This window comes from Roseomonas fluvialis, from assembly GCF_022846615.1.
Lineage (GTDB): Bacteria > Pseudomonadota > Alphaproteobacteria > Acetobacterales > Acetobacteraceae > Neoroseomonas > Neoroseomonas fluvialis.
The window spans coordinates 2,557,943-2,672,387 of record NZ_AP025637.1 but is presented as its reverse complement, the minus strand read 5'-3'; the positions used below and the strand labels follow the sequence as shown (position 1 = coordinate 2,672,387).

Here is a 114,445-nt window from a genome sequence, read left to right as displayed (position 1 = left end):
ATGACGGTCAGGATGCCGGCGATCGTGGTCAGGTTGAACTCGATCTGGAACAGCACCATGAACCCAATGGTCTTGGTCACGTCCAGGATCAGCGTGGTGACGGCGGCGATGCCGAACTGCCATTCGAATCTGGCCCAGATGTAGATCAGCATCGCGAGGAACGACAGGCCGAGCGCCATCATGCCGCCGATGAAGAGTTCGTCCGAGATGCGGTTGCCCACCGCCTCGACCCGCAGGATGCGCGTGCCGGGTGCGACCTGTTCCAACGCCGTGCGCACGCGGTTGACCGCGACCTGCACCGCGCCCTCGTCACCCTGCGCGGGCAGTCGCAGTGCGAAGGTGGAGTTGTCGCCGAACTGCAGCAGCGTGGCGTCGCCGAGCCCCAGCCCGCCGACGGCGCCGCGCAGCGCGCCGATGTCGCCTGGGCCGGGCGTGCGCACCTCCATCTCGATGCCGCCTTCGAAGTCGATGCCTTTCTCGAGGCCCGGATAGAAGGCAATGGCGATCGAGGCGCTGGACAGCAGCGCCGAGACGATCAACCCGATGCGCGCGCCCTTCATGAACGGGATGCGCGTATTGTCGGGGAAGATGCGGAACAGCGGGCGGCGCAGGCGTTCGACCAGCGACAGGCCCGAGCGCTGGAAGACCGGCAGTTCCTTCGGCCGGGTGCGCTTGTACCACCAGGACATGAACAGCCGCGTCAGCACGGTCGCGGTCCACATCTGCACGACGGTGCCGACCGCCACGGTGACCGCGAACCCCTTCACCGGGCCCGAGCCGAAGGCGTAGAGGCAGGCCATGGCGATCAGGTTCGTGACGTTGGAGTCGAGGATGGTGCCCGACGCCTTGGTGTAGCCGGCCTCGAGCGCGTTGATCGGCGTTCGCCCGTTACGGACTTCCTCGCGTATGCGTTCGTTGATGAGGATATTGGCATCGAGAGCGGTGCCCAGCGTCAGCACGATGCCGGCAATGCCGGGCAGGGTCAGCGTCGCCTCGATCAGCGACATGAAGGCGACCATCAGGATGATGTTGAACAGCAGCGCGATGTTCGCGAACCATCCGAACAGGCCGTAGGCCAAGCCCATGTAGAGGAAGACGAAGAGCGTTCCGACTGCCAGCGCGATGGTGCCCGCGCGGATCGCGTCCGCGCCGAGTTCCGGCCCGACCGTGCGTTCCTCGACGACCGTCAGCGGGGCGGGCAGGGCGCCGGCGCGCAGCAGCACCGCCAGGTCGTTGGCGGACCGCGCCGTGAAGGACCCGCTGATCTGCCCCTGGCCGCCCAGGATCGGTTCTCGGATCACCGGCGCGGTGATCACCTTCTCGTCCAGCACCACGGCGAAGGGGCGGCCGACATTCTCGCGCGTGATCTGCGCGAAGCGGCGGGTGCCGACCGAATCGAAGGTGAAGTTCACCACCCATTCGCCGGTGCGGCTGTCCTGGCCGGCGCGGGCGTTGGTCAGGTTGGCGCCGTCCACCTCGACGCGGCGGCGCACGGCGAAGCGCTCGCCCTCGCGCTCGCCGGGCAGGAACATCACGCCGGGCGGGGGCGTGGTGGCCAGGCCCGCGGCCTCGTCCACCAGGTGGAAGGTCATGCGGGCGGTGCGGCCCAGCAGGTTCTTGATGCGGTCGGGGTCCTCGATGCCGGGCAGCGTCACCAGGATGCGGTTCTGGCCCTGGCGGGCGATCAGCGCTTCCGAGACGCCGGTCTCGTCCACGCGGCGGCGGACGATCTCGATGGATTGCTCGACTGCCGAGGATGCCTTGGCGCGCAGCCCGGCCTCCGTGAGGGTCGCCCAGATCTGCCCGTCGGGCAGGCTGGTGACATCCATGTCCGGGATGGATTGCCCGGTATTGGATTGGATCGGGTTGGCGAGTTCGCGCAGCGCCGCCACGGCGGCGGGCACCTGCGCGGGGTCGGTCACACGAAGCCCCATGCGGCGGTTCGCTGGGTCGGCGGTGAGGTTCACGTAGCGCACATTGGCCGTGCGCAGGCGCGTGCGCGCGGCATCGACCATGCTGTCGAGGCGTTCGCGCACCACGGTGTTCAGGTCGACTTCCAGCAGGAGGTACGACCCGCCCCGCAGGTCGAGGCCGAGATTCACCTGGCGCACCGGGAACCAGTCGGGGAAGACGGCGCGCGGCAACAGGTTCGGGATGCTCACAAGCACCCCGGCCAGGCAGACCATCAGGATCGCGATGGTCTTCCAGCGCGCGAAATGTAGCATCGGCAATCGGTACCCCAGGTTCGAAGCGGGCGGACAATGGCGAGGGGGGGCAGGGGATGCAACCCCGCCGGTGGGGCGGATTTCCATGCCTACGCGAAGCGGCTAGGACCGGCGCATGAGCGCCCCGGACCCCCGACTCGCCCTTGGCATCCTTGGCGTCGGCCATTTCGGCCGATTCCACGCGCTGAAGGCGGCGGCCAACCCACGAATCCGCCTGGTCGGGCTGCATGATGCGGATCCGGCGCGCGCAGCGGCCGTCGCCACCGAGGCGGGGGCGCCGGCGATGGACGCCCCGGCGCTGATCGCCGCCGCCGACGCGGTAATCATTGCGGCACCGACGCGGTTCCACTTCTTGCTGGCCGAGGCTGCCCTGGCCGCGGGGCGGCATGTCTTCATCGAGAAGCCGGTCGCCGCGACGCTGGCCGAGGCCGATGCGCTGCTGGCCCAGGCCGCCGCGGCGGGCCGCGTGCTCCAGGTGGGGCATATCGAGCGCTTCTCAGCCGCCTTCGGTGCCGTGACCGAGGCTGCCGCCGGCCCAGGCGCGCTGTCCTGGGAGGCGGTGCGCGCCGCGCCGTTCCGGCCGCGCAGCCTCGATGTGTCGGTCGTGCTGGACCTGATGATCCATGACATCGACCTGGTGCTGACGCTCGCCGGCACCGAGCCGGTCGGGATCGAGGCGGTGGGCGCGGCGGTGGCGTCGGATCGACCGGATTTCGCGGTGGCGCGGCTGCGCTTTCCGGGCGGGCGGGCGGCGGTGATCACCGCCTCGCGCGTGTCGCTCGCGATGGAACGGCGGCTGCGCGTGCTGGGCCACGAGGGCGAGATGAGCGTGAATTTCCTGGACCGCTCACTGGCGGTGCTGCGCCGTGGCGGGGCAGAGGCGGTCGCGACCATGCCCGGCCACGGAATCGACCGCGCGACCTGGACCGACCACGACAGCCTGGAGGCGGAGCAGGCGGCCTTCGTGGCGGCCTGCCTGGATGGCGCGCCGGTTGTGGTGGATGGCGCCGCCGGCCGGCGCGCGCTGGCCGTGGCGCTCGCGGTCGAGGAGGCGATTCGCAGCGGCTGACCGTCAGTCCCGGTGACCCCAACGGTCGACACTGGCGCTGGTGGCGCGTTCGCCGGCCTCGTTGAAGCGCACCACCTTCAGGCGGGCGCCGAACAGGCTGAACGGGTTCATCCAAACACCGGCGCTGCCGATCGACCCGATCGACCAGGACAGGTTGGTGACGGTGCTGGCGCCCGCCGTGCCGCCCTTGCCGCGGAAGGCGGCGTGGCCGAATTCGTCGAGGAAGGTGTCGCCCTCCGCGCCCTCGCCGAGGTTGCAGCCGTAGAACAGGACGCGCGCCTGGCGCCGCAGCAGCGTGGGCGGGATCAGGCCGAGCATGCCGAAATCCATGCCGTCCACGGTGCCGCCATCGGCGAGGCTGAGCGCACCGGGCGAACCGTGCGTGTCGAAGATGATGAAGCCCACCTGGACATAGCCATCGAGCGCCGCCTTCAGCGTATCGAGGCAGGAGACCGGGTGCATCGCGCAGGTGCCGCCGGTTTCGTCCTTGAATGCCTGTGCATTCGCGGCGAATTGCGGGTCGTAGAGATAGAGCGTGTCGATGGCTGTGCGCATGGCGGTCCGTTCCCTGGGCTGGCGGCCTTGCCCGATGGCGTGGTCGCCGCGATGATCCTGCGCATCGCGCCCGGTGCGCTCAACGAAGGCCTTCAGGGCCAGGAGGAACGCGCATGACCCCTCGCATCGCCATCGTGGGCGCCGGCGCCGTCGGCGGATATGCGGGCGGCTACATGGCGCAGGCCGGCCACGACGTGACCTTTGTCGATCCATGGCCGGAGCATGTCGAGGCGATGCGCACGCGTGGCCTGACCATCGCGCACCTGAAGGACGTGCCGGAATTCACCGTGCCGGTGAAGGCGATCCACCTGACCGAATTGCAGTCCTTCGCGAAGGAACGCCCGGTCGACATCGCCTTCGTCTGCATGAAGTCCTACGACACCGCCTGGGCCACGACGATGATCGCGCAGTATCTCTCGCCCAGCGGCTATGTGGTGTCCCTGCAGAACTGCATCAACGAGGAAGTCATCGCCGACGTTGTCGGCTGGGGGCGGGTGCTGGGCGCGATCGCGTCTCTGATCACGGTGGAGTTGTCGGCGCCCGGGCTGGTGAAGCGGGCGGCGGGGAAGTCGGGCGCGTCGCACACGGTGTATCGCGTGGGGGAGCCGCATGGGCGGATCTCACCGCGGGCAGAGTTCATCACATCGCTGCTCGCACTGTCGGATTCGGCGCTGACCACGTCCAACCTGTGGGGCGAGCGCTGGTCGAAGCTGGTGGCGAATGTCATGGGCAATGGCATCGCGGCGGCGACCGGGCTCTTGGCCAAGGACGCCACGGCGGATGACGCGATCCGCGCCTTCGCGGCGCGGCTGGGGAGCGAGGCGATCCGCGTCGGCCAGGCGCTGGGCTATGACCTCGAGGAAATCCTGCATCTCGACGCCGAGGTCATCGCGCGCGCGGGCGAGGGTGATGACACGGCGCGTGCTGCCTATGACGCGCAGCGCCTGGCGGATACGCAGAAGCCCGGCGGCGGGGCGCATCGCGCCTCGATGGGCCAGGACATGATGAAGGGCCGGCGGACCGAGATCGAGTACCTCAACGGCTTCGTCGTCGCGCGCGGGGCGGAGATCGGCATCGCCGCGCCGGCCAATGCCGCGCTGACGGAGATCGTGAAGCGCGTCGAGCGCGGCGAGGTGGCTGCATCGCCCGACCTGATCCGCGGGCTGCGGCTGAACTGACCCGGCCATGAAGGTCGCGGTGATGGGAGCCGGTGCGGTCGGTTGCTACTATGGCGGCATGCTCGCGCGGGCAGGTGTTCCGGTCACGCTGATCGGGCGGGCGCAGCATGTCGACGCGGTGTGCGCGCGTGGATTGCTGCTGGAGATCGGCGCCGACCGCTTCACCGTGCCAATGGACGCGACCACCGAGGCTGACGGCGTGGCCGGGGCGGACATCGTGCTGTTCAGCGTGAAGTCTGGCGACACCGAGGCGGTCGGACGACAGATCGCGCCGCATCTGCGCCCCGACGTCACGGTCCTGAACCTGCAGAACGGCGTGGACAATGCGGATCGGCTGCGGCCGGTCGTGAACCGGACCGTCGTGCCGGTTGCGGTCTATGTCGCGACGGCGATGGTGGGGCCCGGCCATGTCGTGCATCACGGCCGCGGCGAATTGGTCATCGGCCCCTGCGAAGCGGGGGAGCGCATCGTCGCGCAGTTCGGCGCGGCGGGAATCCCGACGCGGGTGTCCGAGACGCCTCTCGATGCGTTGTGGGGCAAGCTGATCGTGAACTGCGCCTACAATGCGCTCTCGGCGCTGACGCAACTGCCTTATGGGCGGTTGCTGCCGATGCAGGGCGTGCGGGAGGTGATGGCGGATGTCGTCGCCGAATGCGTCGCGGTGGCGAAGGCGTCGGGCGTGAACGTCGCGCCAGACGTTCTCGCCCAGGTGCTGGGGCTGGCCAAGACCATGCCGGGCCAGCGCTCATCGACCGCTCAGGACCTCGCGGCGGGCAAGCCGACGGAGATCGACCACCTGAATGGCCTGGTGATCCGCCGCGGCGCGGCGCTGGGCATCCCGACGCCGGCGAACCGCGTGCTGCACACGATGGTGAAGGTGGCCGAGGCGACGCGCTGAGCGCCCCTTGCCCGCGCGCGCCCGTCGCGCTCCCTTGCATGCGCGCGTCGGCCGCGCGACGCTTCCCCGCAACGACACCAGGGGAAGCAAACGCCATGCGAAATCCGATGGAATTGACCGGCCGCACGGTCATCGTGACCGGCACGGGGCAGGGGATCGGCCGGGCCATTTCGGAGCTCGTGCTCGACCTGGGCGGCAACCTGGTGATGGTCGAGCGCAACCCGGAGACCTTCGCGGCCGTCTCCTCCGCGCTGGCGGGCGAGCGCACCCTGGCGATCCAGGGCGACGTCACGGATGAAGTAGTCTGCGCCCGCATCGTCGATGACGCCGTCGCGCGCTTCGGGGCCGTGCATGGCCTGGTGAACAACGCCGGCATTACGCGGCCCGCGATGATCGAGAAAATGACCCTGCCGCAGTGGCAGGCGGTGATCGACGTGAACCTGACCGCCTGCCACCTGATGCAGCAGGCGGTCGGCCGCCACATGATCGCCCGTGCCAAGGCGGGCGAGGAGCGGCCAGGCGCGATCGTCAACATCTCCTCGACCGCGGGCAAGCGCGGGTCGATCGGGCAGGTGAACTACGCCGCGGCGAAGGCGGGGCTGTATGGCGTGACCATGAGCGCGGCGCTGGAATGGGCACGCTACGGCATCCGCGTGAACTCCGTCGGCTTCGGCACGGTCGAGACGCCGATGACGGAAGTCGTGCGCTCCGAACGCTTTCGCGAACGGACGCTGGCGCGCATTCCGCTCGGGCGGATCGCGCAGCCGAAGGAAGTCGCGCCGCTGATCTGCTTCCTGCTGTCCGAGGGCGCGTCCTTCATCACCGGGCAGAACTGGATCGAGGATGGCGGCAGCCACATGCAGCCGTAAGGGCAATCCGGCGGCACGGCGGAATGCCCCTCGGTCCCGCCTGCACCGCCAGCGGCACCAGGCGCCGCGCGCAGATCATCTGGGCGGCTTCCACTCTAGGGAGGACGAACGCCCAAACGGGCGCCGCCGGTCGTGCGGCGACGCCGAGCGGCCCGGATGGGCCGCCACACAAAGGCTTTATCCGGGCAGGACCAGTTCCTGCCCGATGCCGCGGCAATCCATCTCGTACTCCAGGCCCTCCACAGGCGGGCGGCAATCCTGCCAGGTCAGGCCGTGGCGCGCGGCGCCGCGGTTGACGATCGCCTCGGACAGCGCCGGCGGTAGCGGGTGGATGGTATAGGCCTGCACGCCGGTGGTGTCGGCCCAGCCATGGCCGAGCAGGCCCATGCGGCGTTCCATCTCGCCCAACACCCAGAGGCCCTTCTTCAGCATGCCGGCGGGCGATGTGTCGCCATAGGCGATGGTGTTCTCGCGATAGGTGCCCTTGCCTTCGGCTGATTCGCCGCTTCCGGCGACGGCGAAGGACGACGCCGCTCCCGCATCCGGCACGGTGTAGACGAAGGCGTGGAAGCAGGGTTCGGCAGGTGGCGCGTGACGCGGGCACACATTGCTGCGCGCAACCGGGTTCGCGCCGTCGCGCAGCACGCCCCACTCGCCGAGCACCTTCGCGTAGCCCGCGTTGAACGTCGCGAAGCCGGCCTCGGTGAAGGGCGCGGGGGATCGCAGTTCGCAGGCCGCGAAGGCGGTCAGCGGGCGCCCGAGTGCTGAGAGATGCGCCGCGATGCGTCGCCAGCCCTCCGCCATCGGCAGCGGTTCGGCGAAGCGTGCGCGTTCCAACCGGAACCCCGGGAGAGCCGCGACACCGCCGGAATACTGCATGACGGCCGGGATGAAGCGGTAGCCGGCGTCCGCGATGGCGATGGTGCTCATCAGCGCTTCGTCACGCCCCAGAAGACTGGGATGGTGGTCGGGCGCAGGCCCTCGACATTGGCGCGATGCGCCGCCAGCACGCGGAACTGTCCGCCATTGATGTAGGGCAGCACGGCATAGGCGCGGGCGTGCACCTGCTCGAGGATCTGGCGGCGCTTGGCGGGATCTGCTTCCTCCCACCAGGCGGCGCGCAGGCGTTCGAGTTCGGTATCGCAGGGCCAGCCGGCGAGGCCGCCCTCGCAGGGCGAACCGAGATAGAGGTTCACCAGCGGGTTCTGTGCGTCGAGCACGTTCGCCACGGTCACGAACAGGTTCCACCCACCCTGTTCCACCGGCTCGCGCCGGTTGCGCCGTTGCGTCAGCGTCGCCCAGTCGGTCGCGACCACGTCCATGTTGAGGCCGGCGCGACGCATGTTCTCCGCCATGGTCAGCGTCACGGCGTTGTTGATCGGGCTGTCGGTCGCGTTGAGGAAGACCACGCGCTGGCCATTGTAGCCGGCCTCGCGCAGCAGGGCGCGGGCGCGTTCGACATTGATCTCACGCAGGCCCTGCGCGCCGGCGCTGCTTTCCAGCGGCGTGCCGCAGAGGAAATAGGCCGGGCAATAGGGCACCTGCTCGGACGGCGGCACGCCGACCGCCTGCAGGTTCTCCTGCTGGTTCACCAGGTACAGCAGCGCCTGGCGCGCGCGCGGGTCGTTGAAGGGCGGCACCTGGTGGTTCGGGCGCAGCCAGACCATCGACCCGATCGGATTCAGCGCGAAGGTGCGGATATTGCGGTTCCGCGCCAGCACCGGCAGCACGTCGGGCGAGGGCTGCTCGATGAAGTCGATCTCGCCGGATTGCAGCGCGGCCGCCGCGGTCGCGGGGTCGCTGATGCCGAGCCATTCGATGCGTTCGAGTTGCACCACCTTTCCGCCGGCAAGCCCATCCGCCGGTTCACTGCGGGGGCGATAGGCCGGGTTGCGGACATAGACGGCACGTTCGCCCGGCGAGAAATCCTGCTGGCGGAAGATGAAGGGGCCGGAGCCCGTCGCGTCCGTGATCGCCGTGGTGGCGGGCGTGGAGGCGATGCGTTCGGGCATGACAAACAGCGCGCTCGCGGTCGGGCGCGCGAGCGCTTCCACCACCAGGCCGAAGGGGCGCGACAGGCGCAGCGTGAAGGTGCGGTCGTCGACCACCTCCAGCGCGGCGGTGGCCGACATCAGGGCGCGCCCGGCGATATCGCGCTGCGCCCACCGGCGGATCGAAGCGACGGCATCAGCCGCGCGCACCGGCTGGCCGTCATGGAAGGCCAGGCCCTCGCGCAGGGTGAAGCGATAGGTGCTGCCGTCGGCCGAGACCTCGTGCCGTTCGACCATCTGCGGGCGCGCCTCGCCCTGGCTGTCGAAGGCGTAGAGCTGGTCGTAGACCATGAAGCCGTGGTTGCGGACGAAGGCGGCGGTCGAGAGCACCGGGTCGAGGCTGGCCAGCATGTTGACCAGGACAACGCGCAAAGTGCCCTGTGGCGCCTGTTGCGCGGGGGCCGGCGTGGCCGTGACAAGCAGCGCGGCAACGGCCGCGGCGATGGTGAAGCGTCGCCTGGACATGGCGTCCTCCCTGGTCCGGTGCCGGCATCATGCCTGCGGCGTGCGGCTTGTCCATCGGGCGCGGCTGGACGTGCGCCGCATGGCGGCCTTCAATGCGCGCGGTGCTTCGAAGGGGCCTTCATGACCTTCTCGCTTCTGGGGCGTTGCGCGCGGACCGGGCAGTTCGGCGCGGCGGTGACGACATCGTCCATCGCGGTCGGCACGCGCGTGCCCTTCCTCGCGGCCGGGGTGGGCGGCGTGCTGACGCAGCATCGCACCGACCCGCGGCTCGGCCCGCGCGGGATCGAATTGCTGCGATCGGGCTGTTCGGCGCCGGAGGCGCTGGAGGCGCTGGTGGCCTCCACGCCGCATCACCGCTGGCGCCAGGTGGCGGTGATGGATCGCAGCGGTGCGACGGCGCATTTCGACGGGGCGAATGTGAAGCCGGCGCGCAGCGTGGCGCACGGCAAGGACGTGGTGGCGCTTGGGAACATCCTGGCGAACGAGGATGTCGCGCCTGCGATGGCGGCAGCCTTCCTGGATGCGCCAGGACAACCGCTGGCCGAACGCCTGATGCGCGCGCTGGAAGCCGGCGAGGCGGCGGGCGGCGAGCATGGCGACGTGACCTCGGCCTGCCTGATGGTCGTGGACCGCGAATGCTTCCCCTATGTGGACCTGCGCATCGACAAGGACCCCGCGCCGCTGCCCGCGCTGCGCCGGCTGTGGGAGGAATACGCGCCGCTGGCCGATGGTTTCGTGCGCCGCGCGGTCGACCCCGACGACGCGCCCATCATCTGAGGACACGCCCATGCGCATGAAAGCCGCGATCCTGTTCGAACAGGGCAAGCCGCGCCCCTACGCCACCTCCCGCCCGATGGTGGTGGAGGAGGTGGAACTGGAAGGCCCCGGGCCTGGCGAGATGCTGATCGAGGTGGCCGCGGCAGGGTTGTGCCATTCGGACCTGTCGACCATCGAGAACCAGCGCCCGCGGCCGCTGCCGATCGTGATCGGGCACGAGGGCGCGGGCATCGTCCGCGAGGTTGGGCCGGGCATCACGGACATCAAGCCGGACGACCATGTGGTGACGGTGTTCGCGCCATCCTGCGGGAATTGCCGGTACTGCGTGCGCGGGCGGCCGAACATCTGCCCGACCGGCAACGCCTTTCGCGCGGCGGGGCAATTGCCCACCGGATCGCGGCGGCTGAAGCGGCTGGATGGCACGCCGATCAACCACAATTCCGGGCTGTCGCTGTTCGCGCAGTATGCGGTGGTGGCGCGGCGATCCGCGGTGAAGATCGATCGCGCCATTCCGTTGGATGACGCCGCGATCTTCGGCTGCGCGGTAATGACCGGCGCCGGTGCGGTGCTGAACACCGCACGGATGGAAGCCGGCGCGGCGATCGCAGTTGTCGGGCTTGGCGGCGTGGGAATGAACGCGCTGTTCGCCGCCGTTGCTGGCGGGGCGGAGCGGATCGTCGCGATCGACACCAACCAGGCGAAACTGGAACTCGCGAAGCAATGGGGTGCCACCGACGTCTTCCTGGCCGGCAACGAGGATTGCGCGGCGCAGGTGCGCGCGGCAACGGATGGTGGGCTCGACACCGTGATCGAGACGGCAGGGTCGATCCCGGCGATGCAACTCGCCATCGCCATCACCGCGCGGGGCGGCGAGACGATCAGCGCCGGGCTGCCCAACATCAACGCGCAGGTTTCCTACCTGCACGCGAACATGGTGAGCGAGGAGCGGTCGATCCGCGGTTCCTACATGGGGTCCTGCGTGCCCGAGCGCGATCTCCCGCGCCTGCTTGGGCTGTATCGGCGCGGCAAGTTGCCGGTGGACCGGCTCAAGACCAGCAACATCACGCTCGACCAGATCAACGAGGGCTTCGACCTGCTGAGCGAAGGGACCGTGCTGCGGCAGATGCTGCGGCCGAACGCCTGAGGCCGCTTCGGGCCGGGCGGCGCGCGCCGCTCCACGTCAGACGGTCAGCAGGGCGCGCACCGCGTCCTCGTCCAGTTCGCCCGCGGGGCCAGCCAGCGCAACCTCGCCGCGCACCATGATGGCCAGGCGGTCGCCCAGGCTGCGGGCGAATTCGTAGTATTGTTCGACAAGCACCACCGCCATGCCACGGTCCTTCGCGAGCATTTCGATCACGCGGGCGATGTCCTTGATGATGTTGGGCTGGATGCCCTCGGTCGGTTCGTCGAGGATCAGCAGGCGCGGGCGTGCCGTGAGGGCGCGCGCAATGGCAAGTTGTTGCTGCTGGCCGCCGGACAGGTCGCCGCCGCGGCGGCGCAGGAAGGATTTCAGGATGGGGAACATCTCGAAGACTTCGTCCGACACGCGCGATCCTCGTGGGGCGGCGGCGAGGGCGGTCTCGAGGTTTTCCTGTACGGTCAGGAACGGGAAGATCTCGCGCCCCTGGGGCACGTAACCGATGCCCGCCCGCGCGCGGTCCGCCGGCGACCAGGTTGAGATGTCGCGCCCTTCCCAGGTGATCGATCCCGCGCGGATGCGCTCCAGCCCCATGATCGAGCGCATCAGCGACGACTTGCCCACGCCGTTGCGCCCAAGCACGCAGGTGATGGTGCCGGGTTCCGCCACCAGATCCACGCCGCGCAGGCAGAGCGAGGCGCCGTAGGAGAGCTCGATGCCGCGCGCGTCCAGCATCGCTCAGCGCCCCAGATAGACTTCGATGACGCGCGGATCGGCCTGGACCTGGTCGATCGGGCCTTCGGACAGCACCGTGCCCTCGTGCAGCACGGTCACCTTACGGCCGAGCGCGCGGACGAATTCGAGGTCGTGCTCGACCACCACCACGGACCGCGTGCCGGCGATGCGCCGCAGCAGCGCGGCGGTGTGTTCGGTCTCCTGGTCGGTCATGCCGGCGACGGGTTCGTCGACCAACAGCAGCTGGGGGTCCTGCATGAGCAGCATGCCAATTTCCAGCCATTGCCGCTGGCCGTGCGAGAGGATGCCGGCGAGGTCGTGCGCGCGGGCGGCCAGGCCGATCTCACCTAGCGTCTCCTCGATCTTCTCGCGCGCCTCGGTTCCAAGACGCCAATGCAGTGCCGAGAGCGTCCCGCGTGGGGCCTTCAGGGCGAGTTCCAGGTTCTCGAACACCGTCAGCGCGTCGAACACCGTCGGCTTCTGGAACTTCCGGCCGATGCCGAGATTGGCAATGGACGCCTCGTCCATGCGCGTGAGGTCGTGGTCGCCGAAGCGCACCGTGCCGGCGGTCGGACGCGTCTTGCCGGTGATGACGTCCATCATGGTGGTCTTGCCGGCGCCGTTCGGGCCGATGACCGCGCGCATCTCGCCGGGCTCGACGATCAGCGAGAGGTTGTTCAGCGCGCGGAAGCCGTCGAACACGACCGAAACGCCGTCCAGATACAGGCTGTTGCCCTTCATGACCCGCGCTTCCTCAGCAGCCCGACCAGGCCCTTGGGCAGGAACAGCGTGACTGCGACGAACAGCCCCCCCAGAACGAAGGGCCAGAGGTCCGGCGCGAAGGAGGTCAGCCAGGTCTTCACACCATTCACCGAGAAGGCGCCGAGCAGCGCGCCGCCCAAGGTCCCGCGGCCGCCGACCGCGACCCAGATGACGGCCTCGATGGAATTGCCCGGGCTGAATTCGCCGGGGTTTATGATGCCGACCAGCGGGACATAGAGCGCGCCGGCCAGGCCCGAGATCATCGCCGACAGCACGAAGACGAAGAGCTTGTAGGACGTCACGTTGTAGCCGAGGAAGCGCACGCGACTCTCGGCATCGCGCACCGCCACCAGCACGCGGCCGAGCTTCGACTTCACCACATAGGCGCAGATGAGAAGACACAGCGCGAGCGAGGCCAGTGCCGCATAGAACAGCCCAGCGCGGGCGGTGCGCGTGTTGAGCGGCACGCCCAGCAAGTCCTTGAAGTCGGTGAAGCCGTTGTTGCCGCCGAAGCCCATGTCGTTGCGGAAGAACGCCAGCATCAGCGCATAGGTCATCGCCTGCGTGATGATCGAGAAATATACGCCGGTGATGCGGCTGCGGAAGGCGAGCCACCCCACCAGCCCGGCGAGCGCGCCGGGCACCAGCAGTGCCATCGCCATGGCAAAGGGGAAGTTGTCGAAACCGAGCCAGTACCAGGGCAGTTCCGGGTAGCCGAGGAAGACCATGAAGTCCGGCAGCACCGGGTGCCCATAGACGCCGCGATCGCCGATGCGGCGCATCAGGTGCATGCCCATCGCGTAGCCGCCCAGTGCGAAGAAGGCGCCGTGGCCAAGGCTCAGGATGCCGGCGTAGCCCCAGGCGATGTCGATGGCCAGGGCGAGGATCGCGTAGCAGATCCACTTGCCGACGATCGAGACGATGAAGTCCGAGACGTGCAGCGCATGCGCCTCGGGCAGCCCGTTCAGGATCGGTAGCAGCGCCAGCAGCAGCAGCGCTGCCGCCAGGGCGATGGTCGACCAGGGCCGCGGGCGTGGCACCAAAGGTGCGCTTTCCGCCATGGCGCTCACTGGTCCGCTGCCCGGCCCTTGAGGGCGAACAGCCCCTTCGGACGTCGCTGGATGAACAGCATGATGCCGACCAGCACCGCGACCTTCGCGAGCACCGCCCCGGCATAGGGTTCCAGCACCTTGTTGACGATGCCCAGCGTGAAGGCGCCGACAAGCGTGCCTGCCAGCGACCCCACACCGCCGAACACCACCACCATGAAGCTGTCCACGATGTAGCCGGTGCCGAGATTGGGCGAGACATTGTCGATCTGCGACAGCGCCACGCCCGCCATGCCGGCAATGCCGGAGCCGAACGCAAAGGTCAGCGCATCGACCCGCCCGGTGCGGATGCCCATGGTCGCGGCGATGCGCCGGTTCTGCACCACTGCGCGCATTTCGAGCCCGAAGCGGGTGTAGCGGATGGCCGCCATCACCAGCAGCAGCACAGCGATGCCGAAGACGATGATCCACAGCCGGTTCTGCGTGACCATGATCCCGCCGGGGAGTTCCAGCGTGCCCTGCATCCAGGACGGGCTCAGTACCTCGCGGTTCTGCGCGCCGAAGGCGATGCGGACCGCCTGCTGGATCATCATGCCGACGCCGAAGGTCATCAGCAGGGTTTCGAGCGGGCGGCCGTAGAGGTGCCGGATCAGACCGCGCTCCATGACGGCGCCGACCGCCGCCGCGACCAGGAAGGCGGCAGGCACCGACAGCGGCAGCGACCAAGGCAGCAGCCAGGGAATGTCGCGGCAGGCCTGCTGCACCAAAAAGGTGGTGTAGGCGCCGAGCATGACGAATTCGCCATGCGCCATGTTGATCACGCCCATGACGCCGAAGGTCACCGCAAGCCCGAGCGCGGCAAGCAGCAGCACCGAGCCGAGCGAGAGGCCCTGGAACAATGTCTCGCCCGCGCGGCGCAGCGCCAGCCTGCGGTCGATGGACGCGACGGCGGCCGTGATCTCGTCCGACAGGCCAGGATTGGCGGAGCGTGACTCCAGCAGGATGCTGCGTGCGGTGTCGCTGCCATTGGCTGCCAGCGCGGCGATCGCCGCGCGCTTCACGTCCGGGTTGTCGGCTGCCAGCCGCGAGGCAGCCAGGGCGAGTTCGATCTGCGCACGGATGCGCGGCACGCTCTCGCGTGCCAGGGCGGTCTCAAGGATCGGAATGTCGGACGCGCTGCGGCTGCGCAGCACGCCCTGCACAGCTGCAAGCCGCGCATCCGGGTCGGTCGCGACGATCTGCAGTCGGCCCAGCGCCACGCGCAGCGCTGCACGCACGCGGTTGTTGATGCGCACGGTCTCGGCGCCGGCCGGGTTGGCGGTGGCGCCGGTCGCGGCCTCGACCGCCTGGCCGGGCGCAGTCTGGATGAGCAGCGCGCCGTCGGGGCGGCGCAGCACCCGCCCGTCGGAGAGCGCCTGCAGCACCGGCAGGGCGCGCGGGTCGCCGGCGGCGCCCATCTCCTCGGTGGCGGCGGCCTGCTCGGCGAAGCCGGCACCCAGGCGCGGCAGGCTGGCGAGGAAGGCATCCTGGGCGCGTGCCGGCAGCAGCGCGGCGAACACCAGGACCAGGGCGAGAATCAGCTTCATGGGAGGGAAGCGCGGCGCCGGGATACTCCCGGCGCCGCGCGGTCCATCAGCCGCGGCGGCGCGCCGCGTTTTCGGGGATGAAGGGCGACCAGTTCTCGGCGACGATTGCCGTCGGAGTCTTCCAGACGATGTTGAACTGCCCGTCGGCCTGGATCTCGCCGATCATCACCGGCTTGGACAGGTGGTGATTGCGGTGCATTTCCTCGGTGTAGCCGGCGGGGGCATCCACCTTCTGGCCGTACATCGCCTCGCGCACCGCATCGACGGCGGTGGTGCCGGCCTGGGCCACGGCCTGCGTCCACATCTTGAAGCCGGTGTAGGTGGCTTCCATCGGGTCGTTGGTGACGCGCCGCGGGTTGCGGATGAAGGCGCGCCACATGTTCAGGAACTCGGTATTCGCGGGCGACTGCACCGACATGAAGTAGTTCCAGGCAGCCAGGTGGCCGACCAGGGGGCGGGCATCGATGCCGGCGAGTTCTTCCTCACCGACCGAGAAGGCCACCGACGGGATGTCTTCCGCCTTGATGCCCTGGTTGCCGAGCTCGCGGTAGAATGGAACATTGGCGTCGCCATTGATGGTCGACACGATGGCGGTCTTCTTGCCCTCGCCGGCGAAGCGCTTCACGCGCGCCACGATGCCCTGCCAGTCGCTGTGACCGAAGGGGGTGTATTCCTCCATGATGTCGGCATCGGCGATGCCCTTGGAATTCAGGAAGGCGCGCAGGATGCGGTTCGTGGTGCGCGGATAGACGTAGTCGGTGCCGAGCAGCGCGATGCGCTTGGCCTCGCCGCCATCGGCGGACATCAGGTATTCGACCGCCGGGATCGCCTGCTGGTTCGGCGCCGCACCGGTGTAGAACACGTTGCGCGACTGTTCCTCGCCCTCGTACTGCACGGGGTAGAACAGCAGGCCGTTCAGTTCCTCGAAGACCGGCAGCACGGACTTGCGCGAGACCGAGGTCCAGCAGCCGAAGGTGACGTCGACGCGATGCACCTGCATCAGCTCGCGCGCCTTCTCGGCAAAGAGCGGCCAGTTCGACGCCGGGTCGACCACCACCGCCTCGACACGCCGGCCGAGCAGGCCGCCGCGGCCGTTGATCCATTCGACCATCATCAGCACGGTGTCGCGCAGCGCTGTCTCGCTGATCGCCATGGTGCCGGACAATGAGTGGAGCACGCCCACCTTGATCGGCGCGCCCTGGCCGAAGGCCGGTCGCAGCGCGGGTGCGGCAAGGGCGGCGCCGGCGCCGAGCAGGGCAGCGCGGCGGCCGATCCGGGTAAGGGTGGTGTTGCTCATGCAGATCCTCCTGACCGGATCGCAGGCGGCCGCGTTCGGCTGCTTGCGCGATCCGGTCACGGGACAGCGAGAACCGTGCCACGGCGGTGATGCTACATGCGCGAGCGGTGATCCACGGCGGTGATCGCTTGGCGGCATGCAGTGGGCGAAGCGCTGCGTCACCGGCGCCGCCGCCTGGCCGCTGGGATGGCATGATCGGCGCGATGACACGCGCGTCATCCGCGATCCGGTCTCGCCCAACGGATGTGCAGGCGCTGCGCGATCCTTGGGCGGAGCCATGCCCTGGCGCGCTGATTTGCGTGGTGGCCTTGCCGTGCGACGGTTGTGGTGATGGTTGCTCCCCGCCTTGCTGCCCCGGCCCACCAGCGTGCGCGCGGCGGGGCGGAACAGCGCGTCCTGTGCAGCGGTGATACTGCCCGGATCGCGCGCAGGTATCGGGCATCGGTCGCGCGGATCGTGGTTGGCTCGCCCGAACCGGGGGAGGCACCACACGCCGCTCGGGAGCACACGGCGGGCAGTCCGGCCGGCGGCGATGCGGTGTGGTTGGGACCGGGGCAGACAGGCCGGGTGCGCCTGGCGGTGTTCGCCGCGCGACATGCACGGCGCATCGTGCATGCGGTCGGCTTGGGCGCAGGGCGTGGCGCTGCGCGAAGCGGCCTTCGGCGACCTGCGCCCCTTCGCGGCGAAGCCTGTCTCGGCCGTTGTGCCCTTGGGCAGACGCACGGGCAAAGGGCTACGGCGGTGCCTGGTTCCGACTTCGATCGTCTCGCCCCAGGCAGCACGGCTCTCGACCTGTTGTCCCGGAATCACGCGACGCATGCGGCCCTTCCGATGACGATCGCATCCGATTCGGATTGGTCGGTTCAGACCTTCGCGCGTGATGCGTGCTCGCGTCTCCGGGCGGCCATTGGTCCGTTCCGCGTCGGCATCGGCGGTACCGGCGGTTCGGTTCAGGCGGCGCTGACCGAACGGCTGTGCCGGCATCCGCGCGAGCGGCAAGGCATCGCTGCCATCACCAACGATATCTCCGCCAACGAGAATGCGGAGTTCGTCACGCGTGCCGGTGCGCTCGCGCCGAAACCCATCGCCGGTGTTGAGACGAGCGGTTGCCCGCATACAACGATCCGAGAGGATACCTCGACCCACCCTGCCGCCGTGCACGACATGCCGGACGAACTTCCGCGGCTCGAGAGCCTGTTCGTCGGAAGCGCCCTGGACAAACTGGCCGCGCCCCTCAGTCCGCCACGCGCGGACATGACGATCTGCGTGAGCGCCGGGGACAGGATCTCGCGCATGGGCAGCCCTGGTTTCCCTCTGTCGGATCTGCTGGTGACCGACACGATCGGCCTGGCACCGCTGGTGGGTGCAGACCTAAGGCTTGTTCGACCGCGATTTCCGGAAGATGCGCGGGCAGCAGACCTGCGCATCAAACTCACCTGAGGGAGAACAAGGGCGTGACCGATATCTCGGAGTTCGTGCGGCGCCAGAGGGGCGTCGCGGCATGAGCGCGCAACGTCACGCCGTCATCCTCGGCATGGGGCTGATGGGATGCGATATCGCCGCGATCTTTCTCGCCGGCGGCTGGCGCGTCAGCGCGGTCGAGACGAACCGCGTGCGCTGGCCCGACGCGGAGGCGCGGGTGCGGTCCTCGATCGGGCAGCTCGATGGCAACCCGGATGATGCGGCGCACCTCACGCTGGTCGATGCGATGGAGGCACCGGACTACGCGAGCGCGGAGATCGTGGTGGAAGCCGTGCCCGAACGACTGGCGCTGAAGCAGGAGGTTTTCGCGCGGCTCGATACGCTGGTTCCTGAGCATATCCCGGTGGTCTCGAATGCCTCGGGCTACCGCATCACCGACATCGCGGGGGGGCTTGCCACGCGCGCGCGCTGCGCGAACCTGCACTTCTTCCTGCCGGCGCATCTCGTGCCCGGCGTGGAAGTCGTGCAGGGCGAATACACCGACCCTGCGGTGTGCGACGCGGTCGCCGCCATCATGGACGGGCTCGGCCGCAAGGTGATCCGCGTGGCGCGCGACGTGCCGGGCTTCCTCGCGAACCGTATCCAGCACGCGCTGATGCGCGAGGCCTTCGCGGTGATCGACCAAGGCCTGGCGACCGCCGAGGATGTCGACCGCGCCGTGCAATACTGCTTCGGCTTCCGCTACCTGGCCGCCGGGCCGATCCTGCAGAAGGAACTGGCGGGGCTCGAGACGCAACTGGAAGCGGGGCGCACCATCTATCCGTCGCTGTGCAACAGCCCCGATCCGAGTCCGACGCTCGCACGCCTGGTTGCTGAGAACCGGCTCGGCCCGAAGACCGGTCGTGGCTTTCGCGACTGGCCGCCGGAGGTCACGGCGCGCGCGCGCGAACGATACGAAAGCGCGCTTCTGGCGACCGTGCGCATGATGCGCGAGCAGGAGTGACGCGCAACCGATGGTTGCGGTGCAAATCTCCGCATTGCCGCCACCACCGCCTTGGTGCAGGCTTCTGCCCAAGCCGTTGAACGGCGGGGAGTGACGACCAGGTATGACACCGGCGCCGGTTCAGCCGCCGCATCCTGACTGCAAGAAGGCCTCGGTCGCGTGACCGGCGGCGTACTTCCCCTGTTTCGGCATCAAGCCCCAGGGAGGTCGCACACGTGAAGCCGACGGACATCTCGTCCCCGGACTACTTCCACAAGGTGGTGGATTGCCAGTGGGCCTGCCCGGCGCACACGCCGGTGCCGGAATACATCCGCATGATCGCGGCCGGGCGCTACGCCGACGCCTACATGGTGAACTGGCACTCGAATGTGTTCCCGGGAATTCTCGGGCGCACCTGCGACCGGCCCTGCGAGCCCGCCTGCCGGCGTGGCCGGGTCGAGGAAGAACCAGTCGCGATCTGCCGGCTGAAGCGCGTGGCGGCCGACAACAAGGGCGACGTGTCGCACCGGATGCCGGCCATCCCGGAACAGCGCAACGGCAAGCGCGTGGCCTGCGTCGGCGCCGGTCCGGCCAGCCTGACCGTGGCGCGCGACCTCGCTCCGCTCGGCTACGAGGTGCATGTCTTTGACAGCCAGGCCAAGGCCGGCGGCTTCATCCGCCAGCAGATCCCGCGCTTCCGCCTGCCGGAGGAAGTGATCGACGAGGAATGCGGCTACATCCTCGACCGCGGCGGCGTGGTCTCGCACCTGAACCGCCGGGTGGACAGCCTCAAGAACCTGCTGGACGAGGGCTACGACGCGGTCTTCGTCGGTTCCGGCGCGCCGCGCGGTCGTGAACTCGACGTGCCCGGGCGCGCAGAAGCCGCGGCGCATATCCATCTCGGCATCGACTGGCTGGCGTCGGTTTCCTTCGGCCATGTGAAGGAGGTCGCGCGGCGGGTCATCGTGCTGGGTGGCGGCAATACGGCGATGGATTGCTGCCGCTCCGCACGCCGCCTCGGCGGCGAGGAGGTGAAGGTCGTCGTCCGCTCCGGCTTCGAGGAAATGAAGGCGTCCCCCTGGGAGAAGGAGGACGCGATGAACGAGGGCATCCCGATCCTCAACTTCCTCGTGCCCAAGCAGGTGCTGCACGACAATGGCCGCCTGACCGGCATGGTCTTCGAGAAGGTCGCCGCGCAATACGACGAGAAGGGCCGCCGCCAGCTGCTGCCGACCGGCGAGCCGGACGTGACCATCGAGGCCGACGTGGTCCTGGTCGCGATCGGCCAGGAGAACGCCTTCCCTTGGATCGAGCGCGACGCCGGCGTGGAGTTCGACCGTTGGGGCCTGCCGAAGCTCGACCAGACGACCTTCCAATCGAGCAATCCGCGCGTCTTCTTCGGCGGCGATGCCGCCTTCGGTCCGAAGAATATCATCTGGGCCGTGGCCCATGGCCACGAGGCTGCGGTGTCGATCGACATCTTCTGCCAGGGCGGCGACGTGGCGCAGCGGCCCTCGCCCGAGGTGCGCATCGCCAGTCAGAAGATGGGCATCCACGAATGGGCCTATGACAACGCGGTCTCGCCCGACCTGCGTTACAAGGTGCCGCACATTCCGCCCGAGAAGGCGCTGCGCGATATCACGGTCGAGGTCGAACTCGGCTTCGACCGGGAGATGGCGTATCTCGAGACGCAACGCTGCCTGAACTGTGACGTGCAGACGGTGTTCAACGCCAAGACCTGCATCGAATGCGATGCCTGCGTCGACATCTGCCCGACGGACTGCATCACCTTCACCGAGAATGGCGACGAGGACGACCTGCGCACGCGCCTGAAGGCGCCGGCGGTCAACCTGTACCAGGACCTGTATGTCCAGGACGGTCTCAAGACCGGGCGCGTGATGGTGAAGGACGAGGATGTCTGCCTGCATTGCGGCATGTGCGCCGAGCGCTGCCCGACCGGTGCTTGGGACATGCAGAAGTTCCTGCTCGAGACCGCGAAGCCGAAGGCGCACGCATGCCACAGCCGATAACCGCGACGAACGACTTCGTCGTCAAGTTCGCCAACGTCAACGGGTCGGGTTCGGCATCCGCCAACGGCCTGTTCGCGCGATCCATCCTGCGGATGGGCATTCCCATCGCGTCGCGCAACATCTTCCCCTCGAACATCCAGGGCCTACCGACCTGGTTCGAGGTGCGGGTGAGCGAGGCCGGCCACATGGGCCGGCGCGGCGGCGTGGACATGATGGTCGCGATGAACCCGCAGACCTGGGACCGCGACGTGGCCGAGATCGAGCCCGGCGGCTACCTGTTTTACGATTCGACACGGCCGATGCCGCGTTCGCGCTTCCGCGACGACATCACGGTGATCGGCGTGCCGCTGACCGAGATCACCAACGCTGCCTATTCCGACCCGCGGCAGCGGCAGCTGTTCAAGAACATCGTGTATCTCGGCGCGCTCTCCGCGCTTCTCGATATGGAAGTTGAGGCCGTCCAGCAGGCCATTGCCGCGCAGTTCAAGGGCAAGGAGAAGCTGGTGCCGGCGAATTTCGCCGCGCTCGAGAAGGGCCGCGCCTGGGCCCAGGAGAATCTGTCCTGCCCGATCGGGCTGACACTCAAGCGCGCCGATGCGGTGGGCGACCGGATCTTCGTAGAAGGCAATGCCGCCGCCGCGCTCGGCGCCGTCTATGGCGGGGCGACGGTCTGCGCCTGGTATCCCATCACGCCGTCCACCTCTCTGGCGGAAGCCTTCGAGAAATACTGCGGCAAGCTGCGCAAGGATCCCGAGACAGGCGCCAAGCGCTACGCCATTGTGCAGGCGGAGGATGAGCTCGCCTCGATCGGCATGGTGATCGGCGCCGCATGGAACGGTGCGCGTTCCTTCACCGCGACTTCCGGCCCCGGCATCTCGCTGATGCAGGAATTCGTAGGCCTGGCGTATTTCGCCGAGATCCCCGCGGTGATCTTCGACGTGCAGCGCGCCGGCCCGTCCACCGGCATGCCCACCCGCACCCAGCAATCCGACCTGCTGTCGGCCGCCTACGCCAGCCACGGCGACACCAAGCACGTGCTGCTGCTGCCCGAGGATCCGACCGAGTGCTTCGAGTTCGGCGCGACCGCCTTCGACCTGGCGGACCGGCTGCAGACGCCGATCTTCGTCATGCTCGACCTCGACATCGGCATGAACGACTGGCTGTGCGAACCCTTCAAGTGGGACCCGGCGCGCAGCATGGATCGCGGCAAGGTGCTGGATGCCGCCGCACTCGATGAAGCGAAGTCCTTCGGGCGCTACCTCGATGTGGATGGCGACGGCATCCCGTATCGCACCTGGCCTGGCACGCATCCCGAGAAGGGCGCCTTCTTCACCCGCGGCACGTCACGCGACCGCTACGCGCGTTACACCGAGGAAGGCGCGCCCTATGTCGACAACATGGAGCGCCTGCTGAAGAAGTTCGGCACCGCGAAGTCGATCGTCCCGCGCCCCATAACCATTCCGGCGAAGCAGCCGGCGCGCGACGGTGTCATCTTCTACGGGTCGTCGTCGGCCGCGATGCACGAGGCATTGGCTGGGCTGGAGGCGGACGGCATCCACCTCGATGCCATGCGCATCCGTGCCTTCCCCTTCCATGATGACGTGGCGGCCTTCGTCGCGGCGCACGAGCGCGTCTTCGTGGTCGAGCAGAACCGCGATGCGCAATTGCGCACGCTCCTGGTGAACGAGGAGGAGATCGACCCCGCGCGGTTGATCCCGGTGCTGCATTTCGACGGCACGCCCATCACCGCGCGCTTCATCCACGCGGCCGTCGCGCAACGCGCCTCGGCGGCCAACATCCTGCCCTTCCGCAAGGCGACGCCATGAGCTACCTGCCGAAGCCCAAGCTGCACCACCCGAAGCTGCCGACCAACGCGATCGGACTGACGCGGCGCGACTATGAAGGCGCCATCAGCACGCTGTGTGCGGGGTGCGGGCATGACTCGATCAGTTCGGCCATCATCCAGGCCTGCTTCAACCTCTCGCTGCCGCCGCACCGCATCGCCAAGATGTCGGGCATCGGCTGTTCGTCGAAGACGCCGACGTATTTCCTCGGCAATGCGCATGGGTTCAACTCGGTGCATGGGCGCATGCCATCGGTGCTGACCGGCGCGTACCTGGCGAACCGCGACCTGGTGTACCTGGGCGTGTCGGGTGACGGGGATTCCGCCTCGATCGGCTTCGGGCAGTTCGCCCACTCGATCCGGCGCGGCGTGAACATGTGCTACATCGTCGAGAACAACGGCGTGTATGGCCTGACCAAAGGGCAGTTCTCCGCGACCTCCGACTGGGGGTCGGTGGCGAAGAAGGGGGCCATCAACACGGACCAGCCGATCGACCTCGCGGCCATCGCGGTGCAGCTCGGCGCGACCTTCGTGGCTCGGTCCTTCTCGGGTGACAAGGAACAGCTGGTGCCGCTGATCGAGGCCGCGCTGGTCCATGAGGGCGCCGCCTTCATCGACGTGCTGAGCCCTTGCGTGGCGTTCAACAATCATCCCGGCAGTACCAAGTCCTACGACTACGTGCGCGAACACAACGAGGCGCTGAACAAGCTCGACATCATGCTCCGCCGCGACGAGATCACCGTGAAATACGCACCGGGCGAGGTGACGGAGGTGACGCAGCACGACGGCACGATCTTGCGTCTGCGCAAGCTCCATGAGGGGCACGACCCGACCAACCGCGCCTCGGCCATGCATCACATCCTGGACCGCAAGGCGGCGGGCGAGATCGTCACCGGGCTGATCTATGTGGACCCGGAACCCTCCGCGCTGCACGAACACCTGGGCACCATCGCCGGGCCCTTGAATGCGCTGGGCGATGCCGATCTCAACCCCGGCATCGATGCGCTGGAATCGATCAACGCAGCGCTGCGCTGAATGACCAGCATCCCTGCCACCGGCGCGCCGGCCGATGCGATTCTTGCGGCGTTGCGCGACCGCAAGCAAGGCGACCGCGACTGGCGTCATGGCCGGCTCGCTGTCTATTTCTACTGGCTGGACGAGGAGCTCGAACGCGTCCAGCAGCAGGCCTACCTCACATATTGGACCGAGAACAATCTCGGCCAGCGTGCCTTCCCCAGCCTGAAGTCGCTGGAGGACGAGGTCATCGCGATGGCGCTGTCGCTGCTGGGCGGCGGGGCGCGGGCAGGGGGCACCTTCACCTCCGGCGGGTCTGAGAGCATCTTCCTCGCGATGATGGCAGCGCGAAACCGCGCGCGGGCGCAGCGTGGCGTGACGCGGCCGAACATCGTGCTGCCGAATTCCGCACACCTGACTTTCGATCGTGCGGCGGAGGCGCTCGGCATGGAGATCCGCCGGGTGCCGGTCGGAACCGACCTGCGCGCCGACGTCCCTGCGATGGCGGCGCGCATGGATGGCGACACCGTCGTGCTGGTGGGCTCCGCGCCGAACTATCCCTTCGGCACCTTTGACCCGATCACCGAGATCGCCGCCCTGGCCGCGCAATACGGCGCCTGGATGCATGTCGATGCCTGCGTGGGCGGGTTTCTCGCACCGTATGTCCGCCGGCTCGGCCACGACATCCCGGCCTTTGAACTGTCGGTACCGGGTGTCACGTCGATGTCGGCCGATATCCACAAGCACGGCATGGCACCGAAGGGTGCGTCCCTGCTGCTGGTCGCGGATGCCGCGGATCGCGAGTGGCACAAGTTCGACAGCCGTGCCTGGCAGCGCGGGCCCTATTCCGCCTACACCACGCAGGGCACGCGCCCGGGTGGCGCAGTGGCGGCGGCCTGGGCGGCGATGAACCATCTCGGCGACGAGGGCTACCTGCGCTGCGCGCGCCTGATCATGGAGGCCAAGGCCATCATGACCGCAGGCATCGCCGCCATCCCGGGCCTCGACGTCCTGCAGCCCAGCGATCTTGGCATTTTCGTCTGGCGCGCGACCGACCCGGCGCTTGATATCGGCAAGGTGGCGGCCGCGCTGGACGCGGAGGGCTGGCTCGTCGGACGCCAGCAGGAACCCGACGGCATCCACCTGCACCTCAACCCGATCCATCGCGACTACGCAGCGGAGTATGTGGAATCGGTGTCGCGCGCCGTGGCCGCAGCTCGGGGCGGGCAGAACAGCCGCATCGGCGCGAACGAACGCACCTACTAGAGGAACTTCTCCACCACGTCGGTGGAGGAACGTACCCCGATCGCCGCGAAATGCGCATCGAGGAAGGCTTCCGCCTTTGCCGCGCCCAGCGCGCGCAGATGTTGCAAGAAGCCCATGCTCGCGTTCATCTTGGACGAAGCGTTCAGTGCTGCGAGTTCCTCCTCCGCATCAATGCAGTGGATGAAGCAGCGCAGGTGCTTCTCCTTCGGCAACTGCCCCTGGTCGATCAGGTCGGTCACGAAGCGGATCATCCGCATCTCGCGCATCAGGGATGCGTTGAAGGCCAGCGTGTTCATTCGGTCGACGATGGCGCGGATGTCGCGCGGCACCTCGGGAATGTTCACCGGGTTCAGCTGCACGATGACGATGTCCGGCGTGCCGCCCATGTAGATCAGCGGGAAGATCGGTGGATTGCCGGAATAGCCGCCATCCCAGTAGTGCTGGCCATCGACCTCGACCGCCTGGTGGATCAGCGGCACGCAGGCCGAGGCCATCACCGCCGCTGCACTCATTTCCGATCGTTCGAACACGCGCAGCCGGCCGGTCAGGACATTGGTGGCGCAGACGAACATCGCCGGCCCGGCGGCGGCCCGCAGCCGAGCGAAATCCACCACCGCCTCGATGTGCTCGTGCAGCGGGTTGAGGTTGGCGGGGTTCAGTTCATAGGGCGAGAACTGCCGCTGCATCACGTCCGCGATGCGCCAGGCCGGCGAGAAATCCATGTTGCCAGGACTGAACATCTGGTCGAACGGCGTGGGCTGCACCGGTGAGAAGGCAGCGATGCTGCCCACGCCCTCCCAGAACACGTCGAGCTGGCGTTGCGCTTCGGCCGGCCCGCCGGCGATCAGACCATCGACCAGCACGGCGGCGTTCATTGCGCCGGCGCTTGTGCCGACCACCGCCTCGATCTCCAGCCGGTCATCCGCCAGCAGACGTTCCAGCACGCCCCAGGTGAAGGCGCCGTGTGAACCGCCGCCCTGCAACGCCAGCTTGATCCGCTTGCGGTTGCGTCTGGCCATCGCGCCCTACTTGCTGTCGAGCCGCGTCACCGGCGACCAGCCCTCCGGCGGACCGTCCGGATGCATCGCCAGCCGCGCGGCATAGGCCGCAACCAAGGGGTCATGCGCCGGATCGCCGCAGTCCCGCAGCGCCTCGCGCGCGGGGCCGAACTGGCCGGCGCGGAAGCGGCGGATCGCCTCACCCCAGGCCGGCAGGCGGCCCACCAACCCCCGGTCAGCCAGGAGCGGCGCATCCTTCGCGTCCGATGCCACCGACAGCCCGACCAGCTCGTGCACCTCGACCGGGTCCTGCGTGCCCTTGGCCAGCACGACATCCACCGGGCGGAACACGAAGCCGCTGCCCGCGCCGATGCGCGTCGCCTCGCTCACCAGGATCTGCGTGCCGTACATCTTGTTCATGCCCTCCAGCCGCGAGGCGAGGTTCACCATGCCACCGATCGCGGTATACGCCATACGATCCGACGACCCGACATTGCCAACCACCGCATCGCCCGTATGCACGCCGAAGCGGGTGTGCAGGCGTGGCCAGCCGCGCGCGGCGAAGTCCTGTTCCATTCGCAGGGTCAGCGCGCGCGCATGGAGTGCGGCGCGGCACCCGTGCATCGCATGCGCAAGGTCGCGCTTCGGCGCGTTCCAGATCGCCATCACCGCATCGCCGATGTACTTGTCGATGGTGGCGTGGTGGTCCAACAGGTCGTCCGTCAGCGCCTGGAAATAGGCGGAGGTGATGCGCATCAGCTCCTCCGGGTCCATGCGCTCGGCAATGGTGGTGAAGCCCTGCACGTCAGAGAACATCACGGTCAGCCGGCGCCGTTCCCCGCCCAGCGCGGCCTCCGCGCCCTCCGCCATCAACTTCCGCACCAGGTCGCGCGGCACATAGACGCTGAACAGGCGCAGCGCGGACTTCATGCCGCCCATCGCCTCGGCCAGCACGGCCACTTCCGCCGTACCACCCGCAGGCGCCACGGGATCGGCGAGGTCGAGGCGGCGGATCGCCTCGGCCTCGCGCACGAGGCGCCGCAGTGCCGCGGCGATGCGCTGCGCGGCCAGCATCGCCCCCGCGGCACCGAGCACCAGCCCCGTGCCGCCGAGCACGAGCGCAGCCACCGGCGCGCCGGTCGGGGTCGCCGCTGCCGTCAACGCCAACGCACCCAGCATCAGCCCGCCCGTCGCCGCGACCAGCAACAGCAGCAGCACCATCAACGAAGGCCCGCGCGTGGTCATGGCGTGAGCCCCGACCAGGCCAGCAGCGCGTCGGCATCCGCGGTATCCATCGCATCGAGCGCCGCTGCACCCGCCTCCGCCGACGCGATGCGCAGGCCAAGCCGCCGCGCTGCCTCGCCATAGGCGTCGAGCTGCGCCGCACGCACCCCATCGAGCCCCAGGGCACGCGCTGCCTCGCTGGCCGGCGGCAGCAGCCGCAGCAGTGCCACGCGTGCGACATGCGTCGCCACGCCCTCGGGCACGGCCTGCCCCGCCATGGCGAGTTCGCGGGCCAGCAACCGGCTCAGGCGTGGGCCCAGGCGCGGCAGGCTGCTGGCAAACAGGTCGGCCTCGCGCGCGAGCCGGCAGGGCAGGTCGGGGGCCTCGGCATCATCCCAGGGCCAGGTGGTGGCGAGAATGATCCGCCGTAGCGTCGCGATGTCCGCTGCCGACATGCCCTGATCGGCGGCGATGGTGGCGGCGGCTTCGGCCGATCGGCGTTCCAGCAGCCCGCGCTCGGCATGCACGCGCCCGTCATGCAGCAGGTCGTGCGCGGCCATGGCGGCGATGGCGAGCGCGGCGTCGGCCGGCGTCACGTGACCCAGGCGTCGCGCGGCACCGAGCAGCCAACCGAGCGCACGCGTCGCCTCGGCCTGGTGCAGGCGGTCGTGATAGGGAGGCTCCGTGCCGGGCGGGAAACCCGCGCCGTGGCGCTCGACCGCGGCGGCGATGGCCCGCGCGGTCCGATGGGCGGGCGTGTCGCCATCCGCCGTCCCGGTCGCGTCGGTCAGCGCCTGCGCAACCGCCGCCGGCATGTCGGGAGCCCGTTCACGCAGCGCCATCAGCGCGTCTTCGGCAGCGCCGGCCGCAAGCCCGGCCGCGCCCTGGTCGAGCGCAAAGCCGAGAACATCCGTGTTCGTCGCGGCCGCTGCGGCCATGGTCATCGCCGGTGGAGTGGCGCGCCATCCTAGACCGCGATGGCGCGCCGTTGGAAAGCCTTCCGTGGTCAGGCCACGGCGGCCTTCGGGCCGAGCCCCAGCGTGCGGCGCATTGCCTGCAGCATCTCGCGCGCCTTGTCGCCCAGTTCCTCATCGGGGCCCGCCACATGCTCCACGGCGGTGAGCGCCTTGCGCCGGTCCGAGGCATTGCTGAGCAGGGTCGGCAGGGTGGCCAGCGCTTCCTCGCGCATCAGGGTCACGATGACCGTCTGCTCGCGGATCATGGCCTGGCGCGCGGTCGGGCTCATGCCCACGAAGGGCGGCTCGGTGGTCAGCAGCGCATTGGATCGTGCGAGGCGCGACCGGCGGACGCCGCCGCGCGCATCGGCGAGCAGGATCATCATGCGGATCACCGCCTCGGCGTAGCCGCCCTCGGCGACCTTGGCGCGGGCGTCGACATGCTGGGCCGGCTCGATGGCGATCGACCGCCGCGCGGCCTCCGCCTCGGCGGCGGTGTCGTCACCGGTCACGCCCATCGCGGCCAGGCCGCCATAGATCGCGTGGAAGGCGGTCTCCATCGCCGCGTCGCGCATGTCGGCCCAGGCGCCGATGCTGCGTTCCACGCTGTCGGCCCAAGCCTTCTCCATCGCCACGAAGGGGTTGTCGGGCGCAGCCGGGGCGCGGTGGTCGCGCGCCATGCCGGCCAGCGCGCGCACCGGCATCATGAAGGGGTTGAGGTCGCTGAACATGTAGCGGCGCATGCGCATCGGGCTGCGCTGGCGTCGCGCCTCGGCACCCGCCTCGGTGGCGAATTGCCGCACGATCGGGCTGACCAGCACGTCGTACAGATGCTGGTTCATCTCGCTGATCTTGGCGACGGCAGGGAAGGCCTCGTTGCTCGCCTCGCCCGACAGGGTGCGGATGTCGGCGATCTTGCGTTCGACCAGTTCGACCTGCCATTCCTCGTTGGAGCCGGAGCCCTCGTGGCCGGTGATGCGCATCTCGTACAGGCCTGGTGCGACCGCCTCGATCATCTCGAGCGTGGTCGCGATCTCGTTGTGTTCCTTCTTGGCGACCGCGCCGGAGACGAAGATGCCCAGGTGCCCGATCTGGTCGTGCAGCAGGTAGACGATGGTCTGGCCGAGCGACTTGATCTCCTGTTCGTCGCGATAGACGTCGGCGATCCAGCGCAGCGCCTGGCCCGGCGGCGTGATGTTATCGCCGGACGACGCGAAGACGACGACCGGCGCCTTCACCTCGCGCATGTTGAAGGTCTCGCCGCCGCCGGAGGAGATGGTGCCGGAGGAGAAGCGATTGCCGATGAACAGGTTGTCGACGATCCAGCGGATCTCGTCCGTGGTCATCAGGAAGTAGCCGCCCCACCAGCGCTCGAATTCCAGGAAGCGGTCGGCTTCGGAATCCACGCTCGCATAGAGGTCGAAGTACTTCTTGAACCAGGTGTTGCCGGGCGACAGGCTCTCGAAGTTCGCGACCAGCCCGGCGCCGTCGAACTTGCCGTTGCCGAGGTCCGCCATCAGCGAGGACGGCCAGCCGCCGCCGGCGAGGCCGCCCAGGTAGCGCATCGGGTTGCGCCCCTTCTCGCCGGCCCAGTAGGACAGCGGCGCACCGTTCAGCACCAGCGCGCCCACCGCATCCGGCGCGGCCGCGCCCAGCATCATGGTGGCCCAGCCGCCCTGGCAATTGCCGATCACCACGGGCTTGGGCGCCTTCGGATGATCCTCGGCGATGCGCCCGAGGAAGGTCGCCTCCGCCGCCGTCACGTCGAGGATGGTCTGCCCCTTCTCGGGTTCGCGGTAGAAGATCACGAAATACACCGGGTGGCCGCGGCGCAGCGCGACACCCACCTGGCTGTCGTTCTTGAAGCCGCCGATGCCCGCCCCGTGGCCGGCCCGCGGGTCGATGATGACGAAGGGGCGCAGCTTCGGGTCGACCGGGCGGGTGCCTTCGGGCGGGGTGATGCGCACCAGCGCGTAGTTCACCGGGCGTGGCAGGGTGCGCCCATCGACGATCGTCTCGTAGTCGAAGAACAGCACCGGCGGGCAGCCGGCGCGCTCGTGCTCGACGAAGTTGTTCCCCGCCTGGCGCATCACGTCCCAGAACATCACCCAGCGCTGCGCGGCGTCGGTGGCGTAGGCCTGCGCATCCTGCATCAGCGCGGCCGGGCTGCGGGTGAAGCGCGCCGCCATGTCCTTCATGGCCTGCGCGCTGCCGGTGCCCGGGGCAGGCTGCATCAAGGCGCTGGCGTTGCGGGACATCACCTCGGTCAGGGTGCGGACCTGGTCGAGCACGCGGGTCGCGGTCTCCTGCGCCTTCTCGGCGAGTTCGCGGGTCGGTGCATTCGGGATCGGCGGCATGGCGGTCTCTCCGTCCTCAAGTGGTTCTAGTGCGCCCCGTCCGGCGGGGCTTCAAGCCTTTTCGCTGCGCTGCAACAGCGCCAGGACGTGGCGGGCGATCATGCCTTCCTCGTCGGTGGCGCGGACCAGCACGCGGGTGGTGGCGCCGGGAGCCGAAATGTCGGGCGCATTCGCGTCGTTCAGCGCAGGATCGACCTCGATGCCGAGGAAGCCCAGCCCCGCGCAGATCCGTGCGCGGATGGAAGCGGCGTTCTCCCCGATGCCCGCGGTAAAGACCAGCGCGTCGATGCCGCCCAGGGCCGCTGCAAGGGCACCAACCTCGCGCCGCACACGCCAGCAGAAATGCGACAGCGCGGCGGCGGCGCGCGGGTCGGCGCTGGCCTCGAGGTCGCGTACGTCCTGGCTGATACCCGACATGCCCTTGAGGCCGGCATTGCCGTACAGCAGCTTCTGCACGGCGGTCGTGTCCATGCCGTCCGAGGCCATGAGGTGCAGCAGCACGCCGGGGTCGATCTGCCCGCTGCGCGTGCCCATCGGCACGCCGTCCAGCGCGGTGAAGCCCATGGTGCTGTCGATGCTGCGGCCGTCGTGCATGGCACAGAGCGACGCGCCGTTGCCCAGATGCGCCACCACCACGCGCCCTGCGGCCAGCGCCGGGTCGGTCTGCGCCAGGCTGCGCGCGATGTATTCATAGGACAGCCCGTGGAAGCCGTAGCGCCGGATGCCGCGGGCGTAGAATTCCGGGGGCAGGGCGTAGGTATCGGCTTCCCAGGCATGGGCGCGGTGGAAGGCGGTGTCGAAGCAGGCCACCTGCGGCACGCCGGGGAAGTGTTCGGCGGCGGCCGCGATTCCGGCCAGGTTGTGCGGCTGGTGCAGCGGCGCCAGCGACGCCAGCGCGCCCAGGCGCTCCATCACCGTGGCATCGACCAGCACGGGCGCAGCCAGGTCCGGCCCGCCATGGACGACACGGTGGCCGATCGCCGCGATCCGCCGGCCTGCCAGCACGCCCGCCAGCCAGCCGATGATGACGCGAAGCGCGGCGCCATGGTCGCCAGGCGCCCCGCCCTCCGACCAACGCTGGTCGGCCAGGCGTGCCCCCGCGGCATCCTTGGCCGAAAAGCGCGGTGCGGCGCCGATCCCCTCGACCTGCCCGGCATAGAGCGCGCCCGGCACCTGCTGCGCGTCGAACAACTCGAACTTTATCGAGGACGATCCCGCATTGATGACCAGCACGGCATCGCCGGTCGCGATCACGGCGCCATCTCCGCAAGGCGCGACCGGCCGGTGCGCCGCCAATACCCGTACAGCACCGCGAAGGCGGCCGACATCAGGCGCGCGTGCTCGTCATCGGCCCGGCTGGTCAGCATGACCGGCACCTTGGCCCCGAGCACCAGCCCGCCGGTATCGGCCTGCGAAAGGAATACCAGCTGCTTCGCCAGCATGTTCCCCGCTTCGAGGTTCGGCGCGATGAGCACGTCGGCCCGCCCGGCGACGCTCGACTGGATGCCCTTGGTCCGCGCCGCCTCGAGATCGACGGCGTTGTCCATCGCGAGCGGCCCGTCCACCAGCCCGCCTTTGATCTGCCCGCGCTCGGCCATCTTGGACAGGGCGGCGGCATCGACGGTGGAGGGGATGGCCGGGTTCACCGTCTCGACCGCCGAGAGCACGCCCACGCGCGGCGTCTCGATGCCTATCGCGCGCGCCAGGTCGATCGCGTTCTGCACGATGTCTGCCTTGGTCATCAGGTCGGGCAGGATGTTGATGGCGGCGTCCGAGATGATCATCAGCCCCTCGTGCCCCGGGATGTCGAGCACGAAGGCGTGGCTGACGCGCCGGCCCGCGCGCAGCCCGCCATCGGATTTGGTGACGTGGCGCAGCACCTCGTCGGAATGGATGTTGCCTTTCATCACCGCTTCGGCACGGCCTTCATGCACCAGGGCGACGGCGCGCGCGGGTGCGTCGTGCGCCGACGCGACATGGTCGATCGCGACACCCGCCAGGTCCCAGCCGATCTTGGCGGCCTCGGCGCGGATTTCGGCCTCGGGGCCGACCAGGATGGGGGCGATGAGGCCTTGCTTCGTCGCCTCCCACGCACCGCCGAGCGAATTCTCATCGGTCGGCGCGGCGATGGCGGTGGGCATGGCGGGCAGGCCGCGGCAGGCTTCCAGCAGTCGCGAGAACTTGCCGCGCGGGACCAGCGTCAGGGCCGGGATGGCGACGCCATCGGTCACCAGGCGCTGCAGGGGGGGGCTGACCTCGGCGGTGCCGCTCACCACCAGCGTGCCGTCCTGCTTGTCGAGCCGGCAGTCCATGACCAGCAGGTTGCCGGCCAGTTTTTCGCGCACCGTCACGGTCGCGACCACCGCCTCGCCGGCCTCGACGCGGGCGTGGAAGCGCAGGTCCTGCGCGCGGTACACCGTGCCCGGCCCCGGCAGCCGGTTGCCCAGCGCGGCCGAGAACAGCGCCGCGCACCACATCGCCGGCGCGACCGCGGGGCGCCCGGTTTCCTGTTCGGATTCGCCTGGCAAGTTGACCGGGTTCAGATTGCCCGAGGCGTGCGCGAAAACGATGAGGTCGTTGGGCGTGCACACCCGCGTCACGCTGGCGCTCTCGCCAAGGGCGATCTCGTCCCAGGCGCGGCCGATGGTGGCGGGGGCGGTGAGGGTCACAGGCGCATCTCCGGGATGGTGTCGGGCAGGACCAGCGGCGCGGTGGTGGCGGCGAGGATCTGTTCGACCGTGACACCCGGCGCGCGTTCGCGCAGCACCAGGCCGGCGGGTGTGGGTTCGATCACCGCGAGGTCGGTGACCACCAGCGAGACCGACCGCGCGGCGGTCGGCGGCAGGGTGAGTTCGGGCACGATCTTCGCCTCGCCCTTCGCGGCGTGCTGCATGGCGATGACCACGCGCCGCGCGCCGGCCACCAGGTCCATCGCCCCGCCCATGCCGGCGACCATGCGCCCCGGCACCATCCAGTTCGCCAGCCGGCCGGTCGCATCCACCTGCAGCCCGCCCAGCACGGTCATATCGAGGTGCCCGCCGCGGATCAGCGCGAAGGAGGTCACGCTGTCGAAGGCGAAGGCGCCGGGCAGGGCGGAGATGAAGCCGCCGCCGGCATCGGTCAGGTTCGGATCCTCCATGCCCTCGGGTGGGCGGGCGGCGAAGCCAATGATGCCGTTCTCGCTCTGGAACGCCACCAGCATGCCCTCGGGGACATAGCGCGCGACCAGCGTGGGCAGCCCGATGCCGAGGTTGACCAGGGTGCGGTCCCGCAATTCCTGCGCGACGCGGCGCGCGATGATCTCCTTCGCGTCCATCTCAGCGCGGCCTTTCCACCAGGTGGGTCACCAGGATGCCCGGTGTGCGGACATGGTCGGGCGGGATGACGCCGATCGGCACGATCTCGTCCGGTTCGGCGATCACGACATCCGCCGCCATGGCCATGACCGGGTTGAAGTTCTGCGCGGTCAGCCGGTAGGTCAGGTTGCCGTGGTGGTCGGCCTCGTAGCAGTGCAGCAGCGCGACATCGGCGCGCAGCGGCAGTTCCAGCAGGTAGTCGCGGCCTTCGACCGTGATCACCTGCTTGCCTTCCGCCACGCTGGTGCCGATGCCGGTCGGCGTCAGCACGCCGCCGAGCCCGGCGCCGCCGGCACGGATGCGCTCGGCCAGCGTGCCCTGCGGCACCAGGTCCACCTGCATCTCGCCCGCGATCATCTTCTGCTGCGTGACGGGGTTGGTGCCGATGTGGCTGACGATGGCACGCGCCACGCAGCCCGCGGCGACCAGCAGCCCGATGCCGAGCTCCGGCCGCGCCGTGTCGTTCGCGATCACGGTCAGGCCGCGTGCGCCGCGCGCCACCAACGCGTCGATCACCCGCCGCGGTGTGCCCACGCCGAGGAAGCCGCCGATCATCACCGTGGCGCCGTCCGGCACCAGGGCCGCCGCGGCGGCCGGGGTAATCGCCTCGCGCACCGGGGTCAGGCCACGTTGTGCAGGCCGGCGTCGACATAGATGGTGTCGCCGGTCATGCCACTGGACGCGCCGCCGACCAGGAAGGCGACAACGCGGCCGACCTCGGCGATGTCGACCAGGCGGTGCTGGGGCGCGCGTTCCTGCGCCATCTGCACCAGTTCGTCGAACTGCGCGATGCCGGAGGCGGCGCGGGTCTTGAGCGGGCCGGGCGAGACGGCGAAGGCGCGGATGCCCTTTTCGCCCAGTTCGGCCGCGGCGTAGCGCACGCTCGCTTCCAGCGCGGCCTTGACCGGCCCCATGAGGTTGTAGTTCCCGACCACCTTGTCGGAGCCGTAGTACGACATGGTGACCAGCACGCCGCCCTTGTCCATCAGCGGCTCGGCGAGCTTCGCCATGCGCAGGAACGACCAGCAGGAAACCTGCATGGCTTGGGCGAAGCCGTCGGCCGAGCAATCCACCACGCGCCCGTGCAGGTCCTCGCGCGGGGCGAAGGCGATTGAGTGGATGACGAAGTCGAGGCTGCCCCACTCCCGGCCGATGCGCTCGAACAGCGTCTCCAGCGCGCCAGGCTGCTGGACATCCAGCGGCGCGATGATCTGCGCCTGGAGTTGCTCGGCCAGCGGGCGGACGTATTTCTCGGCCTTCTCGTTCAGGTAGGTGACCGCGAGGTCGGCGCCGAAGGCGCGCAGCTTCACGGCGCAGCCATAGGCGATCGAATCGGCGTTCGCGATCCCCACCACCAGGCCACGCTTGCCCTTCAGCATGTCGCCCACGCGACTGTCGGGGTCCCACACGCGGGGCAGGGGGTCGGTCGGTCGGCTCGTGGGGGACATGGCGTTGCTCCTGGCGGTCGTGGCAAAGCGGGGGTGCCATGTCCGCGCGCCCCGCACCTTGACCTAGAACAGAAAGCCCGCCGCGGACCACCACCTTTTTGTTGCGACGCAGCAAGGCGGCCGTGGCGGGCGCGAGGGTTGCCACCCCGGCGCGGCCGGCGGAAGGTGCGCCGCCGTCCACGCAGAGGAACCGCGATGTATATCGAGCACCGCCAGTACACCTTCCATCCCGGCAAGCAGCCGACCTGGATCGACGCCTTCGGCAGCCACGGCTTCCCGGCCTCGGTGCGGAACCTGGGCGCGCCCTCGATGGGCACCTTCACGGTCGAGGTCGGCCCCATCAACCGCTTCGTGTTCATGCGTGGCTGGGACGACATCGACACCCGCGACGCCGGCATCGCGGCGCGTGCCGCCGACCCGCAATGGGGCGAGTTCATGAAGCTCGGCGCCGGCTGCATCGCGAGCCAGGAGGTGAAGTTCCTCAAGCCGACCCCGTTCTCGCCGATCACCTCCGCGAAGGATTTTGCCTTCAAGCGCGAGATCCCCGGCACCGGCATGATCGTGGATCACCGCACCTACGACTTCCACCCGGGCAAGATGCCGGCCTGGATCAAGGCGTATGAGGAGATCGGCCTGCCGATCCAGAAGCGCCTGCTCGGCCAGTTGCTGATGTTCGGCGTGACCGAGATCGGGCCGATCAACCAGGTGGTGTTCTGCTGGCTGTACGAGGGCTTCGGCGACCGCGACCGCCGCCGCGCCGCCATGGCCGCCGACCCGCAATGGGGCGAGTTCATGAAGAAGGTCGGCGAGATGGGCGCGTTGAAGCAGCAGACCGTCATGGCGCTGAAGCCGACCGCGTTCTCTGTCGTGAAATGACGTCGTAGCATCGCCGGCTCGGGGGGCTGGTCTCTCGCGGTCTCCGTGTCGGGACCAGCCTCCGGCGGACGCTGCGCGGTGCGTGACGGAAGCGTGCCGGTCAGCGGGACGGTGGTCGCCGATCGGCGGCCGCGAGCCGACGCGCAGATGAACCTCTCCGCACCGCGGACGCAACGCGCTTGAATGCTGGCGCACGGCTTGCTTGAGTCGCGTCATGAACCGACGCACCCTACTGGCCGGCATCGCCGGCGGTTCCCTAACCCGCCCGGCCTTCGCTCAGGCCTGGGCTCCAGCCCGGCCGGTCACGCTGGTCATCGGCTTTCCGCCTGGCGGCGCGTCCGATGCTGCGGTGCGCATCATCCAGCCGCACCTGCAGGCAGCGCTCGGCCAACCCGTCGTCATCGACAACCGCGCGGGCGCCGGCGGGAACCTCGGCGCGCAGGCTGTCGCCCGGGCGGTGCCCGACGGCTCGACCATCGGCTCGGCCAATATGGGCACGCTGGCCGTGAACCCTGCGCTGCTGCGCAACATGGGGTTCCAGACGGCGGAGCTCGCGCCGATCTCGATGATCTTCAATGCCGTGAACACGCTCTACGTGGTCTCCAACCGCCCCTGGCGTTCGGTGGCCGAACTCGTCGCAGCGGCCAAGGCGCGGCCGGACACGATCACCTACGGCACCGGCGGCGTCGGTTCGCCCGGCCATCTCTGCGGCATCCTGTTCGATCACATCGCTGGAACGAAGACGGTCGCGGTGCCCTATCGCGGCGGCGGGCCGCAGATCCTTGCGGCCGTCGCCGGCGAGCATGATTTTGGCTTCTCGCCACTCGGGACGCTGCTGCCGCATTTCCAGGCCGGTACGCTGCGCGCGCTTGGCGTCGCGACACGGACGCGCGCGACCGACCTGCCGGACGTGCCGACCATGGAGCAAGCCGGCCTGGCGGATTTCGAGGTGCTGAACTGGGACGGCATCGTGGTCCCGAGTGCCACGCCCGGACCCATCCGCGCCCGTATCGGAGAGGTCGTTCGCGCAACGCTCGCGAACCCGCAAGTGGTTGCCGATTTCGCGCGGCGCGGCCTGGTGCCCTGGCCCACCACGGAAGCCGCGATGGCGGCGCAGCTCGCGTCCGATACGGCCAAGTGGCAGCCGCTGATCAGGGCCGCCGGCATCGAGCCGAGTTGATACCGAGCCACGCCGTCACGCACCGGTCCAGGGGATTGGGCAGCTGCCGGGGTGCGCGTCTCGCGCCTGACCGCATCGCGGCTGGGACGGCGGGACATCGGCAGGATGTCGATGCCGCGGACCGCGGGCGTGTCAGCTTCCATGATATTCCTCCATCGCCGAAGCTGGCGCATGTTTGCGCGGAGGCAGCCGGAGCCTTGCGGCACCCCGTCTTGCTGGCATGAGACCTCGCGCAATTCCAGGCGGCGCAGGACCCAGGGCGACGCTCAGGCCTGGCTAATCGCATTCGCATCAAGGGTACGCCGCATGACCAACCTGCCGATCCCGGAAGCCGACGCCGCCACCCGCGCCGAGATCCTCGACTGGCTCGACCGCTTCGCCGCCTGCGTGCGCGACGTGGACTTCAAATCGGCATACCCGTTCTGGCACGACCACATCGTCATCTTCGGCACCTACCAGGAACTCGTGCGATCGCGCGTCGCCTGGACCGATACGCAATGGTCGAATGTCTGGCCGCGCACCAAGGATTTCCGCTTCGACCTGGCGAATACCGAGGTGCTGGCCTCGACCGATGGCGGCACGGCGGTGGCGGTGACGCCCTGGACCAGCATCGGCTGGCACCCGGATGGCACCGAATTCGACCGCCCGGGCCGCGCCACCATCATGCTGCAGAAGCAGCCCGACGGGCGCTGGGTGGGGGTGCACAGCCACATGTCGCTCGGCCGGGGCGTGCCGCAGGACAGCCACGGCACACGCCCGATCAAGGCGCGCTGAACCGCGGGCGCTTCACCTGCGCTTAAGGCCGGGGGAACCAGTATGGTTCCCCTACAGCAGGTGGACCCATGCAGGAGATCGTGCGGCCGAGCGCCATGACCGCGGCGGACCGGTTCCTGACCTTCGCCTTCGCCGCGGCGGAGCTGCTGGTCGAGACCGATGGCGCCGGGCGCATCACCTTCGCCGAGGGCGCCTTTCCCGCGCGCTTCGGCCGTGCGGGCCGCAGCTTCCTGGGCAAGCCGGTGCAGCAGCTCGTCGCGCGCGACCAGCGCTCGGGCATGGGCACAGCGCTGGAACTCCTGCAGGCCACAGGGCGCATCCGCCCCACCGCGGTACGCCTGGCCGACCGCGCGCGGTCGCCCTTCAGCGTCGCGGGGCTGGCCGCGCCGGGCCATGCGGGGCGCTTCTGCCTGACCTTCTCCCCCTTGCCCAACGACCTGCCGGGCGGCCCGCTGCCGGGCGGGCCGGGCCTCGCGCGCGCCGCGGAGGAAGCGTTGCGGGGCGGCGACGAACCCGGTGCGCTCGGGCTTATCGAACTGATGGGCGATGGCGGGGCGCTGGCGCCGCGCGCCGACCTCGCGGCGCGGATCCAGCAGTTGCTCTCGGCCCAGGGCGGTGCGGGCGCGGTCGCGGCGGATTTCGGCTCTGGCCGCTTCGGGCTGCTGCCCGGCGATGGCCTGCCCGACCTCGCTGCGCTGTCGAACCAGGTGGCGCTACTGTTGGCCCAGCACGGGCTGCCAGGGCGCATCGGCGCGCGCGCCGTATCGCTGGCGTCGGACGGGCTGTCACCGGTGCAGGCGACGCGCGCGTTGCGCTTCGCGCTCTCGGCCTTTGCCCGCGGCGGCGACGAGGCGCTGGAAAAGGCCGGCTTCTCGGGCGGGCTGACCGGCTTCGTGGCCAGTGCGGCAGAACGCGCCACGGCGCTGCGACGGACCATATCGGAACGGCGCTTCCGCATGGCCTTCCAGCCGATCGTCATGCTCGCCGACCGCCGGGCGCACCACTACGAGGCGCTGCTGCGCCCCATTCCCACGCCGGGCACGCCCTATGGCGAAGCTTCGGAATTCATCGCCCTGGCCGAGACGGTGGGCCTTTCGGAGACGCTCGACTGGGCGGTGGTCGAGACCGTCTGCGAGGCGGCGCGCGCCGCCGCCGGCGCGCGCATCGCCTGCAACCTGTCGGGGTTGTCGCTGCAATCGCCGGCCTTCCGCGAACGGCTCTGCGCCATGCTGGAGGCTGCCCCGGACCTCGCGCGCCGCCTGCTGGTCGAGATCACCGAGACCGCCGAGATCGAGGACGAAGCCGAGGCGAGCCGCACCGTTGATGCCTTGCGCGCGCTCGGCCTGCCCATCTGCATCGACGATTTCGGCGCGGGGGCCGCGGCGTTCCGCTACCTGCGCGCCTTCCGCGTGGATTTCGTGAAGGTCGATGGCGTCTATGTGACCAATGCAGTCGAGAGCGAGCGCGACCGCGGCTTCATAGCCGCCATGGTCGACCTGGCGCGCACCGTGGGCGCCCAGGCGGTGGCCGAGCGCATCGAGACCGAGGCGCAGGCGAAGCTGATGCAGGACCTCGGCGTCGCCTTCGGCCAGGGCTACCTGTTCGGCCGGCCGGGGGCGTTGCCCGGGGCCTGACGGCAGGCCCGTCGTCGGCGACCGAACGGCGCCGCGTGGCGCGTTTCGGGACAGATTCTCCGACGCGCTGGACAGCCCGCCCCGGCCGGCGCAGGAAGCCCTGCCATGCCGGAGCCCACCCCGCCACGACTCGCCGTCGTGATCCCCTGCTACAACGAGGCCGCCAACGTCGCGCCGATGGTGGCGCGGCTCGATGCCGCGCTCGCGGGCATTGGCTGGGAAGCCATTTTCGTCGACGACGACAGCCCGGACGGCACCGCCGCGCGCGCGCGCGCGATCGCCGCGACCGACCCGCGGGTGCGCTGCATCCGCCGCATCGGTCGTCGTGGCCTCGCTTCTGCCTGCATCGAGGGAATCCTGTCGACCTCGGCACGCTACGTGGCGGTGATCGACGGCGACCTGCAGCACGACGAGACAATCCTGCCGGCCATGTTGGCAGCGCTGGAGTCCAACGAGGCCGATGTCGCGATCGGCAGCCGCAACGTCGATGGCGGCACGAAGGGGGAGGGGCTTTCGCCGATCCGGCGCCTGGTCTCGGATGGCGGCGCGGCGCTGGCGAATGCTGCCCTGCCGGTGCGCGTCGGCGACCCCATGAGCGGCTTCTTCGCGCTGCCGCGCGCGCTGTTCGAGGAGGTCGCGCCGCGCCTGACCGGCACGGGGTTCAAGATCCTGCTGGACGTGCTGCTCTCGGCCGGGCGGCCGCTGCGCGTGACGGAAATTCCTTACACCTTCCGGGCGCGCGAGGCGGGGGAGAGCAAGCTCGATGCCGGCGTGCTGCTGGAATTCGGCGGGCTGCTGGCGGACAAGGCGCTGGGCGGGGTGGTGCCGCTGCGCTTCATGGCGTTCGCGCTGGTAGGGGGCATCGGCGTGCTGGTGCACCTCACGGTGCTCGGGTTGCTGCACGGCATCGGGCCGCTCGGCTTCGGGGCGGCGCAATGGGCCGCGACCTTCGTCGCGATGACGGCGAACTTCCTGCTGAACAACCGCATCACCTATCGCGACCGGCGGCTGCGCGGCCCAGTGCTGCTCCGCGGCCTGGTGCTGTTCTACCTGGTCTGCGGCATCGGCGCGGCGGCGAATGTGGGCATCGCCGGGCTGCTGGTGCGCGATGATCTGCTGGGCTGGGGCCTGGCGGGGGCGGCTGGCGCGCTGCTGACGGTGGTGTGGAACTACGCGGTCTCCTCCACGCTGGTGTGGCGGGCGCGCTGATGGGCTGGCTTGCCGCGCTGGCGGCGCTGACGGCGCTGCGGTTGGTGCTGGCCGCGGTGCTGCCGCTGGCACCGGACGAAGCCTATTACTGGGTTTGGTCGCGCACCCTGCAGGGCGGCTACCTCGACCACCCGCCGATGGTCGCGCTGTTCATCGCCGCCGGCACGGCGGTGGCGGGCGATACAGCGCTCGGCGTGCGGCTGCTGGCCCCGCTGTCCCTCGCGGTCGGATCGGTGCTGCTGGCGCGCGCGGCGGAGGACCTGTTCCCCGGCCGCCAGGCCGGCCCTTGGGCGGCGGCGCTGCTGAACGCGACGCTGCTGGCGGGCCTGGGGGGCGTTACCATGACTCCCGACACGCCGCTGCTGTTCTTCTGGACCGCTGCACTGTGGGCGGCCGCGCGGCTGCACCGGACGGGCGATGGGCGGTGGTGGCTTGCGGTGGGTGGCTTCGCGGGCCTTGCACTGGCCAGCAAGTACACCGCGGTGCTGTTCGGTGCGGGGATGGTGCTGTGGCTGCTGCTGTCATCGGCGATGCGGGGCTGGTTCGCACGCTGGCAGCTCTGGGCCGGCGGCGCATTGGCGGTGCTGGCCTTCGCGCCGGTGCTGGCGTGGAACGCCGCGCATGGCTGGGCGTCCTTCGTCAAGCAGGGCGGGCGAGCCGGCACGGGCGATGCTGGGGCCACGCTGCACTTCCTGGGCGAGTTGGTCGGCGCGCAGGCGGCGCTCGCCACGCCGCTGGTCTTCGTGCTGTGCGTGGCAGGGGCCGGCGCCGCGGCGATCGCGTGGTGGCGCGGGCGGGACGCAGCGTCGCTGCTGGTTACCGCCCTGGTGCTGCCCGGCGCGGCCCTGTTCCTGTGGCAGGCGACCGGCAGCCGGGTGCAGGGCAACTGGCCGGCCGTGCTTTACCCCGCCGCGGCCATCGGTGCCGCGGCCCTGCTGCGCGCACCGGGCTGGCTCCGGCTGCGCATACCCGCCCTGGTGCTGGGTGGGGTGATGACCGGCGGGGTGTACCTGCAGGCGGTTGCCGCGCCCCTGGCCCTGCCGCGGCGCAACGACCCGACTCTGGCCCGGCTCGCCGGGTGGCCAAATTTCACCGCGGCCGTGGCCGCCGCCGCGGCGCGCGAAGGCGCCGGCTTCGTCGCGGCGGAGGAATACGGCCTCGCCTCGGTGCTCGCGTTCCGGCTGCCCGCCGGCCTGGTGGTGGCGATGGACCCGCGCTGGGCCCATTTCGCGCTGCCGGCCCCGCCACCGGGCGTAACCGGACTGCTGGTGCGCAGCGAAAGACGAGGGGAGGGGCCGCCACTCTGGCCCGGCGCCGTACCTGTGCAGGGTGGCCGGTTGGTGCGTAGCCGGGACGGGATGGAGGCGGAGGCCTATCGCCTGTTCCGCGTGACGACCGGGCCTGGCCAGCCGCCCGCCGTGCTGCTGCCGCGCCCGCAGGACTGAACCGCTTGAAGCCGGCGCAGGACCGCCGATCTTTCAGGCCAGACGGAGTGACCATGATGCAGATCCGAATCCCCCGCGGCTGGGAAATCCCCGATTCCGCGGCCACGCCCGAGCACCTGGTCATGGGCCGCCGCAAGGCCTTCGGCCTGGGTGCCGCGTTGGCCGGTCTCGCCGGCACCGCGCAGGCGCAGGGCGTGCCCGCGCTGCCGGCCGCCATGCGCAACACGCGCTTCGTGCCGGGCCGGGACATCAGCCCCGAGCGCGACGTCACGACCTTCAACAACTTCTATGAATTCGGCACCAGCAAGTCGATCAGCCGCGAGGCGCAGCGCCTGCCCCAGCGCCCCTGGACGCTGAAGGTCGACGGCATGGTTGAGACCCCGCGCGAATTCGCCATCGACGACCTTCTGCGCACCATGCCGGTCGAGGAACGCGTCTACCGCCTGCGCTGCGTCGAGGCCTGGTCGATGGTGGTGCCATGGACCGGTTTCCCGCTGAGCGCCCTGCTGGCGCTAGTGAAGCCGCTCGGCTCGGCGCGCTACGTGGCGTTCGAGACAGCGGCGCTTCCGGCCGTGATGCCGGGGCTGCGGCAATCCTGGTACCCCTGGCCCTATGTCGAGGGCTGCACCATCGCCGAGGCAGCGAACGACCTGTCCTTCATGGTGGTGGGCGCCTATGGCAAGGCCCTGCCGCCGCAGAATGGCGGCCCGATCCGCTTCCACCAGCCCTGGAAATACGGCTTCAAGGCCGGCAAGTCCCTGGTGAAGATCACCCTGACCGACCGCCGCCCGGTCTCCTTCTGGGAACGCATCCAGCCGCAGGAATACGGCTTCTGGGCGAATGTGAACCCCGAGGTGGCGCACCCGCGCTGGAGCCAGGCGAGCGAACGGACGCTGGGCAGCAATGCGCGCATCCCCACCCAGCTGTTCAACGGCTACGGCGAATTCGTGTCAGACCTTTACAGCGGGCTGCAGAACGAGCGACTTTGGGCATGACATGGTCCTCCGCACGATAGCCTTCGTCCTGTTCGGCGCCGCCCTGTGCATGGGCATCTTCCTGGGCTGGGGCTACCCGCTCGGGACGATGCTCCAGGGTGCCAATCCGTCGGGCTTCGCACAGCGGGAGCTCGGCCTGCAGCGCCTGGTGGGGCCAACGGTGTGGAACGCGGCCTTCGCGCCGCTGCTCACCCTGCCCGCCTGGGGCCTGCCGGCCTTCTTCGGCGTCGTGCTGATGCTGATCGCGGCGATGCGGCCGGGCAAGGGCTGAGAGCCACCTTGAACGTCCGGCAGCGGCCCGCAGCCCCGTCCGCTGACCGTCGCGCCGCGTGCGCGCGCCACGCGCACCGTTGGGATCAGGGACCGGGTGACCGGCGCCGGACGTCGCCGCATGCCGGCGTTCGGAACAGAGGCTGACACCGTGGCCCCGGCCAGGCTCCTGCTGGTCGAGGACACGCTCTCCCTCGCCACCCTTTACCGCGAATACCTGCGCGACGAGGGGCACGACATCCATCACGCGCCGACGCTGCGCGAGGCGCGCGCCGCGATCGCCACCGCGCCGCCGGATGCTGTTTTGCTCGACCTGCGGTTGCCTGATGGCGATGGCCTTGGCCTGCTGGCGGAAATCCGCGCCATGGCCGAACCGCCTCCCGTGGTGGTGATGACGGCGCATGGGTCGGTCGCCACCGCGGTCGAGGCGATGCGTGCCGGCGCCTCGGACTTCCTGGTCAAGCCCTTCGCGGCGGAGCGCCTGGTGGTCACGCTGGCGAACGTACTGGAACGCGCCAGCCTGCGGCGCGAGGTCGCGACCCTGGCAGCGGGGGCGACGCGCACCGGCCTGGCCGGCTTCATCGGGGCTGCGCCGGTCATGCAGGCGGTCTATCGCATCCTCGAGAATGCCGCGGCGTCACGCGCGACGGTGTTCGTCACGGGGGAGAGCGGCACCGGCAAGGAACTGGCGGCCGAGGCGGTGCACGCGCTGTCCCCGCGCGCAGCCGGGCCCTTCGTGCCGCTCAATTGCGCTGCCATCCCGAAGGACCTGATCGAGAGCGAGATCTTCGGGCATGTCCGCGGCGCCTTCACCGGCGCGGTGGCGGACCGGCCGGGTGCGGCGCGCGCAGCCGATGGCGGCACGCTGTTCCTCGACGAGATCTGTGAGATGGACCTCTCGCTGCAGGGCAAGCTGCTGCGCTTCATCCAGACCGGCAGCTTCGTGCCGGTGGGGGCGAGCAAGCCGCTGCGCACCGATGTGCGCTTCGTCTGCGCCACCAACCGCGACCCGCTGGCCGAGGTGCAGGCCGGGCGGTTTCGCGAGGACCTGTACTACCGCCTGCATGTCGTGCCCGTGCCACTGCCGCCGCTGCGCGAACGCGGCGAGGACGTGATGCTCCTCGCCGAGGCCTTCCTCACGCGTTCCGCCGCCGAGGAAGCGAAGCGTTTCGTGCGCTTCGCACCGGATGCGGCGGCGCTGCTGCGCGCCCATCGCTGGCCGGGCAATGTACGCGAACTCGAGAACGCGATCCGCACCGCGGTGGTTCTGCATGACGGGGAGGCGGTGACGGCGGCGATGCTGCCGGTCACGGTGCATGGCGCGGGCCAGCCGGTCGCACCGCCCGCCGCCCCCCGCCAGGCCGACCCCGCGCGGCGCATCCGTCCGCTGGCCGAGGTGGAGCGCGAGGTGATCGAGGACGCCATCCGCCTATGCGGCGGCAATGTGCCGAAGGCGGCGGCTTTCCTGGGTGTCAGCCCCTCGACGCTGTATCGCAAGCGTGAGGCCTGGGCGCAGCGTGGGTAGGGCGCTGTCCGACCGGGTCGCACCCGGCCACCCCAGCAACGACAACGTGCTGAAAGTGGGCCGTGCCGATCGCATCAGGTCGGAAAACGCGAGCGCGCGCTATTCCACGCGCGCGCCGGAAATCTCAACCATCCGTTGCCATCGGGGCGTCTCGGCGCGGATCATCTGCGCCGCGGCGTCCGGGCTGGCGCTGAGGATGATGCCGTATCCGAGCGGGCGCATGCGGTCGATGAATTCGCGCTGCTGCGCGACGGTGCGGATGGCGTCGAAGATGCGCGCGACCACCGGGGCGGGCGTGTTGCCCGCCGTGGTCACGACGTTCCAGTTGATCAGTTCGTGCTGCCCGAGGCCGAGATCGGCGAAGGCCCTCATCCCCGGCACCTGCGGCAGCAGCGCGATCGGGTCGCCGGAGGAGACCGCGAGCGCCTTGAAGCGCCCCGCCTCCACATGCGGCATCAGCGCGGGCATCACATCGAACATCATGTCGATGGTGCCCGAGAGCAGGTCGTTGATGGCCGGCCCGCCGCCGCGATAGGGCACGTGCAGGATCTTCGCATCGGCGAAGCGGTTGATCGCCGCGATGTTCAGGTGGGATGAGGTGCCGGTCCCGGAGGAGCCCATCTTCACCTGCTCGGGATTGGCGCGCGACCACTGCACCAGGGCGCGGAAGTCGGTCCAGCCGCGCGCCTGCGCGGTTTGCGCGTTCACCACACACAGCAGTACGCCGTCCGTGAGCTGCGTGACCGGTGTCAGATCGCGCAGTGGGTCGAAGGGCATGCGCGCATGCATGAAGGGCATGGCGCAATAGGATGTGGCGCTGACCAGGCCGAGCACGGTGCCGTCGCGATCCCCCTTCGCGATCGCGTCCGCGCCGATCAGCCCGCCGGCACCGGCGCGGTTCTCGACCACCACGGTCTGGCCGAGCACGGGTGCGAGCCGGTCGGCCAGCAGGCGGGAGGTGATGTCGACCGCGCCGCCGGGCGGAAAGGGAACGATCACGCGCACCGTGCGCCCGCCGGCCAATGGCTGGGCCATCGCGGGGGCGGCGAGGCAGGCGCCGGCGGCGAGCAGGGCGGCGCGGCGGGACAGCAGGGCGTGGCGCATCGGGCGGTCTCCGACAGGGGCGTGCTGCGCCAACGTGCCGCTATGCCGCTGCGAGGGGAAGGGCGTCGTGCCAGGCCGTGCGCTGGCTCACCGCATCGTCGGGCGCCCAGGGGCGGGTCGAAATCGGCCCTTGAGTCCGGCGGCCGCAAGGGCGTCTGATCGATCCGGATGCGGCATGGGATGCCGCCCAGGCACGAGGAAGCGGCACACATGGCAACCATCACGGTCAGCGTCTCCCAGCCCGGTAGCGTGCCGATCGCGTCGCTGGCGGGCGCCACCCGCAGTGCCGGCGGCGCCACCAGCACCACGCTGTTGATCGGCGGCGGGCCAGGAACGGTCACGCTGACCGGCACCGGCTTTACCTATGACCTTCTGGCCCTGCCGGCCACCGGCACCGTTACCGCGCTGACGTTCCGGGCGGACGGTGTGGCGGTGACCTGGACGGTGACGGGCATTTCCGTCGGCGCGGCCCTGCTGCGCAGCAACGAGGCGACGCTCGACACCTTCCTGTTCGGCTTCGGCGACAGCGCGGTCGGCGCGTCGGGTGCCGACCTGATCAACGGCTATGGCGGAGCCGATACGCTGCTCGGCAATGCCGGGGGCGACAGCCTGCTGGGCGGAAACGGTAACGACAGCCTGGTGGGCGGAGCGGGCGACGACAGCCTGGTCGGCAGTTTCGGCAACGACACGCTGGTGGGCGGCCTCGACAACGACACGCTGGTCGGCGGCGATGGGCAGGATTCGCTGGTCGGCGGCGGCGGCGTCGAGTCCATCCTGGGGGGGAACGGCAATGACACGGCCTCGGCGAGCAGCGGGGTGGTCGACCTGGGCGCGGGCGACGACGTGCTGCGCGGCAATTTCGACGCCAATCTGGTCGCGGAAGGCGGCGGCGGCGACGACGTGGTGCTGACCGGGACAGGCACCTTTCTCGCGACGCTGAGCGGCTTCGAGATCCTGCAATGGATCGACCCGGCCGTCTTCCTGCGCGTCACCACCGCGCAGATCGACGCCTTCACCACGCTGCGCCGGACCGAGGCGGATCCGGTGGGCCTTGGCGGGCTGCAGCTGGTCGGCGGGGGCGTCGTGGACCTCGGCGGCCTGGTCTACGACTTTCAGGCAGGGGACCTGTTCACGGTGCAACTGCGCGACGGCACCTGGGACCTGCGGGGGCGCGACAGCGCGGTCGGCTTCGCGGACGACTTGATCAGGACATCCACGGCCGCCGCGAACGACACCATCCAGACCTTCGGCGGCAATGACGAGATCATCTCATTCGCGGGCAATGATTCGATCCTGGCCGGCGAGGGCAACGACGAGGTCGCGATCGGCGCGGGCAACGCCATCGTCTTCCTCGGCGGCGGCAACGACACGCTGTCCCTTGCGACGCAGCCAGCCGTCTCCGGCGCCAACACGGTGGATGGCGGGGCGGGCGACGACATCATCACCGGCCTCGCGGGCAATGACAGCCTGCTGGGCGGCACCGGCAACGATTCCATCACCGGCGACAGCACGTTCCTGACCGGCGCGGGCAACGACCGGATCTTCGGCGGAGCGGGTAATGACACGCTGCTGGGCGGGGGCGGCGGCGACCTGATCCGCGGCGGCACCGGGGCGGATCGCACCTCGGGTGGCACCGGTGCCGACACCTTCGCCTTCGACGATGGCGAGAGCGGCATACTGAGCGGCAGCGTGCTGAGCGGGGCTGACACCATCACCGACTTCAACCGCCTCTCCGGCGACAAGTTCGACCTGTCGCTGATCGACGCGAACACGGCCATGTTGGGCGACCAGGCCTTCAGCCAGTTGCTCGCGGCGTCGAGCCAGACGGCGGTGGGCGCCGGCAGCCTCCGCTACCAGACCGGCATCGGCGCCACGACGATCAGCGGTTCGACCGACGCGGATGCGGATTTCGAGTTCCGCATCATCGTGCTGACCACCACGACCTATACGCCGCTGTTGAGCGACTTCATCCTGTAGCGCCTGCACGCCGCAGCGCCGCCCGCGCGTCCGCGATGGCGCGGTGCGTCGCGTCGGTCAGGTCATGGGCGGCGAGGTCGGCCGGCAGCGCCCAGGTCACCTCGCTGACATCGTCGCCGGCGCGGGCTTCGCCCGCGCGCCATTCGGCGGCGAAGTCGATGATCGTGTAGTGGTACAGCGCCCGGCCGTCAGCGTCGCGCGAGATGGCATCGACCACGATCGCCAGCGCCAGTGGCCCGACCTCGATGCCGGTCTCCTCCCGCAATTCGCGACGGGCTGCTTCCTCGGCTGTTTCGCCCAAGTGCTGTGCGCCGCCGGGCAGCGACCACTGCCCGAGGCGCGGGGGCTTGCCGCGGCGGACCAGCAGGACATGGTCGCCGCGGAAGACGATGCAGCCGATGCCGACCCAGGGGCGGTCGGGGTATTCGCGCCCGGTCACTGCGGGCGCGGCGGTTCGGCCGGGGTCTCGGGCGCTTCGGGGGCGGGGGGTTCCTGGGCGCGCAGGTCCGACAGCAGCGGCGCGAAGGCCTTCTCCTTCCAGTCGCCGACCTGGTAGGCCCAGCCGCGCCAGCGCGCATTGAGACGGGCCGCCTCGTCATCGCCCTCGGCGGCGAGGGTGATCCAGAGGTTCGCGCCGTCGCGGCGCGGGCGCACCACGATCGCCAGGCCATCGGTCAGGTCGAAGCGCGCCTCGCCCAGCGCCTCCCCTGGGGCCTCGGCCTCGGCGCGGACATCGAGGAAGGTGAGGAATTCGAAGGCGCGGCCCACTTCATCGAGCGCGGTCTCGTCGGCCGGCGGCGCGTCGGCGGGTTCGGTGATGCGCAGCGTGCCGTCGGGTTCGCCGCTCCGCGCGATGACCAGCGGCGGCTGGCCGGTACGCGCGATGGTGGCACGGCGCACGCGCTCGCGCGGGACATTCGCGATGTCGCGGTCCAGCCACAGCTGCGGGTCGGAATCGACCGGGATGCGCCCTTCCGCGAGCCAGGCCTGGTTTTCGCCCGGCCGCCGGACATAGGCGGATTCCGGCACGTTGCCCTGGGTGCGGACGCGGCGGCGGCCGATGATGAGTTCGGCCACGACGCCGCCCTGCGCATCGAGCACGCGCAGCAGGGTGGAGGTCGCGCCAGGGCGCGTCGGGTCCTCGACGCCGAGCCGGTCCAGCAACTCGGGATTGGCCGTGCGCGGTTCGGTCAGGCGCAGTTCGGTCAGGCCGACCAGCAATTCGCGCACCTTCTCCTGGCGCACGGGGTAGTTGGCCTTGGCGGGCAGCACCCAGGTCTCGCCGCGGCGCGCGATCTCGAGCGTGCCGTCGTGCCGGGTCGCCACGATGCGCGCGGCGGATTGCAGGCGCTGCTGAAGGCCGGGGAAGGCGAGCGCAGCGGCGGAGGGCGGCGGCGCGGGCGGCGCAGCGGGCTTGATCAGCAAGGCCCCGCCCACCGCGACGATCGCCGCGCCGGAGAGCAGCAGCAGGGTGCGTCGGTTCATCGCGGCGCCTCCGTCACGCCCGCGCCGCGGCGCGGCGGCGGCGGCGCGCGACGCCGAGGCCGATCGCGAACAGCGTCAGCAGCAGCGGCACGGCGGCGATGTTGAGCACGCGCAGCCAGGTTTCCATGCCCTCGATGTCGCGGCGCAGGTCCAGCTGCACGGCGCGCAGCTGCTGGCGCGTCTGCAGGATCTGCGCGCGCGCCGCGTCGATCTCGGCGCGCTGCTCGGCGGTGATGACGGCGGAGGCCTGGGCACCGGCGGCTCCCTGGCCTTGGCGGAGTTCGCGCAGTCGGCGTTCGGTCGCCTGCAGGCGCTCGGTCAGTTCGCGCTCGGTCTGGCGGAAGCGGGCATCGGCGTCGCGGCGGATGTCGTCGACCACGGTGAAGGGGCGCAGCGATTCGCCGCGCGAGCGCAACGAGATCAGCGCATCCCCGCCAGCGAAGGCATCGACCAGGTTGGCCACCAGCGCGCCGTTGTCGCTGAACGGTGTGGCGACCTGCTGGCCGAAGAAATCCTGCACGCGGACCCAGAAGCGGTCCTCGAGCACGTCGGCGTCGTTGATCACGACCAGGTTGGCGGGGCCTTCGCTGCGCGCGCGATGCGGGGGCAGGTCGGCGGGGCGCTCGGCGCCCTCGGCGGGCGGCGGCGGGCCTTCGGGGAAGGCGGAGGGTACCGCACCACGGAAGCGCGCGCCGATCGTGCGGCGCAGCCCGTCCGCGCGGAACTCGGCCAGGATGCGCGCCGGGTCCGGGTTGTTCTGCACGCGTTCGACCGAGGCGCGCATGGAGCGGTCGGAACTTGTGAGCAGCGGCTCCATCTCGATGGTCGCGCCCTCGCCACGCTGCACCCAGCCGGCCGAGGCGACCGTCACCTGGTTGAGCTGCGCCGTCGCCACTTCCGACTGGCTGAGCGAATCCCCCTGCAGGTTGAACCAGGCGACATAGTCCACCGCCTGCACGCGGTCGTTCGGGTTGGCGCGTACGCGCCAGGCGCCGCGCAGGTCGAGCACCACGCCGTCATGCGGCGCGACGATGCCCCACGGGTTCAACAGCCGGTCGAGGTTGGAGGAGGTCTGCCGCGGCGGCTGCCCGCCAGGGCCGGGGCGGCTGGCCTGGCCCTCGGAATGTGGGTCCACGAAGACGATCAGCTTGCCGCCGCGCATGACGAACTGGTCGATGGCATACAGCGTCGTGTCCGGCAGGCCCTGCGGATGGATCACCATCAGCACCTGCACGTCATCGGCAATGCGCTGCGCGTCCAGCGCGACATCCTGCACCGTGAAGAACTGGCGCAGCGTCTGCATGAAGGCATAGGGCTGCCCGGCCGGTCCGCCGCGCATCATCATCATCATGCGCGGGTCGCCGTTGACCGGCAGGGTGGACATCACGCCCACCACCGGCCGGCGCGGGTTCGAAAGTTCGAACACGAGGCGCGTCAGGTCGAATTCCAGGAAGCGCTCGCGCTCGGGCTGGAAGAACGGGACGGTGCGCTCGTCATCCAACAGGTTCACACCCGCCAGGCCGAAGTAGATCTGCTCGCCGGACTGGTCGACCGGGACGCCCTGGAGGCCGTAGGCGAGGGCGCGGTCCTCGGTTTCGCTGAAGGGTTCGGGGTCGAAGACTTCGAGGCGCACCTTGCCGCCGGAGACGGCGACGTATTCCTCGAGCATGGCACGCACGCGCTCGGCATACGCGCCATAGGCCGGCACCGCGGAACCGAGCCGGCGCGAATAGAACAGGCGCAGCGTGACCGGGTCCTGCAGGTTCTGTAGCACCGACACCGTACCCGCCGAGAGCGTGTAGAGCCGCTGCTGCGTCAGGTCGATGCGCGCGCGCGGCGCCAACCGGTCCACCAGCATGTTGACGCCGATCGCAAGCACGGCGGCCGCCAGCACGCCCAGCGCCGAGGACCACAGGCGCCGCGACCCGGCGCGCGGGGAAGTCATGCCGCTCATCGGATCAATCCGCCTTCCGGTGGTCGATCACCACCGCGTTCACAAACAGGAAGAAGCCCATGAAGGTCGCGAAGAACACCACGTCCCGCAGCGCGATCACCCCGCGCGTAAGGCTGTTGAAGCGTTCGGTGATGGACAGCCCGCGCGCGACTTCCGCCAGCAGCGGAATGCGCTGGGACAGGAATTCGGTGACGATGGGTGACCCCGCCGCTGCAAACAGGAAGCACACCGCGACGGCGAGCACGAAGGCGATGACCTGGTTCTTGGTCATGGCGGACATCGCCGCACCCACCGCAAGGTAGGCGCCCGCCACCAGCAGGCAGCCGACATACCCCGCAGCGATCACGCCGTTGTCCGGCCGACCCAGGTAGTTGACCGTCAGCACAAGCGGGAAGGTCAGCAGCAGCGCGATGGCGCAAAAGGCCCAGGCAGCCAGGAATTTTCCCAATACCGCCTGCCACTGGGGCAGCGGCAGCGTCAGCAGCAATTCGATGGTGCCAAGCCGCCGTTCTTCGGCCCACAGGCGCATGGTCAGCGCCGGGACCAGGAACAGGAACAGCCACGGCACGAAGGTGAAGAAGGGCCCGAGATCGGCCTGCCCACGGCCGAAGAAGCCGCCCAGCGTGAAGGTCAGCGCGCCGGCCAGCATCAGGAAGATGACGATGAACACATAGGCAACGGGGGTGGCGAAATAGCCGGCCAGTTCGCGCCGGGCGACGGTGAGGGCGGCCATTACGCGGCCTCCCTCGGGGCTGTCGTCAATTCGCGGAACACCTGGTCGAGCGTCTTGCCCGGCTGCTCCAGCGCCTTGGGCGTGGCATCGGCCAGCACGCGCCCATGCGCGATCACGATAGCCCGCGTGCAGACCGCCTCCACTTCTTCCAGGATGTGGGTGGAGATCAGGATGGCCTTCTCCGGCGCCATGCGGCGGATCAGCTGCCGAACCTCATGCTTCTGGTTGGGGTCCAGACCGTCGGTGGGCTCATCCAGCACCAGCACCGGCGGGTCGTGCAGCAGGGATTGCGCCAGACCCACCCGGCGCTTGAAGCCCTTGGACAGTGTCTCGATCGGCTGCAAGCGCACACCCTCGAGCTGCGTCAGCTGGACCGCATCCTCGACCCGCTCGCCGAGCTCGATCCCGCGATAGCCCCGGATGCGGGCGCAGAAGGCCAGAAAGGCGCTGACGGTCATTTCGGGATAGGTGGGCGCGCCCTCGGGCAGGTAGCCCAGGCTGCGCTTGGCGGCGACCGGGTGGTCGACCACGTCCTTCCCGCAGATCCGCGCCGTCCCCGCTGTCGGTGTGACGAAGCCCGCCAGCATCTTCATGGTGGTGGACTTGCCGGCGCCATTCGGGCCGAGGAAGCCCACGACTTCGCCGCGCCCCACCGTGAACGACACGTCGTCCACGGCGGTGAAGGCGCCGAAGCGCTTGGTCAGGCGCTCGATCTCGATCAACGCGGCCAAGGCCGGTCTCCCCTTGTTCAGTCGTGCGGGACAACGCGCCGGATCGGCGGCGGCCCGGGTCGGAATGGAAGCCAACGCCAGAGGCGGGGCGATTTGACCCGCCGGCGGCCCGGATGCAAGCCCCCACGGCCGTCGCCGTGTCCGGGCGGTCGCTAGGCAGCCTTGGCGGGTTCACCTGGGCTGCAGCGGCGCTAGCCGGCTTCGAGCGGCGCCATGGACAGGTCGTGGCCGAAGATCGCCAGCAGCAGTTGCGTCGCCCGCCCACGCGGTGAGGCCAGCGCGGCGTCGCGTTCGAGCAGCACCTCGGCGTCGTCATGTGCGGTCTCGACCAGTCGGCGATATTCCTCGGGGTCCTCGCGCGGGTCGAGCAGCCGGGCGCCGGGAAGCCCGGCCTGGCGGGCGCCCAGCGCGTCGCCGCCGCCGCGTGCGCGCAGATCCTCCTCTGCGATCTCGAAGCCGTCGTCGGAGTCGCGCAGTACCATCAGCCGGCGCTTCTCGCCCTCGGTCAGGCCCGGCGAATGCACCAGCAGGCAGGAGGACGGCTTCGTGCCGCGCCCGACACGCCCGCGCAGCTGGTGCAGGGCCGCGAGGCCGAAGCGCTCGGCCTGTTCGATCAGCATGATGGTGGCCTCGGGCACGTCCACGCCGACCTCGATCACGGTGGTCGCGACCAGGATGCGCGTGCGCCCGGCGGCGAAATCGGCCAGCGCAGCCTCGCGCACGTCGATGTCCTGCATGCCGTGCGCGAGGCCGACCTGGCCGGGGAATCGGGCGTTCAACTCGGCGAAGCGGTCCTCGGCGGCGACGGAATCGTCGCGTTCGGACCCCGTGATGGCGCGCACCACCCAATAGGCGCGGTCCTCGCGCGCGATCGCCTCGCCCAGGCGCGCGACGATGTCCGGCAGGCGGTCCTGGCTGACCACCCGGGTGGTGATCGGCTGGCGGCCCGGCGGCTTGCCGGCGAGGCGGCTGACAGCCATCTCGCCCCAATTCGTCAGCAGCAGGGTGCGCGGGATGGGGGTGGCGGTCATAACCAGCATGTCCACAGCCTGGCCCTTTTCGGCCAGCATCAGGCGCTGCGCCACGCCGAAGCGGTGCTGTTCGTCCACCACGGCCAGCGCCAGGTCATGGAAGGCCACGCCCTCCTGGAACAGGGCGTGGGTGCCGAGTACCAACGGGATGGAGCCATCCGCGAGCCCAGCCAGGACGCGCTTGCGTTCGCGACCCTTCACGCTGCCGGTCAGCAGCGCCACCGGCACGCCGGCGGCACCGCACAGCCGTTCGAAACCGCGCAGATGCTGGCGCGCCAGCAATTCGGTCGGCGCCATCAGCGCGGCCTGCGCGCCCGCTTCCGCCGCGCGCAGCATGGCCATCAGCGCGACCAGCGTCTTGCCGGCGCCAACATCGCCTTGCAGCAGGCGCAGCATCCGCCGCGGCGCGGCCAGGTCGGCGTCGATCTCGGCGATCGCCTGGGTCTGCGCGAGCGTCGGCGGAAAGCCGAAGGCCGCCAGCGCGCGGTCCCGCAGCGCGCCGTCGCCCCGCAGCGCGCGGCCAGGCCGGTCACGCGAGCGCCGCCGCACCAGCCCCAGCGCCACCTGGCCGGCGAGCAATTCGTCATAGGCAAGCCGCTTGCGCGGGGCCTCGCCGGGTTCCGTCTCGGGCACCTGGATGGCGCGCAGCGCGGGCGTGAAGGCGGGCCAGCCCTCCCGCCGCAACAGTGGTGCATCCTGCCATTCGGGCATCTCGGGCAGCAGTGCCACGGCCGCCGCCATGGCGCGCGTGACCGTGGGCAAGCCGAGATTGCCAGTCAGCGGCCAGACCGGCTGCACCAGCGGTATGCCGTCCTCCCGCGCGGAGACCAGGGGGTTCACGATGACCCAGTCGCCGTCCTCCTCCTTGAGCGTCCCAGCCAGCCAGCGCGTCGTTCCGACCGGCAGGGCCTTCTCCGCCCAGGGCTTCTGCCAGTTCATCAGGAAGGCGGTGAGGGGCTCGCCGCCGGCCTCGCCGCGCACGCGCACATAGGGGCGGCCCTGGCCGCTGCGCCCGGCCTTGTGCGAGCCGACGACAAGCGGGACCAGCGCCTCGGTGTCCGGCAAGGCTTGCGAGGGATGCTCGATCCGCCGGCGCAGCAGGTAGCGTTCGGGCAAATGCAGCAGCAGGTCCAGCACGCGCGGCCCGCCGGCGACCTTGGCGATCAGGCGCGCCTCGGCCTCCTTCACACCCTTGAGGTCGGCAATCGGGGCGAGCAACGCCGTGAGCGCATCGGCGCCCTGCGGCAGGCTCGCATCCGGTCGGGCTGACACGATTCCCATCGGCCTCTATATGCCAGCGCAGAGCCCATGACCGAACCCCAGGATCTCGACCCGCGCCGCCGCCGCCTCGTGTTCCGCGCGCTCCATCGCGGAACCAAGGAGGCCGACCTGATGATCGGCGGCTTCGTCCAACGCAACATCCATGGCTTCACCGAGGACGAACTGGATGCCATCGAGGCCGTGCTCGAACACTGGGACGTCGACCTGGCGGACTGGCTGTCGGGCCGCCGCCCCATCCCGCCAGACTCCGATACGCCGATGCTGCGCCGCATGGTCGCCGAATGCGGGCGCACCGGAACCGGCGTGCCGCCGGGGGCGGAGCGTTGAAGCCCATCGCGGTCCATGGCGCGCCGGAGGGCTTCGACGCCCTGCTGCTGTGCCGGCGCCGCGCCGAGACCGACGCGCCGGTCGTGCATGTCTGCCGCGACGACGCCCGCATGGCGCGAATGGCGGAGGCGATCGGCTTCTTCGCCCCCGAGGTCGAGGTGCTGCGCTTCCCGGCCTGGGATTGCCTGCCCTATGACCGCGTCTCGCCCAATCCCGAGATCGTCGCCGAGCGCGTCGCGACGCTGACGCGCCTGCTGGAGGCGCCCACGCGTCCGCGCATCCTGCTGACCACGGTGAATGCGCTGGCGCAGAAGGTGCCGCCACCGGCGACCTTCCAGGACGCCACCATGACGCTGCGCAAGGGCGGGCGCGTGCAGCCCGAGGCGCTGACGGCTTTCCTGGAATCGAACGGCTACCACCGCACCGGCACGGTGATGGAGCACGGCGAATACGCGGTGCGCGGCGGCATCATCGACCTGTATCCGGCCGGCGAATCGGACCCGGTACGCCTCGATCTGTTCGGCGACGAGATCGAGGATCTGCGCCGCTTCGACACGGCCACGCAGCGCAGCGGCAAGGTGGTGCCGGAACTGCGCCTGCGGCCGGTGGGGGAGGTGTTCCTCGACGAGGCGTCGCGCGCGCGCTTCCGCTCGGCCTACCGCGAATTGTTCGGCGCTGCGGCGGCAGAGGACCCGCTCTATGTGTCCGTCAGCGCGGGGCGCAAGCATCCGGGCATGGAGCACTGGGCCGGCCTGTTCCACCAGCACATGGCGACGCTGATCGACTACCTGCCGGGAGCCTCGGTCAGCCTCGACCATCAGGCGGAGGATGTCGCGACCGCGCGCTTCGAGATGGTGGCGGACCACTATGAGGCGCGACGCGTCCCGGTGCGCATCGCCGAAGGGGAGGTGCCCTATCGCCCGGCGCCGCCTGCCACGCTGCACCTCACGCGCGACGACTGGAACGTGATGCTCTCCGGCGGGCCGGTGCTGCAGTTCATCCCCTTCGCGCTGGCCGATGCGGCCGAAGGCATCGAGGCCGGTGGCCGCCCCGGCCCGCTGCTGACCGAGGCGCGCACCGCCGGCGAGAATGTCTTTGCCGCCTATGCCGTGATGGTCGCGGGACAGATGAAGGCCCGGCGCCGGCCGCTGCTGGCGGCCTGGTCCAAGGGTTCGCGCGAACGCATGGCGAACCTGCTGCGCGAAAACGGCGTTGCCGCCGCGCCGGCCGAGGATTGGAAGGCCGCGCGCGCGCTGCCGGATGGCGTCGTCGCCCTGGTGGTGATGGGGCTCGAGCGCGGCTTCGTCGCCGATGGCATCTGCGTCACCGCCGAGCAGGACATTCTGGGCGAACGCATCGCGCGCCCGCCGCGCCGGCGCCGTCGCGCCGACCAGTTCATCGCCGATGCCACCGAAATTGCGGATGGCGACCTGGTTGTGCACCAGGACCACGGCATCGGCCGGTATGAGGGCCTCATCACCATCGAGGTGAACGGCGCGCCGCATGACTGCCTGAAGCTGACCTACGACGGCGGCGACCGGTTGTTCGTGCCGGTCGAGAACATCGAGATCCTGTCGCGCTTCGGCACCGAGACCGCGGGCGTGGCGCTCGACAAGCTCGGCGGCGTGTCGTGGCAGAACCGCAAGGCCAAGGCGAAGTCGCGCATCCGCGACATGGCAGGAGAACTGATCCGCACCGCCGCGATGCGCCGCATGAAAGACGGCGCGCTGGCCACGCCGCCCGAGGGCGTGTGGGACGAATTCTGTTCCCGCTTCCCCTTCGCTGAGACCGAGGACCAGACCCGCGCCATCGCGGATGTCCTGGAAGACCTCTCCGCCGGTCGCCCGATGGACCGGCTGGTCTGCGGCGATGTCGGTTTCGGCAAGACCGAGATCGCTTTGCGCGCCGCCTTCGTGGTGGCGATGTCGGGTGCGCAGGTGGCGGTGGTGGTGCCGACCACGCTGCTCGCGCGCCAGCATGCGCGCACCTTCACCGCGCGCTTCGCGGGCTTCCCGCTGGTGGTCGCACAGCTGTCGCGCATGGTCACCGCGAAAGAGGCAGCCGAGGTCCGCGAGGGGCTGAAGGATGGCCGCATCAACATCGTGGTCGGCACGCACGCGCTGCTCGCGAAGGGCATCGAATTCGCCGACCTCGGCCTGGTGATCGTGGACGAGGAGCAGCATTTCGGCGTGAAGCACAAGGAAGCGCTGAAGGCGCTGAAATCCGACGTGCATGTGCTGACGCTGACGGCCACGCCCATCCCGCGCACGCTGCAACTCGCACTCACCGGCGTGCGGGAGATGAGCATCATCGCCACCCCGCCGGTCGACCGGCTTGCGGTGCGGACCTTCATCATGCCCTGGGACCCGGTGGTCTTGCGCGAGGCGATACAGCGCGAACGCTTCCGCGGTGGGCAGATCTTCTGCGTCGTGCCGCGCATCGAGGACATGGCGAAGGTGGCCGAACGGCTCGCCGAGATCGTGCCCGAGGCGCGCACCATCCAGGCGCATGGGCGGTTGTCACCGACCGAGTTGGAACGCGTGATGACGGAGTTCGGCGACGGCAAGCACGACGTGCTGCTGTCCACCAACATCGTCGAATCCGGCCTGGACATGCCGGCGGTGAACACGCTGCTGATCCACCGCGCGGACATGTTCGGGCTGGCGCAGCTATATCAGCTGCGCGGCCGCGTGGGCCGCGGGAAGCTGCGTGGGTATGCGTATCTCACCTGGCCGGAATCGCATCGGCTGTCGGCGGCGGCGCAGAAGCGGCTCGATGTGATGCAGACGCTGGACAATCTTGGCGCCGGCTTCACGCTGGCCTCGCACGACCTGGATATCCGCGGCGCGGGCAACCTGCTGGGCGAGGAGCAGTCGGGCCAGATCCGCGAGGTCGGCATCGAGCTTTACCAGCAGATGCTCGAGGAAGCGGTGGCCGACATCAAGGCCGGGCAGGGCAGGGATGGCGGCGCGAGTGAGCGGGACTGGACGCCGCAGATCAATCTCGGCCTGCCGGTGCTGATCCCGGAGACCTACGTGGCCGACCTGCCGGTGCGCCTGGGCCTGTACCGCCGCATCGGCGGCCTCGCGTCCGATGGCGAGACGGATGCGATGGGCGCCGAACTGGCCGACCGCTTCGGCCCGGTGCCGACCGAGGTGGAGAACCTGCTCCAGGTCGTCACCATCAAGCGCCTGTGCCGCGAGGCGGGCGTCGAGAAGCTGGATGCCGGACCGAAGGGCATCGTGCTGTCTTTCCGCGGCAATCGGTTCAGCAACCCCGCCGGGCTGGTGGCCTGGGTGACGTCGCAGAAGACCGCGGTGAAGCTGCGGCCCGACCACAAGCTGGCGCTGCTGCGCGAGATGGACCTGGCAGCGCGCGTGAAAGCGGCGCGGGAGTTACTCGGGGCGCTCGCGCGTGTCGCTCGGACAGCGCGCGCCGCTTAGGCGCGCGGACGGCGCGCGCGGCCTAGGTGCGCGGATTGCCCGCGCGGCGCGGCGCGACGCCAGCACCCGGCGGCCGACCCGGTGCCGAGTCGTCCAGCCGGCCAGTTGCCAGGACAGCATCGGGGCCGTAAGCCCAAGCCGTTCCGACCAAGGTGACCCGATGCCCCTCACTGCCCCCCCGGTGATCCGCCTGTCCTGTCTGGCGGCGGCTGCGTTGTTCCTCGTGGCCGGGGGGCCGGCGCCCGAACGCCGCACGGTGCCGCGCGCCGCTGCCATTCCGCCGGCCGCCGCGCCCGCGCCCGCGCCCACACCTGCGCCCGTCTCGGAACCCGCCCCGGTCCCAGGCACCATGACCGCTCCTGCCGCGGCCAGTGCTGCCGTCGCCACCCCCGACCTGTCGCACCTGTCGCCCGGCGACCGCGCCCGCGCTCTGGCCGATGCGCGGCGCTGGTCGGGCACGCTGTTCATCGGGTCCTCGGTCGCCGACGGCAAGCTGCGCGACCTGGTCTTCGCGCCCTGGACCGGGTCCTGGGGCGACGACACGCTGGTGGGCGGCGCGGTGCAGTACCGGCTGGGCCGCTTCTGGCGCTTCTTCATGGTCGACCTGGAAGGTGGCGCGGTCTATCGCTCGGGCGACACCAATGGCGGCGAGTTCTGGGCCGCGGCCTATCTGCGCTACGACGGCTTCCCCTGGACCAACTACGTCTACACGACCTTCGGCTTGTCCATGGGGCCTGACTACGTGACGCGCCTGCCGCAGGTCGAACGCGGCACGGATGCGCGGCCCGAGCCCAACCAGTCGCGCTGGCTGAACTTCTTTTCGCCGGAACTGACCTTCGCGCTGCCCGAATACCCGCAATACGAGGTCGCGTTCCGCTACATGCACCGCAGCGGCATCTTCGGCACCTACAACGGCGTCTACGAGGGCGCGAACAGCTTCGTGCTGGGGCTGCGCTACCGGTTCTGAGGCGCGCAGGCGCGGCGCAGCGACGGTCACGGCCGCCATGCCCGCGGCGGTGGACGATGCGGCACCCAATCTCACGGACCGCTTCTACGCCCATGCCGATGCAGCGCCCGACCGCGCCGCACTGTCCGAGGCCACCGGCGACCTGACCTACGCGGACCTGCGCGCCGCCGCGAATGCCCTGGCGCTGCGGGTGCTCGACGCCGGCATCCGGCCCGGCGACGTCGTGCACGGGGTGTTCCAGGCGCAGGCCTTCCGCCTGAAGCTCGCCTGCGCGATCGCGCTGGCGCGCATCGGGGCCATCTATGCGCCGGGCGCCGCAGGGGCCGACCTGGCCGCCCTGTGCCGCCAGACAGGCGCGCGCTGCGTCATCGGGGATACGCTCCATGACGTCCCGCCGGACGTCGTCGCGCTGCGCCTGGATCTCGATGCGCTGTTGCGCGCGCCGCCGGCGGCCGCGCCGCCCCGCGCCACGGATCCTGGCCTGGCCTGGCTGCTGGCGCGGTCTTCGGGCACGACCGGGGCGCCGAAGGCGTTCCTCATCTCCCATGCCAATGAGGCCGCCCGGCACGCGGCCCAGCAGGGCGAGATCGCGATCCGCAGGGATGAAGTCTTCCTCGGCTTCGTCGACCCGCAGCACTACATCGGCTTGAGCTACGTGCTGCGCTGCCTGCGCTCGGGCGCAACGGCGATCGCCGCCGACGCCGAGTCCGGCATGGCCGGCAACCTGCGGCGGATCGCCGAACGGCGCGTGAACTACGTCTCGACCGCGCCGGCGCATCTGTACGCGCTGGCGGCGGCCAACCAGGTCGCCGGGCTTCCGCTGCCCGCCCTGCGCGTGCTGCGCGTGGGCAGCGCGGCGGTCAGCACGCCGCGGCTGCAGCACGCCTTCGCGCACCTCACGCCAAACATCTACGTCGGCTACGGCACCAACGAGGCCGGTATCATCGCCGTCGCCACGCCGGGGGATCTGCGGCGGGACCCGACGTGCTGCGGCCGTCCGCTGCCCGGCGTCGCGGTCAGGCTGCTGCCCCCGGACGGGGCGGGCGCAGCGGCCGAGGGTGGCGAGATCGCGGTCCGCTCGGCGGGCGTGGTGGAACGCTATCTTCGCGCGGATGGTCCGGCTGGCCGCCATTTCGCCGATGGCTGGCTGCGCCCGGGCGACCTCGCGCGGATCGACGCATCGGGCTGCATCATCCTGCAGGGGCGCGCCGACGATGCAATGAACTATGGCGGCGTGCTGATCTCCCCGCAGGAGATCGAGGCGGTGCTTCTTGAGCATCCGGCGGTGGCCGATGCGGCTGCCTTCTCGGTCGCATCCGAACTGCACCAGGACCTGCCGCATGCGGCCGTGGTGGCGCGCCAACCGGTCGCCAGCGCCGAACTGCTTGCCTTCTGCCGCCGGCGGCTGGGCAGCAAGGCCCCGGTCGCGATCGTGCTGCTGGCCGAATTGCCGCGCAACGCCATGGGGAAGGTGCTGCGGCGCGTGCTGCGCGATAGGCAGGCGCGGCCCGGCGCGGCGCCGCGCGATAGCGCCTGACGCTACAGCAGGCGGATGCCGCGTGACGCCGCGACGTCGCGCCAGCGCGCCACCTCGGCTTCGACGAAACTGCGGAATTCGGCCGGGCTGGACGCGACCGGCTCCAATCCCATGCCGGTCAGCGTGGGGGCGATGGCGGGGTCGAGCAGCACTGTGCGGGTCGCCGCGGCAAGCGCGCCGACCGCCAGCGCGCCCATGCCGGCCGGGCCGACCAGCCCGACCATCGAATAGGTCGACAGGCCGGGCCAGGTTTCGGCCGCCCGCGGGATCCACGCGGCGCCGGGCACCGGTGCCGCGCCGGTCGCCGCGATCACCTTGAGGCGGCCCGCATCCACACCCGCGCGCGCCGACACCCAGGGGTCGATCATCAGGTCCACGCGCCCCGCCGCGACATCGCCGACCGCGGGGGCGGCGCCGCTATAGGGCACATGGACCAGCCGCGCGCCGCTGTCGCGCGCCAGCAATTCCAAGGTCATGTGCATGACCGTGCCGATGCCGGGCGTCGCGACGCTGAGCCCGCCGTCACGCCGGTGCGACAGCGCTACGACCTCAGCCAGGGTCGTGGCCTCGAACGCCGCGCCGGCAACGATCACGATATGCGCCCGCGCGAGCTGCGTGATGTGGCTGAACTCCGTCAGCGTGTCGTAGGGCAGGTCGTGGCGGAGCGCGGCGTTGATGGTGTGCGCGCTGACCACGACGCCCAACACGCCCTCCTCGGGGCGAGAGCGCGCGACCGCCAGCGAGCCGATGACGGTGCCGCCGCCGGGGCGGTTGTCGACCGCGATGCGCGAAGCCGTCGACACGGAGAGCCGGTCCGCGACCAGCCGGGCGAAGATGTCGGTGGCGCCACCGGGCGGGAAGGGCACGACGAGGCGGTTCACGCTGCCCGCCCCCGGCGACGCCAGCGTGCGGCACGCAGGCGTGCCCGCCAGGCCGAGGGCCGCCAGTGCGACAGGCAGATCGCGGCGTGTCGGCAACGGCGCACCTCGTATCGCCGGGAGGACGATCACGATCCTGCGCGTGCCCGCCGACGCGTGTCAAAGCATGCGGGCCGGCAGATGGAGGTAGACTGTGGATGGTGCGGGTAGCGGCGGATGGTGGGCGCACGTGGGATCGAACCACGGACCTCCTGCGTGTCAAGCAGGCGCTCATACCACTGAGCTATGCGCCCCCCGGCCCCGAGGGTGCCGCCAGGTCAAACAAGGCCCCCCGGCGGGGCCGCCTGATTAGACGCGGCGCGCCGGCTGCGCAAGGCCCCGCGCGGCAGGTCGTTCAGCCTTCGACCAGCGCGACGTCGATGAGGCGTTCGAGCACCTCGGGCTCCTGCGCGCCGGCAATGGCGTGGCGCCCGCCGATCACGAAGCAGGGCACGCCGTTGATACCCAGGCGATGCGCGCGAAGGTTCTCGGCATGCACCGCATCGGTCTCCGCGCCGCTGTCGAGGAAACGGTGCACGCCCGACGTCTCCATCCCGATGCGCATGGCGAGCGCCACCAGCGTGTCGGCATGGCCGAGGTCGGCGCCCTCGGCGAAATAGGCGTGGAACAGCGTGTCCACCATGGCGTCCGCCAGGCCCTCGCGCGCTGCGTAGCGCACCAGCCGATGCGCATCGAGGCTCGATGGCATGCGGCGAATACGGTCGAAGCGGAAGGGCACGCCCTCGGTGCGGCCGAGCTCGGCGATGGTGGCGTGCAGCCGGCGCGCGCGTTCCTCCCCGCCGAACTTCCGCGTGAGGAACTCCTGCCGCGGCAGCCCGCCATTCGGGATGTCGGGGTTCAGCAGGAAGGGGCGCCACAGGATCTCGGCGAGGATGTCCGGCCTCGTGCGCAGCGCGCGGCGCAGCCGCCGCGTGCCCAGGTAGCACCACGGGCAGACCAGGTCGAAGACGACCTCGATCTGCAGACGGGCGCGCGGTGGGGCAAGGATGTTCACCGCACCATCCTAGGGCAGCGCCGGGGTGAGTGGAACCGCGTCGCGGCCCTCACAGGGGCCGCCCGGCCGTGCGCAGCGGCGGTGCCGGGGAGGCCAGCACGCGGTCCCCGCCGCCGGCCTGTGCCGAGGCGAGCGCGGCCTCCGCCGCGGCGATCGCCTCATCCAGCACGGCGCGGGTCGGGCCGTCGCCGACCGGGGCGATGCCAACGCTCACCGTCAGCCTGGTGCCGTCCATCCCCGGATGCGCGAGCCGCGTCGAGGCCTCGCGCCGCAGACGGTCGGCCATACCCGCGGCGGCCTCGGTGGTTGCCGAGGGCAGCAGCGCGGCAAGCACCAGCGCGCTGGCGTGGCCCGGCACGTCGCCCGCACGCGTGGCGTCTCGGAACACGTTGGCGAAGTCGCGCAACAGCGTCTCGGCGGCCTGCGGGCCGCGGTCCTGCGTGATCTGCGCGAGACCATCGATGGTGGCGGCAACGACCGATGCCGGCAGCAGGTCGCGCTGGCAGCGCGCCAGGGCGGGCACGGCCTGGCCCAGCAGCGTGGCGCGGTTGGGCAGGTTGGTCTGCTGGTTCACCGGCGCGGCCTGCTGCGCCTTCAGCCGATCGGCGTCGGCGCGCCGGTACGCCCGCACCAGCAGCACGACGGTGAGCGCGAGGACGGCATCGGCGAACAGCCGCAGGGCCGTGCGCCAGCCGCCCGTCCCGGCACCGCCGCCGAGCAACGCATCCGCGCCCAGGATCACGACAGCCCCGCAGGCCAGTGCGGCGAGGACAGCCACCTGGAAACGCCGTGGCACGTGGTGCCAGTCCCGCGCCGCCGCCGCCGCGGCCACGGCCACGCCAAGGGCACCCAGCGTGACCAGGGCCAGCAGGACCGTGAGAACCAGGGTCAAGGCCGCGGCCTGGTCAGGTGGCGGAAGGGGTGGGATTCGAACCCACGAGGGCTTGCACCCTGGCGGTTTTCAAGACCGCTGCCATAGACCGCTCGGCCACCCTTCCGCATGTCGTGCCGCTACTCGCCGGCGAGGCGTGCGGCCATCATCGGCGCGCCGAGCCGCAGCATCGCGTGCACATCCGCCGCCTTGTCCAGGTTCAGCACCGCATCGGCCAGCGCGCGGGCGCGATCGGCCCCGAGCACGGCGTCTGCCAAGCCATGGAACTTCGCGCGCAGTTCGGCCTCGGTCAGGAAGTTGGCGGGCTCGCCCTTGGGCACCTGGATCTTCTTCACGAAGGTCTGCCCGCGCGCCTTCACCGTCAGCTTGCCGGACATGTAGTCGGGGAAGTCGGCCTCGACCTCGGCATCCTCGACCGGGAGGATCTTCTTCATCAACGCGCGCAGGTCCGCATCCTGCAGCCACGCGTAGCTGTCCCAGCCGAAATGCCCGCGCGCCAGCGCGCAGGCGACGACGAAGGGGCCGGAGAACTGCCCGTCCACGATGTTCTGCGGGTTCTGCTTGTACTGCGTCGGCGCGCCGACCAGCAGCATGCCCTTGTTGGGCAGGCCCATGGTGACGCTCTCGATCTCCTCGGCCTTGAGGCCCAGCTCAGCGCGAAGGGCCAGCGCCGCATCCACGTTGGCATGCCCGTAGCGGCAGGACGGGTAGGGCTTCACCGCGGTTTCCATCAGCTCCCACTCGGTGCCCAGGCCCTGTAGCGCGCGCTCGGGCTTCGGGTTGGGGGCATAGGCGCGCAGGAAGCCGGCGCGGCCTTCCAGCGCCTCGCCCGCGCCACGGAAGCCTTCGCGCGCCAGCGACGCGGCGGTCAGGCCGTTCAGTGCCGACCAGCCGACCTGGAAGCGCTTCGTCCAGGCGCCGTTCGCCAGGAACTGCAGCGACCCCGCGGCCTGGGACAGCGCGATGCCGAAGGCGTCCTCGATCTGCGCGGCGCTCAGCCCGAACACGCGCGCAGCCGCCGCGGCAGCGCCAAAGGCGCCGCAGGTCGCGGTCGGATGGTAGCCCCGGTCGTAATGGTCGCCGCCGGGCAGGGACAGCGCCAGCCGGCAAGTCACTTCATACCCGGCGACGATCGCGGCCAGCACGGTGCGGCCATCCGCGCCCACCATCTCGGCCGCCGCCAGGGCCGCCGGGATCACCGGCGCGCCGGGGTGCAGCGTGCCGGCGGCATGGGTGTCGTCGAAGTCGAGCGAATGCGCGGTGGTGCCGTTCACCAGCGCCGCGCCGGCCGGCGTGTAGCGCGCCGAATCGCCGAAAACCGCCGCCGAACCCGCCGCCAGACCCAGCGAGCGCACTGCGGCCAGCAACGGCGCCGTGCTCTCGGCATCGTGACGCCCGCGCAGCATGTTGCCGACCAGGTCGAGCACGAGGAAGCGGGTGCGCTCCTGGACCTCGGTGGGCAGCGCCTCGAAGCGGATCGCGGCGGTAAAGGCTGCAAGTTCGCGCGTGACGGCGGCCATGGCGTTGTCCTCCTGGATGTGCGTGCGTTGTAGCATTCCCCGCGCCCCGGCCAAGGCAGCAACCAGCGTTTGCATCGCCCGGACGCACATGGCAGGTGGGTCGCATGATCCGCCGTCGAACCCTGCTCGCCGCCGTCCCCCTTGCCGGATGCGGCGCGGCCGCCGTGCCGTCCCCCGCATCCGTGCCCGCCGCGCCGACGCCGGCGCCGGCGGCGCCGTTGCCGGTCGAACCGATATCCTCCGTCGCCTTCGATCGCTTCGTCGACGGCGTGAAGACCGAGGCACGGCGGCGCGGCATTTCGCAGGCCACGGTGAACGCGGCCTTCGCCGGCGTGCAGGCGAACCGCCGCGTGATCGAACTCGACCGCCGCCAGGCCGAGGGCGGGCTGCCCTGGGAAGACTACCGTGACCGCATCATGGTCACGCCGACCCGCATCCAGAACGGCCAGCGCCTGTACCGCGAGAATGCCGACCTGCTGCGGCGGATCGAACAGCGCTACCGCGTCTCCCCGCGCGTGATCGTCGCGATCTGGGGGGTCGAGACCAATTACGGCGGCAATACCGGCGGCTTCGGCGTGATCGAGGCCCTCGCCACCCTCGCCTGGGAAGGCCGCCGTGCCGCGTATTTCCGCAACGAACTGTTCGCCGCGCTGAAGATCATCGACGAAGGCCATATCCGCGCCGAGCGCATGCGCGGGTCCTGGGCCGGCGCGATGGGCCAGCCACAATTCATGCCGTCCAACTTCGACCGCCTGGCGGTGGATTTCGACGGCGACGGGCGGCGCGACATCTGGGACAGCCGCGCCGATGCGCTCGGGTCGATCGCGCACTACTTCCAGCGCAATGGCTGGCGCGAGGGCGAGTCCTGGGGCCTCGAGGCGCGTCCGCCCGCGGGCTTCACGCTGGCCGGCGCTGACACCGAATCCCGCCGCCCGATGCGCGACTTCGCACGTATGGGCTGGCGCACCGCCGCCGGCGGGGCGCTGCCCGACGGGCCGGACGCCAGCGTGGTGCTGCCCTCGCGCGGGGCCGGGCAGGTCTTCCTCGGCCACCACAACCTGCGGGTGATCCGGCGCTATAATTCGCCTGTGAACTACGCGTTGGCGGTGGGCCTGCTGTCGGACCGCGTGGGATGACGCGCATCGCGCTGCTGCTGCTGGCGCTCCTGGGCGGCTGCGCCACGCCGCCGGCGCGCTACGTGGTCGGCGATCCGTACCGGATGGGCGGCACATGGTCGTACCCGCGCGAGGATTTCTCCAGCGTCGAGACCGGCCTTGCGACGCGCCACGCCGTGCCGGGCTGGAACGCGCGCACCGCCAATGGCGAGGCCTGGAGCGACAGCCGAGCGCTCGCTGCGCACCGCACGCTGCAACTGCCCGCGGTTGTGGCAGTGACCAACCTCCAGAATGGCCGCACGCTGCTGGTGCGGGTGAATGACCGCGGGCCGGTGAATCCAGGCCGCGTGATCGGCCTGTCGGATCGCGCGGCGACGCTGCTCGGCATCCCGGCGGGCGGCGTTGCGCAGGTGCGCGTGGCGGTGGACCAGGAGCGCAGCCGCGCGTTGGCCGAATCAGCGCCGGCGGCCGAGCGCCCGCCCTTGCCGATCGAGGCCGCGCCACGCGCTGCCGTGGCCGCCGAGAGCCTGGACGCGCCGCCCGGTGCGCGCAGCGCCGCCCCGGCACGCGCGCCGGCCCCGGCCGGCGCACCCGCGGCGATGCCGGTTGCGGCCCCGCCACGCGACATTCCGCTGCCCGAGACGGTCGCGCAGGACGCCCCGCGGCCGGGACGCATCCTGGTCGAGGCCGGCACGCTGTCGCGCCCCGAGGCCGCCGCGCGGCTCGCCGCACGGGTGCCCGGCGCGCGGGTCGAAGCGTTCGGTCCGGCGCGCGACCAGCAATTCCGCGTCCGCGCCGGCCCCTTCGACACCGTCGCGGCGGCCGACGCGGCGCTTGAGAGAACGCTTGCCGCCGGCGTATCAGGCGCGCGCATCCTGGTGGACTGACATGCCCGCCGATTCGGGAGAGGTGCCCGCCATGACCCATCGCCGTTCGCTGCTCGGGGGTGCCGCCGGCGCATTGGTTGCCGCGCCTGCGCTTGCGCAGAACCGGCCGGCTCAGCCGGGCCGCCGGCAGCCTGGCCCGACGCGCCCGGCCGGCGCGCCGGCCGACACGCCGCTCGGCCCGCTCGATGTCGCGGCGCGCCAGGCGTTGATCGTGGATTTCGCCACCGGCGCCGTGCTGCTGGAGAAGAACGCCGACCAGCTGATGCCGCCGTCGTCGATGTCGAAGCTGATGACGATGTACGTGGTGTTTGAACAGTTGAAGGCCGGCCGGCTGCAACTGGATCAGGCGCTGCCCGTCAGCGAGCGCGCCTGGCGCATGGGCGGTTCAAAGATGTTCGTGGAGCTGGGCGCTCAGATCAAGGTCGAGGACCTGATCCGCGGCGTGATCGTCCAGTCGGGCAACGATGCCTGCATCGTACTGGCAGAAGCCATCAGTGGTTCGGAACAGCAATTCGCCGAGTTGCTCAACACCACCGGCCGGCGCATCGGCCTGCAAAACAGCAATTTCCGCAACTCGACCGGCTGGCCCGACCCCGAGCACCGGATGACGGCGCGCGACCTGGCCATCCTGGCGCGGCGGATCATCGAGGATTTCCCTGACTACTACCGCTACTACAACGAGCGTTCCTTCCGCTTCAACAACATCAGCCAGGACAACCGCAACCCGCTGCTGGCCCGCGTGGCCGGCGCCGATGGGCTCAAGACCGGGCACACCGAGGAAGCGGGCTATGGCCTGACCGGCAGCGCGCGGCGTGGTGACCGGCGCGTGATCCTGGTGGTGAACGGCCTGCCATCGATGCGCGCGCGAGCAGAGGAGAGCGAGCGCCTGATGGAATGGGCCTTCCGCGAGTTCGAGGCGGTGGTCTTGTTCCGCGCCCAGGACACGATCGAGGACGTGCCGGTCTACCTGGGCGAGCGGTCGAAGGTGCCGATGGTGGGCGGGCGCGACCTGGTGCTGACGCTGCCGCGGCAATGGCGGTCGCGCCTGCAGGTGCGGTTGCGCTACGAGGCGCCGCTCACCGCCCCGGTCGCGCGCGGGCAGACGATCGGCACCATGATCGTGGGCGGGCAGGGCGTCCCGCAGCTTGAAGTGCCGCTGATGGCGGGTGCGGATGTCGAGCGCCTAGGCATCGTCTCGCGCATCCCTGCGGTGGTCAGCAGGCTGGTCTTCGGCAGCTAGAGCAGGCCTTCCCGCCGGAAGGAAAACACGCGGCCATTGCCGATGATCACGTGGTCATGCACCACGATGGACAGCACGCCGGCTGCCTTCTTCACCTCGGCGGTCATCTCGATGTCCTCGCGCGAGGGCGTGGGGTCGCCCGAGGGATGGTTGTGCACCAGCAGCAGCGCGGTGGCGTGCAGTTCGAGGGCGCGCTTGACCACCTCGCGCGGGTAGACCGGCGTGTGGTTCACCGTGCCGCGCGCCTGCGCCTCGTCGGCCAGCAGGCGGTTCTTGGTGTCGAGGAACAGGATGCGGAACTGCTCGACGCGCTCGCGCGCCATCACCGCGTGCAGGTAGTCCATCAGCCGGTCCCAGTTGTTCAGCACGGGCTTCTCGGCGGCTTCGGCCCGCGCGAGGCGCAGCGCGGCAGACTGCACCAGCTTGATCGCGGCAACCGAATGCGGCCCCAGCCCGCGTGTGGCCATCAACTGCGCCGCGGGCGTGCTGAGCACCGCGGCGAAACTGCCGTAGCGGTTGATCAGCGACTTCGCGAGCGGCTTGGTGTCGCCGGTCTTGAAGGCGAAGAACAGCAGCATCTCCAGCATTTCGTAGTCCGCCAGCGAATCCGGCCCGCGGTCGAGCAGGCGGTCGCGCATGCGGGAGCGGTGGCCGATGGGTCCGGTGCTGGGGAAGGGGACGTCACCCCGGTCGGGCGGCGGAACCGGTGCACGCTGGGCGTAGCCGGGGTCGTCGGGGGCGTCGGGTGGCGGGGCCGGCGGAACCCAGCGCGTTGGGGCCTCGGCGAAGCCGCGCGGCTTGGGGTCGGGCGCCGCGGGCTCGGCGGGACCGCCCCGCAGGCGCCTGAACCACATGGCTGCGTCTCCGGGAAGTGTCTCAACCTTTAATTGATTAATCCGATCATTGTTGCAAGTGATCATTGACACACGCCGGTTTGACGGCGTCGCGCCGCGGCGTCACACCCGCGGTATGGCGATGCGCGGTCGGTTCATCACGCTCGAAGGCGGCGAGGGGGCGGGGAAATCCACCCAGGCGCGGCGGCTGGCGGCGTCGCTGGGCGCGCGCGGCCTGCCGGTGCTGCGGACGCGCGAGCCCGGCGGCACGCCCGGCGCCGAACGCATCCGGTCCCTGTTGCTCGGCCACGGCCCGTGGGATCCGGTGGCGGAAGCGATGATGATGTTCGCCGCGCGACGGGAACATGTCGTGCGGGTGATCCGGCCCTTCCTCGATGCCGGGGGCTGGGTGGTCTGCGACCGCTTCGCCGATTCCACCCTGGCCTACCAGGGCGCGCAGGGGCTGTCGCGCGAGGTCTGGGCGGGGCTGGCTGCGATCGCGCTGGACGGCTTCGCGCCTGATCTCACGCTGGTGCTGGACCTGCCGCCCGACGCCGGCATGGCGCGCGCGGCCGCGCGGTCGGGGGCGGACCGCTACGAACGCATGGGCCTGCCGTTCCACGCCGCGGTGCGCGAGGGATTTCGCCGCATAGCGGCGGCGGAGCCCGCGCGTTGCGTCGTCGTCGATGCCGGGCAGGGGCCCGACACCGTGACGGCAGCGATCCAGGCGGCGGTGCAGGCACGCCTCGGCATCGCGCCGGCCTGATGGAACCGCGCGCCAATCCCGACCTGGTCGGCCACGAGGCTGCCGCGCGCAGCATGGAGGCTGCCGCGCGATCGGGCCGGCTGCATCACGCCTGGCTGATCTGCGGGCCGCCCGGGATCGGCAAGGCAACGCTGGCCTGGCGCTTCGCGCGGTGGCTGCTGGCCGACATGCCGCGGGGCGCGACGCCGCTCGCGGTCGATCCGTCGAGCACGGTGTTCCGCCGCGTCGCCGCCGACACCCATGCCGATTGCTTCACGCTGGAGCCCAACACCGGCGAGCGCGGCGTGAAGCGTATCCTGCGTGTCGAGGATGCTCGCGAGGCGGTGCGCTTCCTGACCCAGACCGCCGCCGAGGGCGGCTGGCGCGTGGTGGTGCTGGACGAGGCCGAGCGCGCCGACCAGGCAGCGGTGCAGAACACGCTGCTCAAGACGCTCGAGGAACCGCCGCCGAAGACGGTGCTGCTGCTGGTCTGCGCGGCGCCGCAGAAGCTGCTGCCGACGATCCGCAGCCGCTGCCGGCGGATCGACCTGAACCCGCTGGCGGGTCCGGAGATGGAAGCGCTGCTCGCGCGCCTGCTGCCCGACACGCCGGCGACCGATCGTGCGCGGATTGCGGCACTGGCGGATGGCGCGCCCGGGCGCGCCATGGCGCTGGCCGAGGCTGGCGGCTTGGACTTGCAGGCGATGGTGGAGGCCAGCCTGGCGGCGCTGGCGAAGCCCGAACCGCCGCGCGACCACGCGCTGGCGGACAGGCTCGCTGCCGACCGTACGGGCGGCGCCTTCGGCATCTTCATGGGACTGCTGCGCGGGGCAATCGCGGGGGCGTTGCGCGACGCCGCGCGCGGGCGTGCCGCCCCGCCCTGGCTGGCCCGCCATCCGCTTGCCGTGTGGGCGGGGCTGTGGGATAGGCTCGGCGACCTTGCGGACGACACCGAGCGGTTGAACCTCGACCGCAAGCAGGCGGTGCTGACGGGCCTCGACTGGCTCGCGCGGCCCTGACGGCGGCGTCCGGATCCTGAACCGGACACTCCATGGCGAAGCCACCGATCTACCTGACGACGCCGATCTACTACGTGAACGACCGGCCCCATATCGGGCACGCGTACACCTCGCTCGCGACCGACGTACTGGCGCGATTCAAGCGGCTGGACGGGCACGAGGTGTTCTTCCTGACCGGCACGGACGAGCACGGCCAGAAGGTCGAGAAGGCGGCGCAGGATGCCGGCGAGGACCCGCAGGCCTTCACAGATCGCGTAAGCCAAGCCTTCCGCGACCTGACGATCACCATGGGCTTTTCGAACGACGACTTCATCCGCACCACCGAACCGCGCCACAAGGCGGCCTGCGTCGCGCTGTGGAAGGTGCTGGCGGAGCGCGGCGAGATCTACCTCGGTGACTATGAGGGCTGGTACGCCGTTCGGGATGAAGCATTCTACGGTGCGGATGAGATCGTCGAACGCGACGGCGTGAAATACGCGCCGACCGGCGCGCCGGTGGAGTGGGTGCGCGAGCCGTCCTACTTCTTCCGCCTGGGCAAGTGGCTGCCCGAACTGTTGCGCCGCTTCGACCTACCCGAGGGCGATGCTGAGCGCATCGACATCCAGCCCGAGAGCCGTCGCAACGAGGTGCGCGCCTTCATCCAGCAGGGGCTGAAGGAATTCGGCGACGCATCACCGAAGCTGGACCTGTCCGTCTCGCGTACGTCCTTCAAGTGGGGCGTGAAGGTACCGGGCGACGAGGCGCATGTGATGTATGTCTGGGTCGATGCGCTGACCAACTACATCACCGCCGCCGGGTACCCCGACACGACCGCGCAGCGCTGGAAGTTCTGGCCGGCCGACGTGCATTTCGTCGGCAAGGACATCGTGCGGTTCCACACCATCTACTGGCCGGCGATGCTGCTGGCGGCGGGGCTGCCCACGGCGAAGCGCGTGTTTGCCCATGGCTGGTGGACGAATGAAGGGCAGAAGATCAGCAAGTCCCTGGGGAACGTGATCGATCCTGTCACGCTAGTGGAGGAATTCGGGCTCGATCCCGTGCGCTACTTCCTGCTGCGGGAGGTGCCGTTCGGGCAGGATGGCGACTTCTCCCGCAAGGCGCTGGTGAACCGGCTGAACGGGGAACTGGCGGACGCGCTGGGGAATCTTGCGAACAGAACGCTGTCGCTGATCCAGCGGAATTGCGAGGGGCGATTGCCGGGGCAGGGCGATGCCGCCGTCGGCGCGCCGCTGCTCGACCCGGTGCACAAGCTGACAGACCAGGTCCGTCAGCGTCTGGACCGGCAGGAATTCCACCTGGCACTCGAGACGATCCTGGCTTCGGTGCGCGACGCCAACGGCTACATCACGCAGGAAGCGCCCTGGGCGCTGAAGAAGACCGACCTCGTGCGCATGGCGGCCGTGCTGCGCGCGCTGCACGACGCGCTGCGCGTCTACGCCACCGTCCTCCAGCCCTTCATGCCCACCACCATGGCCGCGCTGCTTGACCAGCTCGGCGTGCCGCCCGATGCGCGGGACTTCGCCGCCCTTGCCGCCCCGCTGCCCGAGGGCACCCACCTCCCGCCGCCCGCCCCGCTGTTCCGCAAGATCGAGCTGGCGGCCGCCTGATGCTGATCGACAGCCACTGCCACCTCGACCACTCCGCGGATGCCGAGGTCTACGACCTCATCGCCCGCGCGAAGGAGGCCGGGGTCGGGCGCATGGTCACCATCGGCGTGCGCATGTCCCAGGCCGCGAAGGTGAAGGAACTCGCCGAACGCCACCCCGAGGTCTGGGGCACGGTCGGCATCCACCCCCACAATGCCGGCGAGGGCCCCTTGCCGACGCCCGAGCAGATCGCGGCTGAGGCCGACCACCCGCGCATCATCGGCATCGGTGAGTCCGGCCTGGACTATTTCTACGACAAGGCGCCGCGCGACGCGCAGGCCGAGAATTTCCGCCGCCACATTCGCGCAGCGCGGATCACCGGGCTGCCGCTGGTGGTCCATGCCCGCCAGGCGGATGACGACATCATCGCGATCCTGCGGGAGGAACGGGACGCCGGGGGAGCCTTCGACTTCCTGCTGCACTGCTTCAGCAGCGGGCGCGCGCTGGCGGAAAGCGCGGTGGAGATGGGCGGATACATCTCGTTTTCGGGCATCCTGACGTTTCCAAAATCGCAGGAATTCAGAGATATCGCCCGCGATCTTCCGGCCGAACGGCTGCTGGTGGAGACCGATGCGCCCTACCTCGCGCCAGTGCCGTTCCGGGGCAAGCGCTGCGAGCCGGCCATGGTCGCGCATACCGCGCGCGTGCTGGCCGAAACCCGCGGCATGACGCCCGAAGCGCTGGCGGACCTGACGACCGCTAATTTCCAATGTCTATTCAGGAAAGCCTCGTAAGGCCTTGTTAAAGGTCACGATCCTCGGCTGCGGCGGCTCCGGTGGCGTGCCGCAGATCGGTGGCGAGGATGGCCGCGGCTGGTGGGGTGCCTGCGACCCGGCCAACCCGCTGAACCGCCGCACGCGCTCCTCCATTCTGGTCGAGGGTGCCGGCGCCGGGCGGCTGCTGGTCGATACCGGCCCCGACCTGCGCACCCAGATGCTGGCCTGCGGCGTGCCGGGGGCAGATGCGATCTTGTACACCCACGACCATGCCGACCACGTGATGGGCCTGGACGAGATCCGCATCCTGAACCGCCTGGCCGGCCGGCCCCTCGAAGCCTTCGGGATGGAGCGCACGCTGTCGATCCTCCGGCAGCGGTTCGACTACGCCTTTCTGCCCTCGACCGCGCCGCACTTCTTCCGCCCCGCGGTGGAACCCGTGCGCCTCGACCCCGGGGAGACGGTCGAGATGGCCGGGCACCAGGTGGAGACCTTCCGCCAGGACCATGCGGTGATGGACACGCTCGGGCTGCGCATCGGGGCCTTCGCCTATTCCACCGACCTGGTACGCCTGCCGCCGGACAGCCTCGCGCGCCTTCACGGCCTGGACACCTGGGTGGTGGGATGCTTCCAGCGGCGCCCGCACAAGGTGCATGCGAATCTCGACCAGGTGCTGGAATGGGTGGATGTCCTGAAGCCGCGGCGGACCGTGCTGACCCATATGAGCCCCGACCTGGATCATGGCTGGATGCGGGCCCACCTGCCGCCGGGCGTCGAGCCCGGGCATGACGGCATGGTGCTCGACCTGCCGGGCTGACCGCCGCGCCACAAGGATGGGGGGCGGGGCTTTCGCACCCGCCAGGGATGCCCCACATTCGCCACGAAGCGGACGGGGCTGATTCGCCGCCGCCGCCACGGAAGGACCAAGCCATGATCAGGGATCGTGACCCTGTCGAAGTCTACAACAACACCCTGGTGCCGATGGTCATCGAGCAGACCGCGCGCGGGGAACGGGCGTTCGACATCTATTCGCGCCTGTTGAAGGAACGCATCATCTTCCTGACCGGGCCAGTCTTCGACCAGGTATCCTCGTTGATCTGCGCTCAGCTGCTGTTTCTCGAGTCCGAGAACCCGTCGAAGGATATCGCCTTCTACATCAATTCTCCGGGCGGCGTGGTTTCGGCCGGTCTCGCGATGTACGACACCATGCAGTACATCCGCTCGCCGGTCAGCACGGTGTGCATCGGGCAGGCGGCGTCGATGGGCTCGCTGCTGCTGTGCGCGGGGGCGAAGTCGAAGCGCTATGCCCTGCCCAACAGCCGGATCATGGTGCACCAGCCCTCGGGCGGCGCGCAGGGCCAGGCGACCGACATCGAGATCCAGGCGCGCGAGATCCTGAAGCTGCGCCAGCGGCTGAACGAGATCTACGTGAAGCACACCGGCCAGCCGATCGAGGCGATCGAACGCAAGCTCGACCGCGACAGCTACATGTCCGCCGAGGAGGCCCGCGACTTCGGCCTGGTGGACCATGTGGTCGAGGAACGCCCGATGCCGGCCTCGGCCGAACCCACGAAGGCGTGATGCGGCTGCCGCCCGGGGAAGGCCATCGGGCGGCTTTCGCTTTCCCCCGGCCGGGCCGGGGGCTACATTCCTGTTGCAGTTCCCCGCACTTCCGGGGGACACGGAGAGCGCATGAGCAAGTCCGGCGATTCCAAGAACACCCTCTACTGCTCGTTCTGCGGCAAGTCCCAGCACGAGGTCCGCAAGCTCATTGCGGGCCCGACGGTGTTCATCTGCGACGAATGCGTCGAACTGTGCATGGACATCATCCGCGAGGAACACAAGACCACGCTGGTGAAGTCGCGCGACGGGGTGCCGACGCCCAAGGAAATCTGCAAGGTCCTGGATGACTACGTGATCGGGCAGGACCACGCGAAGAAGGTCCTGAGCGTCGCGGTGCACAACCATTACAAGCGGCTGGCGCATGGCGGGAAGAACCCCGACATCGAGATCGCAAAATCGAACATCATGCTGGTCGGGCCGACCGGGTCGGGCAAGACGCTGCTGGCACAGACGCTGGCGCGTATCCTGGACGTGCCTTTCACCATGGCGGATGCCACGACGCTGACCGAGGCCGGCTACGTCGGCGAGGATGTCGAGAACATCATCCTCAAGCTGCTGCAGGCCGCCGACTACAACGTGGAGCGCGCGCAGCGCGGCATCGTCTACATCGACGAGGTCGACAAGATCTCGCGCAAGTCGGACAACCCGTCCATCACCCGCGACGTGAGCGGGGAGGGCGTGCAGCAGGCGCTGCTGAAGATCATGGAAGGCACCGTCGCCTCGGTGCCGCCGCAGGGCGGGCGCAAGCATCCGCAGCAGGAATTCCTGCAGGTCGATACGTCGAACATCCTGTTCATCTGCGGCGGCGCCTTCGCGGGCCTCGAGCGCATCATCGGCCAGCGCGGCAAGGGTTCGGGCATCGGCTACGGTGCCGAGGTGCGCGACCCCGACGAACGCCGCACCGGCCAGATCCTGCGCGAGGTCGAGCCCGAGGATTTGCTGAAGTTCGGCCTGATCCCGGAATTCATCGGCCGCCTGCCGGTCGTGGCCACGCTCGACGACCTGGACGAGAAGGCGCTGATCGAGATCCTGACCAAGCCCAAGAACGCGCTGGTCAAACAATATGCCCGGCTGTTCGAGATGGAGGGGGCGAAGCTCACCTTCACCGAGGACGCGCTGAAGGCCGTCGCGACGCGGGCCATCCAGCGCAAGACCGGCGCGCGCGGGCTGCGGTCCATCATGGAAGCCATCCTGCTGTCGACCATGTTTGACCTTCCCGGCCTGGAATCGGTCGAGGAGGTCGTGGTGAACCGCGAGGTCGCGGAAAGCCGCGCCCAGCCGCTGTTCATCTACGGGGAACGGCCGGCGGAGCAGACCTCCGCCTGATGCAGCGGGGCGTGCGCGCCCCGTCAAGATCTTGAGCGGGTGCCGCGGCCCCCCCACATCCGGGAGATACCGTGGCGCCCCGCCCGTGCCGCCTTTGGGCGGGCCGGGTGCCGACTGTCCACTGTGAGGTCACATGACGGATACCATCCGCGGCGAACTCCTCCCGGTGCTCCCCTTGAGGGACATCGTGGTGTTCCCGCACATGATCGTCCCGCTGTTCGTTGGCCGCGAGAAATCCGTGCGCGCCCTGGAAGCGGTGATGAAGGAGGACAAGCAGATCCTGCTTGTCGCCCAGAAGAACGCGGCGCAGGACGACCCGGGCGCGGACGACCTGTACCAGGTCGGCACCGTTTCGACGGTGCTGCAGCTGCTGAAGCTGCCCGACGGCACGGTGAAGGTGCTGGTCGAGGGCGGCCGCCGCGCCAAGATCGCCGCGTTCAAGGAAACCGCGAATTACTTCGAGGCCTTCGCCGAAGTGGTCGAAGAGACGACCACCGAAGCGCGCGAGGCCGAGGCGCTGGCGCGCACCGTGGTCTCGCAGTTCGAGCAGTACATCAAGCTCAACAAGAAAATCGCGCCCGAGGTGCTGGTCTCGATCAACCAGATCGAGGAGCCGGCGAAGCTCGCTGACACCGTGGCCTCGCATCTGGGCCTCAAGATTCCCGAGAAGCAGGAGCTGCTGGAGACGCCGTCCGTCACCGCGCGGCTCGAGCGCGTCTTTGCCCACATGGAGGGCGAGATCGGCGTGCTGCAGGTGGAGAAGCGCATCCGCAACCGCGTGAAGCGGCAGATGGAGAAGACGCAGCGCGAATACTACCTGAACGAGCAGCTCAAGGCGATCCAGAAGGAGCTCGGCGAAGGCGAGGACGGCAAGGACGAGGCGGCCGAGCTGGAAGCCCGCATCAAGGCCACCAAGCTGTCGAAGGAAGCGCGCGAGAAGGCGCTGCAGGAGCTCAAGAAGCTCCGCACCATGTCGCCCATGTCCGCCGAGGCGACGGTGGTGCGCAACTACCTCGACTGGATGCTGTCGATCCCGTGGAAGAAGCGCTCGAAGGTGCGCAACGACATCACGGTGGCCGAGGGCGTGCTCGAGGCCGACCACTACGGCCTGGAGAAGGTCAAGGAACGCATCATCGAGTACCTGGCGGTGCAGTCGCGCAGCCCGAAGATTCGCGGGCCGATCCTGTGCCTGGTGGGACCGCCGGGCGTGGGCAAGACCTCGCTCGGCAAGTCCATCGCGAAGGCGACGGGGCGCAATTTCGTGCGCATGTCGCTGGGCGGTGTGCGCGACGAGGCCGAGGTGCGCGGCCATCGCCGGACCTATATCGGCTCGATGCCGGGCAAGGTCATCCAGGGGATGAAGAAGGCCAAGACCAGCAACCCGCTGTTCCTGCTCGATGAGATCGACAAGCTCGGCGCCGATTGGCGCGGGGACCCGTCGTCCGCGCTGCTCGAGGTGCTGGATCCGGAGCAGAACAGCACCTTCGCCGACCACTACCTGGAAGTCGACTACGACCTCTCGGACGTGATGTTCGTGACCACCGCGAACAGCCTGCGCATGCCGCAGCCGCTGCTCGATCGCATGGAGATCATCCGCATCCCCGGCTACACCGAGGATGAGAAGATCGAGATCGCCAAGCGCCACCTGATGAAGAAGGTGAGCGAGGCGAACGGGCTGAAGCCGACGGAGTGGTCGTTGTCCGAGGAAGCGATCCGCGACCTGGTGCGCTACTACACGCGCGAGGCCGGCGTCCGGAACCTGGAACGCGAGATCGCGGGCCTGGCGCGCAAGGCGGTTAAGGAGATCGTCTCCAAGAAGTCGAAGAAGGTCGCGATCACAGCGCGCAACCTCGAGAAGTTCGCCGGCGTGCGGAAGTTCCGCTACGGCGAGGCCGAGGCCGAGGACATGGTCGGTGTCGTCACCGGCCTGGCCTGGACCGAGGTGGGCGGGGAGATCCTGACCATCGAGAGCGTGATGGTGCCCGGCAAGGGCAACGTGAAGACGACCGGCAAGCTCGGCGACGTGATGCAGGAGAGCGTGTCCGCCGCGATGTCCTATGTGCGGTCGCGCTCGACCACCTTTGGCCTCAAGCCGACGATGTTCGAGAAGCGCGACATCCACGTGCACGTGCCGGAAGGTGCGACGCCGAAGGATGGTCCGTCGGCGGGCATCGCGATGGCGACGTCGATCGTGTCGGTGCTCACGGGCATTCCGGTGCGGCGCGACATCGCCATGACGGGCGAGATCACGCTGCGCGGGCGTGTGCTGCCGATCGGCGGTCTGAAGGAGAAGCTGCTGGCCGCGCTGCGCGCGGGCATCAAGACCGTGTTCATCCCGAAGGACAACGAGAAGGACCTCGCGGAGATCCCGGACAACGTGAAGAAGAACCTCGAGCTGGTCGTGGTCTCCCACGTCGACGAGGTGATCCAGCGTGCCCTGGTGAAGAAGCCCGAGCCGATCGTCTGGGAGGAGCCGGAGGAGACCCCGGCGCCGCGCGGGCCGGAGCAGGGCAGCGTGGGGACCGTGCTGCCGCACTGACGTTTCGTTCACACTTCGGTGCCCGAAAAACCCCGGCGGAGCGTGGCTTCGCCGGGGTTTCTTGTGGAAAACCGAGGGAAGCGTTGCAGTTTTGCCGCATCACAGCCCGTGAATGGCGGTTTTCCGCCGCGAATCGGGCGGTCTCTCGTTGACGTTGCGAAATCGGCGCTCCTACTCTCCGCCCCGACCAAGCCGGGCGAATCGCGCGCGGCTGTCATCGCGGGACCAACGGAGGGATACCCCAGTGAACAAGCAGGACCTCATCGCCGCCGTCGCCGAGGCGACCGATCTGCCGAAGGCGAAGACGGGCGACGTCGTGGACGCGGTGTTTACCGCGATCGAAAAGGCGCTGTCGAAGAAGGGCGGCGAGGTTCGCCTGGTCGGCTTCGGCACCTTCTCGACCTCCAAGCGCAAGGCCGGCAAGGGCCGCAATCCGCGCACCGGCGAGGAGATCAAGATCCCCGCCAGCACGACCGTGCGCTTCAAGGCCGGCAAGGGCCTGAAGGACGCCGTGAACTGATCACGCCGGCTTCGGCAGTGTTCACAAGGAGGGCCGGTCCGCGAGGGCCGGCCCTTCGTGTTTGCGGCATGGCGCGAATCGCGCTCTCGCGCGGCGCACGCGACTGCGCTACGGGAGCGGCTGGGGGCGCTTAGCTCAGCTGGTAGAGCGCCTGCTTTACACGCAGGATGTCGGCGGTTCGATCCCGTCAGCGCCCATTCATCGCGTCGCACGCCGCGGGCGGCGTGCGACGCGATGAATCCCCCCGGAGTGCAGAGAGAAGCGACCGGCGACGCACCGCGTCGCGGCGCGGCCAACCATCCGGCACAACACCGCCGTGCAACCCCGCTTGACGAAACCCGTCCCACCCCGTATCCCCCGCCACCTGTCGCGAGCGGGTGTAGCTCAGTTGGTTAGAGCGCCGGCCTGTCACGCCGGAGGTCGCGGGTTCGAGCCCCGTCACTCGCGCCACGCGACAGAAGCGATCGAACAGCGGCGCCGCGGCACAAGCCCGGCGCCGCTGTCGCATCTGCACCCAGCCCATCGTAACGAGAATGCTTGAAAACGGGACGCCGCGACCTATGGCGGAGCGTCCCAAGGGCGGCTAATGTCCGCCCGCGCTGCGCTGCGGCAAAAGCCCAGGCGTAGCAGCCGCATGCCCGGAACAGGGCAGGGGAGTTGAGGTTGAGATGACCGAGCCGCTGCTGGCCGCGTATTTTCCGGTGCTCGTCTTCCTGGGCATCGCGGCGGGAATTGCCATCGCCATGGTGGGCGGCGCTTTCCTCGCGGCGAAACAGAAACCCTATGCCGAGAAGCTCTCGGCCTATGAATGCGGCTTCGCACCCTTCGACGACACGCGCCGGCGCTTCGACGTGCGGTTCTACCTGGTCGCGATCCTGTTCATCATTTTCGACCTGGAAGTGGCCTTCCTGTTTCCCTGGGCGATCGCACTTGGGGACATAGGCTGGCTGGGGTTCTGCTCGATGATGGGCTTCCTGTTCGTGCTCACGGTGGGCTTCGTCTACGAGTGGCGCAAAGGCGCCCTGGACTGGGAGTGACGCGGCCCATGAACAGCGCCAACGACATCGCCTGGAACAAGGACGCGCTGGCCCCCGGTGCTGCGCAGGATGCGGTGATCGGCCGCGTCACGGACGAGATGCAGGACAAGGGCTTCGTCGTCGCGAACATCGACAAGGTGGTGAACTGGGCGCGCACCGGTTCGCTGTGGCCGATGACCTTCGGGCTCGCGTGCTGCGCGGTACCGATGATCCACGCCTACATGGCGCGCTACGACCTCGACCGGTTCGGCATCATCCCGCGCGGGTCGCCGCGGCAGTCGGACGTGATGATCGTGGCCGGCACGCTGACCAACAAGATGGCCCCCGCGCTGCGCAAGGTCTACGACCAGATGAGCGAGCCGCGCTGGGTGATCAGCATGGGGTCCTGCGCGAACGGCGGCGGCTACTATCACTATTCCTACAGCGTGGTGCGCGGCTGCGATCGCATCGTGCCTGTGGATGTGTACGTGCCGGGCTGCCCGCCGACGGCCGAGGCGCTGGTCTACGGCATCCTGCAGCTGCAGAAGAAAATCCGCCGAACGGGGACCATCCTTCGTGGCTGAGAACGAGATCGCGGCGGCCGAACCGGCCGCGCCCGAGAACCCGCTGCGCGCTCTGGGGGCCGCCATCGCGGCGGCCGCTGGCGGTATCGTCACGGATGTGTCGATCCTGCGTGGCGCGGAACTTGTGCTGCATGCGCAGCGCAACGCGCTACCCGTGCTGATGACGCTGCTGCGCGACGACCCGCGCTTCGCGTTCGAACAGTGCATGGACATCTGCGGCGTCGACTGGCCTGAGCGGGCCGAGCGATTCGAGGTGGTCTATAACCTGCTCAGCCTCGCGCATAATCAACGGCTGCGCGTGGTGGTCACCACCGACGCCGATTCGCCGGTCCCCTCGATCGCCGGCATCTACGCGAGTGCCACCTGGTACGAGCGTGAGACGTGGGACATGTACGGCGTGGTCTTCGCCGGCCAGGTCGACCTGCGCCGCCTGTTGACCGACTACGGCTTTGAAGGCCACCCGCTGCGCAAGGACTTCCCGCTGACCGGCTTCGTCGAGCTGCGCTACGACGAGGAACTGAAGCGCGTGGCCTATGGCCCGGTGCAGCTCGCGCAGGAATTCCGCAACTTCGACTACCTGAGCCCTTGGGAAGGCATGACCACGCTCCCGGGCGACGAGAAGATCCACCTCAACCGCCTGGAGGGCCCGGCATGAGCCAGCCCCTGATCGGTGACGCGCCCGTCGAGACGGTCAAGCGCAGCATCGAGGTCGAGAGCCACACCATCAATTTCGGCCCGCAGCACCCGGCCGCGCATGGCGTGCTGCGCCTGATCCTCGAGATGAAGGGCGAGATCGTCGAGCGCGCCGACCCGCATATCGGCCTGCTGCATCGCGGCACCGAGAAGCTGATCGAGCACAAGACCTACATCCAGGCGCTGCCGTATTTCGACCGCCTCGATTACGTCAGCCCGATGTGCATGGAGCACCCCTTCGCACTGGCGACGGAACGTCTGCTGGGGATCGAGGTGCCGGAGCGTGCGCAGTATATCCGCGTGCTGTTTGCCGAGGTGACGCGGGTGCTGAACCACCTGCTGAACATCACGACCTATGCGCTGGATTGCGGCGCCATCACGCCGGCGCTGTGGGGCTTCGAGCAGCGCGAGACGCTGCTTGAATTCTACGAGCAGGTGTCGGGCAGCCACTACCATGCCAACTACTTCCGGCCGGGTGGTGTCGCGAAGGACCTGCCGCCGGGGCTGGAGGAGCGCATCGCTGACTGGGCGCGCAAGTTCCCCGCCTTCATCGACGACCTCGCGACGCTGCTGACGGAGAACCGCATTTTCAAGCAGCGCACCGTCGATATCGGCGTGATGACGGCGGAGCAGGCGATGGAGTGGGGCTTCTCCGGCCCCTGCCTGCGCGCGTCAGGCTGCGCGTGGGATCTGCGGAAGTCGCAGCCCTATGACGTGTATGACCGCATGGAATTCGACGTGCCGGTCGGCACCCGCGGCGATTGCTACGACCGCTATCTGGTGCGGATGCTCGAGATGCGGCAGTCGCTGCGCATCATCGAGCAGTGCCTGGCGCAGATGAAGCCCGGCCCGGTGAAGGTGCTGGACAACAAGATCGCGCCGCCGTCGCGTGGTGAGATGAAGCGGTCGATGGAAGCGCTGATCCATCACTTCAAGCTCTATACCGAGGGCTATCACGTGCCCGCCGGCAGCACCTACACCGTGACCGAGGCGCCGAAGGGCGAGTTCGGCGTGTATCTGGTCGCGGACGGCACCAACAAGCCGTACCGCTGCAAGATCCGCGCGCCGGGATACGCGCATCTGCAGGCGATGGAAGTGCTGTCGAAGGGGCACATGCTGGCCGACGCGGTGGCGGTGATCGGCTCGCTGGATGTCGTGTTCGGGGAGATCGACCGGTGAGCCACGCTTCTGCGCCCAGCGTGCATTCGCACGACGAACCGACCGCCTTCGCCTTCGATGCCGAGAGCGAGGCGAAGATCGCCACGGTCATCAAGCGCTACCCCGAAGGCAAGCAGGCCAGCGCGGTGATCCCGCTGTTGTATGTCGTGCAGAAGCAGATGGGCCGGCAGACCGGCAGCGCCTGGGTGCCGCGGGTTGCGATGGATGTGGTGGCGGACCGGTTGTCCATGCCGCCGATCCGCGTCTACGAGGTCGCGACCTTCTACTTCATGTTCAACACCAAGCCGATCGGGCGATACCACCTGCAGGTGTGCGGCACGACGCCGTGCTGGCTGCGCGGGTCCGATGACGTGCTGCGCGCCTGCAAGGATGCCGGCGCGCTGAAGGGCTATGGCGACACCAGTGCGGATGGGCTGTTCACGCTGACCGAGATGGAGTGCATGGGTGCCTGCGTGAACGCGCCGATGATCGCAGTGGATGACGACTACTACGAGGACCTCGACTACGAGCGCACCGTCGCGCTGATCGAATCGCTCAAGCGTGGCGAACGCCCGGCGCCGGGCAGCGCGATCGGGCGGCAGAGCAGTGCGCCGGAAGGTGGGCCGCAGGTCCTCACCGGCGCGGAGCAGGAATGACCATGGCGCTCTCCGACAAGGACCGCATTTTCCAGAATCTGTACGGCACGCAGCCCTGGAACCTGGCTGCGGCGCGCATGCGCGGGAACTGGGACGGGACAGCGACGATCCTCGCGCGCGGTCGCGACGGCATCATCGAGGAGATGAAGAATTCCGGCCTGCGCGGCCGCGGCGGCGCCGGCTTCCCGACCGGCATGAAGTGGTCCTTCATGCCGAAGCAGTCGGATGGGCGGCCGTCCTACCTGGTCGTGAACGCGGATGAATCCGAACCCGGCACCTGCAAGGACCGCGACATCATTCGCCACGATCCGCACACGCTGGTCGAGGGCTGCCTGATCGCCGGCTTCGCAATGGGTGCGGTGGCCGGCTACATCTACATCCGCGGCGAGTACTTCAATGAGAGCGTGGTGCTCGAAGCGGCGATCGCGGAAGCCTACGAAGCCGGGTTGCTCGGCAAGAACGCAGCAGGGTCCGGGTATGATTTCGACCTCTATGTCCATCGCGGGGCAGGGGCTTATATCTGCGGCGAAGAGACGGCGCTGATCGAAAGCCTCGAAGGCAAGAAGGGGATGCCGCGGCTGAAGCCGCCGTTTCCGGCCGCCGTCGGGCTCTATGGGTGCCCGACCACGGTGAACAATGTCGAGACCATCGCCGTGGTTCCGGAGATCATGCGGCGCGGCGGCGCGTGGTTCGCCAGCTTCGGGCGGCCGAAGAATTCCGGCACCAAGATCTTCTGCATCCAGGGCCATGTGAACAAGCCCTGCAACGTGGAAGCCGAGATGAGCATCCCGATGCGGGAACTCATCGAGCGCTACGCCGGCGGCGTGCGCGGCGGGTGGGACAACCTGCTGTGTGTCATCCCCGGCGGTTCGTCGACGCCGCTGCTGCCCAAGCACATCTGCGACGACGTGCTGATGGATTTCGACGCGCTGCGCGAACACAAGTCGGGCCTCGGCACCGCGGGCGTGATCGTGATGGACAAGTCGACCGACGTGATCAAGGCGATCGCTCGGCTGGCGGCCTTCTACAAGCACGAGAGCTGCGGCCAATGCACGCCCTGCCGCGAAGGCATGGGCTGGCAGATGCGGCTGATGAACCGGATGGTCACGGGCAATGCGGAGATCGAGGAGATCGACGTGCTCGAGAACGTCACGCGCCGGATCGAGGGGCACACCATCTGCGCACTGGCGGATGGTGGCGTCTGGCCGGTGCAGGGGCTGATCCGGCATTTCCGACCGCTGATGGAAGAACGCATCATGGCGTACAAGGCGCAGCATGCGCGCCTGGCGGCGGAGTAACGCGCCATGGCGAAGGTCACCATCGACGGCATCGAGGTCGAGGTCCCGAACGGCGCCTCCGTGCTGCAGGCCTGCGAGGCCGCTGGCAAGGAAGTGCCGCGCTTCTGCTATCACGAACGCCTGTCGGTCGCCGGCAACTGCCGCATGTGCTTGGTGGAAGTGGAGAAGGCGCCCAAGCCCGTGGCGTCCTGCGCGTACCCCGTCATGGACGGGATGAAGGTGTTCACCGACACCGCCGTGGTGCGCCAGGCGCGGCGCAACGTGATGGAATTCCTGCTCATCAACCACCCGCTGGATTGCCCGATCTGCGACCAGGGTGGCGAGTGCGACCTGCAGGACCAGGCCGTCGCGTATGGCCACGACAAGTCGCGCTACGAGGAACCCAAGCGCGCGGTGAAGGACAAGGACATCGGCCCGCTGGTGAAGACGGTGATGAACCGCTGCATCCAGTGCACGCGCTGCGTCCGCTTCAGCGCCGAGGTCGCCGGCACGCCCGAACTGGGCGGCACCAACCGCGGCGAGAACATGGAGATTGGCACCTATGTGGAGAAGGCGCTGACGTCCGAACTGTCGGGCAATTTGATCGACATCTGCCCGGTGGGGGCGCTGACCTCGCGCCCCTATGCCTTCGTGTCGCGGCCCTGGGAATTGACGAAGACCGACAGCATCGACGTGCTGGATGCGGTGGGTGCGAATATCCGCGTCGATGCGCGCGGGCCGGAGGTGCTGCGCATCATCCCGCGCATCAACGAGGCGGTGAACGAGGAATGGATAGCCGATCGCGGCCGCTTCTCCTTCGACGGGCTGAAGCGGCGGCGGCTGGACCGTCCCTGGGTGAAGAAGGACGGCAAGCTGGTCGCGGCGACCTGGCCCGAAGCCTTTGCGGCCATTGCGACGAAGCTGTCGTCACTGCCGGGTGAGCGCATCGGCGCCGTCGCGGGCGCGCTGGCGGATGCGGAGAGCCTGCTGGCACTCAAGGACCTGATGGCAGCCTATGGGTCGACGAACCTGGATTGCCGCGACGATTTCGCGGCGATCGATGCGTCGCGGCCTGACTTCTTCCGCTTCAACACCACCATTGCCGGCATTGAGGAAGCGGATGCGCTGCTGATCATCGGCAGCGACGTGCGTCGCGAGGCGCCGGTGTTGAACGCGCGTATCCGCAAGCGCTGGACGGCGGGGAAGTTCCCGATCGGCTTCGTCGGGCCGCGCGGCGTGGACCTGACCTACCCGGCGCAGCACCTGGGCGAGGGGCCCGCCGCGATGGCCGCCTTCGCCGAGACGCTGAAGGCCGCGCAGAAGCCGATGATCATCCTTGGCCGCGGCGCCTTGCAGCGCGCCGATGGCGCGGCGGTGCTGGCGGCGGCGTGGCAGTTGGCGGCGGATGTGGGCGCGCTGACGCCAGACTGGCACGGCTTCAACCTGCTGCATCTGTTCGGCGGCCAGGTGGGTGCGCTGGAACTCGGCTTCGTGCAGGGCAAGCCGCTGAGCGACATGCTCGCCGGCGGCGTCGATGCGTTGTGGCTGCTGAACGCGGATGGCTTCGAGCCGTCGCGCATCGCGCCCAGCACCTTCGTGATCTACCAGGGCCACCATGGCGATGCGATGGCCGCGCGGGCCGATGTAATCCTGCCCGGCGCCGCGTACACCGAGAAGGACGCGACCTGGGTGAATACCGAGGGTCGCGCACAGCGCGGGCGCCTGGCCATCTTCCCGCCCGGCGAAGCGAAGGAGGATTGGCGCATCCTCCGCGCCTACAGCGAGGGTGTCGGCAAGACGCTGCCCTATGACGACACCAACGCGATCCGTGCGCGGCTGGCGACAGTCAGCCCGGTCTTTGCGCGCGTGGGCGACGTGGTGCGCGCCGGCTGCAGCGACATCACCGCGCCGGCCGGCGGCACACCGACGGACGCGCCCTTCGTGCTGCCGATCCCTGTCTATCATCAGGCCGATGTGATCAGCCGCGCATCCGACACCATGGCCACCTGTGCCGCTGTCTATGGGCCACAGCCAGCAATGGCGGCGGAATAGAGCGATGGACTTCTTCTTCAACCATCCGGTCGGCATCCTGGCCCTGACCGTGGTGAAGGCGCTGGCGCTGCTGGTGCCGCTGCTGGTTGGTGTCGCCTACCTGACCTACGCGGAACGCAAGGTCCTGGCGGCGATGCAACTCCGCAAGGGACCTAATGTCGTCGGTCCCTTCGGCCTGTTCCAACCCTTTGCCGACGCCATCAAGATGCTGATGAAGGAGACGATCGTGCCGACTGGCGCGAACCGTGTCCTGTTCCTGTTGGCCCCGATGCTGACCTTCATGCTGGCGATGCTGGCCTGGGCGGTGATCCCGGTGAATGACGGCTGGGCGATTGCCGACATCAATGTCGGCATCCTGTATCTGTTCGCAATCAGCAGCCTGGGCGTGTACGGCGTGATCATCGCGGGCTGGGCGTCGAATTCGAAATACGCCTTCCTCGGCGCGCTGCGATCGGCGGCGCAGATGGTGTCCTACGAAGTCTCCATGGGCTTCGTCATCGTGACCGTGCTGCTGTGCGTGGGCTCGCTGAACCTGACCGAGATCGTGCGCGCGCAGTCCACCGTCTGGTTCGCGATCCCGCTCTTCCCGATGTTCGTGATCTTCTTCATCTCGACGCTGGCGGAGACCAACCGCGCGCCCTTCGATCTGCCCGAGGGCGAGTCCGAACTCGTCGCCGGCTTCTTCGTCGAATACAGCTCGATGTCCTTCGCGCTGTTCTTCCTCGGCGAATACGCGAACATGATCCTGATGTCGGCGCTGACCACCATCCTGTTCCTGGGTGGGTGGCTGCCGCCGATCGACATCGCGCCGTTCAACTGGGTGCCCGGGCCGGTCTGGTTCGTCGCCAAGATCTGCCTGTGCCTGTTCACCTTCATCTGGGTGCGCGCGACCTTCCCGCGCTACCGCTACGACCAGCTGATGCGCCTGGGCTGGAAAGTGTTCCTCCCGTTCAGCCTGGCCTGGCTGGTGTTGACGGCGCTCGTGCTGAAGCTCACCGGCTGGCTTCCGGCGTGAGGATCTGACCATGGCCTCCCTCGATCGTCTCGCCCGCGGCCTGCTGCTGACCGAACTGGTTTCGGGCATGGCGCTGACGCTGAAGTATTTCTTCAAGAAGAAGGTGACGCTGAACTACCCGTTCGAGCGCGGCCCGCTCGGCCCGCGCTTCAAGGGGGAGCACGCGCTGCGCCGCTATCCCAATGGCGAGGAACGCTGCATCGCCTGCAAGCTCTGCGAAGCGGTCTGCCCCGCCCAGGCCATCACCATCGAGGCCGAGCCGCGCGAGGACGGATCCCGCCGCACCACGCGCTACGACATCGACATGACGAAGTGCATCTATTGCGGTCTGTGCGAGGAAGCCTGCCCAGTCGACGCCATCGTTGAGGGCCCCAACATGGAATTCGCCGCCGAGACGCGCGAGGAGCTGATCTTCACCAAGGAGAAGCTGCTCGACAATGGCGACCGCTGGGAGCCGATGCTCGCGGAACGCCTGCGCCTCGACGCGCCGTACCGGTGACCTCACGATGATCGCAACCCTTGCCTTCTACGCTTTCGCGGCGGTGCTGATCGCCTCCGCCGTCATGGTGGTGACCAGCCGCAACCCGGTGCATTCCGTGCTGTTCCTGATCCTGGCCTTCTTCAACGCGGCGGGGCTGTTCCTGATCGCGGGGGCTGAGTTCCTCGCGATGATCCTGGTCATCGTCTATGTCGGCGCGGTCGCGGTGCTGTTCCTGTTCGTGGTGATGATGCTCGACATCGACTTCGCGCAGCTGCGCGAGGGCTTCCAGCGCTACGCGCCGTTCGGCGCCGTGATCGGCGGGATCCTGCTGCTGGAACTCTTCATGGTGGTGACGGTCTGGCGCTTCGCGCCGGAGGCCGCCGCACTTCGACTGAACCCGAACCCCGAAGGCGTGACGAATGCCGAGGCGCTCGGTCGCATCCTCTATACGGACTACATCTACCTGTTCCAGGGCAGCGGCGTGATCCTGCTGGTGGCGATGATCGGCGCCATCGTGCTGACGCATCGCGACCGCCCAGGCACGAAGCGGCAGGATATCGGCGCGCAGGTGTCGCGGTCGGGGTCCGTCTCGGTGCGCCAGGTGCCGATGGGCGTCGGGCTGAAGGAGATCGGCATCGAACGCCCGCCATCGCCTGATGAAGCCCCGCCCAAGCAGGTCGAGCATCATGGCCATGGGGGGCACCATTGAGATGGCCGTCTCGCTCGCGCATTTCCTGACCGTCTCGGCCATCCTGCTGGTGCTGGGGGTCTTCGGCATCTTCCTCAACCGGAAGAACGTCATCGTCATCCTGATGTCGGTGGAACTGATCCTGCTCGCGGTGAATTTGAACCTGGTGGCCTTCTCGGCCGCGCTGGGGGACCTCACCGGCCAGGTCTTCACCATGTTCATCCTGACCGTCGCCGCGGCCGAGGCGGCGATCGGCCTCGCGATCGTGGTCATCTACTTCCGCAACCGCGGGACTATCGAGGTCGAGGATATCTCGACCCTGAAGGGCTGAGCGCATGTTCGTCGGCGCTGTCTTCTTCCCGCTGCTGGGTGCAAGCATTGCGGGCCTGTTCGGCCGCTGGATCGGCGACCGTGCCGCGCAGGCGGCGACCATCGTCTGCATGGTGCTGGCCGCGATCTGCGGGCTGACCGCCTTCTGGCAGGTCGCGCTGGGCCACACGGCGACCACCATCGAGATCGTGACCTTCCTCGATGTCGGTGGCTTCGAAGTGTCCTGGGCGCTGCGCTACGACACGCTGTCGGCGGTCATGGTCGGCATGGTCACGCTGATCTCGACGCTGATCCATATCTACAGCGTGGGCTACATGTCCCACGACCCGGACCGGCCGCGCTTCTTCGCCTACCTGTCGCTATTCACCTTCATGATGCTGATGCTGGTGACGGCGGACAACCTGGTGCAGCTGTTCTTCGGCTGGGAAGGCGTGGGGCTCGCGAGCTACCTGCTGATCGGCTTCTGGTACGAGAAGGAGAGTGCCTGCGCCGCCGCGATGAAGGCGTTCATCGTGAACCGCGTGGGCGACCTGTTCTTCATGCTCGGCCTGGCGCTGACCTTCTGGACCTTCGGCAGCGTGGAATTCAGCGCCATCTTCGGCGCGATCGACCAGCACAAGGACGCGACCTTCGCCGGCTTCCGTGCCTACGAGGTCATCTGCGTGCTGCTGTTCCTCGGCGCCTGCGGCAAGTCGGCGCAGCTGGGCCTGCACACCTGGTTGCCGGATGCGATGGAAGGGCCAACGCCGGTCTCCGCGCTGATCCATGCCGCGACCATGGTGACGGCGGGCGTGTTCCTCGTTGCGCGCATGTCGCCGGTGTTTGAGTACGCGCCGTTCGCGCTCGCTGTCGTCACCCTGGTGGGCGCATCGACCGCGCTCTTTGCGGCGACCATCGGTTGCGTGCAGAACGACATCAAGCGGATCATCGCGTATTCGACCTGCTCGCAGCTGGGCTACATGTTCTTCGCGGCCGGTGTCGGTGCCTACCAGGGCGCGGTGTTCCACCTGTTCACCCATGCCTTCTTCAAGGCGCTCCTGTTCCTGGGCGCTGGTTCCGTGATCCACGCCATGTCGAACGAGCAGGACATCCGCAAGATGGGCGGAATCTGGCGTAAGATCCCGATGACCTATGCGGTCATGTGGATCGGGTCGCTGGCGCTGGCGGGCGTGCCCTACTTCGCCGGCTACTACTCGAAGGACTTCGTGCTGGAGGCGGCCTTCGCCGCGCATTCCACGGTCGGCATGTATGCCTTCGCCTGCGGCATGATCGCGGCCTTCCTGACCGCCTTCTACTCCTGGCGCCTCATCATCCTGACGTTCCACGGCGCGCCGCGCGCCGACCACCACACCATGGAGCACGTGCACGAAAGCCCGATCTCCATGCTGGCGCCGCTGACGGTGCTCGCGGTCGGCGCCATCACCGTGGGCGCGGTGTTCAAGGACAATTTCGTCGGCCATCACTGGGAGCAGTTCTGGAACGGCGCCATCGTCAACGCGCCGCACAACCACATCATGCATGCGGCGCACGAGGTGCCGTCCTGGGTGCCGCTGGCCCCGACCGTGGTCGGCCTGTCGGGCATTGCGCTGGCCTACATCCTGTACATGTTCGCGCCGTCCATCCCGGGGAAGCTCGCGTCCACCTTCGGCGGGCTGTACCGGTTCCTGCTGAACAAGTGGTATTTCGATGAGCTGTACGACGCGATCTTCGTCCGCCCCACCCGCGCCCTGGCGCGCGTGCTGTGGCAGAAGGTCGATGCCGGCGTGATCGACGGCGTGCCCAATGGCGCCGCCGCCATTGCCACCGACGTCGCGCAGGGCGCGGTGCGCCTGCAGACGGGTCGTGTCGCCAACTACGCCTTCACCATGATCGCGGGGCTCGCCATCTTCGTGACTTTGCTCGTCTTCGGAGCCGCCCGATGAACGCCGCCGGCTTCCCGCTTCTGAGCCTGCTGACCTTCCTGCCGCTGGCCGGCGCCATCGCCATCCTGACGCTGCGCGGCGACGACAAGGTCACCGCCGAGAACGCGCGCTGGACGGCGCTCTGGACTAGCCTGATCGTCTTCGCGCTGTCGCTGATCCTGTGGTTCCGCTTCGACAAGACCGACCCGGGGTTCCAGTTCGTCGAACGGCTCGACTGGCTGAGCGAATTCGGCATCACCTACCACATGGGCGTGGACGGCATCTCGGTGCTGTTCATCCTGCTGTCCACGCTGCTGACGCCGATCTGCATCCTGGCGTCCTGGGACTCGATCCAGACCCGCGTGCGGGAATACATGGTCGCCTTCCTGGTGCTTGAGATGATGATGGTCGGCATGTTCGCTGCGCTGGATTTCATCGTCTTCTATGTGTTCTTCGAGGGCGTGCTGATCCCGATGTTCCTCATCATCGGGGTGTGGGGCGGCAAGCGGCGCGTCTATGCGTCGTTCAAGTTCTTCCTCTACACGCTGCTCGGTTCGGTGCTGATGCTGCTGGCGATCCTGCTGCTGTGGTTCCGCGCCGGCACCACCGACATCCCGGAGCTGTTCCAGCACGCCATCCCGCCGGCGCTGCAGACTTGGATCTTCCTGGCCTTCTTCGCCTCCTTCGCGGTCAAGGTGCCGATGTGGCCGTTCCATACCTGGCTGCCGGATGCGCACGTCGAGGCGCCCACGGCGGGGTCGGTCATCCTGGCGGGCGTGCTGCTGAAGATGGGCGCTTACGGCTTCCTGCGCTTCTCCCTGCCGATGCTGCCGCATGCCTCCGCCGACTTCGCGCCCTTCATCTACGCGCTGTCGATCATCGCGGTGGTCTACACCTCGCTGGTCGCGCTCGCGCAGGAGGATATGAAGAAGCTCATCGCCTATTCGTCCGTCGCCCACATGGGCATCGTCACGCTGGGCATCTTCACCTTCTCCGTGCAGGGGCTGTCGGGCGCGCTCTACACCATGCTGTCGCACGGTATCGTCTCGGGCGCGTTGTTCCTCTGCGTCGGCGTGCTGTATGACCGCGTGCATTCGCGTGAGATCGCGCGCTATGGCGGCGTGGCGAAGATCATGCCGGCCTATGCGCTGGTCTTCATGCTGTTCACCATGGCCTCCGTCGCGCTGCCGGGCCTGGCGGGCTTCCCCGGCGAATTGCTGGTGATCGTCGCCGCCTGGAAGATCAACGCCTGGGTCGCCTTCGGCGCGGCGATGGGCATGATCCTCGGCGCGGCATACGCGCTGTACCTGTACAAGCGCGTCGCCTTCGGGCGCATCACCAGGGATGACCTGCGGGGCTTGCTCGACATGTCGCCGCGCGAGCACGCGGTGTTTGCGCCCCTGGTGATCCTGGCGGTGTGGATGGGCGTCTATCCGCAATCCTTCCTGTCTTTCTTCGAGGCCACGGTCACGGCGCTTGTGGTCCGCCACGAAGCCGCATTGGCGGCCACGCGCTTGGCGGGGATGTGAGATGATGAACTGGACCCTCGCACTTCCCGAACTGGTGCTGGCCTTGTCGGGCCTGGCCATCCTCGGCATCGGCGTGCTGCCCAAGCGCAACACCTTCTTCCCCTGCGCCATGGCGGTGGTCGGCGCCTTCCTGCTGACCGCGGTGGTGGCGCTGGGCGTGCCGGAAGGCACGGCCTTCGGCGGGCAGATCGCCGCGGATGCCTTCTCGCGCTTCGCCAAGGTGCTGATCCTGCTCGGTGCGGCCGCCGGCGTCGTGCTATCCATCGACTTCAACGCGCGTGAGGGGCTCGACCGCTTCGAGTATCCCGTGCTGCTGCTGTTCGCGACGCTCGGCATGATGGTCATGGTCTCGGCCAACGACCTGATGGCACTGTATATCGGGCTCGAGCTGCTCTCGCTCAGCCTCTATGTCGTGGCCGCGTTCAACCGCGACGATGAGCGCTCGGCGGAAGCGGGCCTCAAGTATTTCGTCCTCGGCGCGCTGGCCTCGGGCCTGCTGCTCTATGGATCTTCGCTGGTCTATGGCTTCACCGGCACCACCAATTTCGACAGCATCGCGATTGCGCTGTCCGACCCAACCAAGGCCAGTTCCGGCCTGATCGTCGGGCTGGTGTTCGTGATGGTGGGCCTGGCCTTCAAGATCTCCGCCGTGCCCTTCCACATGTGGACGCCCGACGTCTACGAGGGCGCGCCCACGCCGGTCACCGCCTTTTTTGCGGCCGCCCCCAAGGTCGCCGCCATCGCGCTGTTCGCGCGCGTGCTGGGCGGGCCGTTCGGGGACCTCGCGGGCCAGTGGCAGCAGGTGGTGGTGGTCATCTCGCTGCTGTCGATGGTGCTCGGCGCCTTCGCCGCCATCGGGCAGGAGAACATCAAGCGGCTGATGGCCTATTCCTCCATCGGCCATGTCGGCTTCGCGCTGGTCGGCCTCGCGGCCGCCTCGGAAGCGGGGATGCGCGGGTTGCTGGTCTATATGGCGATCTACCTGCTGATGAACCTCGGCGCCTTCGCGGTGTTGGTGGCGATGCGCCGGCAGGGCAGGGCGGTCGAGCAGGTGAAGGACCTCGCGGGCCTCGCCAAGACCGACCTCGGCATGGCGGTCTGGATGGCGATCTTCATGTTCTCAATGGCCGGCATCCCGCCGCTCGCGGGCTTCTTCGGCAAGATGTTCGTCTTCAAGGCGGCGGTGGATGCCGGTCTGTGGACGCTCGCGATTGTCGGCGTGCTGGCCTCGGTCGTCTCGGCCTTCTACTACCTGCGGATCGTGAAGGTGATGTTCTTCGACGAGCAGGTCGGTGCCGCGCTCGACCCGCGGCCGGCCACGGTCTCGCTCGTGATGACCGCGTCGGGCCTGTTCACCCTGCTCTTCTTCCTCTACCCGGCCCCGCTGGTGGCCGCGGCGCAGGCGGCGGTCGCCGCCCTGCTGGGGTGACGCAGCACCGCTTCCGGCTGCGCGTCCACGCGGCGCTGCCGAGCACCTCGGACCTGGTGGCGCAACTTGCCGCGTCGGGGGAACCCGATGGGCTCGCCGTGCTGGCGCATCGGCAGACCGCGGGGCGTGGAACGCAGGGGCGTGCCTGGGAAAGCCGCGCGGGCAACCTGCATCTGTCCGTGCTGCTGCGCCCGGCCGAACCGCTGCGTCATGCACCACAATGGGGGCTGCTGGCCGCTGTCGCGCTGGGCGACGCCGTCGCCGCGACCATACCGGACCCGCGCGCCATCACGTTGAAATGGCCGAACGACCTGATGCTGAATGGTGCCAAGGCCGCCGGCATCCTTGCCGAGGCCAGCCCCGACGACCAGGGCGGCATCGCGTGGCTGTGCCTGGGCATCGGCGTCAACCTGGACCATGCCCCGCAGGTCGAAGGGCGCGTCACCGCCTGCCTGGCCGACACGGGCATCGTTGCCCCCAGGCCCGAAGCCTTCGCCGAGACACTACTGGCCGCGCTGGACGGCCGCCGCACCCAGCGCATCACCGAAGGCTTCGCGCCGATCCGCGCCGCCTGGCTCGAACGCGGCCCGGCGCTCGACACGCACCTCGCGCTCAGCAGCGGTATCGCCGGGCGTTTCGCGGGCCTGGCCGAGGATGGCCGCCTGCTGCTCGCCACCGGCGGGCGCGTCCACGCCCTTGCTTCCGGGGAGCTCACCTGATGCTGCTCGCCATCGATGCCGGCAACACCAACGTCGTTTTTGCCGTCCATGACGGCAAGGAATGGCGCGGCCGCTGGCGCATCGCCACGCGCGCCGACCGGACGTCGGACGAATACGCGGTATGGTTGCTCGCGCTGTTCCAGCATGCGGGCGTGAACCCCAACGACGTCACGCGCTGCGTCATCGGCACCGTCGTCCCCGCCGCGCTCTACAACCTGCGCCGCGTCTGCCGCGACTGGTTCGACACCGAACCCCTGATCGCCCGCGCCCACCTCGACTGGGGCTTCGAGATCCGCGTCGACCAGCCCAACGAGGTCGGCGCCGACCGGCTGCTCAACGCGCTCGCAAGCCACACCCACTACAAGGGCCCGCTGGTGGTGATCGACTTCGGCACCGCCACTACCTTCGACGTGGTGGACCATGATGGCGGCTATGTCGGCGGCGTCATCGCCCCGGGCATCAACCTGTCGATCGAAGCGCTGCACCGCGCCGCTGCCCGCCTGCCGCGCATCGGTATCGGCCGGCCGCAGGCGGTGATCGGGCGTTCCACCGTGCCGGCCATGCAGTCGGGCATCTACTGGGGCTATGTCGGGCTGATCGAGGGCATCGTCTCACGCATCAAGGCCGAGTTCGGCGGGCCCCTCAAGGTCATCGGCACCGGCGGCCTGGCCTCCCTGTTCGCCGAGGGCACCCTTGTCATTGAACGGACCGACCCCGACATCACCCTCGAGGGCCTGCGCCTGCTGGCCGATCGCAATCCTGTTCCCGTCTTCCACCACAGCGCGCTCCGCGACCCGCTGAGATCGGAGTCCGACTGACCCGCATGAACGCATTGTCCGGCGACCTCGCCTTCCTCCCGCTCGGCGGGACCGGCGAGATCGGCATGAACCTGAACGTCTACCGCTGCGACGACCAATTGCTGGCGGTGGATTGCGGCCTGGGCTTCGCCGGGCGCGACAACCCCGAAGTCGATGTCATGGTGCCCGACCCGGGCTGGCTCGCGGCGCGCCGCGACCGCCTGCTGGGCCTGGTCATCACCCACGCGCATGAGGACCACATCGGTGCGGTCACGCATCTGTGGCGACAATTTCGCTGCAAGATCTTCGCGACACCCTTCGCCGCGACCGTGCTGACGCGCAAGCTGACCGAAGCCGGCATGGCGCAGGAGGTGCCGCTGGTGGTCACGCAACCGCGCGCGCGCTTCCGCCTCGGCCCCTTCGACTGCGAATACATCCCGGTCGCGCATTCCATCCCCGAGGCCCAGGCGCTCGCGATCCGCACGCGCCATGGAACGGTGCTGCACACAGGGGACTGGAAGCTCGACCCCGACCCGCTGGTTGGCCCCCGCACGGATGAGGCCGCCTTCGCCAAGCTCGGCGAGGAAGGCGTGCTCGCCATAGTCTGCGATTCGACCAATGCCATGGTCGAAGGCCATTCGGGCAGCGAGGCCGAGGTCCGGCGCAATCTGGCCGCGCTGATCCGGCCCATGACCGGGCGCGTGGCGGTGACTGGATTCGCCTCCAATGTCGCGCGGCTTGAATCCATTGCGCTGGCCGGGCGCGCCGCGGGGCGCCAGGTGGCGCTGATCGGCCGCAGCCTGCGCAACATCGAGGCCGCCGCGCGCGAATGCGGCTACCTGAAGTCGATCCCGCCCTTCCTGCCCGAGGAGGAGGCCGGCTACCTGCCGGACGAGGAAATCCTGCTGATCTGCACCGGCAGCCAGGGCGAACCGCGCTCGGCCATGGCCAAGATCGCCGAGGACACCCACCCGCACATCGCGCTTGGCGAGGGCGATACGGTCATCTTCTCCTCCCGCCGCATCCCGGGGAACGAACGCGCCATCCAGCGCATTCAGGACGGGCTGGTGCGCCGCGGCTGCAAGGTGATGACCGACGACGACCACATGGTCCATGTCTCCGGCCATCCGGCGCGCGACGAGCTGAAGCGCCTCTATGCGCTGGTGAAGCCGCGCTTCGCCGTGCCGGTGCATGGCGAATGGCGTCACATGCAGGACCATGCCGGTCTCGCGACCGAATGCGGCGCGACGCCCTTCCTGATCGAGGATGGTGACGTGCTGCGCCTGTCGGGCAACCGGCCCGAGGTGGTGGAATCCGTCCCGGCGGGTCGCCTCGCCGTCGATGCCGACCGGCTGGTGCCGATGGACGGCGCCATCCTGGCCGCGCGCCGGCGGATGATGTTCAACGGCGTGGTGGTCGCCTCGATCGCGGTGGACGGGCAGGGCAGGGTGCTGGGCCAGCCGCAGATCGCGGCCCCCGGCCTGTTCGACGTGGGCGATGCCGAACCCATGCTGATCGCCGCGGACCTGCGCGAGGCGGTGGCCGCCCTGCCGGCCGCGCTGAAGCGGGAGGACGATGCGCTGCGCGAGGCCGCCCGCGGTGCGCTGCGCAAGGCGGTCGGGCGCCGGCTGCGCAAGCGCCCTACGGTCGAGGTCCACCTGCTGCGCGTCTGAGCGCCCCTTTGCCCCCTGCCGCGGCAGCCCCATCTGCCGCGGCGTCACGACGTCCACGAGCATCAGCGACCCATGACCTGGTTCACCGGCACCGTTGTCTTCCTGCTTGTGTGGTGGACGGCGCTGTTCTGCATCCTGCCGATCGGTACCCGCCCCGACCCGGACGGTGACATCGAGGCCGGCGGCTGGCGCGGCGCGCCGGTGGCGCCGAATCTAGGGTGGAAGCTGATCGGCACGACCGGCCTCACGGTGGTGATCTGGGCGATTCTGTATGTCGTGATCGAGAGCGACTGGCTCTCCTTCCGCACCGGCTTTTTGGCGATGCCGTGATTTTGACCGCCGATGCGGCAGGAGTAAATGCGAATGCCCGCGAATGGCGCAGGATGCGTCTGGACGGCGCATTTTCCGGTTTTTCGAACGGTCTTTCCAATTGTCCGGACCCGGCCCTGCCAGCATCCTGGGGACAGAAAGAGATTGGTTCTCTTTCTGCCGTGTGACTGGCGTTTCCTCCCTAAACTTGGGCCGCGACCTTCGGGGCGCGGCCCTTTCTTTTTGCGCCGCACGCCGCCCCTTCCGGCGCGCCCCCGCCGCCGGTAGGTTCCCGCCCGATCACAGCCTGGAATCACGCCGTGCGCCTTTCCCGCGCCTTCCTGCCGACGTTGAAAGAAACCCCCGCCGAGGCGCAGATCGCCTCCCACCGGCTGATGCTGCGCGCCGGGCTGGTGCGGCAGACCTCGGCCGGCATCTATGCCTGGCTGCCGGCGGGGCTGCGCGTGCTGCGGCGTGTCGAGCAGATCGTGCGGGAGGAACAGGACCGCGCCGGCGCGCAGGAGATCCTGATGCCGACCATCCAGTCGGCCGAGCTGTGGCGCGAATCCGGCCGCTACGACGACTACGGCAAGGAAATGCTGCGCATCACCGACCGGCACGAGCGCGAGATGCTGTTCGGCCCGACCAACGAGGAAATGGTCACCGACATCTTCAAGAGCTACGCGAAGTCGTACCGCGACCTGCCGCGCAACCTGTACCACATCCAGTGGAAGTTCCGTGACGAGGTGCGCCCGCGCTTCGGCGTCATGCGCGGCCGCGAATTCCTGATGAAGGATGCCTATTCCTTCGACGCCACGCCCGAGGGTGCCCGCCATTCCTACCGCCAGATGTTCCTGGCTTACCTGCGGACCTTCCAGCGCATGGGCCTGACCGCCGTGCCGATGCGCGCCGACACGGGGCCGATCGGCGGCGACCTCAGCCACGAATTCATCATCCTGGCCGAGACCGGCGAGAGCGGCGTCTTCTACGACGCAACCTACGAGACGACCGACTGGGCGGGGACGGATGTCGCGACCAACGACGTCGCGGGGCTCGAGGCGTTCTTCAACGGCGTGACGTCGTCCTACGCAGCGACGGACGAGATGCACGACGCAGCCGCCTGGGCCGCTGTGCCGGAGGCACGCCGTCGCGAGGGCCGCGGCATCGAGGTCGGCCACATCTTCTACTTCGGCACCAAATATTCCGCCGCGATGGGGCTGTCTCTGGCCGGGCCCGAGGGCACCACCATCATCCCGGAGATGGGTTCCTACGGCATCGGCGTCTCCCGCCTGGTCGGCGCGCTGATCGAGGCCAACCACGACGAGGCCGGCATCAAATGGCCCGACGCCGTCGCCCCCTGGGCCGCCGCGGTGCTGAACCTGCGCCAGGGCGATGCGGCGACGGATGCGATGTGCGAGGACCTCTATGCGCGCCTCGGCGATGCGGCGGTCTACGACGACCGCGGGTCACGCGCGGGCGAAAAATTCGCTGATGCCGACCTGATGGGCTTCCCCTGGCAGGCCATCATCGGTCCGCGCGGGGCCGCGGCGGGGCGCGTCGAGCTGAAGCGCCGCGCCAGCGGCGAACGGGCGGAGGTCAGCCTCGAGGACGCGGTGGCGCGCATCCTCGGCTGATGATCCGCGAGGACGCCACCCGCAGCGCGCTCTGGGCCGTGTTCACGGCCTTCGTGGTGTTCTTCACCTGCGTCTTTGCCTTCCTGCTGCTGCCAGGCCGTTCCATCGTGGCGGTTCTGCTGGTGGGAATCCTTGCGGGGCTGTTCATCGCAGGTGCCTTCCGCCTGTTCATCGAGCTGTTCGGCGACAGGATGCCCCCGGTCTGATGTTCAATGCCTTCGAACGCGCCGTTGCCTTCCGCTACCTGCGCGCGCGCAAGGGCGAGCGGCTGGTCTCGATCACCGCGATCTTCTCGCTGGTGGGCATCACGCTCGGCGTGGCCACGCTGATCATCGTGACCAGCGTGATGAACGGCTTCCGTGCCGACCTGATGAACCGGATCATCGGGCTGAACGGGCACCTGACGGTTCAGCCGGAGCGCGGCCGCGCGCTGCCGGGGGCGGAGGCGATAGCGGCGCGGCTGGCCGCACTGCCCGGCGTCGCGCAGGCCGCGCCGGCGGTGGAGGGCCAGGTGCTGCTCTCGGGCCCCGGCGGCACCGCGGCCGCCGCACAGTTGCGCGGCCTGCCGCCCGAGGCGCTGCGCGGGCGCTCCGTCATCCAGCGCGGGCTGCGCCAGGGCGACCTGGCATCCTTCGGCGAGGAGGACAGCGTGGTGATCGGCGCGCGGCTTGCGCAGCGGATGCGCCTGCAGCCTGGCGATACGCTCACGCTCGTGTTGCCCCAGGCGCGCGGCGGCGATTTCACCGAGGCGCCGCGCCAGCGCGCCATGCGCGTGGTCGCGACCTTCGATGTCGGCATGCCGGAAGTCGATGGCCGCACGATCTTCGTGCCGATCGACACCGCGCGGTCGCTGTTCAACCTGAACGAGGACGCCAGCCAGGTCGAAGTGCTGGTGGCGGACCCGTCGCGCGTTGCGGGCCTCACCGCCGAAATCCGGGCGATGCTGCCCGGCCTTCGCGTGACCGACTGGCAGCGCGCCAACAGCAGCATCTATGCCGCGGTGGTGGTGGAACGGAACGTGATGTTCCTGATCCTGACGCTGATTGTGGTGGTGGCCGCGTTCAACATCATCTCCTCGCTCACCATGCTGGTGAAGGATAAGGGGCGCGACATTGCCATCCTGCGCACCATGGGCGCGTCACGCGGCGCGGTGCTGCGCATCTTCATCCTGTGCGGTGCGACGATCGGCTGTGGCGGCACGCTGCTGGGCTTTGGGCTGGGCCTGGGCATCGCCGCCAACTTTCCCGCGCTCAAGGCGCTGCTGCTGCAGATCGAGACTTCCGTCGCGCTGCCGGCGGAACTTCGCTTCCTGATGTCCTTGCCATCGGTGGTGGATGCGCGGGAGGTGGCGTTCATCGTGGCGATGGGCTTCGCGCTGTCGTTGCTGGCCACGCTTTGGCCGTCATGGCGCGCCGCGCGGATCGACCCGGCGGAGGCGCTGCGTGGCTGAATCCCGCCCCTTCGGCGCCTTCGAACGCATGGTGGCCGGACGCTACCTGCGTGCACGGCGCGGCGAGCGCGCCGTCTCCCTGATTGCGGGCTTTTCGCTGGCGGGCATCGCGCTCGGCGTTGGCACGCTGATCGTGGTGCTGTCGGTGATGGGCGGCTTCCGGCAGGAACTGCTGGGGCGCATCCTGGGGCTGAATGGGCATCTGGGCGTGGTGGCGGCGGAGGGCACGCTGCGCGACTACGACGAGATCGCGCGCCGCATCCGTGCGCTGCCGGAGGTCGCGACCGCCGTGCCGACGCTCGAGGGCCAGGTGCTGCTGACCACCGATGCCGGGGCCTCGGCCGGCGGCCTGGTGCGCGGCATCGCGCCGGCGGATCTGCGCGCGCGCGCCATCATCGCCGACAACATCCGTGCGGGCAGCCTGGATGCCTTCGAGGGTGACGATGCCATCGCCATCGGCACGGTGCTCGCGCGGCGGCTCGACGTGTCGGTGGGCGATCGCGTGACCTTGGTCTCGCCCGAGGGCCGCGTCACCGTCTTCGGCACCGTGCCGCGGCTGCGGGCCTATCGCGTGGCTGCGATCTTCGAAGTGGGCATGCAGGATTATGATGGCGGCTTCGTCTACCAGCCGCTGGCCGCGGCACAGGTTTTCTTCCGCCAGCCGGGCCAGGTCAGCCAGATCGAGGTGCACCTGCGCGACCCGGCGGCTACCTACGACGCGGCTGACGGCATCCGTCGCGTCCTGCAAGGGCGACCCATCGTCATCCTCGATTGGCAGCGGGCCAATTCAGGCTTCTTCCAGATCGTGGAAGTGCAGCGCAACGTGATGTTCCTGATCCTGACGCTGATCATCCTGGTCGCGGCCTTCAACATCATCTCCTCCCTGATCATGCTGGTGAAGGACAAGGGGCGGGACATCGCCATCCTGCGCACCATGGGGGCGGGCAGGGCGGCGGTGATGCGCATCTTCCTGCTGTGCGGGGCGGCGATCGGGGGCGTTGGCACCGCGGTCGGACTTGCGCTTGGCCTGCTGTTCGCCGCGAACATCGAGGCGATCCGCCAGGCGCTGATGCGCGCGACCGGCACCACGGTGTTCGATCCGGAGATCTACTTCCTCACGCGCATTCCCGCGGTGGTGGACCCGTGGGAAGTCGCGCAGGTGGCGGGCCTCGGCCTCGCGCTGTCGCTCGTTGCGACATTGTTCCCGTCCTGGCGCGCCGCGCGCCTCGATCCGGTGGAGGCGCTGCGAAGTGAATGACCATCCGCCGCTGCGCCTCGCGGGCGTGGAACGCCGCTACCGCACCGAGGCGGGCGAATTGCCCGTGCTGCGCGGCGCCGACCTGACGCTGTCCGCCGGAGAGATCGTGGCGCTGGTGGCGCCGTCGGGCACCGGCAAGTCCACGCTGCTGCACCTGGCCGGACTGCTGGAAAAGCCCGATGGCGGTGAGGTGCATGTCGCCGGCCGCGCCGCAGGGTCGCTGTCGGATGAGGCGCGCACCGCGATCCGCCGCACCACCATCGGCTTCGTCTACCAGTTCCACCACCTGCTGCCGGAATTCACGGCGGAGGAGAACATCGCCCTGCCGCAGATGGCGGCCGGCGTGGCGCGTGGCGCGGCGGGCGCGCGGGCGCGCGAACTGCTCGCCGCCTTCGGGCTGACCGGGCGCGAGAGCCACCGGCCGGGCAAGCTCTCGGGCGGGGAACAGCAGCGCGTGGCGATCGCCCGCGCTCTCGCGAACCGTCCGCGCGTGCTTCTGGCGGACGAACCCACCGGCAACCTCGATGTCGGCACATCGGACCGCGTCTTCGCGGAACTGCTGGAGCAGGTGCGCGGGCATGGCGTGGCGGCGCTGATCGCGACGCACAATCCGGAGTTGGCGCGGCGGATGGACCGCATCGTGACGTTGCGGGACGGCAAGGTGGCGCCGGCCTGATCACCGCCCCCCCCCCCCGGAAGGATGTGACGCCGGCCGATGGCAAGATCGCCCGCGGCCGGCGCGTCCGTCAGGCCATGAGGAACAGCACGAGGCCGGCCGCAATGACACCGGCTCCGCCCGTCTGAACGAGTGAGTCCCGCTTGCCCAGCCAGCGACCGCCCACATAGCCGATCGTCAGCAGCAAAGCGGACCCGACCAGCATGCCGATGATCGTCAGGACCACGCTGTCCCCGATCTCCGCGCCGTGCGCAAACCCGTGGATCAGGCCGATCGCCGCTGCGAGAGGGAACGCCAGTTCCACCCGCCGGGGCCCGCCGATCCCGACGGCGACGCCGAGCAGCACCACGGAGCCGGAGACGAGCAACTCGGTCCCGCCCGGCGGGGTGATCAGCAGGCCCAGAAGGATGCCCACGACCAGCCCTCCGAGGAATGTGCCCGGCAGCAGCCACGCGCGCGCCAACCCCACCTGTGACGACCAGAACCCGATTGCCAGCATCGCGATGAGGTGGTCCAGGCCGAGGAGAGGATGCGCCAATCCCGATCCCAGGCCGTTCGCCGCTCCGGCATGCGCGATGGCCGGCCCGGCAGCGAGCAGGAAGAGCACAGGCGCGAAGGCACGCGACCATGGAATCGTCATCGGGAGCACTCCGTGAAGATGGCTTCGGGTCAGGCATGGTCGCGCCGCATCGGTGCCTGCGCAAGGCTGCCATGCCACACGAATCGCAGTCCGGTGGGTGCCTGTTCTGCACGGGCGCCCGCGCAGTGTATCGTTCGGGAATGATCGAGTCCGGCCGATGAGCCCGTCTTCGTCCTTCATTCACCTGCACGTCCATTCCGCCTATTCGCTGAGCGAGGGCGCAATCAAGGCCGACAAGCTGGCCTCACTGGCCGTCGACCACGGCATGCCGGCGGTCGCGCTGACCGACAGCGCCAACATGTTCGGCGCCCTTGAATTCGCCGAGGCCTGCGCAAAGAAGGGCATCCAGCCCATCATGGGCTGCCGGCTGTTCCTGGCGCGCGCCGAGACCGACCCGGACCGTCCGGACGCCGCACGCCAGAACCCTGATCCGCTGGTGGCGCTGGCGATGGATGCGGCGGGGTTGGACAACCTCCAGCGGCTCTCGTCGCACGGCTTCCTGCGCGACGATCCGTCCGGCAAGCCGGCCGTCACGCTCGACCTGCTGCGCGACCATGCGGCGGGGCTGTTCCTGCTGACGGGCGGCACGCTCGGCCCGGTCGCGCGGCTGATCGGGGAGGGGCGGCGCGAGGGTGCCGCACGCATCCTGGACGTGCTGCGCGAGGCCTTTCCCGGTCGGCTGGCGGTCGAACTGCACCGCCACGGGCTGCCACAGGAACCGGCGATCGAGGCCGGGCTGTTGTCCCTGGCGCAGCAGGCCCGCCTGCCCATCGTTGCCGCCAACGACGTGTATTTCGCCAAGCCCGAGATGCACGAGGCACACGACGCGTTGCTGTGCATCGCCGAGGGCCGCACCATGGCCGAGCGCGAGCGCCGGCGCGTCACCCCCGAGCACTGGTTCAAGCCGGCGGCGGCGATGCGCGCGCTGTTCCACGACGTGCCGGATGCCTGCGACAATACGCTGGCGATCGCGCGCATGTGCGCGGTGATGGCGGAATCGAAGAAGCCGGAATTGCCGGTCTGCCCGAAGGTCTCGCCCGGCATGACCGAGGCCGAGACGGTGCGCGCCATGGCCAAGGCCGGGCTGGAGCGGCGCCTCGATGCACTGCAGCCGCCGCCGGACGAGGCCGCGCGCGCCACCTATCGCGACCGGCTCGACTACGAGTTGTCGGTCATCGAGAAGATGGGCTTCTCGGGCTACTTCCTGATCGTCGCGGACTTCATCCAATGGGCCAAGGCGCAAGTGCCACCCATTCCGGTCGGCCCCGGGCGCGGTTCGGGCGCGGGGTCGGTCGCGGCCTGGTCGCTGCTGATCACCGACCTCGACCCGCTGCGCTTCGGGCTGCTGTTCGAACGCTTCCTGAATCCCGAGCGGGTGTCGATGCCCGACTTCGACATCGACTTCTGCCAGGACCGGCGCGACGAGGTGATCCGCTACGTGGTCAACGAGTACGGTGCGGACCGCGTCGCGCAGATCATCACCTTCGGCAAGCTGCAGGCCAAGGCGGCGGTGCGCGACGTGGGGCGCGTGCTGGGCATGCCCTATGGCCAGGTGGACAAGATTGCATCCCTCATCCCGTTCAACCCTGCCAAGCCGGTCGGCCTGGCGGAGGCCATCGCCGGCGAGCCGCGGCTGTCGGAGATGCGCGACGGGGATGAGCAGGTGGCGCGCCTGCTCGATATCGCGCAGCAGGTGGAGGGGCTGTACCGCAATGCCTCCACCCATGCGGCAGGCGTGGTGATCGGGCGCAAGCCGCTGATCGACATCGTGCCGCTGTACCGCGACCCGCGGTCGGACATGCTGGTCACGCAGTACTCGATGAAATACGCGGAAGCGGCGAGCCTGGTGAAGTTCGACTTCCTCGGTCTCAAGACGCTCACGGTGATCGAACGTGCGCTCGGCATCCTGAAGGGGCAGGGGATCGCGATCGACATCATGGCGATCCCGCTCGACGACCCGGCCACCTACGCCATGCTGGCCAAGGGCGACGCGGCGGGGGTGTTCCAGTTCGAAGGGCAGGGGATGCGCGACTGCCTGCGACAGATGCGCGCCTCGCGCTTCGAGGATCTGGTCGCGGCGGTGGCGCTCTATCGCCCTGGGCCGATGGCGAACATCCCGGCCTATTGCGCGCGCAAGGCGGGTGAGCCCTGGGCGGCCCCGCACCCGGCGATCCACCATGTGCTGGCCGAGACCTTCGGCATCATGGTGTATCAGGAACAGGTCATGCAGATCGCGCAGGACATGGCCGGGTATTCCCTGGGTGCGGCCGACCTGCTGCGCCGCGCGATGGGCAAGAAGATCCGCGCGGAGATGGAAGCGCAACGAAAGATCTTCTGCGACGGCGCGGAAGCACGCGGCATCGAGGCTGCCAAGGCGGCCGAGATCTTCGACCTGATGGAGCGCTTCGCCGACTACGGCTTCAACAAGTCCCACGCGGCGGCCTATGCGCTGGTCAGCTACCAGACGGCCTGGCTGAAGGCGAACCACCCGGTGGCGTTCATGGCGGCGTCGATGACGCTGGACGTGTCGAACACCGACAAACTCGCCGGCCACATGCAGGAATGCGCGCGGCTGGGCATCCCGATCCTGCCGCCGGATATCAACCGATCAGGCGCGGAGTTCCGGGTCGAAACCACGCCCGAGGGCAAGCAGGCGATCCGCTTCGCGCTGGCCGCGGTGAAGCGCGTGGGCGAGGCGGCGATGCGCGACCTAGCCGCGGCGCGCGATGCCGCGGGCCCGTTCCAGTCGCTGGCCGAACTGGCCGCGCGGGTCGACCCGAAGCTGCTGAACAAGATGCAGATCGAGAACCTGGCCCGCGCCGGCGCCTTCGAGCCGCTGGAGAAGAACCGCGCCCGGGTGATGGCCGGCGCCGAGACCATTCTGCGCCGGGCGCAGGCCAATGCCGAGGAACGCGGGTCCGGCCAGATCGGCCTGTTCGGCGCGGACGCCGCGCAGGACGAACCGCTGCGCCTGCCAGACGTTCCGGATTGGCCGCTGTTCGAACGCCTGGCGCATGAAGCGGAGGCCGTCGGCTTCCATCTCTCGGCGCATCCGCTGGATACCTATCGGAAGGCGCTGCAGCGCCTGGGGGTGACGCCCTCGGCGCATATCGCCGACCGGGCGCGCGGCGGCTCGGCCCGGCTGAAGCTGGCCGGGACCGTGGTGAATTCCAAGGAACGCACCACCAAGACCGGCAGCCGCATGGCCTGGGTGCGCCTGTCCGATGCCCAGGGCTCCTACGAGGTGACTTGCTTCTCGGAGGTGCTGAACCGGTCGCGCGACCTGCTCGCCGAGGGCAAGGCCGTGCTGGTCACGGCCGATGCGCGGATGGAGGGCGAGGCGCTGCGCCTGACCGCGACCGATGTCGAGGCGCTGGAGAAGGCTGCCAATGGCGCCGGCGGCGGCATCCGCCTCTGGATCGAGGATATCCAGGCGGTGGACCCGATCCGCGACATCCTGGCGCGGGAAGGCCGTGGCCGCGGGCGCGTGGTGCTGGTGCCGCGGATCGCGCTGGGCCAGGAGGTCGAGGTGGCGCTGCCGCAAGGGTGGAATGTCGGGCCGCGAGTGCTGCAGGCGATGAAGGTGCTGCCGGGGGTTTCGGCGGTGGAGGAGATCTAGGCCGCTGCGCGCGCCAGGGGCCCGTTCGCGCGAACCTCGCCCAGGCGTTTTATTTCCATAATATACCTTATGCGGCAATCATACGCGCCAGGGTTTGGCTGCCTCGCCCCTCCGGACCCCGCCCATTTGCCGCACCTGCAGCGCGCGATCCCTAGCGGGGTCCCGGCGTCTCCCCGTGCCACCTGTGGCGTGCGAGCGTCCGGCCGACAGTCACGCCACTCGCCGACGCCGTTTGCTTGCCCGCAACGTCCTGACCCGCGACAGCCGTTGGACCGCTCAGTCGAGCGATGCGAACCCGGGTGCAAACGGACGCGCCGCCAGGAAGGCCGCCGCCGCGCGCAACACCAGCGCATCCGCGCAGCGTGGCCCAGCGATCTGCAGCCCGATCGGCAGTCCCTGCCCGTCCCGGCCACACGGCACCGAGACCGCCGCGCCATGCGACAGGTCGAAGGGATACGAGAACTCCGCCCAGACCAGCCAGTCCCAGACATGGTCGGGCCAATGCGCCGGGCGCTGCCGCCCGACCTCGAAGGCCGTGACCGAGGCCGCCGGCGTCACCAGCAGGTCCCAGCCGGAGGCAAACCAGTCGCCGATCTCGGCCGCGTAGGCGATCCGCTTGCCCTGGGCGGCGATCGCCTGGGCCAGGGTCATGGTGCCGTATTCCGCCAGGCAGGCCGCCAGCCCCGGGTCCTGCTGCGCGCGGCGGGCCGGGTCTTCCTCCGCAAAGGGCAGCATCGCCACGCCCCAGAGGTCGCGTTCCAACCCCGGCCCCTTCGGGCCCCAGGGCGGCGAGACCTCCTCAACCCGCGCACCGGCCTCCGCGAAGGCTGCAACGGCGGCGCGCACGGCGGCGGCGACGTCCGGGTCGACGCGCGCATGGCCCAGGTCCGGACTATAGGCGATGCGCAGCCCGCGCAGATCGGCCGGGCCGACATCTCCGGCCCGGAATCCGCCCGGTAATGTCGTATGATCAGAAGGATGTAGCCCGGACATTACTTCCAATATCAGCGCTGCGTCCGCCACCGTGCGGGTGATTGGCCCCGCATGGGAGAGCGACTGGTTGTTCGTCACCGGCGCATAGGGCACCAAGCCGAAGGTCGGCTTGTGCCCCACCGCGCCACAGAAATGCGCTGGCAGCCGGATCGACCCCGCGCCATCCGTGCCCAGGTGCAGCGCCCCGCAGCCGGCCCCGGCCAGAGCCGCCGCGCCGGACGACGAGCCACCGGCCGTAACCCCATGCTTCCACGGGTTATGCGTATGCCCGGTCAAGGGGCTGCTGCTGACCGCCGTCCAGCCGTATTCGGTGGCCGTCGTCTTGCCGAGGATGATCCCCCCGGCGCCCTTCAGCCGCGCCACCACCGGCGAATCATGGCCCATCGGCGTCGGGTCGGTCAGCCGCGATCCGCGCCGGGTCGGCAGTCCCGCGACCGCCGTGATGTCCTTGACCGTGACCGGCACGCCGTGCAGCGGGCCGAGTTCGTCATCGCCCATCGCCGCTGCCTCGGCCGCACGCGCGGCCTCCAGGGCGCGCTCGGCATCCAGCACAGCGAAGGCATTCAGCCGCGGTTCCCAGGCCGCGATGCGGTCGAGCACGGCCCGCACCACCTCGACCGGCGAAGCGCGCCGCGTGCGGATCAGCCGGGCCTGTTCGGTCGCCGGCAAGGTGGCGAGGTCGCTCATGCCGCGTCCTGCCATGCCGCAACATCGAGGAAGGTCGATTGGTAGCAGGCCCCTTCGCCCATGTCGGTGCGCCGTTCGTCGCACAGCATGTTCACCGTGCCGGACACGGCCTCGCCATCCGGGCGCTGGCCGGGCACCAGCACCACGCCGGGGCGAACTTCGTCGCTGACGCGCAGCACCAGCCCGACCTTGCCGCGATCGTTGAACAACAGGACCTTATCGCCCTCGGCCAGACCCCGGCGCGTGGCTTCCTCGGGGTGCAGGATGGCGCAGGGCTCGCCCTCGCGCTTGCGCAAGAAGGGCGAGGCGGCATACGCCGTATGCGCCTGGAAATACCCCGGCGCGGTCAGCAGGCGCAGCGGCCAACGGGCGGCGTCGGCGGCCTCGACCGGGTCTTCCTCCCAGGTCGGCATCGGCGGGACGCCCTGACGGTCCAGCGTTTCGGAATAGATCTCGAGCCGGCCGGAGGGCGTGCGGAACTCCTGCGCGGCCGGCGGCGCGACCTTCACCGGGCCTTCGAAGACCCGCGCCGGGTCCACCGCCGCGATGATGCCGGTGGCGCCCTTGAAGAACTCCGGAACCAGGTCGCGTGGGGCGGCGCTGAAGGCGCGGTCCGTCAGCCCCATCCGCCGGCCGAGGTCCTGCGCCAGGTGAAAATTCGACCGGGCTTCGTGCTGCGGCGGCACGGCGGCCGGCGCGTATTGCATCCGGTAGGTGCCGTAGGAGCGGTAGAAATCCTCTGTTTCCAGATAGGTGGTGGCCGGCAGCACGATATCGGCGTAGCGCGCGGTGTCGGTCAGGAAAGGGTCGTGCACCACGGTGAACAGGTCCTCGCGCGCCAGCCCGCGGCGCAGGCGGTTCACGTCCGGATTTGTCACGGCCGGGTTGTTGGCGGCGATGAACAGGGCGCGCAGCGGCGGGTCGCGCATCTCCTCCAGCGCCTCGCCGAGCGCCAGGTGGTTCACCATCCGCGCGCTGGCCGGGCCGGAGGGGCGGTTCAGCACGCCGAACTGGAAATCCATCGACCCGGCCGCGAGCAGCAATGCCCCGCCCCCTGCCCGGCCATAGGCACCGGTCAGCGCCGGCAGCGTCGCGACCGCGCGCAACGCCTGGCCGCCCTTCGCGAGGCGCGTCATGCCCTCGCCGAGGCGGATCAGCGACGCCTTTGCCGCGCCGTACATGGCCGCAAGCCGTTCCACATCGGCGACCGACAGCCCGGTGATGGAGGCCACGCGGTCCGGCGGGAAGTTCGGCAGGACTTCCGTCGACCATCGTTCAAAACCAAGCGTATGCGCGGCGATGTAGTCGCGGTCCAGCAGCCCGTCCCGCAACAGGATATGCGCGATCCCGCAGGCCAGCGCCGCATCCGTGCCGATGCGGATGGGCAAATGCCAATCCGCCCGCGCCGCGGTCTGGCTGCGCCGCGGGTCGATCACCACCAGTTGCACGCCGGACTTCCGCACCTTCTCGAGCAGCGCCCAGAAATGCACGTTCACCGCCATCAGGTCGCAGCCCCAGGCGATCACCAGGTCGGAATGGACCACGGATTCCGGGTCGGTGCCGCCGACCGGGCCGCAGGTCATGTCCCAGGCGGTCTCGCAGCAGGTGTCGCAGACCGTGCCGGCCTGCAGGCGGGACGTGCCAAGCGCATGGAACAGCCCGCTCACCAGCCGCCGGTTCATGTGCCCCTGATGGGCCGAATAGGCATAGCCGAGGATCGCCTCCGGCCCGCTCTCGGCGATGATGGCCTTCCAGCGGGCGGTGATCTCGTCCAGCGCCGCATCCCAGGTGATGGGTTCGAACCGGCCGCTGCCTTTCGGCCCCGAGCGGCGCAGGGGCGTGCGCAGCCGGTCGGGCGAATGCACCGTCTCGGTGTCCCGCGTGACCTTCGCGCAGGCGAATCCGGCGGTCCAGGCCTCGTCCGCATCGCCCTGGATGCGCAGGACACGGCCATTCTCGACCTCCGCGACCAGCGAGCACATGTCGGGACAGTCATGGGCACAGACGACACGGACCTTGGACATGCGGGGCGGATCCTTGCTGGGCGGCGCGCAACAGCCGCGCGTCCTGGCAGTCTCGGCGGCGTGGCGGCGGCTGACAACACCGCGCGGGGGCTTGCGGGCGCCGCGACGGCGCGGGAGGAAGGACGGCCACGCCCCCCCACGGATGCGCCATGCCCCAGGACCCCGCCACCGCGACGCTGCACCTGATCGAGGTCATGGCCCGGCTGCGCCACCCCGAGACCGGCTGCCCCTGGGACCAGGTGCAGGATTTTGCGAGCATCGCACCCTACACCATCGAGGAAGCCTACGAGGTCGAGGACGCGATCGCGCGGGGCTCCCCCGCCATCCTTCTGGACGAGCTCGGCGACCTGCTGTTCCAGGTGGTCTACCACGCCCGTATGGCGGAGGAGCGCGGCTGGTTCGCCTTCGCCGACGTGGCGGGCGCCATCTCCGACAAGATGATCCGCCGCCACCCGCATGTGTTCGGGGCCGAGGAAACCCGCACCGCCGACCAGCAGGTGGCGGCCTGGGAGGTTCAGAAGGCCGCCGAGCGCGCCACCCGTGCCGAGACCGGCACGCTGGCCGGCATCCCGACCGGCCTGCCCGCCCTGACCCGCGCCGCCAAGCTCACGCGCCGCGCCGGGCGGGTAGGTTTCGACTGGCCTGACGCCGTGGCCGTGCTCGACAAGCTCGAGGAGGAGGCTGCCGAGCTACGCGCGGAACTCCGCAGTGATGGCCATCCCGCTGATCCTGCGGCATTACGCGATGAGGTGGGCGACCTGCTCTTTGTGCTGGCGAACCTCGCCCGCAAACTGGACCTCGACCCGGAGGACTGCCTGCGAGGTGCCAACCGAAAGTTCGAACGTCGGTTCAGCTATATCGAACAAACTTTGAAAGTTGCAGGAAAAACACCTGCGGAAAGTACACTGCACGAAATGGAAACCCTTTGGTCCGACGCGAAACGCGTGGAGCGTGAGACATGATACGAGTTATCGCCGCGATCGGCCTGATTCTGTGGTTTGTCTTCCCACATGAGGCAAACGCCCAGCCCCGCCGCACCCTCCATGACGCCGCCGGCGCCGGGCGCATCATCGCCGCGCCGTATGGCAGGGGCGAGATCCTTCGCCTCACCCGCGGCGGCACGGCCGTGTTTGAAGCCCGCGCGCAGCGCTTCGAACCCTTCGGCGATGCCGCCCAGCTGGCTGTCGCGCCGGGTGTCACGCTCATCGGCATCACCGGGTGGACCGGCGGCGCCTATTGCTGCTGGACGCTCCATCTGTTCCAACGCGGCCCCCAGGGGATCGCCCATGTCGCCTCCCTGCCGCTGGGCAAGCGGGAACCCGCGGTGCTGCGCCTGATGCCGCCCGGCGGCCCGGGCATGGTGCTGGCGGATGCGGCCTTCGACTTCTGGGACGCCCCCGCCAGCCGGGCTTCCGACCTGCACCCGACGATCCCGCTCCACTGGAACGGGCGAGCGGTGGTGCCGGACGTGGTCGCCATGCGCCGCCCGGTGTCGGCCGCGATCGGCACCGCCTGCGCCGACATGACAGCGCCCGAGGAGATGCCCCCGCCGGAACAGCGCATCGCCACCTACCCGGACATACCCGCGGCCATCGCGGCCCTGCGCGCACGCGACTGGTCGGCGCGGGACGGGGTGCATCCCGGCGTCGAGGCCGCACGCCTCGCCGCCTGCCTGGTCTATGCCGGCCACGCCACCGAGGCGCAGCGCCTGCTGCGCGCCGCCTGGCCCGAGGGTGTGCCGGGCCTGGCCGAAACCGAACGGCAACTCGCCGCCCGCATCGCCTGCAGCCCCTTCGCCGGCGCGGTGCGCGCCGCCAACCCGCCGCGGGCGCCCTACACCACGGCAGCCTGCCGGCCGAACGGGCCGGACCAGACCGCGGTCTATGCGCTGGATTGGCGATAGCCGGCGCCTTGTCGGCCATGGCGACGCCTGGCGCTGGGATGCGCTTGGCTTCGCGCACAGCCGCCGCGCCAGACCCGTGCGCCGAGACGCCGGGCTACGCCGCCGGCCGGCATCAGACCGGCCGGGTTTCCGCCCGCACCGTCACGCGGCCCTCGGGCAGCGGAATGAATTCGGCCTCGTCTCCGGGAACCTTGGCGAAGCGGCCGGCCTTCCAGTCGGCCTTGGCCTGCTCCAGCCGCTCGCGCGAGGAGGCGACGAAGTTCCAGTGCAGGTAGCGCGGCCCGTCCATCACCGCCCCGCCGAGCATCAGCAGTCGCGCGCCCTGCGGGCCGGCCGTGAGTGCCAGCGCATCCCCGGCGCGGAACACCAGCATCCGCCCGGCCTCGAAGGTCGTATCCGCGACGCTGACACTGCCCTGCACCACATAGGCGCCGCGTTCCTCGTGCCCGTCGGGCAGCGGCAGACGCGCGCCAGGTGCCAGCATCGCATCGGCGTAGAATAGCGGCGAGGACACCTCGACCGGCGCGCGCAACCCCCAGCCCTCGCCGGCAATGAGGCGCATCCGGACGCCCCCATCGTCGATGAAAGGCAGCGCTCCGGCGTCGTGGTGCGCAAAGGCGGGCGCGGTCTCCTCGGCGTGCTTCGGCAGCGCCACCCAGGACTGGATGCCGAA

99 protein-coding genes and 4 tRNA genes (2 of these 103 cut by a window edge) are annotated in these 114,445 nt (G+C 69.5%); 67 read left to right on the top strand and 36 right to left on the bottom strand.

What is annotated here, in order from left to right; all coding sequences use genetic code 11:
* On the bottom strand, positions 1 to 2,225 hold the 5' portion of the coding sequence (secD, locus tag MWM08_RS12940) for a protein translocase subunit SecD (protein WP_244459845.1). It extends 340 nt beyond the left edge of the window; 2,225 of the gene's 2,565 nt are visible here — the first part of the coding sequence; it begins with the start codon at positions 2,223 to 2,225; its stop codon lies off the left edge, out of view.
* Positions 2,226 to 2,340: 115 nt separating this feature from the next.
* Here secD and MWM08_RS12935 point away from each other — a divergent pair, with 115 nt between their 5' ends.
* Positions 2,341 to 3,294 carry a Gfo/Idh/MocA family protein gene (locus MWM08_RS12935; RefSeq protein WP_244459844.1) on the top strand — a complete coding sequence of 318 codons (954 nt, stop codon included), beginning with the start codon at positions 2,341 to 2,343 and terminating at the stop codon, positions 3,292 to 3,294.
* A gap of 3 nt (positions 3,295 to 3,297) precedes the next feature.
* On the opposite strand, the gene MWM08_RS12930 is transcribed toward MWM08_RS12935, so the two are convergent.
* Positions 3,298 to 3,849, bottom strand: a complete 552-nt coding sequence (locus MWM08_RS12930) for a DUF4347 domain-containing protein (RefSeq protein ID WP_244459843.1) — start codon at positions 3,847 to 3,849, stop codon at positions 3,298 to 3,300.
* 113 nt (positions 3,850 to 3,962) lie between these two features.
* On the opposite strand from MWM08_RS12930, the gene MWM08_RS12925 reads away from it, so the two are divergent.
* The 3 genes from MWM08_RS12925 (at position 3,963) to MWM08_RS12915 (ending at position 6,794) form a co-directional block, all read left to right on the top strand.
* A complete protein-coding gene (locus tag MWM08_RS12925; RefSeq protein WP_244459842.1) occupies positions 3,963 to 5,027 on the top strand; it encodes a ketopantoate reductase family protein in 1,065 nt (354 codons plus the stop codon).
* Between the two features lie 7 nt (positions 5,028 to 5,034).
* Positions 5,035 to 5,925, top strand: a complete 891-nt coding sequence (locus MWM08_RS12920; RefSeq protein WP_244459841.1) for a ketopantoate reductase family protein — start codon at positions 5,035 to 5,037, stop codon at positions 5,923 to 5,925.
* Positions 5,926 to 6,032: 107 nt separating this feature from the next.
* A complete protein-coding gene (locus MWM08_RS12915) occupies positions 6,033 to 6,794 on the top strand; it encodes an SDR family NAD(P)-dependent oxidoreductase (RefSeq protein WP_244459840.1) in 762 nt (253 codons plus the stop codon).
* A gap of 177 nt (positions 6,795 to 6,971) precedes the next feature.
* Here the strand turns inward: MWM08_RS12915 and cnbZ are convergent, their stop codons facing one another.
* A complete protein-coding gene (gene cnbZ, locus MWM08_RS12910; RefSeq protein ID WP_244459839.1) occupies positions 6,972 to 7,724 on the bottom strand; it encodes a 2-amino-5-chloromuconate deaminase CnbZ in 753 nt (250 codons plus the stop codon).
* Positions 7,724 to 9,310: an ABC transporter substrate-binding protein gene (locus MWM08_RS12905; RefSeq protein ID WP_244459838.1), complete on the bottom strand. Its 1,587-nt coding sequence runs from the start codon at positions 9,308 to 9,310 to the stop codon at positions 7,724 to 7,726. Before MWM08_RS12905 ends, cnbZ begins: the two co-directional genes overlap by 1 nt.
* A gap of 120 nt (positions 9,311 to 9,430) precedes the next feature.
* Here MWM08_RS12905 and MWM08_RS12900 point away from each other — a divergent pair, with 120 nt between their 5' ends.
* Positions 9,431 to 10,087, top strand: a complete 657-nt coding sequence (locus tag MWM08_RS12900; RefSeq protein WP_244459837.1) for a DUF1028 domain-containing protein — start codon at positions 9,431 to 9,433, stop codon at positions 10,085 to 10,087.
* Between the two features lie 10 nt (positions 10,088 to 10,097).
* Positions 10,098 to 11,231: a zinc-dependent alcohol dehydrogenase family protein gene (locus MWM08_RS12895; RefSeq protein ID WP_244459836.1), complete on the top strand. Its 1,134-nt coding sequence runs from the start codon at positions 10,098 to 10,100 to the stop codon at positions 11,229 to 11,231.
* Between the two features lie 36 nt (positions 11,232 to 11,267).
* Here the strand turns inward: MWM08_RS12895 and urtE are convergent, their stop codons facing one another.
* Genes urtE through urtA form a run of 5 tightly spaced genes read right to left on the bottom strand, consistent with a single transcriptional unit; the run spans position 11,268 to position 16,654 of the window.
* Entirely contained in the window at positions 11,268 to 11,960 is a 693-nt protein-coding gene (gene urtE / locus MWM08_RS12890; protein WP_244459835.1) for an urea ABC transporter ATP-binding subunit UrtE, read from the bottom strand.
* A gap of 3 nt (positions 11,961 to 11,963) precedes the next feature.
* Entirely contained in the window at positions 11,964 to 12,701 is a 738-nt protein-coding gene (gene urtD / locus MWM08_RS12885; protein ID WP_244459834.1) for an urea ABC transporter ATP-binding protein UrtD, read from the bottom strand.
* Positions 12,698 to 13,762, bottom strand: coding sequence for an urea ABC transporter permease subunit UrtC (gene urtC, locus MWM08_RS12880; protein ID WP_244459833.1), 1,065 nt, complete (start codon positions 13,760 to 13,762; stop codon positions 12,698 to 12,700). Before urtC ends, urtD begins: the two co-directional genes overlap by 4 nt.
* Before the next feature lie 26 nt (positions 13,763 to 13,788).
* Positions 13,789 to 15,357, bottom strand: coding sequence for an urea ABC transporter permease subunit UrtB (gene urtB, locus MWM08_RS12875; protein ID WP_244459832.1), 1,569 nt, complete (start codon positions 15,355 to 15,357; stop codon positions 13,789 to 13,791).
* Between the two features lie 46 nt (positions 15,358 to 15,403).
* The gene (gene urtA / locus MWM08_RS12870) at positions 15,404 to 16,654 is read right to left on the bottom strand and encodes an urea ABC transporter substrate-binding protein (RefSeq protein WP_244459831.1); all 1,251 of its coding nucleotides are present in this window, start codon (positions 16,652 to 16,654) and stop codon (positions 15,404 to 15,406) included.
* Between the two features lie 831 nt (positions 16,655 to 17,485).
* Here urtA and MWM08_RS12865 point away from each other — a divergent pair.
* From MWM08_RS12865 to MWM08_RS12840, 6 genes are all read left to right on the top strand, one after another.
* On the top strand, positions 17,486 to 18,094 hold the full coding sequence (locus MWM08_RS12865; protein WP_341482867.1) for a P-loop NTPase family protein: 609 nt from the start codon (positions 17,486 to 17,488) through the stop codon (positions 18,092 to 18,094).
* A 61-nt stretch (positions 18,095 to 18,155) separates the two neighbouring features.
* A complete protein-coding gene (locus tag MWM08_RS12860; RefSeq protein WP_244459830.1) occupies positions 18,156 to 19,079 on the top strand; it encodes a 3-hydroxyacyl-CoA dehydrogenase family protein in 924 nt (307 codons plus the stop codon).
* A 215-nt stretch (positions 19,080 to 19,294) separates the two neighbouring features.
* A complete protein-coding gene (locus MWM08_RS12855) occupies positions 19,295 to 21,088 on the top strand; it encodes an FAD-dependent oxidoreductase (RefSeq protein ID WP_244459829.1) in 1,794 nt (597 codons plus the stop codon).
* On the top strand, positions 21,073 to 22,914 hold the full coding sequence (locus MWM08_RS12850; RefSeq protein WP_244459828.1) for a 2-oxoacid:acceptor oxidoreductase subunit alpha: 1,842 nt from the start codon (positions 21,073 to 21,075) through the stop codon (positions 22,912 to 22,914). The genes MWM08_RS12855 and MWM08_RS12850 overlap by 16 nt, the downstream gene beginning before the upstream one ends.
* Positions 22,911 to 23,966, top strand: coding sequence for a 2-oxoacid:ferredoxin oxidoreductase subunit beta (locus MWM08_RS12845; protein ID WP_244459827.1), 1,056 nt, complete (start codon positions 22,911 to 22,913; stop codon positions 23,964 to 23,966). The genes MWM08_RS12850 and MWM08_RS12845 overlap by 4 nt, the downstream gene beginning before the upstream one ends.
* Positions 23,967 to 25,211 carry a pyridoxal phosphate-dependent decarboxylase family protein gene (locus MWM08_RS12840; protein ID WP_244459826.1) on the top strand — a complete coding sequence of 415 codons (1,245 nt, stop codon included), beginning with the start codon at positions 23,967 to 23,969 and terminating at the stop codon, positions 25,209 to 25,211. It begins immediately after the preceding gene.
* Here the strand turns inward: MWM08_RS12840 and MWM08_RS12835 are convergent.
* From MWM08_RS12835 to fabI, 9 genes are all read right to left on the bottom strand, one after another.
* A complete protein-coding gene (locus MWM08_RS12835; protein ID WP_244459825.1) occupies positions 25,208 to 26,230 on the bottom strand; it encodes a patatin-like phospholipase family protein in 1,023 nt (340 codons plus the stop codon). The genes MWM08_RS12840 and MWM08_RS12835 overlap by 4 nt on opposite strands.
* Positions 26,231 to 26,236: 6 nt before the next feature.
* A complete protein-coding gene (locus MWM08_RS12830) occupies positions 26,237 to 27,454 on the bottom strand; it encodes an adenylate/guanylate cyclase domain-containing protein (protein ID WP_244459824.1) in 1,218 nt (405 codons plus the stop codon).
* On the bottom strand, positions 27,451 to 28,371 hold the full coding sequence (locus MWM08_RS12825) for a hypothetical protein (protein ID WP_244459823.1): 921 nt from the start codon (positions 28,369 to 28,371) through the stop codon (positions 27,451 to 27,453). The genes MWM08_RS12830 and MWM08_RS12825 overlap by 4 nt, the downstream gene beginning before the upstream one ends.
* Positions 28,372 to 28,439: 68 nt before the next feature.
* Complete coding sequence (locus tag MWM08_RS12820) at positions 28,440 to 30,746, bottom strand: DUF3141 domain-containing protein (RefSeq protein WP_244459822.1); 2,307 nt, start codon at positions 30,744 to 30,746, stop codon at positions 28,440 to 28,442.
* 51 nt (positions 30,747 to 30,797) lie between these two features.
* Entirely contained in the window at positions 30,798 to 32,000 is a 1,203-nt protein-coding gene (locus tag MWM08_RS12815) for an acetate/propionate family kinase (RefSeq protein WP_244459821.1), read from the bottom strand.
* The gene (locus MWM08_RS12810) at positions 31,997 to 33,415 is read right to left on the bottom strand and encodes a bifunctional enoyl-CoA hydratase/phosphate acetyltransferase (RefSeq protein ID WP_244459820.1); all 1,419 of its coding nucleotides are present in this window, start codon (positions 33,413 to 33,415) and stop codon (positions 31,997 to 31,999) included. The genes MWM08_RS12815 and MWM08_RS12810 overlap by 4 nt, the downstream gene beginning before the upstream one ends.
* Entirely contained in the window at positions 33,412 to 34,062 is a 651-nt protein-coding gene (locus MWM08_RS12805; RefSeq protein ID WP_244459819.1) for a 3-oxoacid CoA-transferase subunit B, read from the bottom strand. Before MWM08_RS12805 ends, MWM08_RS12810 begins: the two co-directional genes overlap by 4 nt.
* 1 nt (position 34,063) lies before the next feature.
* Positions 34,064 to 34,717 (bottom strand): CoA transferase subunit A, encoded by a 654-nt coding sequence (locus tag MWM08_RS12800; RefSeq protein ID WP_244459818.1) that lies wholly within the window; start codon positions 34,715 to 34,717, stop codon positions 34,064 to 34,066.
* Between the two features lie 5 nt (positions 34,718 to 34,722).
* Entirely contained in the window at positions 34,723 to 35,550 is an 828-nt protein-coding gene (fabI, locus tag MWM08_RS12795) for an enoyl-ACP reductase FabI (protein ID WP_423816038.1), read from the bottom strand.
* A gap of 195 nt (positions 35,551 to 35,745) precedes the next feature.
* On the opposite strand from fabI, the gene MWM08_RS12790 reads away from it, so the two are divergent.
* The 9 genes from MWM08_RS12790 (at position 35,746) to MWM08_RS12750 (ending at position 45,458) form a co-directional block, all read left to right on the top strand.
* Positions 35,746 to 36,426 (top strand): NIPSNAP family protein, encoded by a 681-nt coding sequence (locus MWM08_RS12790; protein ID WP_244459817.1) that lies wholly within the window; start codon positions 35,746 to 35,748, stop codon positions 36,424 to 36,426.
* Between the two features lie 214 nt (positions 36,427 to 36,640).
* Complete coding sequence (locus tag MWM08_RS12785) at positions 36,641 to 37,606, top strand: Bug family tripartite tricarboxylate transporter substrate binding protein (protein WP_244459816.1); 966 nt, start codon at positions 36,641 to 36,643, stop codon at positions 37,604 to 37,606.
* Between the two features lie 306 nt (positions 37,607 to 37,912).
* A complete protein-coding gene (locus tag MWM08_RS12780) occupies positions 37,913 to 38,380 on the top strand; it encodes a YybH family protein (RefSeq protein WP_244459815.1) in 468 nt (155 codons plus the stop codon).
* A 68-nt stretch (positions 38,381 to 38,448) separates the two neighbouring features.
* Positions 38,449 to 40,014 (top strand): EAL domain-containing protein, encoded by a 1,566-nt coding sequence (locus MWM08_RS12775; protein WP_244459814.1) that lies wholly within the window; start codon positions 38,449 to 38,451, stop codon positions 40,012 to 40,014.
* Positions 40,015 to 40,119: 105 nt separating this feature from the next.
* Positions 40,120 to 41,223: a glycosyltransferase gene (locus MWM08_RS12770; protein ID WP_244459813.1), complete on the top strand. Its 1,104-nt coding sequence runs from the start codon at positions 40,120 to 40,122 to the stop codon at positions 41,221 to 41,223.
* Positions 41,223 to 42,668 (top strand): glycosyltransferase family 39 protein, encoded by a 1,446-nt coding sequence (locus MWM08_RS12765; RefSeq protein ID WP_244459812.1) that lies wholly within the window; start codon positions 41,223 to 41,225, stop codon positions 42,666 to 42,668. Before MWM08_RS12770 ends, MWM08_RS12765 begins: the two co-directional genes overlap by 1 nt.
* Before the next feature lie 56 nt (positions 42,669 to 42,724).
* A complete protein-coding gene (gene msrP / locus MWM08_RS12760) occupies positions 42,725 to 43,663 on the top strand; it encodes a protein-methionine-sulfoxide reductase catalytic subunit MsrP (protein WP_244459955.1) in 939 nt (312 codons plus the stop codon).
* Between the two features lies 1 nt (position 43,664).
* Positions 43,665 to 43,934 carry a hypothetical protein gene (locus MWM08_RS12755; protein ID WP_244459811.1) on the top strand — a complete coding sequence of 90 codons (270 nt, stop codon included), beginning with the start codon at positions 43,665 to 43,667 and terminating at the stop codon, positions 43,932 to 43,934.
* Between the two features lie 150 nt (positions 43,935 to 44,084).
* Positions 44,085 to 45,458 (top strand): sigma-54-dependent transcriptional regulator, encoded by a 1,374-nt coding sequence (locus MWM08_RS12750; protein WP_244459810.1) that lies wholly within the window; start codon positions 44,085 to 44,087, stop codon positions 45,456 to 45,458.
* Positions 45,459 to 45,557: 99 nt separating this feature from the next.
* Here MWM08_RS12750 and MWM08_RS12745 read toward each other — a convergent pair whose 3' ends face one another.
* A complete protein-coding gene (locus MWM08_RS12745) occupies positions 45,558 to 46,562 on the bottom strand; it encodes a Bug family tripartite tricarboxylate transporter substrate binding protein (protein WP_244459809.1) in 1,005 nt (334 codons plus the stop codon).
* Between the two features lie 210 nt (positions 46,563 to 46,772).
* Between MWM08_RS12745 and MWM08_RS12740 the strand changes: the two genes are divergently transcribed.
* Entirely contained in the window at positions 46,773 to 48,539 is a 1,767-nt protein-coding gene (locus MWM08_RS12740; RefSeq protein ID WP_244459808.1) for a calcium-binding protein, read from the top strand.
* On the opposite strand, the gene MWM08_RS12735 is transcribed toward MWM08_RS12740, so the two are convergent.
* The 6 genes from MWM08_RS12735 to recG form a co-directional block, all read right to left on the bottom strand.
* Positions 48,529 to 48,978, bottom strand: coding sequence for an NUDIX hydrolase (locus MWM08_RS12735; protein WP_244459807.1), 450 nt, complete (start codon positions 48,976 to 48,978; stop codon positions 48,529 to 48,531). The two genes, MWM08_RS12740 and MWM08_RS12735, sit on opposite strands and share 11 nt — an antisense overlap.
* Complete coding sequence (locus MWM08_RS12730; protein WP_244459806.1) at positions 48,975 to 50,024, bottom strand: DUF4340 domain-containing protein; 1,050 nt, start codon at positions 50,022 to 50,024, stop codon at positions 48,975 to 48,977. The genes MWM08_RS12735 and MWM08_RS12730 overlap by 4 nt, the downstream gene beginning before the upstream one ends.
* Positions 50,025 to 50,037: 13 nt before the next feature.
* Positions 50,038 to 51,969, bottom strand: a complete 1,932-nt coding sequence (locus MWM08_RS12725) for a GldG family protein (protein WP_244459805.1) — start codon at positions 51,967 to 51,969, stop codon at positions 50,038 to 50,040.
* Positions 51,970 to 51,982: 13 nt separating this feature from the next.
* The gene (locus MWM08_RS12720; RefSeq protein ID WP_244459804.1) at positions 51,983 to 52,711 is read right to left on the bottom strand and encodes an ABC transporter permease; all 729 of its coding nucleotides are present in this window, start codon (positions 52,709 to 52,711) and stop codon (positions 51,983 to 51,985) included.
* On the bottom strand, positions 52,711 to 53,442 hold the full coding sequence (locus MWM08_RS12715) for an ABC transporter ATP-binding protein (RefSeq protein ID WP_244459803.1): 732 nt from the start codon (positions 53,440 to 53,442) through the stop codon (positions 52,711 to 52,713). Before MWM08_RS12715 ends, MWM08_RS12720 begins: the two co-directional genes overlap by 1 nt.
* Positions 53,443 to 53,633: 191 nt before the next feature.
* The gene (gene recG / locus MWM08_RS12710; protein WP_244459802.1) at positions 53,634 to 55,754 is read right to left on the bottom strand and encodes an ATP-dependent DNA helicase RecG; all 2,121 of its coding nucleotides are present in this window, start codon (positions 55,752 to 55,754) and stop codon (positions 53,634 to 53,636) included.
* 27 nt (positions 55,755 to 55,781) lie between these two features.
* On the opposite strand from recG, the gene MWM08_RS12705 reads away from it, so the two are divergent.
* From MWM08_RS12705 to MWM08_RS12690, 4 genes are all read left to right on the top strand, one after another.
* Positions 55,782 to 56,081 carry a succinate dehydrogenase assembly factor 2 gene (locus tag MWM08_RS12705; RefSeq protein WP_244459801.1) on the top strand — a complete coding sequence of 100 codons (300 nt, stop codon included), beginning with the start codon at positions 55,782 to 55,784 and terminating at the stop codon, positions 56,079 to 56,081.
* Positions 56,036 to 59,524: a transcription-repair coupling factor gene (mfd, locus tag MWM08_RS12700; RefSeq protein ID WP_244459800.1), complete on the top strand. Its 3,489-nt coding sequence runs from the start codon at positions 56,036 to 56,038 to the stop codon at positions 59,522 to 59,524. Before MWM08_RS12705 ends, mfd begins: the two co-directional genes overlap by 46 nt.
* Positions 59,525 to 59,684: 160 nt before the next feature.
* The gene (locus MWM08_RS12695) at positions 59,685 to 60,491 is read left to right on the top strand and encodes a hypothetical protein (RefSeq protein WP_244459799.1); all 807 of its coding nucleotides are present in this window, start codon (positions 59,685 to 59,687) and stop codon (positions 60,489 to 60,491) included.
* Positions 60,492 to 60,528: 37 nt separating this feature from the next.
* Positions 60,529 to 62,028, top strand: a complete 1,500-nt coding sequence (locus tag MWM08_RS12690) for a class I adenylate-forming enzyme family protein (protein ID WP_244459798.1) — start codon at positions 60,529 to 60,531, stop codon at positions 62,026 to 62,028.
* 2 nt (positions 62,029 to 62,030) lie between these two features.
* On the opposite strand, the gene MWM08_RS12685 is transcribed toward MWM08_RS12690, so the two are convergent.
* From MWM08_RS12685 to MWM08_RS12660, 6 genes are all read right to left on the bottom strand, one after another.
* Complete coding sequence (locus MWM08_RS12685) at positions 62,031 to 63,005, bottom strand: tripartite tricarboxylate transporter substrate-binding protein (protein WP_244459797.1); 975 nt, start codon at positions 63,003 to 63,005, stop codon at positions 62,031 to 62,033.
* Between the two features lie 118 nt (positions 63,006 to 63,123).
* Positions 63,124 to 63,199 (bottom strand) — tRNA-Val (locus MWM08_RS12680).
* Positions 63,200 to 63,300: 101 nt separating this feature from the next.
* Entirely contained in the window at positions 63,301 to 63,960 is a 660-nt protein-coding gene (locus MWM08_RS12675; protein ID WP_244459796.1) for a DsbA family oxidoreductase, read from the bottom strand.
* Between the two features lie 49 nt (positions 63,961 to 64,009).
* Complete coding sequence (locus tag MWM08_RS12670) at positions 64,010 to 64,852, bottom strand: GGDEF domain-containing protein (protein WP_244459795.1); 843 nt, start codon at positions 64,850 to 64,852, stop codon at positions 64,010 to 64,012.
* A gap of 18 nt (positions 64,853 to 64,870) precedes the next feature.
* Positions 64,871 to 64,958, bottom strand: a tRNA-Ser gene (locus tag MWM08_RS12665).
* 13 nt (positions 64,959 to 64,971) lie between these two features.
* Complete coding sequence (locus tag MWM08_RS12660; RefSeq protein ID WP_244459794.1) at positions 64,972 to 66,372, bottom strand: MmgE/PrpD family protein; 1,401 nt, start codon at positions 66,370 to 66,372, stop codon at positions 64,972 to 64,974.
* Between the two features lie 104 nt (positions 66,373 to 66,476).
* Here MWM08_RS12660 and MWM08_RS12655 point away from each other — a divergent pair, with 104 nt between their 5' ends.
* From MWM08_RS12655 to MWM08_RS12645, 3 genes are read left to right on the top strand one after another with little or no spacing between them, the layout of a single operon-like run.
* Entirely contained in the window at positions 66,477 to 67,508 is a 1,032-nt protein-coding gene (locus tag MWM08_RS12655) for a lytic murein transglycosylase (RefSeq protein ID WP_244459793.1), read from the top strand.
* The gene (locus MWM08_RS12650) at positions 67,505 to 68,374 is read left to right on the top strand and encodes a septal ring lytic transglycosylase RlpA family protein (RefSeq protein ID WP_244459792.1); all 870 of its coding nucleotides are present in this window, start codon (positions 67,505 to 67,507) and stop codon (positions 68,372 to 68,374) included. The genes MWM08_RS12655 and MWM08_RS12650 overlap by 4 nt, the downstream gene beginning before the upstream one ends.
* Positions 68,375 to 68,405: 31 nt before the next feature.
* On the top strand, positions 68,406 to 69,614 hold the full coding sequence (locus tag MWM08_RS12645) for a D-alanyl-D-alanine carboxypeptidase family protein (RefSeq protein WP_244459791.1): 1,209 nt from the start codon (positions 68,406 to 68,408) through the stop codon (positions 69,612 to 69,614).
* Here the strand turns inward: MWM08_RS12645 and radC are convergent.
* Complete coding sequence (gene radC / locus MWM08_RS12640) at positions 69,611 to 70,468, bottom strand: RadC family protein (RefSeq protein ID WP_244459790.1); 858 nt, start codon at positions 70,466 to 70,468, stop codon at positions 69,611 to 69,613. The two genes, MWM08_RS12645 and radC, sit on opposite strands and share 4 nt — an antisense overlap.
* Before the next feature lie 115 nt (positions 70,469 to 70,583).
* Here radC and tmk point away from each other — a divergent pair, with 115 nt between their 5' ends.
* The 35 genes from tmk to MWM08_RS12465 all read left to right on the top strand — a co-directional run bounded on the left by tmk (position 70,584) and on the right by MWM08_RS12465 (position 103,906).
* Positions 70,584 to 71,213, top strand: a complete 630-nt coding sequence (gene tmk / locus MWM08_RS12635) for a dTMP kinase (protein WP_480461614.1) — start codon at positions 70,584 to 70,586, stop codon at positions 71,211 to 71,213.
* Positions 71,213 to 72,211, top strand: coding sequence for a DNA polymerase III subunit delta' (locus tag MWM08_RS12630; RefSeq protein ID WP_244459788.1), 999 nt, complete (start codon positions 71,213 to 71,215; stop codon positions 72,209 to 72,211). Before tmk ends, MWM08_RS12630 begins: the two co-directional genes overlap by 1 nt.
* Before the next feature lie 32 nt (positions 72,212 to 72,243).
* Positions 72,244 to 73,818, top strand: coding sequence for a methionine--tRNA ligase (gene metG / locus MWM08_RS12625; RefSeq protein ID WP_244459787.1), 1,575 nt, complete (start codon positions 72,244 to 72,246; stop codon positions 73,816 to 73,818).
* Positions 73,818 to 74,591: a TatD family hydrolase gene (locus MWM08_RS12620; RefSeq protein WP_244459786.1), complete on the top strand. Its 774-nt coding sequence runs from the start codon at positions 73,818 to 73,820 to the stop codon at positions 74,589 to 74,591. The genes metG and MWM08_RS12620 overlap by 1 nt, the downstream gene beginning before the upstream one ends.
* Before the next feature lie 4 nt (positions 74,592 to 74,595).
* Positions 74,596 to 75,390 (top strand): MBL fold metallo-hydrolase, encoded by a 795-nt coding sequence (locus MWM08_RS12615; protein ID WP_244459785.1) that lies wholly within the window; start codon positions 74,596 to 74,598, stop codon positions 75,388 to 75,390.
* Between the two features lie 113 nt (positions 75,391 to 75,503).
* On the top strand, positions 75,504 to 76,154 hold the full coding sequence (gene clpP / locus MWM08_RS12610; RefSeq protein ID WP_423816037.1) for an ATP-dependent Clp endopeptidase proteolytic subunit ClpP: 651 nt from the start codon (positions 75,504 to 75,506) through the stop codon (positions 76,152 to 76,154).
* 111 nt (positions 76,155 to 76,265) lie between these two features.
* Positions 76,266 to 77,522 carry an ATP-dependent Clp protease ATP-binding subunit ClpX gene (clpX, locus tag MWM08_RS12605; protein WP_230164621.1) on the top strand — a complete coding sequence of 419 codons (1,257 nt, stop codon included), beginning with the start codon at positions 76,266 to 76,268 and terminating at the stop codon, positions 77,520 to 77,522.
* 133 nt (positions 77,523 to 77,655) lie between these two features.
* A complete protein-coding gene (lon, locus tag MWM08_RS12600) occupies positions 77,656 to 80,061 on the top strand; it encodes an endopeptidase La (protein ID WP_244459784.1) in 2,406 nt (801 codons plus the stop codon).
* 244 nt (positions 80,062 to 80,305) lie between these two features.
* On the top strand, positions 80,306 to 80,581 hold the full coding sequence (locus MWM08_RS12595; protein WP_244459783.1) for an HU family DNA-binding protein: 276 nt from the start codon (positions 80,306 to 80,308) through the stop codon (positions 80,579 to 80,581).
* A 124-nt stretch (positions 80,582 to 80,705) separates the two neighbouring features.
* Positions 80,706 to 80,778 (top strand) — tRNA-Val (locus MWM08_RS12590).
* Between the two features lie 176 nt (positions 80,779 to 80,954).
* A tRNA-Asp gene (locus MWM08_RS12585) sits at positions 80,955 to 81,031 on the top strand.
* 218 nt (positions 81,032 to 81,249) lie between these two features.
* Positions 81,250 to 81,618 carry an NADH-quinone oxidoreductase subunit A gene (locus MWM08_RS12580; protein WP_198371823.1) on the top strand — a complete coding sequence of 123 codons (369 nt, stop codon included), beginning with the start codon at positions 81,250 to 81,252 and terminating at the stop codon, positions 81,616 to 81,618.
* Positions 81,619 to 81,626: 8 nt separating this feature from the next.
* The gene (locus MWM08_RS12575; RefSeq protein ID WP_244459782.1) at positions 81,627 to 82,181 is read left to right on the top strand and encodes a NuoB/complex I 20 kDa subunit family protein; all 555 of its coding nucleotides are present in this window, start codon (positions 81,627 to 81,629) and stop codon (positions 82,179 to 82,181) included.
* The gene (locus MWM08_RS12570; protein WP_423816036.1) at positions 82,174 to 82,836 is read left to right on the top strand and encodes an NADH-quinone oxidoreductase subunit C; all 663 of its coding nucleotides are present in this window, start codon (positions 82,174 to 82,176) and stop codon (positions 82,834 to 82,836) included. The genes MWM08_RS12575 and MWM08_RS12570 overlap by 8 nt, the downstream gene beginning before the upstream one ends.
* Positions 82,833 to 84,053 carry an NADH-quinone oxidoreductase subunit D gene (locus MWM08_RS12565; protein WP_244459781.1) on the top strand — a complete coding sequence of 407 codons (1,221 nt, stop codon included), beginning with the start codon at positions 82,833 to 82,835 and terminating at the stop codon, positions 84,051 to 84,053. The genes MWM08_RS12570 and MWM08_RS12565 overlap by 4 nt, the downstream gene beginning before the upstream one ends.
* The gene (locus MWM08_RS12560) at positions 84,050 to 84,688 is read left to right on the top strand and encodes a complex I 24 kDa subunit family protein (RefSeq protein ID WP_244459780.1); all 639 of its coding nucleotides are present in this window, start codon (positions 84,050 to 84,052) and stop codon (positions 84,686 to 84,688) included. Before MWM08_RS12565 ends, MWM08_RS12560 begins: the two co-directional genes overlap by 4 nt.
* Positions 84,689 to 84,690: 2 nt before the next feature.
* Positions 84,691 to 85,986: an NADH-quinone oxidoreductase subunit NuoF gene (gene nuoF / locus MWM08_RS12555; RefSeq protein ID WP_244459779.1), complete on the top strand. Its 1,296-nt coding sequence runs from the start codon at positions 84,691 to 84,693 to the stop codon at positions 85,984 to 85,986.
* A 6-nt stretch (positions 85,987 to 85,992) separates the two neighbouring features.
* Complete coding sequence (gene nuoG / locus MWM08_RS12550) at positions 85,993 to 88,017, top strand: NADH-quinone oxidoreductase subunit NuoG (protein ID WP_244459778.1); 2,025 nt, start codon at positions 85,993 to 85,995, stop codon at positions 88,015 to 88,017.
* A 4-nt stretch (positions 88,018 to 88,021) separates the two neighbouring features.
* Positions 88,022 to 89,032, top strand: coding sequence for an NADH-quinone oxidoreductase subunit NuoH (gene nuoH, locus MWM08_RS12545; protein WP_244459777.1), 1,011 nt, complete (start codon positions 88,022 to 88,024; stop codon positions 89,030 to 89,032).
* Positions 89,033 to 89,042: 10 nt separating this feature from the next.
* Positions 89,043 to 89,531 (top strand): NADH-quinone oxidoreductase subunit NuoI, encoded by a 489-nt coding sequence (gene nuoI / locus MWM08_RS12540; protein WP_244459776.1) that lies wholly within the window; start codon positions 89,043 to 89,045, stop codon positions 89,529 to 89,531.
* Between the two features lie 7 nt (positions 89,532 to 89,538).
* Positions 89,539 to 90,222 carry an NADH-quinone oxidoreductase subunit J gene (locus MWM08_RS12535; RefSeq protein WP_244459775.1) on the top strand — a complete coding sequence of 228 codons (684 nt, stop codon included), beginning with the start codon at positions 89,539 to 89,541 and terminating at the stop codon, positions 90,220 to 90,222.
* Complete coding sequence (gene nuoK / locus MWM08_RS12530; protein ID WP_244459774.1) at positions 90,206 to 90,532, top strand: NADH-quinone oxidoreductase subunit NuoK; 327 nt, start codon at positions 90,206 to 90,208, stop codon at positions 90,530 to 90,532. Before MWM08_RS12535 ends, nuoK begins: the two co-directional genes overlap by 17 nt.
* 4 nt (positions 90,533 to 90,536) lie before the next feature.
* Positions 90,537 to 92,453, top strand: a complete 1,917-nt coding sequence (gene nuoL / locus MWM08_RS12525; RefSeq protein ID WP_244459773.1) for an NADH-quinone oxidoreductase subunit L — start codon at positions 90,537 to 90,539, stop codon at positions 92,451 to 92,453.
* Positions 92,450 to 93,961 (top strand): NADH-quinone oxidoreductase subunit M, encoded by a 1,512-nt coding sequence (locus MWM08_RS12520; RefSeq protein WP_244459772.1) that lies wholly within the window; start codon positions 92,450 to 92,452, stop codon positions 93,959 to 93,961. The genes nuoL and MWM08_RS12520 overlap by 4 nt, the downstream gene beginning before the upstream one ends.
* A 4-nt stretch (positions 93,962 to 93,965) precedes the next feature.
* On the top strand, positions 93,966 to 95,390 hold the full coding sequence (gene nuoN, locus MWM08_RS12515; RefSeq protein WP_244459952.1) for an NADH-quinone oxidoreductase subunit NuoN: 1,425 nt from the start codon (positions 93,966 to 93,968) through the stop codon (positions 95,388 to 95,390).
* Positions 95,387 to 96,109 (top strand): biotin--[acetyl-CoA-carboxylase] ligase, encoded by a 723-nt coding sequence (locus MWM08_RS12510; RefSeq protein WP_244459771.1) that lies wholly within the window; start codon positions 95,387 to 95,389, stop codon positions 96,107 to 96,109. Before nuoN ends, MWM08_RS12510 begins: the two co-directional genes overlap by 4 nt.
* Positions 96,109 to 96,927 (top strand): type III pantothenate kinase, encoded by an 819-nt coding sequence (locus tag MWM08_RS12505; RefSeq protein WP_244459770.1) that lies wholly within the window; start codon positions 96,109 to 96,111, stop codon positions 96,925 to 96,927. The genes MWM08_RS12510 and MWM08_RS12505 overlap by 1 nt, the downstream gene beginning before the upstream one ends.
* Before the next feature lie 5 nt (positions 96,928 to 96,932).
* Positions 96,933 to 98,579 carry a ribonuclease J gene (locus MWM08_RS12500; RefSeq protein WP_244459769.1) on the top strand — a complete coding sequence of 549 codons (1,647 nt, stop codon included), beginning with the start codon at positions 96,933 to 96,935 and terminating at the stop codon, positions 98,577 to 98,579.
* Positions 98,580 to 98,651: 72 nt separating this feature from the next.
* Complete coding sequence (locus tag MWM08_RS12495; protein WP_244459768.1) at positions 98,652 to 98,909, top strand: DUF1467 family protein; 258 nt, start codon at positions 98,652 to 98,654, stop codon at positions 98,907 to 98,909.
* Positions 98,906 to 99,076, top strand: a complete 171-nt coding sequence (locus tag MWM08_RS12490) for a hypothetical protein (protein WP_244459767.1) — start codon at positions 98,906 to 98,908, stop codon at positions 99,074 to 99,076. The genes MWM08_RS12495 and MWM08_RS12490 overlap by 4 nt, the downstream gene beginning before the upstream one ends.
* Before the next feature lie 132 nt (positions 99,077 to 99,208).
* Positions 99,209 to 100,522, top strand: a complete 1,314-nt coding sequence (gene proS / locus MWM08_RS12485; RefSeq protein WP_244459766.1) for a proline--tRNA ligase — start codon at positions 99,209 to 99,211, stop codon at positions 100,520 to 100,522.
* Positions 100,522 to 100,728 (top strand): hypothetical protein, encoded by a 207-nt coding sequence (locus MWM08_RS12480; RefSeq protein WP_244459765.1) that lies wholly within the window; start codon positions 100,522 to 100,524, stop codon positions 100,726 to 100,728. The genes proS and MWM08_RS12480 overlap by 1 nt, the downstream gene beginning before the upstream one ends.
* Positions 100,728 to 101,972 carry a lipoprotein-releasing ABC transporter permease subunit gene (locus MWM08_RS12475; RefSeq protein WP_244459764.1) on the top strand — a complete coding sequence of 415 codons (1,245 nt, stop codon included), beginning with the start codon at positions 100,728 to 100,730 and terminating at the stop codon, positions 101,970 to 101,972. The genes MWM08_RS12480 and MWM08_RS12475 overlap by 1 nt, the downstream gene beginning before the upstream one ends.
* 28 nt (positions 101,973 to 102,000) lie before the next feature.
* Positions 102,001 to 103,230 (top strand): lipoprotein-releasing ABC transporter permease subunit, encoded by a 1,230-nt coding sequence (locus tag MWM08_RS12470; RefSeq protein WP_244459951.1) that lies wholly within the window; start codon positions 102,001 to 102,003, stop codon positions 103,228 to 103,230.
* Positions 103,223 to 103,906 (top strand): ABC transporter ATP-binding protein, encoded by a 684-nt coding sequence (locus tag MWM08_RS12465; protein ID WP_244459763.1) that lies wholly within the window; start codon positions 103,223 to 103,225, stop codon positions 103,904 to 103,906. Before MWM08_RS12470 ends, MWM08_RS12465 begins: the two co-directional genes overlap by 8 nt.
* Before the next feature lie 70 nt (positions 103,907 to 103,976).
* Here MWM08_RS12465 and MWM08_RS12460 read toward each other — a convergent pair whose 3' ends face one another.
* The gene (locus tag MWM08_RS12460; RefSeq protein WP_244459762.1) at positions 103,977 to 104,546 is read right to left on the bottom strand and encodes a HupE/UreJ family protein; all 570 of its coding nucleotides are present in this window, start codon (positions 104,544 to 104,546) and stop codon (positions 103,977 to 103,979) included.
* Between the two features lie 157 nt (positions 104,547 to 104,703).
* Between MWM08_RS12460 and dnaE the strand changes: the two genes are divergently transcribed.
* On the top strand, positions 104,704 to 108,165 hold the full coding sequence (dnaE, locus tag MWM08_RS12455; RefSeq protein WP_244459761.1) for a DNA polymerase III subunit alpha: 3,462 nt from the start codon (positions 104,704 to 104,706) through the stop codon (positions 108,163 to 108,165).
* A gap of 276 nt (positions 108,166 to 108,441) precedes the next feature.
* Here dnaE and MWM08_RS12450 read toward each other — a convergent pair whose 3' ends face one another.
* Both MWM08_RS12450 and MWM08_RS12445 read right to left on the bottom strand, forming a co-directional pair.
* Entirely contained in the window at positions 108,442 to 109,845 is a 1,404-nt protein-coding gene (locus MWM08_RS12450) for an amidase family protein (protein ID WP_244459760.1), read from the bottom strand.
* Complete coding sequence (locus tag MWM08_RS12445) at positions 109,842 to 111,869, bottom strand: molybdopterin-containing oxidoreductase family protein (protein ID WP_244459759.1); 2,028 nt, start codon at positions 111,867 to 111,869, stop codon at positions 109,842 to 109,844. The genes MWM08_RS12450 and MWM08_RS12445 overlap by 4 nt, the downstream gene beginning before the upstream one ends.
* 149 nt (positions 111,870 to 112,018) lie before the next feature.
* On the opposite strand from MWM08_RS12445, the gene mazG reads away from it, so the two are divergent.
* Positions 112,019 to 112,831, top strand: a complete 813-nt coding sequence (gene mazG, locus MWM08_RS12440) for a nucleoside triphosphate pyrophosphohydrolase (protein ID WP_244459758.1) — start codon at positions 112,019 to 112,021, stop codon at positions 112,829 to 112,831.
* Positions 112,828 to 113,772 carry a hypothetical protein gene (locus tag MWM08_RS12435; protein WP_244459757.1) on the top strand — a complete coding sequence of 315 codons (945 nt, stop codon included), beginning with the start codon at positions 112,828 to 112,830 and terminating at the stop codon, positions 113,770 to 113,772. Before mazG ends, MWM08_RS12435 begins: the two co-directional genes overlap by 4 nt.
* A 112-nt stretch (positions 113,773 to 113,884) precedes the next feature.
* Here the strand turns inward: MWM08_RS12435 and MWM08_RS12430 are convergent, their stop codons facing one another.
* Positions 113,885 to 114,445, bottom strand: the 3' portion of a protein-coding gene (locus MWM08_RS12430) for a pirin family protein (RefSeq protein WP_244459756.1). Its footprint extends 393 nt past the window's final position; only the last 561 of its 954 coding nucleotides appear in the window; its start codon lies beyond the right edge, outside the window; its stop codon occupies positions 113,885 to 113,887.

What these genes read in the sequence shown, in the direction of transcription:
- MWM08_RS12935 (WP_244459844.1), top strand. Translation starts at nt 2,341, where the DNA reads ATGAGCGCCCCGGACCCCCGACTCGCCCTTGGCATCCTTGGCGTCGGC.
- MWM08_RS12930 (WP_244459843.1), bottom strand. Translation starts at nt 3,849, where the DNA reads ATGCGCACAGCCATCGACACGCTCTATCTCTACGACCCGCAATTCGCC.
- MWM08_RS12925 (WP_244459842.1), top strand. Translation starts at nt 3,963, where the DNA reads ATGACCCCTCGCATCGCCATCGTGGGCGCCGGCGCCGTCGGCGGATAT.
- MWM08_RS12920 (WP_244459841.1), top strand. Translation starts at nt 5,035, where the DNA reads ATGAAGGTCGCGGTGATGGGAGCCGGTGCGGTCGGTTGCTACTATGGC.
- MWM08_RS12915 (WP_244459840.1), top strand. Translation starts at nt 6,033, where the DNA reads ATGGAATTGACCGGCCGCACGGTCATCGTGACCGGCACGGGGCAGGGG.
- cnbZ (WP_244459839.1), bottom strand. Translation starts at nt 7,724, where the DNA reads ATGAGCACCATCGCCATCGCGGACGCCGGCTACCGCTTCATCCCGGCC.
- MWM08_RS12905 (WP_244459838.1), bottom strand. Translation starts at nt 9,310, where the DNA reads ATGTCCAGGCGACGCTTCACCATCGCCGCGGCCGTTGCCGCGCTGCTT.
- MWM08_RS12900 (WP_244459837.1), top strand. Translation starts at nt 9,431, where the DNA reads ATGACCTTCTCGCTTCTGGGGCGTTGCGCGCGGACCGGGCAGTTCGGC.
- MWM08_RS12895 (WP_244459836.1), top strand. Translation starts at nt 10,098, where the DNA reads ATGCGCATGAAAGCCGCGATCCTGTTCGAACAGGGCAAGCCGCGCCCC.
- urtE (WP_244459835.1), bottom strand. Translation starts at nt 11,960, where the DNA reads ATGCTGGACGCGCGCGGCATCGAGCTCTCCTACGGCGCCTCGCTCTGC.
- urtD (WP_244459834.1), bottom strand. Translation starts at nt 12,701, where the DNA reads ATGAAGGGCAACAGCCTGTATCTGGACGGCGTTTCGGTCGTGTTCGAC.
- urtB (WP_244459832.1), bottom strand. Translation starts at nt 15,357, where the DNA reads ATGAAGCTGATTCTCGCCCTGGTCCTGGTGTTCGCCGCGCTGCTGCCG.
- urtA (WP_244459831.1), bottom strand. Translation starts at nt 16,654, where the DNA reads ATGAGCAACACCACCCTTACCCGGATCGGCCGCCGCGCTGCCCTGCTC.
- MWM08_RS12865 (WP_341482867.1), top strand. Translation starts at nt 17,486, where the DNA reads ATGACGATCGCATCCGATTCGGATTGGTCGGTTCAGACCTTCGCGCGT.
- MWM08_RS12860 (WP_244459830.1), top strand. Translation starts at nt 18,156, where the DNA reads ATGAGCGCGCAACGTCACGCCGTCATCCTCGGCATGGGGCTGATGGGA.
- MWM08_RS12850 (WP_244459828.1), top strand. Translation starts at nt 21,073, where the DNA reads ATGCCACAGCCGATAACCGCGACGAACGACTTCGTCGTCAAGTTCGCC.
- MWM08_RS12845 (WP_244459827.1), top strand. Translation starts at nt 22,911, where the DNA reads ATGAGCTACCTGCCGAAGCCCAAGCTGCACCACCCGAAGCTGCCGACC.
- MWM08_RS12840 (WP_244459826.1), top strand. Translation starts at nt 23,967, where the DNA reads ATGACCAGCATCCCTGCCACCGGCGCGCCGGCCGATGCGATTCTTGCG.
- MWM08_RS12835 (WP_244459825.1), bottom strand. Translation starts at nt 26,230, where the DNA reads ATGGCCAGACGCAACCGCAAGCGGATCAAGCTGGCGTTGCAGGGCGGC.
- MWM08_RS12830 (WP_244459824.1), bottom strand. Translation starts at nt 27,454, where the DNA reads ATGACCACGCGCGGGCCTTCGTTGATGGTGCTGCTGCTGTTGCTGGTC.
- MWM08_RS12825 (WP_244459823.1), bottom strand. Translation starts at nt 28,371, where the DNA reads ATGGCCGCAGCGGCCGCGACGAACACGGATGTTCTCGGCTTTGCGCTC.
- MWM08_RS12820 (WP_244459822.1), bottom strand. Translation starts at nt 30,746, where the DNA reads ATGCCGCCGATCCCGAATGCACCGACCCGCGAACTCGCCGAGAAGGCG.
- MWM08_RS12805 (WP_244459819.1), bottom strand. Translation starts at nt 34,062, where the DNA reads ATGGACGCGAAGGAGATCATCGCGCGCCGCGTCGCGCAGGAATTGCGG.
- fabI (WP_423816038.1), bottom strand. Translation starts at nt 35,550, where the DNA reads ATGTCCCCCACGAGCCGACCGACCGACCCCCTGCCCCGCGTGTGGGAC.
- MWM08_RS12790 (WP_244459817.1), top strand. Translation starts at nt 35,746, where the DNA reads ATGTATATCGAGCACCGCCAGTACACCTTCCATCCCGGCAAGCAGCCG.
- MWM08_RS12785 (WP_244459816.1), top strand. Translation starts at nt 36,641, where the DNA reads ATGAACCGACGCACCCTACTGGCCGGCATCGCCGGCGGTTCCCTAACC.
- MWM08_RS12780 (WP_244459815.1), top strand. Translation starts at nt 37,913, where the DNA reads ATGACCAACCTGCCGATCCCGGAAGCCGACGCCGCCACCCGCGCCGAG.
- MWM08_RS12775 (WP_244459814.1), top strand. Translation starts at nt 38,449, where the DNA reads ATGCAGGAGATCGTGCGGCCGAGCGCCATGACCGCGGCGGACCGGTTC.
- MWM08_RS12770 (WP_244459813.1), top strand. Translation starts at nt 40,120, where the DNA reads ATGCCGGAGCCCACCCCGCCACGACTCGCCGTCGTGATCCCCTGCTAC.
- MWM08_RS12765 (WP_244459812.1), top strand. Translation starts at nt 41,223, where the DNA reads ATGGGCTGGCTTGCCGCGCTGGCGGCGCTGACGGCGCTGCGGTTGGTG.
- msrP (WP_244459955.1), top strand. Translation starts at nt 42,725, where the DNA reads ATGCAGATCCGAATCCCCCGCGGCTGGGAAATCCCCGATTCCGCGGCC.
- MWM08_RS12755 (WP_244459811.1), top strand. Translation starts at nt 43,665, where the DNA reads ATGGTCCTCCGCACGATAGCCTTCGTCCTGTTCGGCGCCGCCCTGTGC.
- MWM08_RS12745 (WP_244459809.1), bottom strand. Translation starts at nt 46,562, where the DNA reads ATGCGCCACGCCCTGCTGTCCCGCCGCGCCGCCCTGCTCGCCGCCGGC.
- MWM08_RS12740 (WP_244459808.1), top strand. Translation starts at nt 46,773, where the DNA reads ATGGCAACCATCACGGTCAGCGTCTCCCAGCCCGGTAGCGTGCCGATC.
- MWM08_RS12730 (WP_244459806.1), bottom strand. Translation starts at nt 50,024, where the DNA reads ATGAACCGACGCACCCTGCTGCTGCTCTCCGGCGCGGCGATCGTCGCG.
- MWM08_RS12725 (WP_244459805.1), bottom strand. Translation starts at nt 51,969, where the DNA reads ATGACTTCCCCGCGCGCCGGGTCGCGGCGCCTGTGGTCCTCGGCGCTG.
- MWM08_RS12720 (WP_244459804.1), bottom strand. Translation starts at nt 52,711, where the DNA reads ATGGCCGCCCTCACCGTCGCCCGGCGCGAACTGGCCGGCTATTTCGCC.
- recG (WP_244459802.1), bottom strand. Translation starts at nt 55,754, where the DNA reads ATGGGAATCGTGTCAGCCCGACCGGATGCGAGCCTGCCGCAGGGCGCC.
- MWM08_RS12705 (WP_244459801.1), top strand. Translation starts at nt 55,782, where the DNA reads ATGACCGAACCCCAGGATCTCGACCCGCGCCGCCGCCGCCTCGTGTTC.
- mfd (WP_244459800.1), top strand. Translation starts at nt 56,036, where the DNA reads ATGCGGGCGCACCGGAACCGGCGTGCCGCCGGGGGCGGAGCGTTGAAG.
- MWM08_RS12695 (WP_244459799.1), top strand. Translation starts at nt 59,685, where the DNA reads ATGCCCCTCACTGCCCCCCCGGTGATCCGCCTGTCCTGTCTGGCGGCG.
- MWM08_RS12690 (WP_244459798.1), top strand. Translation starts at nt 60,529, where the DNA reads ATGCCCGCGGCGGTGGACGATGCGGCACCCAATCTCACGGACCGCTTC.
- MWM08_RS12660 (WP_244459794.1), bottom strand. Translation starts at nt 66,372, where the DNA reads ATGGCCGCCGTCACGCGCGAACTTGCAGCCTTTACCGCCGCGATCCGC.
- MWM08_RS12655 (WP_244459793.1), top strand. Translation starts at nt 66,477, where the DNA reads ATGATCCGCCGTCGAACCCTGCTCGCCGCCGTCCCCCTTGCCGGATGC.
- MWM08_RS12650 (WP_244459792.1), top strand. Translation starts at nt 67,505, where the DNA reads ATGACGCGCATCGCGCTGCTGCTGCTGGCGCTCCTGGGCGGCTGCGCC.
- MWM08_RS12645 (WP_244459791.1), top strand. Translation starts at nt 68,406, where the DNA reads ATGACCCATCGCCGTTCGCTGCTCGGGGGTGCCGCCGGCGCATTGGTT.
- radC (WP_244459790.1), bottom strand. Translation starts at nt 70,468, where the DNA reads ATGTGGTTCAGGCGCCTGCGGGGCGGTCCCGCCGAGCCCGCGGCGCCC.
- tmk (WP_480461614.1), top strand. Translation starts at nt 70,584, where the DNA reads ATGGCGATGCGCGGTCGGTTCATCACGCTCGAAGGCGGCGAGGGGGCG.
- MWM08_RS12630 (WP_244459788.1), top strand. Translation starts at nt 71,213, where the DNA reads ATGGAACCGCGCGCCAATCCCGACCTGGTCGGCCACGAGGCTGCCGCG.
- metG (WP_244459787.1), top strand. Translation starts at nt 72,244, where the DNA reads ATGGCGAAGCCACCGATCTACCTGACGACGCCGATCTACTACGTGAAC.
- MWM08_RS12620 (WP_244459786.1), top strand. Translation starts at nt 73,818, where the DNA reads ATGCTGATCGACAGCCACTGCCACCTCGACCACTCCGCGGATGCCGAG.
- clpP (WP_423816037.1), top strand. Translation starts at nt 75,504, where the DNA reads ATGATCAGGGATCGTGACCCTGTCGAAGTCTACAACAACACCCTGGTG.
- clpX (WP_230164621.1), top strand. Translation starts at nt 76,266, where the DNA reads ATGAGCAAGTCCGGCGATTCCAAGAACACCCTCTACTGCTCGTTCTGC.
- lon (WP_244459784.1), top strand. Translation starts at nt 77,656, where the DNA reads ATGACGGATACCATCCGCGGCGAACTCCTCCCGGTGCTCCCCTTGAGG.
- MWM08_RS12580 (WP_198371823.1), top strand. Translation starts at nt 81,250, where the DNA reads ATGACCGAGCCGCTGCTGGCCGCGTATTTTCCGGTGCTCGTCTTCCTG.
- MWM08_RS12575 (WP_244459782.1), top strand. Translation starts at nt 81,627, where the DNA reads ATGAACAGCGCCAACGACATCGCCTGGAACAAGGACGCGCTGGCCCCC.
- MWM08_RS12565 (WP_244459781.1), top strand. Translation starts at nt 82,833, where the DNA reads ATGAGCCAGCCCCTGATCGGTGACGCGCCCGTCGAGACGGTCAAGCGC.
- nuoF (WP_244459779.1), top strand. Translation starts at nt 84,691, where the DNA reads ATGGCGCTCTCCGACAAGGACCGCATTTTCCAGAATCTGTACGGCACG.
- nuoG (WP_244459778.1), top strand. Translation starts at nt 85,993, where the DNA reads ATGGCGAAGGTCACCATCGACGGCATCGAGGTCGAGGTCCCGAACGGC.
- nuoH (WP_244459777.1), top strand. Translation starts at nt 88,022, where the DNA reads ATGGACTTCTTCTTCAACCATCCGGTCGGCATCCTGGCCCTGACCGTG.
- nuoI (WP_244459776.1), top strand. Translation starts at nt 89,043, where the DNA reads ATGGCCTCCCTCGATCGTCTCGCCCGCGGCCTGCTGCTGACCGAACTG.
- MWM08_RS12535 (WP_244459775.1), top strand. Translation starts at nt 89,539, where the DNA reads ATGATCGCAACCCTTGCCTTCTACGCTTTCGCGGCGGTGCTGATCGCC.
- nuoK (WP_244459774.1), top strand. Translation starts at nt 90,206, where the DNA reads ATGGGGGGCACCATTGAGATGGCCGTCTCGCTCGCGCATTTCCTGACC.
- nuoL (WP_244459773.1), top strand. Translation starts at nt 90,537, where the DNA reads ATGTTCGTCGGCGCTGTCTTCTTCCCGCTGCTGGGTGCAAGCATTGCG.
- MWM08_RS12520 (WP_244459772.1), top strand. Translation starts at nt 92,450, where the DNA reads ATGAACGCCGCCGGCTTCCCGCTTCTGAGCCTGCTGACCTTCCTGCCG.
- nuoN (WP_244459952.1), top strand. Translation starts at nt 93,966, where the DNA reads ATGAACTGGACCCTCGCACTTCCCGAACTGGTGCTGGCCTTGTCGGGC.
- MWM08_RS12505 (WP_244459770.1), top strand. Translation starts at nt 96,109, where the DNA reads ATGCTGCTCGCCATCGATGCCGGCAACACCAACGTCGTTTTTGCCGTC.
- MWM08_RS12500 (WP_244459769.1), top strand. Translation starts at nt 96,933, where the DNA reads ATGAACGCATTGTCCGGCGACCTCGCCTTCCTCCCGCTCGGCGGGACC.
- MWM08_RS12495 (WP_244459768.1), top strand. Translation starts at nt 98,652, where the DNA reads ATGACCTGGTTCACCGGCACCGTTGTCTTCCTGCTTGTGTGGTGGACG.
- MWM08_RS12480 (WP_244459765.1), top strand. Translation starts at nt 100,522, where the DNA reads ATGATCCGCGAGGACGCCACCCGCAGCGCGCTCTGGGCCGTGTTCACG.
- MWM08_RS12475 (WP_244459764.1), top strand. Translation starts at nt 100,728, where the DNA reads ATGTTCAATGCCTTCGAACGCGCCGTTGCCTTCCGCTACCTGCGCGCG.
- MWM08_RS12470 (WP_244459951.1), top strand. Translation starts at nt 102,001, where the DNA reads ATGGTGGCCGGACGCTACCTGCGTGCACGGCGCGGCGAGCGCGCCGTC.
- MWM08_RS12460 (WP_244459762.1), bottom strand. Translation starts at nt 104,546, where the DNA reads ATGACGATTCCATGGTCGCGTGCCTTCGCGCCTGTGCTCTTCCTGCTC.
- dnaE (WP_244459761.1), top strand. Translation starts at nt 104,704, where the DNA reads ATGAGCCCGTCTTCGTCCTTCATTCACCTGCACGTCCATTCCGCCTAT.
- MWM08_RS12450 (WP_244459760.1), bottom strand. Translation starts at nt 109,845, where the DNA reads ATGAGCGACCTCGCCACCTTGCCGGCGACCGAACAGGCCCGGCTGATC.
- MWM08_RS12445 (WP_244459759.1), bottom strand. Translation starts at nt 111,869, where the DNA reads ATGTCCAAGGTCCGTGTCGTCTGTGCCCATGACTGTCCCGACATGTGC.
- mazG (WP_244459758.1), top strand. Translation starts at nt 112,019, where the DNA reads ATGCCCCAGGACCCCGCCACCGCGACGCTGCACCTGATCGAGGTCATG.
- MWM08_RS12435 (WP_244459757.1), top strand. Translation starts at nt 112,828, where the DNA reads ATGATACGAGTTATCGCCGCGATCGGCCTGATTCTGTGGTTTGTCTTC.